Raw genomic sequence first — 113064 nt, 5'->3', positions numbered from 1 at the left:
AATTTATCATCTTCTAAAGTTTCTCCAAGCTTATCATCGTAGCCATTAATTAATTTTCCATACTGGTCTTTTGCATTTGTTAATTGTTTTTTCCTATCCTCTATTTCATAATTCATTTCATGAGAACGTTGGTCTCTTTGGGCATCTCTTAATTCTTTTTCTAATTCAGCCCTCTGTTTTTTAGCTTCTATAGAATCATTTAAATCAAGCCTATTTATTTTTTCTTGAATTTCCATTATTTTTTCATAATCATTTTGTGCAGTTTCATTTTTATCAAGTTTTCTTTTAGCTTCTTCTATTTTTTCTACTTGTTTGTCTATTGATTCTTCAAATAACTTCCTTCTTTTTTCTGCACCTTTTTTATATTCTTCATTTGTTTTTTGAATAGCCTGCTTAACTTTATCTTCTATAGAATCTATTACACTATTAAAAGTATCTTTTACATTATCAAGTTCTTTTTTATGTTTAATTAATTCCGAATTAGCTTTATCTAATTCTTTATTATACTCCTCTATTTTATCTAATAAAAAAGGTTTATTTTCTTTATAAGATTCTGCATTTAATTCTTTTATTAGATTAGTTAATCTTTTAATATTTTCTTCGTCTTGACTAATCATTTGTTGTCTTAAACCAATAATAGATTTTAAATTTTTATTTTCTTCAGTCGATAATCTTTCTATTTCATTATTAAGCATTTCTATATTGTCTTTATAAATCTGCTGTACCGCTTCATATCTTGCTGTAGCTATTTCATATCCTAAATCTTTAATACTCTTTAACATGTTAAGCATTTCTGTACCTAATTCTGAATTCTTTTCTCTCATCATTTGTATAGTTTTTTCATCATATATATTAGATTTCATTTCTTTTTCTAAAAATGCTCTTTTTTCTTTTAAAGTATTAAGTTTCTTATTACTATATTCATCTATTCTTAACAAGTAATTTATATATGTTGTATCATTCTTTCCTGATAAATCAACATCAGTTCTTAATTGAGTAAGTGTTCGATCAATGGATTTAACTCTATCATCGTATTGACCCAATTTTGCTTCTAATATTTGTATATTTATTTTATTTAATTCTTCTTGAAGTTCAAGGTTTTTCTTTTCTAAATCCATTGATTTTCCTATCAAATCCATTTGCTCGTCTATTGTTGAATGTATGGAAGATTCTGACCCACCATATTCCTTCATATATTTTTTAACTTTAGGGATATAATCTTTAGTTTCCTTATAAGGTGGCACGCCACCGTATTTTTGAACTGCTCCCATACCTGCATTATAAGCGGCTAAAGCTAAATCTAAATTACCATTATATTTTTTTAGATATTTAGCAATTTCTTGTGTTCCGCCCATAATACTTTGTCTAGGGTCATATGGATTGCTTATTCCAAATTCTCTTGCATTAGCTGGCATTAACTGCATTAACCCCATTGCTCCCTTATTGGAACGAGCATTAGGATTAAAATTCGATTCTTGTTTTATTATTGCCGCAATCAAAGCAGCAGAAACACCATATTTAGCAGCCGCTTCATTTATATAACTAGCATATTGTCCACTATAATTTGATGAAGTTGTTCTATGAGTTGAAGCTCCTCCACCACTCGCATATCTTCTAGCAGTTAAATAATCGCTTCTACTATTTAAATTAGAAACTTTGATAACGTCACCTGTTTTTGGAGCATGTATATATTGTCCATTGCCCATATATAAACCAACATGGTGCGGGTCACTAGGACTGCCAAAGAAAACAGCATCGCCAACTTGTAATTGATTTTTGGATACAGGTGTACCTTGTTTTATTTGGTCATATGTAGTTCTATTCAATCCTATGCCAACCTGTTTGTATACATATTGAACTAAGCCTGAACAGTCAAAGTTTTCACTAGGACTAGAACCGCCCCATTTATATGGTCTACCTAGATATTGTTGTGCATTTCTGACAACTTGTTCTCCGATACTATTTCCCATGCCGTTAACATATGAACCACCTACTGCACCTAATGAATTAGCTAATTGTCCATTTGTAGCTATTTGTTTCTTATTTAATTCAATTTCTTGTTTAATTAAATTTTGTCTTTCTTTTAATTTTGAAATGTATTTATCACTATGTTCATATAATCTTCCTAATGCTATATTATTTTTAGTCATTTGAATTTCTAATGATTTTAAGGCTAATTCAAACTGTTTTACGGCTTCTTTAGCTTTATTTACAGCTTCTCTGTTTTTGTCAGTTTCGCCTGTATTCTCTTTTGTAGCTTCTGTACTTTTCTTTGTTTTTTCTGGGTCGGTAGGGGTAAAATCTGGTGTATTATTATCAGTAGTTATTGTACTTTTAGGTTGATTATATATACTATCTATTTTAGCCATTTGATTTTGTATATCTAAACTTGTACTTTTAAAGCCATCTATTTGTCTTTGAAAAAGATTTGACCCTGTTATCTTTGAAGTCGGAAGGGCTTTATCAAAAGCATCTGCTAATGGTTGTAAATTTCTAGCTTCCTCTTGTAAAATAAGCATTCTTTTTCTTGCTTCTTCATATGTTACTTTTGTTATTCCTATTTGTATTTGAGCTTGTTCTTTTGCTGCACCTAATTTAACCTTTGTTAGTTGGTCAACTGTTATTCCCTCAGTCTTTAAAATATCTATTTCCTTACCTAATAAGTCAGTGTTTTGAATAATCACATTTCCTTCTTTATCTTTTGTTAATATTAAACCTTTGACTTTATCATTTAAGGATTGAGACACATTGCTTAATTCCATCTCTTGGCTTTTGTTTTTATTTTTAATTGAAATTAATTTATTGTATTCATCATATAAATTAATGATAGTATTTTTTTCTTCAAGTTCATATTCTGCATTTTCTTTTATTGCACTTGCCATATCAAGGTTAGTAATTTGAGATGATGCCTTTGCTAACTCAACTATTTTTCCAGTTGCTTCATCTATGGTAAAATTATTATCTTTAAGTGCTTTTCTTAATTCTTGTATTCTTTTTTCTGTATCTTTTAACTGATTAGCAACACCGACACTTGCTCCATCTTTCATGTTCGGAGAACTTTCCATTATTTTTTTAAGTTCTTCCCTCTTTTTAATTAAGCCCTGAAGTTCATCCTGAGCTTTCTGAGGGTCTTCTGAAGCATTTTTAATACCCTCTTTGTTATTAGCTTTCATTGCGGCAGTTAAATCTTCATAACTTTTCTTTAGTTTTTTATTTTCTTCTCTTATTTCTTTTTGATGCTTTATGTGTTTAATGACTGCTGCTGTCGCTACCCCAACTGCTGTTGCAATTCCTAAGAATATTAAACCTGCTGGTGTTGTCACTAAATTAAGCATAACTGTTCCTAAAGTTGAAAATGCACCTTTTAATTTACTTATGGATGGCAATCCTGCATCGGTAATATTAAATAATGTTTTAAATGTTTTACTTATTGAATATAAATCTTTTCCATCCTTTAAAATTTTAAAAAAATCTTTAAATCTTTTTGCTAGTAAAATTGTTGTTGGTAATAAAACTAACAAACTTAATTTTATACCTTTACTTGAATTAACCAGTGCATCTAAGACACCGACCAATTTAGTTCCCGTTTGAACTATTACTTTTAATGCATCACTTGAAATTAAAGATTGATAAAATTCTTCCCAAGTATGTTTAAATTTATTAATCTTTGCTTCAAGGGAATTTCCATATATTTTATCAAACTTATCTTGAGAATTACCTGCTGCGTCTCCTACTTTTTTTAATAAATTATCTGTTGTTTTTAAATTATTCATTAAAACCAAAAAATTCTCTCTTTGTCTCGTCAATTCTATTACTTTCACTTATTTAAAAAAATAAGCTACAGACCATAATTTTTATCATGGCGGGAACGGTACTTCTTTAGATGATTATTTCACATCGACCGTCCCTCTCTATGTTTCCATAGACGTTTAGACTATAACTTCATCCTATATTTTTATAGGAGGCGAACGTTTAGTCGTTACGGATTTTTTATTTTAATTAATTTTAATAATATTGTATTTTATTATTATGTTTATAACTCTAAAACAATTATGTCATCTATATATTCTAGCTCAATATCTCCAAAATCATCATTCCAACTAAGCAATCCTAATTTAGAGATTCCGAATATACAATTTTCTATATAATCTTCTCCATCATCAGTATTTAAACAAGCTTGTCCTGTTATGAAAATATTATAGTCATTTTCCTCTACTGTGAAATTTTCCATAGCTAATGCAATATTCTCTTTTTTTATGTATGTACCGAATAGATTAATTGATTTTAGTTTGATAACTAATCTTTGAAACATTTCTTCATTTTCTTTTTGATAACTCTTAGCACTTTCTAGTATTTCTAATAAATACATATAACAATCCCTCCATTTACCTGTATTGGTTTAAATATCAACTTTATGGTTTAATAATAAACCTTATTCTTTAATGTGTCAACCCTTATTTTGTTTAAAATTATAAAGTATTGACTATAATTAAACTCCTTAGTATAATATTATACTAAGGAGTGATTTAATGAGCATAAAAGATGATATAAAATCCTATATAGTAAAAAGTGGCTGGACATTAACCCAAGTACAAGAAGAATTAAATAAAAAAAATAATACAAATTATTCTGTACAAAATCTTAGCAAAAAGCTTAATAATGAGACTATTAAATACAAAGAATTATTACAAATAGCTCAAATAATTGGATATGAAATCAAATGGATAACAAAATAAAAGTGTACCATATAAGGTACACATACATATATTAATTATTTTATTACTAAGTCATAACAATCTACTTTTTCTTTATCATAATCAACAACAATTCTACAACTAAAAGTGCTTTTTACTTTTGCACCAAAACTATTTTCTGCGTTTACATAAGACTCTATCTTATATTCATCCTTTCCTAGTTTTGTTATTTTCGCTTCACTTGCACTTGGGAATTCTGCTGTTGATGGTGATTTTAACTCGTCTTCTACATAAGATTTTGCTGTTTCATACGCCTTATATCTTTCTTCACTTTCATCTCCTCTACCTGAGCTATCGCTACATCCAACAAAAATTCCTAAACATAATATAATACTTAAACATAATAATACCGTTTTAAAAAACTTATTTTTCTTCATTACAATTCCTCCAATTCCATAGCTTTCCTATTATGATTTTAACATGTATTGGAGTTTCATACAATATTCATAATTGTTAAAATATATTTTTATAAAATTAATTAAAATAAAATCTTTCCTCGGAATTGCCATATCATTTCTGACTTAGGGTTCTTCCGATATGGTTCGCTTTTAAAATATACATTACTGTATACTCAGGCACACATTCTACCTGCAAGACTTTTTGAGATATCTGTTTTTTCTAAATCATTTAAATCTTTCCATTTTGGTTTTAATTCCTCTATAATTTGTGAAAATTCTTTAAAGTGATATTGGTCTTTTCTTATTGCTATTCCAACTTTATTTAATGAATTTTCAACATTGGAAATTGTTCCTCCATCTTCAACATTAATATTTTGTTTTATGTCTTGGAATCTGGCGAATATGGTTTTGCTTTCTGTTACTTTCACTTGTAGAAACAAGTTACTGACTATAACAAATTATTTTATTATAGCGATTTTGGTACTTCTTTAGATGATTATTTCACATCGACCAAAATTCTCTTCCTTCACTATTAAAACTAATAGCTTATAGAAGACGAGCAGACTATCATATCTTTATTATATTTTCCCAAATAAAGTCCCTTTGTTTAGTCGTTCAGGCTGTATTTAAACTTGCCCCCTGTCATCCTATTTCAAGGATTTCCAAGTCAATTAAAAGGGATTTTCATGATAATTTATTGGGTTTATATTATCATGCCTCCAATATTAAAGGATTCACCAATACTCTCCGCAGACCTTCTTGTTGTTGCTGAAACTGTAGCCACGTAAGACGCTAAAGTCTCAAAATTTACTCCTGCCATTTGTGCTGAAGATGATGTTCTCATCATAGCAGTTGCAACTTCTTGGAATGAAGTAGCAGAAGCGTTATCTAATGTTGAAATGGTGTCGATAACATGCATTACTACTTCTTCATAACTTTTTCCATCTTTCTGTGCTTGTTCAGTCATCTTACTAAAGCCGTTAGTTATAGCAATTAATTGTTCTGAAACAGCTCTATTATCTTGCCCTGAAATTGCACCACCAATTGTAGAAGCCTTTAATAATCCTTTAGTTTCTTCTACGCTTCTACCAGCTCTAAGGAACTCTTCTGCACCCATTAATTATTTAAATTAATCAATAGACTATATCATACTTATTAGGTTAAGTCCTCGCACTTCCACCCATAGAGTTTCGCTATGGATGTACTAATAGTGTTAATTCACTCTACTCCCTTATTCACATAAACAACCCTAATTACATTTATGTTATGGTTTCGATAGTCGTTTAACGATTATATATTTAAAAATAAATATAATTTCGCACAGGATTGGATTTCTCTTTCCCTGTTAGCACATTTATTAACAAATTATTTCCCATTTGATACTTTAACGTTAAATGTACACCCTATATTTATAGGTTCACGAGGTTTTACATGGGCAGTAGTGCTTTGTCCACCCATCATTTCTAATGTAGTAGTATGGAGTTCTCCAGCTAATTTACTATATTCGCCTGTTAAACTTGCAACTTTATCTTTTTGCATATCTGTTATCATTGCAATATTGGTTTGTGCTTTATCTAAATCAGCAATAAATCCAATACCTTCCTTGACTTTGTGGATAGCTTCCATCCATGCAGTAGTAGCACCTATCCAAATCGGAAACTTAGTCATAGCTTCACCAATAGAAGCAAGGATTCCACCATTACCTTTCTTACCACCACTGTTTACAGAGCTTTCTAATTTATCATATTCATTTTTTATAACTTTCAATTGTCTAGCGTATTCTTCAGGTTCTTTTGAATTTGCTAATTTAGCCATTTCTTCTCTTAGTTTTTTTAAATCAGCTTCTTTTATTAATTTTCCATATGCATCTGTTAATTTTTTTATTTTGTTTTCATATCCCTGAATTGCTACAGGTGCATCTTTCATTATTTTTTCTTTTTTCTTCATTTCAGTGTTATTTTCTTTAATTGTTTTATTTTCAAAATTCATTTTACTAACTAAAATATCAAGTTCTTTTTGAATACTTTTACTCATAGATTCACCAGATGATTTTGTTTTATCAATTAATGTCTGTGCTTGTTCAAGATTTTTAATAAACAATTGACTTTGGCTTCCATCACCTAGTTTTATATTTTTTTCATTCAATTTATCTATGGTTTTCTGATATTGTTCTAATGTTTTTATACTTTTTTGTACATTTTCAGTAGTATTAACACCCGTATTTTCTAAAGATAAGCCTTTATTTATAACATTTTCTTTTCTTTTTATATCTTCTTTTATTTTATACGCCTGTTCAACTAATTTATTATCATTATCTACATAACTAATCTTTGCACTTTGAATCTTGCCATTTCCATTTTCACTAACTTTTAATTTAGCTATAGAACCAGTTAACTCTTCTATCTTCTTTCTTTCTTTTTCTAATGATTTAATTATCTTATCTTGGTCTTGTAATCTTGTATCTGTTACAGCCTTTAATTTTTCTATGTATTTTCCATCATTGCCTATGTTCTTAAATGATTTATCTATCTCATAATTTTTAGTTACAATATTTCCTGCTTTATCCTCATATTGGGATATAGCACCAATTATCTTCCCATAATCATCTTTTATAGAACTAACATTTACATTTGAACCCATATTTTTCAAATTATTTTTTATTTTATCTATTTGTTGTTCAAATTGTTTGTTTACATCATCAAAAGATTTTGAAAATGTTTGACTAGCTTGTTTACTATTTTTAATAATTTCCTGTTGTAATTTATCTAATTGTTGTTTCATTTTATCTAAAGACATTCCATCTGAGAAATCTAATTTTATCTTACTATTTTCTCCAACTTGCTTTAAAAGTTCTTGGGCTCTAGTATTCACACTATTAAAATCTTCTAATGCAAATGTGGTTCTTATACCAAATTTAGCCACTTAAATTCCTCCTTTCATATTTGTTTACTTTAAGTTTATTTACATAATATTTTTTATGTGAATAAATTAAGCAAAAATAAAAAGACATTGTAAAAAATGCCTTTATTTCTTAATTTTAAGCAAAATAAAAAAACCTCTAAGCTTTTATCAGCTAGAAGGTTTTAATTAATTAATTTTTTTATATCATTAATTCCATAAGATTCTTTTGCTAAATTTAATATTTTTTCATTGTTGTTATTATCTTCTTCAAATTTAATTATCATACAAACACATTTCTCATTTTCATATTCAATAAGTGTTTGTAATTTGTTTTCCATTTTTTCGAAGCCAACCTTATTATAAACATGCTTAGTTTTTTTATCATCTAAAGATAAAACTAATATTGCTTGAACTCCTATTAATTTTCTTATGAAAAAAATATGTGGTAATACATAATTTAATAATATATTTTGCCCAAGTTTTTTATTTTGATAATCCATGTGAACTGCGAATCGAGAAAGTTCTATAGTTGGTATAACTATATATTTTCTTTTATCATCATCTGATAATTGTTCATCTTCAAATTCGGGATTTTCCATTTGTATAGAATTAGATCGTAAGGTATAATAAGCAATAATTTGATTTTTTACATCACTTTTTATTAAATAAGTATTACCTTCCCCTGTAGTATTATAATGAAAAGCTTCATTTTTAAGAAAATTGGCTAATGAATCATATTCTATACCACATTCAAAATCATCTACTTCTCTAAAATGTTTATCACTTAATCGTTCCAAATATAATGCCATACATAAACCCTTTCCTTATAAGCCTTCTTTTTCCACGATTTCTTTTAATTTTTTACCACACTCTTTAAAAACATTCAATTTTAAGGTACTTTTCTCCATATCTTTTAATAAAATTTTAGCGTCTTCTTTTTTTAAGCAAGGTAAAACTCCCATAGATACTGCCATCATCTTTTTCCCCCTTTGTTTTTTTACTTTAAGCTTGTACACTTTTTCATAGCCTGTCCATCTCTTTATATCCATTCTACCACCTCATATACCAAAATTCAACATTTTATCGAGCGATTTAATATATAAATATGCATATTATCTATTTCGTCTGTATATATTAAATAATTAGCATATTTATATATTACCATAAATTGGTATAATATTGATGATAATTCGTTCTAAAAATAAAGACAAAATGAATATTAAAAGTTATGAATTGTATCTTAATATACAAAATTTTCTTGACAATTTTAGCAAATCATACTTCCAACACAACTATATCATCTATATATTCCAACTCAATATCTTCAAAATCGTCATTCCAATTGATTAACCCCATCTTAGAAATTGCGAATATACAATTATTAATATAATCTTCTCCCTCATCAGTATCAAAACAAGCAAATCCTGTTATAAAGATATTATAGTCATTTTCCTCTACTGTAAAATTTTCCATAGCTAATGCAATATTCTCTTTTTTTATGTATGTGCCGAATAGATTAATTGTTTTTAGTTTGATAACTAATCCCTTAATCATTTCTTCATTTTCTTTTTGATAATTCTTAGCACTTTCTAATATTTCTTTTTCCCACTCTATATTATTAATAGCATTTGTTTTATTTAACATATCGACAACTCCCTATTATAATATTTGCAAGGCTTGGATTAATTGGTTGCTTTTACCTTACAAATATTATAATACTACCTTTTATCTTGTGTGTCAATACTTTTATTAATGTATTTTTCTATTCATCTTTTTTTAATTTGAAAATATCATCTGTACTCATTTTTAAAACTTCTGATATTTTCAAAGCAACTTCTAAACTTGTATTATATTTACCATTTATGATATTACTAAGGGTTTTTGAATTGATTCCGACCTGCTCTGCTAACCATACTTGTTTTATTCCTTTATCTTTCAATATCTCTTTTAGATTGTTTTTTACTGTCATTTATTAAATCCCTCCATATATTTTTATATGAGTTTTATAAGATTATTGTACCATACCTACTCATGGAATTTGATTTAAATTAAAAATGACATATAGTTTTTAATATATGTCATTCCATTTAATTATAATATTTATTTAAGATATATATCATCAGTTTTTATTTTTCTATTCTCACCTTCCCCCTCAATTCTAACAGTACAATGCCAGTTCCAACGAATATTAGCACCAAAACTATTTTCTGCATCTACATATCCTGAAACTTCATATTTATCGCCACCTAAGTCTTGTACTAATTTTTCGTCAAATTCTTGAAATTTGGCTGTTGAAGGAGACGTTAATTTTTGTTCTACTAAGCCTGTAGTAGCTTTATAGACATCGAACTTATAATGCCTAGCTTTATCCTCTTCTGATTCACTACACCCAACAAACAATCCTAGACAAAAAATAAAACTTAAACATAATAAAACCAATTTAAAAAACTTTTTCTTTTTCATTGCAATACCTCCAATATACAAATAATTCCATATATAATTTTAATAATATATGTATAATTTATCACAAATTGAGAATATTGCCAACCTAGAAAAAGTTCTTTATATTGCTTATATTTTATCAAATTGTTTTATAATTGTCAAGTATTATCTTTAAATAATAAAAACTCCTAACTTTTATTTGTTAGAAGTTCATATGTAATATGTATTATTTTTATTATTCAGTCTCTTTTGTAAGAGCCACTTCTAATTTTTGTTGTCTAATTTCATTAAACTCTACTATATCTAATATTTTCTTACTTTTTATTTTTAATAAATTTTCTTCTTTTAAATAATAATTATGTTGTTCTTTATTTAAATCTACTAGATAAGTTTCACAATAATTTATATTTGTTTTATCCTTTCCTATACCTAATTTATAAATCCTATTTTCTTCTTTTAATACTGCAAAATATATAGATTTATAACTAAACTCAGGGTATTCTTTTGCTTCATATATGTAAACATTAGGATTATTTAAAATACTAAATATTTTATTAAAACTCATTATCCTATATTGAAGTAATTTGAATTTAGTTTGTTTTGAAAAACTACTAATTTTTTTGGGATTTTTCAATAGCTTATCCCATCCCTTATTACCTTCATAGCCGAAGTAATCAAATCCAATTAAATGGCAAAATTGACCTTCAGTAAATACAATTTGTATGATATCATTATTTGACAATTTATACACATACACCTTTTTTACAAACAAACTTTTATAAAAGTCTTGCAAAACATTAGTATATAATTTATCAGGATATAGTTTTTTATTTTCACACAAATCTGTAACAGTATAACCTTTTGCCATAATTAAACAACTCCAAGCCTTAAAAATAAACCTCCATCTTTAAAATAGATAGAGGTTTTACTCAGTTAATGGTGTGCATTAGATTATTCCCTCTAATGAAGGTACATACTAACTCGTATTTTATACAGTATATCCCCGAGTATTGGTAAGATTAGACACCACACTAATCTTAGAAAATAATTTCATATACTATCATTTTATATTTGTTACAACTTTATTGTAACTCAAAGCTAATAAAAGGTCAAGGATTTTATTCTATATTTTACCAATATTAATATAAAAATTTTTCTTTAAATATACAAATTAAAATTTTAATAAAATTGATAATTTATCACATCTATATACTTAAAGAAAAATAGGGGAAATTATTTAATATCAATCCCCTTAGCTTTCATTGCGTTTTTATAAGCTTTTTCATGTTCTTTAGTTGCAAGTAATCTTATTTCTGTTTTTTCAGTAAAAGGTCGAGGTTTAAGATATGTATAAACATCTTCATCTCTATTCTTTATAGGATATTCATAGTATCGACCACCATATTCAATGACTTCATCAAGTCTATAATGTCTTATAAGCCCATCATCTGGTGGATTTATAGGTGTTTCATTTGTAATTTCTATTTCTATAGCATTTCCTATTTTTCTAGGTGGATGTACTATCATATTGCTTGTATCTCCTAAACCTCCACTTTTTCCTCTTCTTTCGTATTCTGTTGGATTTTCATATTTGCTATAAACTTCTTCATCTATAACATCACTTTCAACTTCTTTGATTACTTCTTGTACATCTTTGCAAGCAGTTTCTTCATGTGCTTTTTCTACATATTCATATAAGTCTTTTAAATCATCAAAGTCCATTTTAATTTTCCTCTGTTTCCTTGACTACGTCTGATTCTTTTTTATCTTTTTTAGATTCATCTAGCTCAATTATTTTATCTTCTTTATCTACTTTTTTAGTTTTCTTAGTTGATTTTCTCTTAGTTTTAGCTTTTGGTTTAGGTGTAATGTCATCATTTTTTTTAATAGCTATTTCAGGAACTTTAAAATCTTTATTCTTTTCTGCAAATTCATCTAACTCTTTCATTATATTATTAACCATAGTTAAATCTGTTGCAGATTGTATTTCATTTTTTAATTCTAACGCTCTATCCATACCAATATTTCTAACTATATCGGCTATTTCATACTGAATTTCTTTTACTATAGGCAAGGGATTGTCCATTACTTCTTCAAATTCTTTAATGTTATTTGGGAATTCTATGCCTTCAACTAAAGTCTGAAAAATATTTTTAACAAACTCTGGATTGTCATCATAACTTATATCTATTTCAACCGTATTATTATCTTTTTTAGAACACTTCCCAACTACTTCCATTATTTTTTCTTTAACTTCTTTAGTTGGATTTAATATATTTATTTTTTCACCATTGAATTCTAAAGTTTTTTTAATCCTTGGTTGTTTTAAATCGCTAAAATTTACCACTTAAAAATCCTCTCCTTTAAAAATAAGGAGTATAGAAAAACCATACTCCTATATTAACAAATTATTTTATATTATTATACTGTTGTACATTCTACTTCTATAATATCTTTCTTAGATGTATCATCTTTTAAAGCCATAGTTATTTTTGCTGTTCCTGCTGCTAATCCTTCTAATACATTATCAGTACCTACTTTAACCTTTAATGCATCACTTGATTTTATATCAAGTCTATCCAAAGGTACTTGAACGTTTCCATATACTCCACCTCTTATACCTATTACTTGAGGTATGTATTTTTCACCTTTAACTATTTCCACTTCAGGCTCAGTTACAGCTATTTGTTGTATTGGTATCTCTTGTCCATCAACTCTTTTCATATGAACCATTGCATATTTTCCATTATGATCTAGTGCTTTACCAGCAATTTTAGGTACTACAACATCATCTGCTTTTAGATTTAAGTCAAAGTTACCTTCAACTTTCCATTCTGGAATTTCTATTTGCATTTCTTTAGTTTGTCCAGTTTTATCAAATACTTTAGCGATTAAAGTTAGTTCATAAGCTATTGGGTAATGAGATGTATCAATAGTTATAGTATCTATTACATTTTTGACTCTATATGTACATAAAATCTCTTCATCATCTTGAACTGGAGTTGTTAGTGTGATAGTTTTACCTACAGGAACTATAGTTTCTATTGTACTATTTGGTAGCTCAACATATACATTAGTACCTGCAACTGGTTCTTCTTTCAATGTTATCTTTTGAGATTTTATTTTGTGTGCTTCACTATAATTCCAATATTCAGCCATTTGATTAACTATAGGAACACCGTTATTCATAGCGATATACTCTTCTTTAAAGTTAGCAGATTGTATTTCACAAGATACAACTTTGTTATATGAGAACTCGTATTGTAGTGCATTACCGAATCCCCCACGAACTTCTTTATTTTGTACAGCTTGTTTTAATCCAGTATCTACAAATGCTTTACCTATCATAACTATTTGTTTTGTTCTAATATCTCTTATGATAGCATCAGCAACGGATACAGCAAATTCTTTATTATTTTGCATATTGTTTTTCCTCCTTAAATGTTAAATTATTTATAATAAAACTACTGAACTTTTGCAGTAGTTTCTTGCATACCCTTTTCATCAATTAAAACATCATCATACAATCCTTGTTCTGGAATATGAGATGTCCAATTAGGTATTTCTCCACTAGCCATACCAGTAGCAACCGCAATACCATAAACTTGGTATGAGTAAATCAATCCTTTTCTTTCTAATCCTTTGGTAAATTGATAAAGTGTTAAATTGTCAATTTCATCATAAGGCATATGAAAAGCACTATGATAACAACAAATTTGTTCTTCAAAAGTTGGCATTTTATCTTTATTTTGGTTATACATAAACTCTCTAGCTTCTTGAATAGCCTTTTTTAAATCAGGCGATAACACTTCATCATCATAAGGAATAGCGTTTTGTTTGAATATTATTTTTTTTATTTTCTCAAAATCATTGTTTTTAAATATAATTTTTTCATCTTTCTCGTTTTTAAAAACTAATTCTACTTGTCCTTTTTCATTTGCGTTTAAATAAAAATCTTTTTCAGCTTTTTTGTGTAAAACCAATTCCAGTAAATCTATTAAATCTATTAATAAATTTTCATATAAAAAAGTCCCATTTTCATCTTGTAAAATCTGTAGATTGTACAAAAATGTTAAATAGGACATTCTTACAATATTAATATCAGGAATACTATTTTTATCAAATTGTAAGGTATATATTTTATTATAGAACTCCTCACAATCTTTGATTTTTATTGGATAAATCTCAATTCCTTTATGTTTTTTAGGTTTACCCCTTATATCTGTTAAATCAACTCTTTCATTCATAATTAATCAACTCTATCTAATATTCTTTATTTTAAAATCACAAGTAAGTTTTATGTAGGTGTCTTGTATCTTTCCACCTCTGACTCCTTGTAATTCTAAACACGTTGTACCTTTTTGCATTTTTTCACCATCTAATAATTTTCTAACTTTATTTAATATTTCTATACTTCTACCTATTCTTTTTCCATCGATTTCAATAGCTTCCATATCTTTATGTACATATATATCTACCATGAAATAATCGTCTTCTATATAATGATTAGGATTATCAATGCCTAACCCTGCAAAATGAACGTTCACTATATTTCTTTGTTCCTTTTGTATGTCAAAAATATAATCATATTGATATATATTTTCATTATATAAATCCTCATAAACTATATCTTTTTCATAAGGATTAACATAAATTAGATTGCCATCTTTATCTTTTTCATTTTGATAATATAAAAGCTTTTTTAAGTCTATAGCTTCTTGTTTGTCATCAGCCAACATAATAGTAACTATTTCATAGAATATATCATTTAAATTATTATTTCCTGTATACTTACTCATTGTTATCAACTACTTTACTAAATTATTTTAGCTTAGGTTCAACTATAAATCTAATTGGATTAGTTGTTACTAAATCTATAGTTTCCACATTATTTTTCATATAGCCTAGCATTTTCTCTGGTTCTAAAAATGTATACAAATGTATTCATTTTAGATAATTCGCACTTATTCTATCTTATGATAGTTTTAAGTCTTGGATGTACCAGTTCATAAAGCTCATTATAACTAATTTCTAGTTACAATTCACTAAATTATCCTACAACCGTATTTTAAAATTTTATAATTAAAAAATTTTATTTAACCCTCATTTCTGATAAAATATATGCTCTATTTTCATAGGATACATATATTTGTGATTAAATATTCTTTTAATATCAATTCAAAATTAACTTACTTGTAATCTATTTTCTAATATTTCTTTAACTTTTTTATAATTTGTATATAAAGTAATGTCATTATCATATTTTCTATTTAATATATTTTTACTTGCATTAGTATCAGCATGGATTTCTCCACAATTAGGACAAGTAAATATATCTCCATCTCTTTTACCAAAACTACCACATTTACTGCATATCTTACTTGTATAAGCTGGATTGATATAAGTATATTTAATACTATAAAAATCACATTTATATTCAAGTCTTTCTCTTATATAACCTTTTATCCATCTTGATAATTTACGTTTTATGCTTTTAGGATATTTATCATTCCAATTAACAAAATCTAATTGTTCCATAACTATTTCTTTTGGTTTTTCTTCTTTTATTAATTGATTTAATGAATAATTTATATAAGATTTCACGCTTTGGTCATGTTTCTGTTTGTTATGATTGTATTTTACTTTACCTAAATTATTTTCTTTTATGGCGTTGGCTTTCTTAATATTACCCTGTTCTAAATATTGATTATACAAAGCCCAAAATCTATTTCTTTGAACATTAACCTTGTTTAATCTTTCGGTTTCTTTACCTAAATAATCATTAAGATTTTCTCCATAAAAATTTTCACTTGATACTGCAAATAAATATTTATACCCTTTGTCTATTCCTATAATATTTTTAGGATTATTATTTCTTTTAATTTTAATTTTTAAAGGACAATGAATTTCTATTTTATTATCTACTATTTTAACTATCATAGTTCTATCATATTGATTATTATCAGTTAATTTAATAGATAATCTCTTACCTTTTTTAGTTGATGTAATATTTATGTATCCATCTTTATAAGAATATAAACCCGTATCAATAGAAAATGTTTTCCCGATTTTAGCATATGATATATGTCCTTTATATCTTCTTGTATATCTTTTAATAAGACTATTAAGATATTTATAATTTAATTCTTTACTTTGAAATATTTTAGGAATTTCAAAAGATTGATTAGTTAATACTTTCCAATAATATTTATCAAATTTAAGAATATAATTAATATAATGTCTATCTTCATTTGATAAATTATTGTTTTCTTTACATTGTTCTTTTACTCTTCTTTTAATATTACTCCATTCTGATTTTATATTACTTATAGCTTCTGATAAAGCAAGTTTCCAATATCTAGCTGGCAATTTCCATTGTTCATAAAATTTAGTTTTAGTCCATTCATTTCTTATTTCTCTATATTTTTTTAATAATGGAATACTATTAATTCCACTATATCTTGAATATACATAGTTTTTAACATTCTTATATTGATTTGCTATAAATAACAATTCATTTAATGTATTATTATCTAATTCATATGAATATTGCTTTACTGTTTTTATAATAGTACCCATTATTAATCACCTCACTTATTTGCTATATTTTTATATTACTATAGTGTCCCCACCTTGTCAACACTATTATATTATGATATCATTTAAATAATAAAAATATTTTAAGGTGATATTATGGCTATTAGTAAAAATAATATAAGAATTAAAATTACTATTCCTAAAGAAATGAATGAACAATTAAAATTAAAAGCTAGTAAAGAACAACGTTCTGTATCTAATTACGTTTATAAATTAATTGTTAAAGATTTAGAAAATAAATAATTATAAAATTTTAAAATACGGTTGTATCACAAAATATCTAAATTACATTTGTAATATTTTTAGAGTGTTCACATAGATTCGCTACTCCCTATGCAGTTCTCTTATGAACTTCTTATACTTTCATATAAGCACAGACTATATCACAACCTTATAATAAATATAAGGTTCTCCCCATTTCCCCTCACTTGAAGGTACGAGATTACTCTCTAGTCGTTGAAGTTTCCTCTATTCGAGGCTTACCTGCTGATTACCCATTGTTAAAATGTTTAGGATTTAACCTTGCACCATCTACATTATTTTTTCTACTTTCGTAACCTTCACGCTTAGACTTGTTTCATTCTTACGTTGTGGTCAATGCAGTTTTAAGGACTTCCAGCAATTAAAGGAGTTTTGGCGTTTTTAAAACGCACTCTACACTCTTTATGAATGTAGGGAGCTTTTTGTTTTTATAAAATATACTTTTCTCTATATCTATATTTGAGTATATTTTTAACAACTAATTAGTTGCTCCATTTAATAATACAGTGTTAAATACTTTTCTATTAGAGCCCATGTCTATCATAGTTACATCATATAAATCATTTTCATAAGCTAAATCTTCTTTCATTTCTGTAACTGCCTGATATTTAGATAATTCTGCTTTAGCCTTTTCAACAGTATCTACGGTGGTTTTATCTACTATTATCTTAACTTTTCCATCAGAACCACAACAAAAAGTTCCTATACTTTTTGCATCATCTAAAGCCCCATCTTCAATTTCAGTAACTTGTACACTTTCCTTAGTTAAAACAATAAAACCATCAACTAATGAGGTATTTAATCTCATATTCTCATCTAGTTGTTTAGCCCTAATTACTGCTACATTTGTATATGTAGTTTTGTCAAAATTATCAAATTCTAATTTATCAATTAGCTTTACTGCCATATTATCACTCCTTCAATTTTTGTGATTATTATCTCTTGTTTTCTTCTATGTTCTTCATTTTACTCTGTTTTTCAAAGTAAAAATTTTAATAAAATATGAGTTTTATATTAAGCTTTTTAAAACTATTTCTTGTTGGTCAAAACTTAGTCCATCAAGAGTTTTACACTTAATAATAAATTTCTTACCTATGTTTTCTTGTTTCTTATGAGCTAATAAAACTATGCTATTAGATGTCTTTTCTCTAATTTTAATTAACTCATCTATATTTTCACTTACAATATCCCACTCAACTTTCCCATCAACTTTATTTCCTAAATTATCATATAATTCAACTTCCCAACGTCCTAGTTTTCCTATCTTGATAAAGTCTTGTCCAATTATATTACAAGTCCCACTATGTACACTTATATCTGTAACTTGAATTGAAATTGTAATAACCTGTTTTTCATAAGAAACCTGTAGATTCGTAGTTCCTTTTTCTAAACTTGTTATTAATCCATTCTCAATTTTAACAATTGTATTGTTTTCAACTGTATAAATAATTTTATCTATTTCAGTTTGATTAGTTATTTCTTTATTTCCTTGGAATAATTTAGGATTTAATTGATAAGTTTTATTAGCTTCTAATTGAATAGGTTTATCATCCATTTGTAATACTAGAGGTTCTTCTTTTTTTAGTTGAGAGTTATCTGCTAAATTACTTTCTAAATCATCAAGATTGTTTTTCTCCATTTCTCTAATCATTGTTAATTGTAATAATCCATTATTCTCATTTACTTGCTTAAAAGTGAAATCATCTATTAGAGAAACTGAAAATACACTATTATGATTAAAAACAAATCTTTGTTGCAATTGTATTTTGCTTGTGAAACTGTTACAAGGTACTAATACACCTCTTTGGTCATTACTTAACGTTATTTGCTTAACGTCTATTCCATCTGAATACAATGTTGCATTAGACAGGATACAAGGAATTTTATAAATACTTTTATTATATTGCAATGTTAATACATTGTTACATGGTTTAATCAATAGAGTTTTATGAGAAGGTATTGTATTCTTTTCTTCAAAATATACGATATGTAATTGATTTTCCCATAAAACAATATCTCCTATGTTAAGATTTTCATTATATTTACAGCATAGTATTTTACCATCAACATTCTGAGAATCATTGAAATGATGATCTTGTATTGTACATATAATATTTTTATTCAAAGATATGCTTGAATCTCTAAATTTCTCAACAATAAATCTATTAGGTGCATTACTTAAATAATAATCAAAATTCTCTCTTTCTTGCTGTATTAATTGTTCTTGGGAGGTCATACCTGATACTATTGATTTTCTTCTATACTTATTTAAATAAGAAAAATCCATTCTAAAACCTCCCTACCTGTATTTCAAATCATTAAAAGTATAACTAATAATATAATTTTTTAAATTTTTTCTAGTTTTTTCTTCTAAATTATTTAGTTTATCCAATGTCTGCCAATTTGAACTTAGCTTAAAATCTCTATCTCCTAATGATTGTCTTATAAGCTGTAATCTTTGTATTTGAGGTTGCAACCAATGTAACACCATACCCAAGCTAAGAATGTATATTTCTTCTAAGTCTAACTCTATATCGAATTGTTGATTCTTTTCATTTATGTTTTTTATTAAATCCTTTTTACATTTCTTAAAATCTACTATTGAGTTTTCTAAATAATTAAATAAAAAAGATTCTATGTCTTCATTTTCTAATTTTAATAAATCAGTATCATCAATTTGTGCTAAAAATTTATCGTAAATTCTTTGAAACGGAGTAGCCAAACTGCCACCTCCCTTATTCAACCACACTTAAATCTAATTGTAATTTTTCTTCTAATAAATCTATAATCCTAATATCATATAACTCCCTATTTTCAATCATTTTTCTAGCTTTTGAAGCTAAAATATTTCTTGCTCCTAAAGGAAGTTTTTCTAATTTCTTAGATATTTCATCTAAAGGTTGTCTAAAAAATTCTTCTAAATTTTCTATTGGCACTATTGAATTATAAAGACTCTCTAATCCTAAATATTTTATTGCAGCAGGATTATCATCTATAACCAGCCAAGGTTCAAATAGGAAAACTGGTTTAGATGCTTTCATGCTCAATAATTCTCCATATTCAATATATTGTTCAGTACCATAATCATCAAAACGCCATGTTGCCCCACTTCTTTCAGATATATATGTTAATCCCCCAATTACTACACTTCTACATGTTATCATTTCATCTCTATTAGGTGGTTTTAATTCTTTTTTCTTTGTAGTTGTTTTTTCTTCTTTAACATCTACATTTTCCACTTTTACATCTGTATCTTTAACTTCTTTTTTTGTTGCCATTTAAAAATTTCTCCTTTCAAAAGTATTAAAATAAAAAGGCTAGATTCATTTCTAGCCTTTAAAATTATTTTATATTATGCTATTTCAAAAGAACCATACATAGCATTAAATACTACACCCACTCCAAATTTCTTTTGGAAAGCATATTCCATAGACATATCCATATTAGTTATTCCATCACTAACTTCTTTTATTATAGTTTGTCCTTCATTAACTAATTTTACTGGTTTTATGTTATTTGGTATTATTAATAATTTTTTATCATTCAATAAGAAATCAAATGTATTTGCTTTATGTACCTGACTTATAGGCATACATTCTATACCATTCCAATGTGAAATTATGCCTTTTAGGTTTTTAGCTTCTTTCATTCCTTCTGAAATCCATTCGCTACTAACTGTTCCTGTCATTTTATTTAAGGCAGTTCTTGTTCCAACTATAGTTATAGGAGCATTACCACAAGAAGTAGAAACATGGTCACATATTTCTAACATTCTACTTTCAGTAAAAGAACCTTTTTCTTTAAAAGCAGATGGCAAATAAGATGAAGCATTCATAAATGAAGTATATATTTCACCATTAATAAAATCATCATAAGATTTCTTTACTTTATTAACAAAAGCTACCCAATCTATTCTGCCAGATAAAAATCTTGCAAAATCTGTATATATTTTAGCCCCATAAAATTTAGTTGGAACATTAAAACTTTCACCAACATTTAATTTTTGTCTTCTTATATCCCAATGATTCCCGCTAAATCTACTTATAGTTAATAAACTTCTATCTTCAACATAAAATTCATTTTTATCTCCAAAATCTAAATCTTTTCTTTCAACAAATCTTTCAAAGAACATATTTTGTCCCCAGCCTTCTACTATCAGTTGGTCTATTGTTTCTTCTATAACTTCAAATATTTCATTTTGATGTCTTCTAAATGTTTTATAGTCTATTTTATCTGTACCTACCATATCAACAAAAGCTTTTCTTATTACCTCACTTGAATCTTTTGCTGAAAAATTTGGGACTTGTCCTCTATAAGTATCTAAACATAATTTTGCTAACTCTTTCATATTTGTTTTCCTCCTTAATTTTTATAAATTGTTTTATATTGTTTTTACTTTAAGCTTTTTTAATTTGTACTGGTATAAATTTAGTCATTCTTCCTATATGTCCTGGCATACCAATTACAGTTGTTGTTCCTATTGTTTCTAAAGGTAATATTTTTGCTACAAAAACTTCTGTTCCATCTAAGGTTTCTACTTCTTTTAACTTAAATGAACCATCTTGTGCAACAACATAATTGCCTTTCTTTGCACCATTTGATTTGTCAATAACATCTACCATATCATCACTTACAGAAAATATATCTGTTTCACTTAACTCATAAGCTTTACTAGCTTCATTTGCTGGTATTGAATAATTTTCTAAAGCATAATCATTCATTGTTCTTTCTTCATAATTTATTTCTGGATTAGCTATAAGAACTATCTTATCTTTTTTAATACTCTCAGCTGTAGGTTTTACAAAAGAATACACTTCTCTTTCACCATCTATTAATTCACCTAAATGTCCTATAAATCCATTTTGTAATTCTTCATTTGCTTGTACTGAATATATATGTCCTACATAACAACTTTTAATTTTATCTAATCTAACTATACCTTTCTTTTCCATATTATTTCCTCCTTAAATTTTGTTTTAATTTGTTAAATTGTTTTATTTAATGTTTGGCTTTACTTTTCAACATATTTGTTTAATAAACCACCATAACCATCATCTTGTTCTTCTGTTTTTTCTACTTGGAATTTTACAGTTTTCTTTTCTTCTGTTAATTCTTTAGAAAATTTCCTTTGATTTTTAACATATAATAACGCTAATTCTTTTTCTAAATCCTCTAATTTCTGAAATTTATCAGAAGTATTCTTTAGTTCATTAAACTCTTTAACATCTTTTAATTCTTCGTATTGTGAAAATAATTCATTCTCTGCTTGTTTCCTATCTTCTTTTAATCTTGAAGATTTAAATTCAGATAACTCTTTATTTTCCTTTTCTAAATTAGAATATTTTTGTTTTAAATCTTTCAATTCTTTTGATAAAGAGTTTATTGTTTTTGAATACTCCTCAATATTATTTTCTTGGTTTTCTTCTACAATATCAGTTTCCTTAGATTCACTCATTTCTTTAACAACTTTTTCATCAGTAGTTTCATCTTTAGTTTCTATTGCTTTTTCTTCAACTACCTTTTCTTTTTCCTTATCCATTTTATCTTCCTCACTTTCTTTCATATATTCTTTAAACATTTCCAACTTAGATTGGATTTCTTTTGCAAAATTTTTATATGAAAACTCTTGCAACTCAACTGATGCTGAACGCATCGCAGGTTGTACATCCTTTCCTAATATACAAGCACCAAAGAATTGAAACTTTGTAAAATGAAATAATCCATCTTCACCAAAAACACCATCATAGCTTTCATGTAACTCCATTGATTGCTGTTTTTTCACATCTCTATTCATGATATCCTGTATGTCATTCCATTTATTCCATATAAGTCCTTCACAAGTTAAAAAAGTTCTTTCTATACCATCATCACAAACTCTATTTTCAAATTTAGCATTATTTGTTTCAGGAATAACACCTACTGCCTGTCCTAAATATTTAATTTTGTATTGTCCATTTTCTACTGCTAAGACTTCCCTATGGTCAGAACAATCTTTTTCTCCATCACTATTGTCTTCTATATATGTTAATATAGGAGTATTAGCTAATGAGGGAATAGCTTTTTCAGTAGATTCTTTATCAAAATAACTTCCATTTAAATTCTCACCTAAATGCATAAGCCAAATCTTAGTTTTTGTAAATCTGGTATCTCTAATATCAAATTCTTTTAATTTTTGAAACATAATTGGAATGTTTTTACTGATTTCTTTTTTATTCATTTATCCACCTCCCTTCAAAATATTATTTTATTCTATCATTATTAGAATCATTCTCTCTAGTTTGTTCACCAGTTTCCTGTAAATCTTCTGCATTCGTTTGTGGTTTACCAGCTTTTTTGTCTCCATTAGTAGGCTCATTAGTTTGAGTATGACTACTATTAAGTGGCAACCAATTTTCATGTAATTTTAACACATCATTTTCTAACCATGTATTTATTTGCATATCTATAGGAGAAAGTCCTACTAATGAACATAAATTTGTTTTTACAGGTATTCCATATTGTGCTAATTTAAAATATTTATCTATCATTTTTTCTTGATTGTTAATAGTAACATCTAAAAAACTAAATTTATACATAAATTGAGTTTTAGCAAATTTAAATTTTCTATTTACCCATCTAGCTCCTTGTTTTAATACTTTAAACACAATAGACTCATCTGTTTTTATTGATAGATCTACTACTGAACCACTATTACCTTTTGAATTAAATAAATTTCCATTTACTCCAGCACTAGACCAAAATAAATCTTCAGCTTCAATAACTCTATCATTATTAGGAGTATCTCTTTCAAACTTTATAGAATCAATTTTCATAGGAGTTAATATAGCCCCTATTTGGTCAGGCAACACATTTAACGCTTGGGCATAAAATTCTTTTGCTGTAGTAAAATCTAGCATTGGTTCATCAGGGTTTTTATCACTCATTGGAATATTCATTGATAACAATTGATAATTTCCTATCTCTTCTTTCGCTTTTTTTAGCATTTTATAATCATTAATATCATATAAAGCTTCAAATACGTTTGCAAAAGGAGGTATTGGATATTCTATTTCTTCATTTATTTTAATACAAATAGTTTTTTTACTATTTAATTCTTGGTATCTATTATTCTTTCTGTCCTTTAAATACTTATTATATTTTATTTCAAATTCTTTTCCATATTCTTTTAATTTTTCTTTTCGATTATCAAAAAACGCAAAGTCAAATTGATAATTATAAACACCATCTTCTATTGAACTTATAGAACAATAATCTGGGTCTAAATTTTTAATAAAATAAGAATCTGTTGTTTCATATTCATATCCATAGAAAATATCTTCTTTAAATGCTATAGTTAATATTTTAGAAAATTCATGAGAAAGATTCATTTTATCAATTCTACTACATATTGTATAATACTCTTTTAAGAACTTTTTTTTATTAATTTTTGAAAAATCTATTATTCCTGTTGGTTTAAAATCATAATAGAATAAGGACATATTAGCAAAATAGTTAATAAGTCTTTTATAATGTGCTGAATTAACATATAGAAATCTTGATATTTCTCTTAATTCTTTTTCATATTTTTGAGGATTCTGCAAATAATCTATTACATCTTGTTTTTTATATTTTTTAAAGAAACTATTTTTTTTATTATTTTTATTTAAATCATTTACTACTAAAGAAGCTAAGCTAGTAAAGAACATTTGCATTTTTTGTTTTTCTTTTTCTTCCTCTGAAACTTCTGTTACTTTTACTTCAGGCAAATTTTCACCTTCTTCCCTTTCATGTTTTGTAAAATTATTTTATATTTAGATTTTTCTTATATTTGGGGCTTTAAAACCAAATAATTGTGATACATTTAAATTAGACTTTCTTTTTTTTCCTACAATTTCATTTCTTCTCAATTCTTGTAGTCTCCATGCTAACATTGCCAAACAATAAGCTCTATCATCATGCATTTTCTTTTCTTTTTCTGGAGGTAAACTATATTTAACAGATGTACCATTCTCATATCTATATATATTTACTAGTTCTTCTTTTGCTAAATCAATTTGTTTTAAAGATACTTCTTCATCTAAGCTAAGTTTATATTGTTTTAAATTATTATTTTCATCTAAACTCTCGTCTCCATCTAAATATATATATCCTTTCATATCATAATCTTTAGTATATTTTAACAAATCTAAATTTGACATTTCTTCTAATGCTGAAAACATTTCATTCCTATATTTTTTAGGACTAATTAATTTAATTTTATTTACTGCATTTGGGAATTTTGAAATATGTTCTTCACTGACTTCTTTATCTATTAAGCCCTTATGTTTTACACCATTCTTATCTTTCCAATCTTCCATAAAATAATCTCCAATTATATGTCCACCACCACCAGCACCAGAATCAACCATTAATAAATCAATATTTTCATAATCAGCCTTTTGATTTCCATTGTAATCTAATAATAGTTGCTTTATATATTCAATTTGTTCAGGTGTTCTTAGTTGTTTTTTACTTTTTTTACTAACATCTAAAAAACACACACAATTTAATATCTTTAAATACCATCCTATATTTTCATCAAAGATTTCCTCAGCAATAATCACTATTGAATTATCATAATCGTGTGCAGGGTCATAAGCCATAACTATTCTTCTATTGTTATCATTAAACATAACTGGTTTATATGAAAAACTATTTCTTATAACTGTAGCTCTTTTAACAATTTGATTATCTCCACCCTCTTTGGAAAATATATTTCTATATTCGCGATTAGCTTTTTCTGGATTTTCTCTAGTTGCATTATCTATTTTATCTTGAGTTATTAATGCTACTGGATAGATTTTACCATTAAATGTTGCGTTCATAACAATCTCACTATTTATATCTGCAACAAAATATCTTTTATCTCCTAGAAACATTCTCTTAGAAAATTCTTTGTATTTTTTAAAGAAATATGTATCTACACTAGATGCAGATGAGGCATATATTAATTGATTCGGAAATTGCTTTGGTAATAAAGTTACATCTGAATCTCCACCTAGTCTGAAATCACTATTTTGAGTTGTAAAAGGTTCAGTAGCCACAAATAACTCATCTGGTATAAAACCTGCTTCATCATAAAAATTACAATTACTTCTTTTACTTCTTAAATTGTCCGCAACACTATTTAGAGTATTAACTTTACTTCCATTAAATAGTTTATATTCAAAAGAATTGGGATTATGGGTAAACCCATCAGAGTTACTAACGTTTTTTACTAGCTCATTATAAAAGATATCTGTTAAGCCAGTAAAAGAAGCTATTTCTTTCTTCGCTATTTTTTCAATTTTTTGAAACAGCTCTTTTGATTGTGAACCATCTCCAGCTAATAAATATCCTTGGAAATTAGGAACTAGCATTGATTTTGCCATTATAAAAGGACTTCCTAATGTAGATTTGCCACTATTTCTACATTGACACCAAACACAAAATGGAGTCGTCCAACTGTTTAGAAATACATATTTTTGATAATCTAAAAGTTCAATTCCAAAAAATCTATCTACGAACTTTACAGGATATCTTCTACCCCATTGTATTACTTGAGCTAATTTAAGATAATTTTCTTTTTTTCTTTCAGACATTTCTATCTTAGTTTTTTTTACTTGATAATCCATATATTAGCTACCACCTTCTTTAAATTGGGATAGCTTAAACTTTAAATTCCTATTTTCTTCTTCTAATTTATCAGCTTTGTTCTGAAATTTTTCAATTAATATTTTTTGCTCTTTAATCATTTCAGTATAATCATTTTCATCAAACATAAGTTGTTGCGATATACTTTTATTACTTGCATTTGCTACTTGCTGCATACCATCACATGTTTCTATATCAAATAAATTTACCTCTGCTTCACTAAATCCCAAGTCTTGTAATTTTTTAATAGTACCTGTTAAAGTTCCCGCCCCTTTTGATTTATTTAAGCTATGATTAACACTTATTCCATTATCTTTTGCCATATTTAATATTGATGCTAACATATTTTTTTTTGCACCAAATAAAGTATTGATAGAACTTGCACTATTAACTATATTAGATTTATCATTCATATACTCTGTTAGGGCATTATCTATTTTATCTACTTGATTAAAAGTTTTAACTATTTGTATAACTGTAGGAATTTTAAAACTATCTTCTAAGGTAGATTCATCTAAATAATCAATCAGGCTATTATATAATTTATACTTATCTTCTTCAGGTTCATTAACAAAAGGATCGTATCCTAAAAGCTTTATAACATCTTTTTTAGCTATTTCTATGTGTTCTCTCGTTTTTTTATCTATTTTACTTTTTTTATTATCACTTTCTTTTTCATTGGGACTGTCGATATCTTCCCTTTCTCCATCTTTCCAAGTTAAAATTTTACCTTTCTTTCTTAAATTTAATTGTTTTATGTATATACCCAAATGATTTTTAGTCTCTGCCATTAATACATTTTGAAATATATCATTGAAAAATGGCTTGTCTAAATAAGTCTTTAATACAAATTTTAATTTTTCAACATCAAATATACCTTTATCATAAGTTAATTCGGATAAACACTCTTTACAATATGGACAATATCCTCCAAATATTTCATTTTTCAAAGATTGACTGCGATAAAATTTATCTACAGTTAATTCTCTTTTGCATTGCCCTTTACATTTCATCTTAGGTTTACTAGCCATTTTTCTTTCACTTCCTTTCTATATCTCATATAACACAAAAGAAGTCACATAAAAGTAACCTCTTTAAAATTATTTCATATTTAATTAATTCTCATTTAGACACACCACATTGGATGTGTCTTATCAAAATTAATTTTAGTTAAAATTCACATTTTATCAAATTATTTTATTATTCTTCGTCTAAATAAATTTTCTCTAAAACTTTAAATCCGAATTCAGTTAAAGCATGTCCTATAATTTCTTCCTTACAATCATTATCCAATATTAATTCTGTATATTCAGCTATTAGATTAGCGAATACACATACTAAATCTTCTTCATTTATTTCTTCTTCTATAGAATTACCACCAAACAATTCATCTAAATCCATTTCATCTGCTTTGGTAGCTTCACATTCGTTACAATACTCACAACAATTATTACAATCACATTTTTCATCATAATCTATTATTTTAACTTCAAAATTATTACCTTCTAAATAATTGAATAATGTAGGATTCTTTTCTAAAATATTATTATCTATAATAAAGTAATCACTAGTTGTCATTTTAATTCTATTATCAACCTTTAATGGCTCTACACAAAAACATTCTTCTCCAAATAATGTAACATAATATTCATCTACATCTGATTGCAAGTCGACTCCTTTATAATCCGTATAATTCATATTGCCAAATTCACACATTAACAAGTTGGCTAATTCATAATCACAAATTGCTTGTATATCATCTTCTTCATAAAACTTAGCTACTACATATTCTACAAATTCATCATAACTATCTAATCTCATATTCAAAATCTCCTTTATTTTTATAATTTTATTAAATTATTTTTTATAATTAATTTAGTTGAACATCTTTAATCATTTCTACTTGATTATTTCCAATGATAGCAATTGTTTGACTTGCTACTGTTGAGCATCCAAACCTTTTTGAAAAATCATTATAGCCACTCAAACAACCTGTGGTTACAATATATCTTTTATTATTTTCAGATTCTAATTTAAAATTATGCCAATGTCCTTGAAATAAAATATCATAAAAATCATCATCCATAGAAATTTCATTTTTTAATATAGTTTTCCCATCTTTATTATTTTGACTATCTCCATGAATAAATTTACATTTTAATCCATTTATTTCTTTAATGATTTCTTTATCAGTATGATTTCTTTTTATTATATTTGCTCTTTTATTTCCACTTAGTTCATTATATTTTCTAATTTGTTCAGTAATTATATTGTCAGCATTATCTCCATCATAATTTGCTGAATAATCTCCATTCATTCTATCATGATTTCCTGCTATAGAATCATATTCAACATAACAATATTTACATAAAGAAATTATTAAATAATAAATTAAATCTATTGCTTTGTTTATTTGTTCGGATTGTCCAAATTCGCAATATTGATATTGATTTTTTCTCATAGAATTGTGTTCAATTGTATCTCCAGTGTTTATTAAATATATCTTTTTAATATTATACATTTCTATGTATTTATAACATTCATCTATAAGCTTATCTATTCTTTTTTTTGCGACCTCATAATTATAATAATTACTCTTACAATTATTTATAACACATCCTATATGTAAATCACTAATATTTAAAATCATAGTATAATCTTGTTTATTAACATTTATTTCATTATTACAATATTCAGGAATAACAACTGTGAAATTATTTTCTTTCATATATCTTTTTAAATCATTTGATAATTCAATAGTTTTAACAAATTCCCTTTTAATTCTATTCAACTTATTAGTTTTATTGCGAACTTCTTGTTTTTTTATATCTAACTCTCCTAGTATATTCTTAACTTCTTCTAATAAACTATCATCAGATATATTTTTTATATTTTCATTTTCTAGTTTTTTAAACATTTTTTCTACAACGTAAAATGCTTTTCTTAAATTTTCTGAAGAATAAGTGTTATCTTCCTGTAGTATAATGTTACCCCATTCTATGTAATCAATATCAAACTCTTTCTTTCCAAGAGTTATTCTTTTATAATAATCAAATAAGCTTTCCCCTTCTTTTCTTCTTAGAATCTCTTCCATTGCTTCTCTCCTTTTAAAATACTATTATTAAATTATTTTATATTAAAACTTTTCATCTAATAAAAATTCACATCCATTTTCACAATAGACTACATATGTGCTTGTACCCACTTTTTCAATACTAAATTCATCTAATATTATTTCTCTACCACATTGATTACATTTTATTTTTTCTCCATATCTTTGTTCTATGTTCATCTTTTAAAAATTCTCCTTTTAAAATTATGTACTATTCATCTTTATTAAATTATTTTATAATTTCTTTTAAATCTTCATCTTTTGAGTGTTTTCCTAATATACCTGAAATATCTATACCTTCATCTCTGCACATAGATATGGCTGTTTTTAAAGCCATCGTTAATTCCTCTTTGTTTTTAAGCATAGAAAGTGTTTTTGGTTTTGTTTTTTTAGTGGTATTATTTAAATAATTGGTCATTCTACTATTAAGATTTATAGAATATTTGTACAACAGACACTTTTTGAATTCTATCCATGCACCACCGAAATCATTTTTTATATTTGCCCCATATTTTCTAATTAAAGCATTTATAATACTTGTATCAGCCCATGTAATTATATCTTTAGACAAAGCATTATTTTCATTGTTTAATAGTTTATTTTTATTTTTCTCTTCTTTTAACTGCGTTGCTAATTTTATTATAGTATCTGGATTTAATAAAACTTCTTCTACTTTTTCAGGTGTCAAATATCCTCCATGTTTCCTAATGTTAGGGATTACATCTACAGCTAACCATTGTTGAAATCTCTTAGCTTTATCATTGTTAGCTTTCATTCCCAACATATAAAATAAACTTTCTGGAATAAAATCATCTTTCGACAACTTGTTGGCGAAACCTAAATCTTTACAATATCTATTAATATTACTCCATCTTACAGATTTATATTGCTTTCCATTTTTATTTTCAGTTCTACACCATCCAAAGCCAATAGCTGCATCTTCTGCATTTATACTTATACTCCCATCTTCGTTTTGAATAGCCCTTACTCTCAAATCCATTTCTTCATTTTCAAATACTTGTAATTGATTGTTTTGATTTTTCATTTTATCATTCCCTTTCTTCTTATATAATTAAAAATAAAAAAGAATATATCGTATTGTCTCGCAATACATTAATATATTCTAAAATCTATTGCAGTATCTCGTACCACATTAATAGAAGAAAGGTTGACGTTTATATAAGTAGCTTGTCCTATATAAACCACACTTATAAACACTAAAAATTCACCTGTTATGCAAATAAAAGATGAATTTTATGGTATTTATAATTAAATAACACATATTGACTTATAAACAAATTTTTGATATATTTACAATAAGTATTGATTTTAATGTTCTTTGGTTTTGGATTTTGATTATTTAAAACCTTACAGAACAAGAGGTAGATAATTAATCTACCTCTTTTATTTTTAGTCTATGCTTGTACAAGTCATAGCTAACTTACATTTTTAAGCTTTTTAAAATACTCTTTTTTAATTTTATCTCTTTTTATCCATTGTTTAATAGAGTCTCCATATTGAAACCATTCATTTTTAATTCTTTCCATCTCGAAGAATTTATGTAAGCTCTGTTCATAATCCATAGAACAGTTTTCTATTTTATGTATTAATTTCAAATTACAATTTGAGGTTTCTAATTGTTTTATTCTCATTTGTAAATTTCGTGTAAATCCAATTTTGACTATATTAGCCGATGTATCTAATATGAAATAAACTGTTCCATTTTTATTATTCATTAAAAATTCCTTTGCTTTTATATTCATTTTTATTTTTGTAAAATTTTTCAAAATTGCTTATATGATTTTTGTCATATTCTTCTAATAGCTCTATAATTTCTTTTTTTGAAATATTGTTTAATGTTTCTTTGAATTTATTTGAATATAAGGGACTTAATCTTGTTGCTTTTATAAAAAAGCGTGTTTCTCCACAATTCTTTATGTTATCTGAATACAAAATTATCTTTCTCCTTTTAATTCTCTTAAAATATTTTGAACCATATTCTTTGTAGTTATATTTGTAGTTTTTTTATTTATTTTAGTATCTCCAAAAAAACCATCTTCACTTAATTTCTCTATAAATTTTTGTAATTTAATATATTGTTCTTTTGGCATAACATACTCTGGCAATTTTCACACCTCTTTATTGTATTAAATTATTTTATATAAAATCTTTGATTTATTACAATTATTCTTCTGAAGGCAGTTCACTATCTTTTGCTATTCTAATTGATAAACCCTCCATATTTAAATGACTTCTTAAAACTTCTGTTAAATTATAAACCTTTGTTTCGTCTTTGCTAAATTCTGTAACCGTAAATACTCCATCTTCCTCTGTGATTTCAGCGTTTTTAAAAGTTGTATTTAATGATTGTTTTGCCATTATAAAATCTCTCCTTTAAAATATTATTTTTTAAAATTATTTTATGTTATTAAAAATCTGCAAATAATTTACTTGCACTAGACCTTACATCTTCATCAAGCACTACTATCCCTACTAATGGATTTCCTTTTGCATATTGTATGAATTGAATTAATCCATTATCATGTACATATTTTGCTTCAGCTTGTTTCCAATCTCCTACAAAAGCTACACATGAATTACTTCCTATTCTTGAGCCTATTAATTTAAATATTTTCTTATTTAAATCTTCACATTCATCAACTAAAACAAATGTATCTTTTAAACTCATACCCTTCATATAATATGGTATCTCCATTTCTAATTGTCCTTTCATTACCATATCATTTAACTGAAATTCTCCACCATCTAAATTTTGTTCTATTGGCTTATAAAATTCTCTTATTTTATCTTCTTTTGTACCTTTTAGATATCCAATTTCTTCACCTGATCCTAAAGGATTTCTTACTAACATTATCTTGGAATAATTCCCCTTATCTAAAATATGATATACTGCTGTTCTAATACTAAGAACAGTCTTTCCACTACCAAAATTACCTGCTATTATTTTAATAGGAATATTCTTGTCCATCAACAAATCTAAGGCACATCGCTGTTTGCTATTCCATCCTTTAACAACTTTTGATGGAGGTAATTTTATTAAATTAAGTTCTCCATTATTAAATCTATATTCATAAACTTTATCTAAGTCTGTATTTTTCAAAATTAAATATTCATTTTCTAATAAATTTAATGAGTTATTTCCACTATCATATTGAGAAAATAATTCATTAACATTGTCTGTATTTCCTATAAATTCTTTGAATCCTCTATATTCATCTTCTTGTTGAATTAATCTTATTGATTCTAAACTAAACATTTCTTTAGCTATTTTGTAAGCTAAAATATCATTGCTTATAAACTTAACTTCACTTCTTTGACTTTCTTCATAAGCAGTTGCTATAATTAAATTATCATTGCTCTGTTCTAGGTGCTTATCTTCACAGATTTTTCTATGTTTGTCTTCACATAATATTATTTTATACTTATCTTCATTTTCGATTATATGTCTTAATGCAATTCGTCCTCTAAATTTAACCTCATTATCTTTTCTGGAGTCTGTCTTTATTGATTCTAATTCTTCAATAACTACGCTAGATAAATATAATTCACCATATTCCTCTAATAATACATCTAAATTATCAGTATGTAATAAAATATTTGTATCTATAAACACTTTAATATTTTTATCCATTTTAATACTCCCTCTCTTACAGAGGTGAAAGGATACAAATCCTCTCACATATAAGTTTAATTATGTATAATTATACACTTAATAAATTATTGTATTGAAAAAAGTTAAGTATGGTGTAGACACCCACCTAACAAAAACACTTGGTTTTTGTTCCACTATGTCGTTAAATTATTCTATATTAAAGCACACTATCTTTTAAGCCTTTACCAACTTTTACTTTTACACCTTTATGTGCAGGAATAACCTTTTTACCTAATTCTGGTTGTCTAGGATTAGCTAAACATTCTCTTTCTGCAACTTCTTTAGTTTCTATAGTTAAGAATCCTGTTAATGATACCTTGTCATCATTCTTCACAGCCTTTTTAACTACTTCTTCAAATGCTTTTAATGCTAACTCACATTGTTTTTGATTTAATTCTCCTTGTGTTTCCTCTACCATTGCTTTTAATAATTCATTTTTTACCATTTTATTTTCCCCTTTCAAAATCATCTTTTTCAAAATTTTTTATTATTTATATAGACCACAAGCCTCTAAGGTTTTTGTGGTTCGATCCTAATTAATTTATATTTTTCAATTTTTAATAAATTGTTTTATATGAAATAACGATTTTAAATTAATTATTTTTAAACTTAATATCAAATTCAGTAGTATTATCTAAAATAACTGGAATTTCCCGACCTCTTATTATCAATCTAATATTTTTAATTTTATTATCAGTATCAAACCTTGTTTTTAAATCATTAACATGAATTTCAGTTATACCACCTTTAATAGCTATCCTATAAGTATTATTATATAATTTAATCAATTCTTTTAAATCATCAATACTTCTAATAGATATATATTCTATTTGTAATAATTCTTCCATGTTAAACCTGTGAATTATTTTTACTTTTATATCTTCTACTATATTATACAACTCTTTATATTTATCAATTATTCTTTCATAAGTAAAAATAATTTTTTTGTAATATTTTTTATTAATATTAAATAATATTTTCATATTTCTTTTTAAATTCTTTTTTATTTCTTTTAAAAGAACTCTCCTAGCTACATAGAATGTAAATACATTTTTGTCTATATTATTCACATTACAGTTATTCATATATATATTTATTAATCTCTCATATGTTTCATATAAGTGAATAAAATTACTTACATCATCTATATTAACATCAGTCACAGTAAATTGTAATAAATCACCTTCAGTTAATATAATATGCTTTTCTATCAAGTCTAAATCAGCTTTAATCTCTCTTTCTAAAAAACTATTCATATAAAATTTCTCCTTTAGTGATTGGTCACCACCCTATATTTATATAAAGCTATTTAAATTCAGTATTTCTTTTAATCCCAATAGTTGCATAGACACCATCCTTTACTTTGTTAGGAGTAAATTCTATTTTCATAGATTTATTGTCAAAATTATATCCTTTTTCTATAGCATTTAATATCTCACTTTTAAATTCTCCTGATAAAACTTTTCCACATATATCTTTCTCATTATCATTAAATTTTTCCCATCTAATTGCTAATTCCCTTATTACTTCTTGAAAATTAGGCATTTTGTCTTTATCGAAATTCAACATTTCTAAAATTTCATCAATAGCATTTTTTTCATTTTCTCTTAATATGTTTAATTCTTTTACTCTTCCTTGTTTGTCTGCCCTCTTTAGATAATCATACAGACATTTACTTAATCCTCTAGTATCTACAAATATTTCATCATAATCCTTAGCTTCTTCAAGTATCTTATCTACATAATACGAGATATCTTTGTCATGATACATTACCATTCTTCCATTATAAGATACTGTACATGTTGTTTTATCTCCCTTACTTTTAAATAAATCAACATACATTTTCATTTTACATACTTCTCCTTCTCATTTTTTTATTTATATAAACCCTTTAAGATTATATATCTTGTTTTAATTCCCACCTATATCGCAAATAGAATATTTGGATTCAGGCATTATCCACGCCTTCTTACGATATGAAAATAGGAGGGAATGGGTAGGTTTTCTACCCATATCAATGAAAAAATTTTATCTATTTTTTAATCAAGTTACTTCCAATTGCTAAATTGTTTTATATTAGTACCAGTCCGTATTCTCAGCTAAACCATACTAATTGCGTTGACTGACTTGTACTTTGCCAACTAATACTGCACATGGGTCACATTATTAAGAGATGCTGCGGGTTAACATTAAAGTTGTCTTGATTAATTGGAGCTTCACTCCGTTGTTTTATAATGCTTATCTATTGGCGTAGATAAGACATTGAACAATTAGATTATTTAGTAAAAAAACACATGGGAAGGTAAACTATTCCCAAAATTTATTTTAATAAGGTATTGGCGTACTTTATTTGATATTTTAAATATTATAAAGTTATTTTATATTAAATTCTTGATTTTATGTTAATTTTGCTACTCATAAAAAGGAAAATAAGGCTTAAAACTCCACTCAGCTATTGATATTACTATATTTTAAGGTGTTTTCTATTTTCCTAGTTTTTATATCTATCCTTATTTTTATGCCATATTTCTAAGTTTTGTTTCTTTTTAATTTCTTTAGCACAACTTGGACAATATTTAGTTTTGTTTGATTTCTTTTTAATAAACTTACCACATACCTCACATTGCTTGTAATATTTTTCTTTGCCAATATAGTTTTTTAAATATCCATTTAGACTTTTATTAACATATCCTAATATGTAATTATCTTCATCCCAATCTAATATATGATTTGGTTTAAATTCATTATTTTTAACCTTTTCTTCTATTGGTCTGTAATTATCAAATATCTTATCAAAACACATATCAACAAATAACTTATAATCCTTCCAAGTCATATCATATTTATAATTAAATGACTCTTCTTTAAAAGATTTTACCTTTATGTCATTTTCTTTTATCAAATTATTTAATATTGAATCATTAATTTCTTTATTTAGGTATTTAAAATATATATTTTTATAATTTGCTAAAGCCTTATAATAATCTTTTTTTAAATAAACTTCCTTATCAAAGTATTTGCCATAATTACTATTTACTCTTGCTTTTATCAAATCCTCTTTCTCTAAATTATTAATATTATATCTTGATTTTAATACTTTGTATTCTATGTAATTATACTTTTTAAATAAATCTAAAACCTCTTTATTTTTAATGTTGTCATAGGATATTTTAAATTTAAAAAATCTATCTAATTTAGTATAAGGTAGACATCTCCATATAATATTTTTAAAACCTTCTTTAATATTGTTCTTTTGATTATTATCTGTTGAAGAATAATAAGTATTAAATACTTCATTTAAGTACCCCATATTATATACACCCCTTATATTCAACAAATTTATAATACCTACCTAGATATTCTGTCCCCATATTATCTTTTGTTTCTTCAGGTACTAAAATAGGTTTAATCTGATTTATTCTTAAATTAGTTAATATACCCTCTTTAACTATTTGCCACATTTGATTATAATACATACCATTCATCTTATTATAAACTAATTCTACTAAATAGTTTGCTAATTCTGATTGATTAGGTACTATTTCTAAAAATTCAATTCTATATTTTTTATAAAATTTATCCCAATCTATCTCAAAATCTTTTATTACTTTTTTATTTAAATCTAGCTCCTCCAATTCATATTGATATTTTTCATAATTCTTACACATATTTTCAAAATTTTTATTACTTTTATATTCTTTCTTATATAGCTCAAATAGTTTTACCACTTTATTATATTTATTATCATCAAAAGGAATGTTATTATTCATCATGCAATAACTTGTATTAATAAAATCTTTACTAAATTTAAGTTTTCTTTCCCACTTTTCAATAAACCAACAATGTTCATTCATTTTTGTCTTTGACCTATTGTGTTTATTTTGGTCAGAATATTTATATTTTAAGAAATACGGTAATGGTTTTGCTCCTTTTGCAATATTTCTAGGAACATTCCAACGAATACCTGTTTTTACATAATCAATTTCTTTGCCATTAATGACTGATAACAGGCAGGTATAATCTTCATATTTCTTTCTTGTTTCTTCATCTTTAGCAAATTTATTATGATATGTAGATGCACAATTAGAAATTTCACCTATCCTACTGCTTAATGATTTTTTAGTAAAATCTATTATATGTTTTTTGTCATAAGGCTGTTCTTTTGCTGTTATTTTATCTTCTATATCTAACACTATATAAGAATCTCTATTAATTCCTTTTATATAAATGGAATTATTATGTACAAATACGAGATCTCCATCATAGTCAGCCCCATTGAGAGATTGTGCGGTTACATCATACCCATTTACCATACATACATTTTCTAAATGAGATAACCATGTTTTAGTATCATCATTACTTACAGCATTTAATATTATATGTTCAGCTTTACAAATATGTGGATTTCTATTTAAAACATATTCACCTTCATGTTCTTTTGCATACATTTCTCCTTCTTTTAAACAACCTCTTATTGGTAACCCCCCAATATACTCTAACATCATAATTACATCAGGAATCAAGAATTTAAAAGCACCTTTTATATATATTTTTCCTATTTTTATTTCATCTATTGTCTTTTTTAATAATCCATACAAATAGCTTCTTACTTTTATATCATTTATCATTTGAGGATTTAGCATTATAGCTTTCATATAAATATTTGATGGTTCAGTATTTTCTCCTATCCCCAAATATTTATAAACATATAATAAATCGCCACCTAATATTTTTTCTATCCAACTTCTAGTGTATTTAGACATTTCAATTAAATCATCTTTTGTAATATCTAATGTTTGTAACGTTTGATAGTTTGCCCTTGTCATTTTTGGCTCAGTTTCATGGGAATAATTCCATTTACTTATACCTACACAATAATTATATTTTTTTAATAATTTTAAATACTTTTTCCAATCATTATATGTATTGTCTTGTTTAAAATACTTATATCCTTTATATTGACTTTTAGTTAATATAATATCTATATCTTCTACTCTATGTTCCTTTCCCCATATATCTTTTATATGCGTTATTCCTTTAGATTTATAATAGGATTTAAAATCCATTGCTATCCCTAAACCTTTTACATAAGGAATTCGTAACATTGCTATACATAAAGTATATTCTATCCCTAAATATTCACTTATTTTTTTAGCATATTCTTTAGATATGAACCCTGCTCCATCATTTATACAATTGTTAATATCTTTTTTACCATGCTTTATTATCTTTTCCTTGAATATTTTTTCTTCTTCTGTCTTATTATCAATGTAATTAACTTCCTTTTCATCTACATATCTTATATTTACATCTTTAACAATTGTTTCATAATCATCAACTACTATCATGTAAGGTAATTCATCCTCTATACAGAAACAGGAACTTAGTAGTAAACATTTATATGCTTCAAATTTACTTAGTATAGTTTTATCAAATTTTATATCCATCATTGCATATTCTTCTATATCATCATACATTTCTTCTGACACAAATCCTAAAATACCACTTCTAGACATACTAGCTGATTTTCCCCAGTATTTATATTTTATATTGTTTACAAATACACCTTTTTTTAAAATCCCATCTAATTGTTTTTGATAATTAGAATTATTTTTACAATCTATAAATAATACATCTTTTATAAAATTATTTTCTATTCTATTTTTATTTTTTAATATTCTAAACAAATGGTTGTATTGTTGTTTTATAGTTGCTTCCTCAAATTGCTCATTTGACAAAGCTATATTATCCTTTAACTTATATACTGTTTTTACTTTTGTAATACCTTTTTTATTAATCTTTTTTTCTTTTTCTGATGTTATAAAGTCTTGTAGTTTTAGCTTTAACAACGAAAATAGTTGTGGACTTTTCATTCAATCCCTCCTTTTAAATGTGTAATTGTTATAATCCTTCTGTCCATGTCTCAACTTCTTCGATGTCCTCCTCATCTTCAATATTTTCGTCTTCATATTCTTCTATTTCTTCATCATCTTCATCTTTTTCAACATAATGGTCAATGTAATACATTATAGATTCATCTCCATCCCAATCTGGATATTCTTCTGGTGGTGTATAATCATCAATATCTATAAACTCATGTTCATCAATTATATAATTTAAATATTCTTTTGCTGCATTTAATTCATTAATTTTGAAAATCCTCTCTTCATCTTCTTCATATAATTGTTCTATTACAATTTCATTGTCTTTGGTATTACTATATTTAACATCTACTTCTCCATAATCATAAATATATTTTAAAAACTGAACTCCAGCAAAGCCTTTCTTCTTATCCCCTTTTAATTTATGTATTACCTTAAACTTTATAATTGTATCATCATAACAACCATTTTCATCTACTATATAATATTCATTATTTATTTTTAAATCTTTTAAACTTAACATTAACTTATCCCTCCCAAATTTGAATAAAATACTTGATTTATTATATATTTATAAATTATTGCAATAAATCATTATAATAAAACCCCGTTCTTATTTTTATTTTGTTATCTATTAGCATTTGTATTTGTCTCATATTAACAGTTTCATCTACAAATACTCCGTTTCTAAATCTTGTACCTCTTAAGAAATCACCATTACCTACACCTATTGCCATTTGTTTTTTATAGCCATTAAACGGTTTGTTGAATTTACAAAATCTATCGTTTAAAATATTTTCTTGACTTTTATAACCCACCATTATAGGTATTTTATACTTTTTACTCATTTTTACTAACAAAATAGTCTTCCCTATTCCTCTATGTTGTTTATTAACCACTATAATTTTCCCACTCTTAAATCCTTTATGTAATTTATACTTTATAATAGTTCTTTTAATAAATATCCTTAATCTATTCATTGCTAATCCTTTCTTAAATTATTTTATTAATATGTATAACTAAATCTCAATCTATAACATAAATCCCCATTCTTCCATTTCTTGCTTCCAATACTCTTCTTCTGTACGATATATTTTATTTTTACCATCATCTTCTCGCTTAATTTTATTCTTTAGTCTTGTCCAATCCTTCCAAGCTTGTCTATCTTCTTCATAATCATATATATCCTTATATGTAACTATAACTTCTCTATCATCATCTATTAAACACATTTTATTTATCCCCTTCCTCAGCTAATTCTATAATCACTTCTACCTCTTTTACTTCATCTGTGTATGTCCACAATACATCATCTAAGCATTTATCCCCTACAAATACACGCCACAGAGAGCCTCCTAAATCATTTCTATATTCCAGCAGACCTTTACTATTAAATACTTCTTTATTGCCTTCTAATAGTCTTATATGTACAATTTCATTTAGATTGTTATTTAATATGTCTGTTATGTAATTATTTTTTAATCCATCTTTACTTGATTGCAATAATCTATAATTACATATTTTTGAATCCCCCTTAAACTCTCCTAGTATTTGTCCTTTAGCTTTTAATAATGTCTTCATATAAATATCCCCTTTCAATTTTAATATATTTTACTAAATTATTTTATATTATAATTCACTTTAAATGAAATATACCCTTTTGTATTTATCTTTGAAAATTAATAGTACATTTTTACAATAGCTATAGAATTTTGATATTAAATACTTTAGTTACATCTCATAACGCATCTTAATTAACTAATTAAGTTCTTAAAATCTAATTGTAAAAATAACATACCAATTTTACATTTTTAACTTTCAATATGTAATTAATCCTAATCCTATTTTAAATTGATTTTCACTATTAAATTTTTGCACTACCTATAGAATTTAAATATTTAAGCCTTACTTTTATATTTGTTTTTTGGTTTGATATCTTTCCCTTTTATTACTGGTGGAAATATTTTTAATACCTTTTCTAAATCTTTTTCATAAAATTTTATTTGAGTTTCCAAGCTAGTGTTAAAATAATCTATTATTTTGATTTCTTTTAGCCTGTCCATAGTTTTAGTCCTTTGCATTACAAATGGAGCATATAACATCAATATTTCTTCTGTAACCCTATAAATTTGAACTCCACGATAACATTTGATATATGTATTTTCTCCATTATTAATTGCTTTGTTAGTTTCTATATCTATTTCACATAAAACTCTGTATTTTCCAATGTATTTTTTTATAACAATCACCTCCATTGCTTATTAAATTATTTTATATTATATTTTACAATCATTTGGTTTTCCATAACCATAATTACATTTTAACAAATTATTTTATATAAGTCAAGCCCTATTATGCAAAATTTTCTATTTACGATAAAATCATACTTTTATATTTTTAAATTGTTTTATATTAATTGATTATAATTCATCATATAATTCCTTAATTCGTTTTGCAGCATCTTCATCACCAACCTTTTCTAAATGATTAAGTTTTTGTTTCAAGCTTCTCTTCTTATTACTCTTTTTCTTTTCTGATATAGTCTGATTATTTAAATTATTATCTTCTTTAAACTTCTTCACATATTCTTTTAAGCATTGTCCATCTTCATATCTACAATAATAATTAACGTCTTGCTTCACTTTTCCTCTAACTATTCTATATCCCCCATTAATATAATCTATCAATTTCAAATCCTTTAAAATTTGATTATAAGACATTATTGCTTTAGTTCCTATGCCAACATCAAACTCTATTTTATCAAACGAAGGATAACAAATTTTATTTTCTTTATTCATTCTCATGATTAGATAACAGAAATATCCTGTTAATTTAAATTTATCTATATTTCTCTTACCTTTGCAATATTCTAATATCATTCTAATTTCATCATCATATACTATGAAAAAACTATTATCAAATACATAATTTAATTGTGCATAATATATTTCTCCTTTTTTTAATTTTCTTGTATCTGTAATTTCTTTTTCTAAATAAAAATCTTGATAGTATTTAAAAATATTCATCTCTTTTAATTCTAATAAACAATTTCTTATTTTTTCTATCATTTTTGTTTGAGTTCTATTTACATATAAAATATCCAATAATTGATTAATTGAAAAACTATAATGATTTCTTATTGTTATAGTTTGCGAAATTAATATGTATATAAATAAAGATTCATTAGATAAAATATAATTGACTTTTGAATTCTTATTTTCTAATATCATATAATTAGATATTTGTATAAAACAATCTTTATCCATTAATGCACCTCCTTTTTTTCTATATTTATATTTTTTAACATTTTGCACTCTTTCTTTTGGAACTAGAAAAAACATTACATAAATACATTGCACTTATGTTTATAAATAAAATTCTATTTACATCATAGAGTCTGAGTAACTAAAATTTGGACACTAAAGAGAGTGAAACAATATATACTAATATAACAATACATACTAATAGATTAATAAGATAGACTTATAAGAATTAAAAACTTTCGTACCTCAGTTTTTTAATTTTTATATTTTGCAATTCTTCTCTTTTATTTTCTTTGTAATTTTATTTTACCAAATTGTTTTATATTAGTCAACTATTATTTTTATATTTTTAAATTATTTTACATATGTTCTTGAAACTCATCCTAAGCTATTTTAAGACATTTTATCTTTCAGTAGTCTTATCATACCTATTTCATTTTATTTACTCTTATATCTTTTCTTGCAAAGTTTGAAATATGGAATTTAAAGATAAGGAAGATTATTTTCCCCATAACCTTCCCCAAAATGATTTTTTCTTTTCTGCTTCTAATTCCTCTTGTTGCTTTTTTCTTTCTTCCATACTATGTTTTAACATATCAATCATTTCAGTATCCTTTTTAGTAGCTTGTCTCTCTTTTTCATCTATATAAGTTTTAAATTCAGATACAGATTTGTCTAGTTTTTCAGATACTATTTCATCTACTGTTAATGCTATAGTTTCATGAAGTTTATCATTCATTTCTTGTTGAATTAAAACTCCATTCTTTTGTTTTTCATCAATTTTATTTAATAATTCATTTGAAAAAGAGTTTAATTTCTTATCTATTTCTACTGTTAAGGCTGCCATTATAGTTTGAATAGCTAATGGATTACTAGAATCTACTACACTCTGTTCTATTTCATTTATATCAAAACCTTTTGAGCTACAATAATCTTGAACTTGAGCCAGTGTCAACCCGTCTTCTCGTGTTAGCTTTTTAATAAATTTTAATTTTTCCACATCTGTTTTTTTGTATTGTTTATTTTTATTAGAAACTTCTATATCTAATAAATTTTCAAATCTTTTGCTCCAAAATCGTATAGTTGAAGGTTCTACTCCTACCATTTCACTTACTTGTGTTGTTGTATAAAATAATGGCTCTCCACGAATTAATCTTGTTTTAGTATCTTTATTATTTATATCATCTTCTATATTTGTAAATTCAGCATCAATAATATTGTCTTTATCGAATTTTTTCACTTTAACCACTCCTTAAATAAAGCTTAGTTAAAGTATATCATAATTAAATTTAAACGTACATATTACTTTTTATTTATATAAATACTATTTTAAATTCACTTTACTAATATACTATATTACTTTAAATAAGTTTTAATTCAAAATAAAATTTATTTAACTTAGCTTAACTTTATTATATAATAACTTTAACTTCATTTTACTTAAATATAGTTTAAAACATAAAATTACTATAAAACAAATATAAACACAATGGAAAGGTAATATAAAAATAGTGTCAATAAAAACTAAACATAAGCATAATATAGTATAAACAAAATATAAACAAACTATAAAATATTTTTACTTTATTTTTCTATTTTCTTTATATTTACTTGCTTTTAAATTTACTTTATGTATTAATATTATTGACATTTTATTTATATTTAGTTATAGTTGTATTATCAACTGGTATCATGTTCCATCAAAGGTGGTGAATAAATGCTTAACTTAAACAGTAACGATTACAAAATACTTGCATGTGTTGTTGATAAATCCAAAAACAGGGGTTTGTCCTTAGGAAGAGGTAGTACATTAAAGCAAATAGTAGATAAAACAGGTTTTTCAATTGTAAAAGTTAGAAATACCATAAAAATACTTTTACAAGAAGAATATATTATGGAAGGCGTAAAAAAAGAAAGAGCTAAAAGTTATTGTATAACTAAAAAAGGTGCTGAAAAATTAAAAGAATTAAAAACAAATATTATATAGTGGAGGAATATTATGGATAAAAAGAGAGTATTATTGCTAGGTTCAGGACAGTGCGGAAATATATTAACAAACCTTATGCTTGAAAAAGATAAACGTTATACAGGTCTTTTTTGTAATGCTAATTTAAAAGACATGGAAAATTTGAAAAACTTTGATATAAATAGAAATGTTTTTTATATACCCAATGCAACTGGCACAGGGAAATCAAGAGAACTAGCAGGTCAATATATAAAAGAAGAAGTACAAAAATTAGTTGATATGATTTTAAAATATGCTTTACAAGATACTATCGTTATACTTACAAGTGCTGATGGAGGATTTGGAAGTGGTTCTATAAAATATATAACAAAAGCAATAAAGAAAGCTTGTCCCGAAAAAACTATTAATGTAGTAGGAGTATTTCCTAGTTTAACAGAAGGAAAAGTAGCTTTTAAAAACACTATAGGTTTTTGGAATGATATAATAGAACTTAGTAAAAAGAATTTAATTAATGCGGTACAATTTATAGATAATGATAAAAGAAGGACATTAGATGAAATAAATAAATGTGCAATAGAGGAATTAGATTATTTATTAGGATTTTATGGTGATAATATAGATGAAACTGATTCTAAAAGAATTAATAATGAAAAAGGATATAAAGTATTATTAAAATTAGATAATAAATATAGAAGTATTGATGATGCAGTAGATGCCAGTATTAAAGATAGTGTATTTATTCAACCTAATTCTTATGACTGTAAATATCTAGGAGTATCTGTAAAACGAGATGATTTTTATGCTGAAGATTTTAAAGGCAAATTTGATACATTAGAAGCTCCATATTGTGGTTACAATAAAGAAGAAAATCTATTGTTATTAAGTGGTTTATCTATGCCAAAAGATGCTATTGAAATAATCCAAACAGCATATAAGGATGCTGAAAGAAGAGAACAGGAAAAACAAAAAATGGCTATAGATGAAGATTTATTAATTAATATTAATGAAGATAATGATACCAATACTAATGAAAATAATATTAGAAATAACTCTGTTAACAATACTAAAACAGAAGTAAAATCAACTATATCAAGTAAAGAGTTAAACAACCTCTTTGATGATGAATTTTGGGATGACTAATTAAGAACAAAATGTAGTCTATATATTCTTATTAACAATAGGGATACATAGATTATATTTTTTCTAAAGCAAACATTATTAGACGATCAATTAAAGAAGTAAAATATATAGGGGGTTTTATGAGCAAAGAATTTACAAAGCATGATAAAAATATTCTTGAGAATAAAGTTAAAGTAAAAAACACAAATGACAATAGAAAATCTGTTCGTGTTCCTGAAAAACTATATAAACAATTAACAAATAATACTGTTGGAATAATGAAATCTCATTTAATAAGCAAGATATTAACAATATTCAAAAATGCATACGAAGAAAATATAGTAGTATTAAAAGATTTTAAAGAATTAGAAACTATTCCTATTAAAATTAGTAATGATGATTTTAAAATATTAAAAATAATAAAATTCGAAACAGATGTTACACATACAAACATCATAGCATCAGCAATTTCATATTATTTAAATCAAGAAGAAGTATAGTTTAATATATTACCGTTTTTCTGCACTAATATGAATAAAACAAATTATGTTTTAGGTGAGAAGTTTATCCTACCTAAAACTTTTATTTATTTCCACTAAATTCTCATTAATATTTTCTAATTTATTAATTACATTTCCACTATTATATTTCATTTCTGTATTTTTAAATATTGTACATATCTGATTATCATTTAATTTTTCTATGTGTTTCATAATATCTATAGTAGTCCAAAGCTTTAGGCTATCTATTTTCTTAGCATATTCTTTAGCATTTTTATTAAAATCACTTGTGGTTATAAAAATCATATTCAAAACACTATCAGCAATAGAGCTTCCTACTAACTTTTGCAATTCTGGTCTTCCTACTAAGTTGTTATTCCCATTCCATTTTTTACATTCTACATAAGTTGTAAAGCCATTTCTTTTTAATATTATATCCTTACCACCATCACACGTTTCTTGAGTTGTTTTCACCTTGAATCCTAATTGTTTAAATAATTCAGAGCAAAATATCTCAAATTGCCTGTCATCCATAGATTTAATTTCCTTTTGAACATCTAAATAATTATATGTTTTATTCATATAAAATATAGTTCTTTTTATATAATTAATAACCTTATACATAGCAAATATAACAAAACTAAAAACACCTATTATAAAACTTATTATTGATAAAATTATATTAAAAATACGTTTAGTATTTCTAAATACTCTTCCAATCCTCATATCAAAACACCTCTCATTTTGTATATTGTTTGCAAAATAAAGAATATTATTCTAAATTTTTATCACACTTATATGACATATGCCATAGTATATAGTATACATAAATTTTAGGGAGGAATTTCAATGGATATAATGATTGTAGGGTTCATAGGATGGGGAATTTGGTTTGTATCATATATCATTTATAAAATATGGTCAAAAGATAAGAGTAAAAATAAAGTCCAGTACATGACAGTCACAAGAAGTCTTAAAAAAATAAAAAAGTTTGAAAAAGGATTTAATGATAGTTGTAATATAAAAATAAACAAATAGGGTGATATAAATGAGCAGCAAAGTAATTGCTAAATTTACTATAAGAGATTCAAAAGGAACTGTTATTAAAGTTTATGATGAAGGAAAACAAATTGGAAATAAGAAATTATTATTAAAAGATAGTTGTAAAAAAACACTTAAAAATATATTTAATAAATCTAAAATTGAAAATAAGAAAAAGAGAAGACAAATTAAAAGTGATAAACAAATTGAATTAGAAAATAAGATTAAAAAACAAGATACATCAAAAGATAAATTTAAAGAATGTACTATTAAAATAAAAGAAGACATCAAACTAGCACAAAAAAGAACAGAATTTCTAAGTAATTGGGAAAAAGCAATGACTTACACAGGATTATTTAATAAAATGCATCAGACTTTTTCTCCAAATGATTTAAAATTTACTTCTTATGGTGCTGAAGCAAGATTATACATTCCTTGGGGATATAATTATAAACATTTAAGCAGTGTAAGAGAAACATTACAAAATAACTTAAAGTGTACTGTTGTTCTTAAAACCTATGCAAATAAAAACTATATAGATGGTAAATTTATATATATTGAAAATTGTAATAAGATTAAATTTAAACCTGTATCTACTACAAAACCATATGAACTATTTCTAGGAGTAGATGAAAGTGCAAATCCTATATTAGTTGATATTAATTCAGAACCTCATATCCTAATAGCAGGGTCAACTAGAAGTGGTAAAAACGGTACTTTAGATCACATAATAACCAATTTAATTCATAACAATAATGAAAGTGAAGTTAACCTCTATCTATTACAAGGTGCAAAAGGGGACTTAGCTAAATATAGAAACTGTAAACAAGTAAATAAATTTGCATTCTGTGATGATATGGATACCATTCTAATAATTATAAAAAACATAAATAAAGAGATGAATAGAAGAAAAAAATTATTTATGTCTATGATAGATAGTTTTGAAGACCCAAATCTTAAAGATTACAATAAAAAACATCCTGAAAATAAATTACCTTATATTTATGTGATTGTTGATGAAATAATGACTGTTGCTGCTAATGCTATAAAAGATAAAAAAAGTTTTTACAAGGATATTATTGATTTATTAGAAAAAATAGCTCAATTCGGAGGTGCTTATGGAATTACTTATGTCATATCGCACCAAAAGCCTGAAAAGCTGCTTTTAAGTAGCTTCCTTAAAAATATGAGTAATGTTAGGGTGTGTTATGGATTTAATGATTCTGTATGTTCTACAATCGTTTTAGGCGAAGGTAGATATGAAGCAGTAGGTTTACCTCCTAGAAAAGCTTATGTTATTTGTAAAGCTTATGAGGGCTATCTATATACATTAGATTTAACAAATAATATTTATAAGTATGTTAAGAAAAGCATAATAAAACCTCCTGAAATAAATAAAAAATCTGATAATAACTCTAATGATAAAAATGATTCTAATACAAGATTTAGCGACCGAGATAAAAATATTGCAAATAAAAAAGATATTATAAATGCTGGAATTAAACAATTAAAAGAAGAAAATCAAAAAATCAAATCATTAAAAATTATTGATAAGCCATCTGAAAATAATAACAAAACCGAAATCAAAAAAGGAAATAATTCTACTAAGCCTATTCATATAAAAAATGATTTTTCTAAAGTACATCCAAAAACAAAAGATGAGTTATTATTGGAAAACATATCTAAAATTGAAGGCTATGTGCCTTATGTTCCACCAAAATCTAGGGAGTGATTGAATGTTAACTGATAATGATAAAGAAATAGCTAGACATATAGAATCAGTTGGAATTTGTACTGCTAAACAAATTGCTAAAATATTTTATAAGGATAAAAGTCAAGGGCAGGCAATAGCAAGAAGAAGATTAAAAAGATTAGAAGAGTGTGGTTATATTAAAATAACTAAATTGTCTTTTTTAAATAATACTAATGCTTATATATTTAATTCTAAAGAATATCAAAATTTAAAACCTTCCCTGCATAGAATACTACTTTTAGATTATTATGCAGAGCTATTTTATCATGATGTAAATATAAAGTATTTTAAAAAAGAACAAAATTGGTTGAGTGGAAAAATAAAGAGTGATGGATTTTTTATTTTTGATTTTAATGGAAAACAGTATTTTCAAATTGTTGAAGTTGCATCAACTAATTTTGGGCATAATACAATAAAAAAATATGAAGATTTATATAAATCAAATGAATTACAAAGATTATTTGGAGAGTTTCCACAAATAATTTTAATCGATAGTGGAGATCACTTTAAAGATATAAATAGTAATATAAAATTCATTCATTTAAATCATAAGTTAAATAATTTTGTGAAAGTGTTTGATAAGTAAGTAAATGACTTTAGCATATGTCACAGCATATATTCTAGTATATAGTTACAGTAATCACACTTAATACACCTATAATCAAATAAACAAGCCATTTTAAATTTCAAATATATAGCGTAACGTAGTGGAGCTATATAGGAGGATGGGGGACAATGTAAAAACATCCCCTCCCTCATGAAACAGTTATCACACCTTTTAAATGATTCTCATATAATGCATTAAGGAATATTGTACATAAACAGAAGTTAAATACTTTACTTAAAGTAGTTTTTATATAATACAAATTATTATATAGGTGTTCATTTTCAATTTTATATAGTTTTGATTATTGATATTTATATCAGTTTATTTTTATAAAAAGAGTTGGAAGTCTTTATGAGATTTTGCTCATTTATTTAACAAATAGGTATAGATATTGATAGTTAAAATTGTATTAATATTGAGAATTAAATAGTTTATATATAAATGATTTGTATTAATATATATTAATTATTTTGAGTCTAAGTAATCAAACAAAAGTTTATTTAAATCATACAAAAGATTCTAAATTATACAAAGGAGAGAAAGTGATGATTGATATCTTAATAAGTATTTTAGGATTACAAATTTTTTTTATAATTCTAAGAGGTACAAAAGCAGGAAGATTGGTCTATTTGTTAGGAAAAATAACTAAACAAATGCTAATTCTAAATTGTAACATACTTAGATTATTTTTAAAGAAAACAAAAGATATAAATGGAAAATTAAAAGATAAAATTTATGATACACAAAGTCAAAAAGAAAATATTAAACATAAGAAAGTAGTTAATGAAAGTAATATTGTAGATTTTAAATATTATAAAAAGAAAAAATAAGAGGGTATATGTATCCTCTTGTATTAAGATATTATATTAGTTTCATGATATTTTAATAGAAAAGGATACATATACTCATAAGGAGGAATTGTTATGGGTAATACAAAAATAATAATCACTATGGGTGGTATGGCAGTTGGAAGTTGTCTTATAGAGAAATTATGTACCGCATTAGGTAAACAAGATATTGCTCAAAGTATAAGTGTTGTAACTATATCATTGATGGGAGTTACAGTTGCTACTACTGCATTTAAACTTTTAGATACAGTAAGCAGTTGTATGAAATAGGGTGATATTATGAATAATTTTCAATTACTTTTAGAGATAGGAAAAGTTTATGTTGTAGGTACAGTTGTAGAAAAAACTATAAGAGCTTTTGGAAGTCAAAATAAAGCAGATTTAATTAAAGCATTTACAGTTGTTTGTTGTGGATGTTGTATAATACTTATTTTTTTGAATAGTTTTAACGTTGTAGATAACTTCTGGAAGAATGTTAAACATTATGGCAACCCTGTAAATTATATTAAAGCTTTATGGGTCTTTGCTAAGAGTTTGGTTGGAAAATAAACAATTAATAGAGTTGTATAATACTTCTATAAATGGTTATCATATAAATAACACACTTAACTTTTTTCATGTAAAACTCCTTTTAAATATTTTTGTATGGTTTATTTATGTAACACATATAACCAAAGATAAAAATTTTAGAAAATTAATCTTCTTTTACTAGTTTTCGATGAAAGCTAGTATTCTCAATATAATTGAGTAATTTGAGGGTAATTTTTAGAAGAATTTAACAGAAAAATATTAAAAATCGAACAAATGTATTAATATTAATGTAAATTACATTTTTATGGCAAAAATTCGCCTTATCGAAAAAGGGTTTTGAAGTGCCATAAATGTTGATATTAAAGGATTTGTTCGATTTCATTTTTTGTGTTTTATTATTTTGTATAAACGTGGACAAGCATTGATATTAAAGGATTTTATCGAGATTTAATAGAGTAGGGTGAGATTAAAAATTTTAACTGTGTGGTGTGAGTGGATGAGTTGCGCACCGATAATGATTATCAACTAGTAATAAAAATGTAAAAGTACCCCCCACCTATGGTTTACATAATAACTTAGCTTAATATACATTAAGCCAAACTTTTAACCCAGTTATTACCAAATAATATATAAATCAATAAATCTTAAAACTATGTATCTAAATTTATATAAACATATTAAAATTGACTTTATGAGAGCCACGAGAATTGATTTTAAATAGTTTTAAGTGTATTTATATCTTTAAAAATAAAATTGATTAGAAGTGGTTAGAATTGATTTTAAATATATAAAAATGACTTGCAAGTTAAACAGTAAAAGTTGCATACTATAAAAGTAGAGTAAGGAAATTATATGTAGTATTAAATACTATTTGATTTGTTTTTGAAAACTAGGTGTTATGATATTGATATTACATGGTATAGTGTAGGTGTATTTTTATATAGTTTTCTATGTCGGTTGTTGATATAACAATATTTTTTCATGAGAAGACTTCTAAAACAAAAAAATAAACTCAACACAATCCAATCTAATCAAACCATCACTTTTAAAACAATAATTTACCCACAAAACAACTAAAATAAAAATCCAATAATAAAAACTAATATCCCTATGCTCCACCCATGCATCCCACGCGTACCCACTCAAACTACAACCAAACATTATACTAAATGATCTTTATAACTTTATATTAATAACTATTATTAAATCATAGTAATACTATCTTAATACGTACACTTATATAGTACAACATACTAACCAATACATTAAACTACTAGCAACACTATATTAATTAAACATATATACTAACTAAAGATATGTATCACTTAATACATGCATCTAATAGACAATAGTTATTAATCATCAAATTATTTTATATAAGAGAACTTATTAAATACTATTATACATTACTAACTATATGATACCACTAACTATATGATACTAACAAAACTATATTGTTATATACACATAGTTACTACTATACATTACTTATCAATCAATACATAATACTATATACAATACTATATATCTATACACTAACTAATAACTATTATCAATTACTAACTTAAAACAATTTAATAAGAGGGTATCTCAGACACTTCACATCATGCATAAATAAAGTATAGGTATGATTATATTAATACACATAAGTACACTCAAATAAGCTGCAAACGAACTGTATAAGATATACATTATAAATGTTACTAAATACTGTGATATTAGTCAATACCAAACTTGCAAATGAATAATTATAATGTAATATACACTAATTATGTATAAAGATACACTGATATATCTATATACCTTCAAGGGGTATAAACTATAAAATATATTAGGAATAATTATATAAAATGGTAGAAAAAGCTTGAAAAACATAAAATAATTTGGTATAATAAAAGAGTAGTGAAGGAGGTGCAAAACGTGAATTTAGGGACAATAAAAGACCTCGTAGACTTCTTATGTTCTTTGTTAAATGTATGGATTCTAATTTCGCAGTTAAAAGACATACATAATAAGAAACATAAGAAAAAGTCCAAAAGGTCTAACAAAACTAAAAATCACAGGAAAGGGCGATAAGCCTTTTCCTAACCTAAATTCATTATATCATTATGGAATTAAAAATCAATAGAAAAGTTTTACTATCAACTTTAATTTTACTTTTAATTTATAGTATCTATAGTAAGAATATAATTATAGTAATCTTAACTTTAGTTAACTTAATATTGCTATTCATAAATAATAAATAGTTATAAATAGATAACTTAATATATATTTTTATAGTAGTTTTTAAACTACTATATTTTTTTATTAATTTAAAACAATTTAATAAAATATGTTGACAATGATATAGAATAGGTATATAATATAATTAAAGGTTGAGAGAGATACACAGAGGGTAAACGTTGAAGAACTTACGGCAGTGACCGTCCTGTAACCATGGCAGAAAAAACTGTTTTGATACACTGTATATCAACTTAACTAAGTTAAACAAATTAAGAAAAGATGTTCGTCATGTAAGAACCTGTAGGGTGTTGGCAACGTTGGTAACTATTAGGCTATATAAAGCTGACTCTAGGAGGATATGTGTTAGAAAATAGTTATCTCTTAAATCATTTCAAACTAATAAATCACATTTCATTTTGACAACTACTAGGTTAGACTTAAAGCAAACGATTAATTAATATAAAACAATTTAACAAAGCAAATAAATGGAGGGTTATATAATGTTAAAATGGATAAAAAGAATAATAATAACTTTTATTATAGTAATAGGTACATTAGCAAATCAGGGGAATATAGGAATTACTACAACCGTTGCTCAAGCTGAAGACAATAGTGTAGAAAATGGATGGTACTATCAATGTGCCAATGGAGGATTCATTGACATGAATGACACTTACTTAAATAAGAAGTTTATATACTTACAAGACAAAGAAACTAAAGTTATGTACAACTTGCTAGATTTAAATTATTAATAAAGATTTTTAAAGATAAGAAAGGGGAATAAAAAAATGAAATTAATAGAGTTAAAAGGATTTATAGATAAAGGTGATTTACAAATAATTAATCATAAAAGTGGTGAAACTCTACGAATAAATAATAAGAGAATAGATATTACATTAAATCAAAATGAAGTAATTACATTCTATAAGCAAAGCTTTAAATTCATGTACAACAATATAGAATTATTTAATACTTATGGTGAATGGATAGTAGACAATATTTACAAAGTAAATAACAATTTATGTGTAGATATATTTAATAATTAAAGAAGGTAGGTTTTATTATGAGAAGTAATATAAAATATATAATAAATAGATTAAGTTTTGATGTAACAACAGGAAAATATAATAGCACAATAGTAGGAAGGGATGCACAAATAGAAGTTATTGCAGATACTAAAGAAGAAACTGAGTATTTACACAACGACTTAATAGAAAGATTAAATAAAATAGGTTTTGAATCTGGAGAATGTTGGAGCATAGAAGAAACTGAAAAAGGTAAATATAGCATAGTTGACTATATAACTGTAGACAATAAAGAGGACTATGAAGAAGTAAAAGAAATATATATACAATGGAAAGAAGTAGCAAAACATGAATAAAAAAAGATATACAACAGTGCATACATATAATATATATTGTGGAAATATACCCATAAATTCAAAATATAAATGGGTCATATTCGATAGATTAGAGAGTAAAACAATACAATATTTCAAAACTAAAAAGGAGGCAGATACAGAAAGAAAGGAAAAATATAATATTTAATTCATAATATAAAACAATTTTGAAATTTGACTATATGGTGGAAGAATATATATATTTCTTTTTTTGGTAGCATATAGTCAAATTTTTTATATGAAAAATTTAGGAGGTATAAATTAATAATATGAATATTAAAAATTTAACTAAAGGAATGATAATTAAAAATTATAAAGAGTTATGTAAAACATTAGAAATAAAAATTAAGGGTGGCGATGCTAAAAAAGCACAATTAAAAGAATTATCTTATTATTGTAAATACACTAAAGAAGGTCATAAATTCATTATACAAGAAGTATATAAAAAACCTTTACCAATACAAGATAAACGATTAAACTCCAATACATACGTAGAAGAAATAGGGGATATAATCCTCGAATATCTTTATAAAAATGATACGAATAAATTATTATCATTATCAAATTTAATGGAAATATTGGGAATTGTTAATCCTTCTTATAATGTAGGATATAATAATAAAAAGGAATTAAGTGAAATACTAGAACTAAATATCTTTGACATAAGTTACTTTTACGATAACACAAGAAATGAATTTAAAAAGATAATTGAAAGAGCATTAAATAATTTGAAAAGTAGAAAAGTATTAGAATGGCATAGACAACTAACTTTTATAAAGAAAATTTATAATAGTGATTTAGAAAAATATTTTTATTCTTTTGAAGTTGCTATAGATAAACAAGTGGAAGAAATAATTAATATTGAAAAGGAAGTAATGCAAGAATTAAAATGTAAAAACAGTAAAGAAGTATTTTTAAAACGACTATCTAAAAAGCTATATAAGGAAGCTACAAAGAGAGTTTTAAATAAATATAATGATAAAAGCTATATAGGTTATTTTCGTGCATATAAGCTATACATAGGCGATAGAGCCATAAAAATAGAATATGATAATATAAAAGAGAAAAGACAAAAATTGAATAGTAAAATTAAAAATAAATCTAATAAACTATTAAAGAATTATAAATATAAAGATATGCTAATAGAAAAATTAATAGATTTATTAAAGCATGATATGAGCTTGGATAATGATGTATTGAAGTTGAAAGAAAATAATAACACTAAAAAATTTGTGGAAAAGTTAAATTTAGAATTAAAATTATCAAATATGAAGAAACAAAAATTAAATGAAATTGATAAAAAATACAGTGATGATATAGACATGGAAGAATATTTGTTCTACATAAATAATAATATAGAATAAATAATATATATGTTCTTTGAGTACCCAAAGAACCAAAGGTAAAAGAATACAACAAATGAATTTGATTGTATTCTTTATTTTGTTAATAACTTTTTAATCTTAATTAAATATAAAATAATTTAAAAATGTTGTTGACAATACATCAAAAATAGTGTAATATTATAAGTGTGGTAAGGAAATACAAACACATCAACAAAAGCTCAATTCAAAAATCTAGTTTGACAACTGCAAGGCTAAAGACATAAAGCAATTAATTTAAAATAATTTAATGAATGGGGTTGTAAAAATGAATACTAATATTTTTATATGTCAACTACATAAAAACATTCAAAATAAAATTAAAGAATTAGTTATTGAATATCTAAAAGAGAATGATTGTTTTACAGAGGAAAATTTAAATAATATTATGAACGATAGATTTGAGAATCTAAATGTTGAAGGCTTTGAAAAGCAGTTTCATGAAATTAAAAAAGAAATAGAAAAATAATAGTATAAATTGTACTTTTTATTAAAAGTTTGATAAAATTAATTTATGAGGTGAGAATATGAAATATTTAAAATGTAATATAACAGGGAAAATAGAAACCGATACAGAGTTAAAGAAAATATATAGTGATGACTCATATTGTGCCAATTGGAAAGAACAAGGATATAAAAATAGAAAAGAATATATTAATGCTTTAGTTAGAAGTGATATTGAATGTAATTATACTGAGTGCGACAAATATGGAAATGATTTATAAAAAGATGATACTATAAAGATTTAAAAAGTTTTGTATAAAAATTGGTATGAAACTTAGATTTTGTATCAAAACAATTTATTAAAAATAATTTTAAAAAGGTGAGGGTTAAAAATGAAAACTTATTTATTTACAACAGTAACAACTATAAAAGATGATAAATATTGGATTGATGAGGACTTTATAAAAAAGGCATACATCCAATCAGAAAATATAGAAAAAGCATTAATTAATTATGTTGAAAATCATTGTAAAGAATGTTATATAGATATTACTAAAAACGCATTAAAAAATAAGAAACCAATGTATAGAGATATAGATAATAAAAGTGTTCAAGTTGGTTATGTAATAACTGCGTCAACTGAGTTGGAAAATTCGGAACGTAAATGGGTAAAAAAATATATTGAATTATGGATTGAAATTGAAGAAATAAAGAATCCATTTAATAATTAGAATAAATAAAACTTTTAAATTATAATAAAAAACAATTTATAAAAGGGAGTTGTATTAAGATGAATAAAAATTTATTTGAAAAAATAGCCGATTATATTGTTAAAACAGTACAAGAAGAAAGCACACTAGAGGGGTTTCAATATACTATCAGTGAAGCCAATATACAAGAAAATTTCGGATTAGAAATAAAAAATTATATAGATGATAAAATAATGGAGGAAATGGTAAAAAGAAAAGAAGTGGCAGAAATATTCATGGACACAGATGGATTTGATGTTACACTATATACAGATTCTGCACCAAATTATAATAATATAGAAGAATAATAAATAAGCTTCTGAGAAGCTCCAGAATAAATTTAAATTAATTATTAGTGTATTTGTATTTATAAGCTGTAAATAGCTTCAGAAACTTTTAAAATTACTTTGGAAACATATTAAGATAAAAGAATAATTTTATTAATAAATAATCATTATCATTTATATCATAATTATAAATAATTTAATAAAAGCAAAACGTAATACGTAGTAATATTTAGATATAAGCAGATAAACAAATATAAAATAATCTAATGATATATAGTTAGCTTAAGCCTCTGAGGCTATCTTTTACAAATTGTTTTATATTTGTTATACTATAGATACAGTAAAGGAAAGAACATATCAAGTCAAAACATTTCTTACATACTAAGAATTCTAGTGCCTACTTACTAGAAAAACAAAGGATATATGGATATAATATAAATAAAAGGGAGTTGTTTAAATAATGTTGAATATTAAACTTACTAATCAAATCAAAAAAGATATAGCTAGAGATATAAAAGAAGAAATAAAAGGAAAAGATTTCGCAGAAATAGGGATATTCTATAATCCAGATACAAAATGGTTCTTTATAGATAATACACGACATATAGATAAACACAAATCAGAGGGAAAAACATTATATAAGATTATAGAATATTATAAATCAGATAATACAAAAATGACATTACAAGAAATAGAAAAAATGGTTTTTGGAAATTCTAATACTATAGAAATTAACTATAGTGACCCAGAAAAGAACTCTAAACATATAATGAATATGATAAGATAGATTGGTTTAATAATGGTGAATGGAGTACAATCACTGTCAAAGAGGCTAAAAACATATTTAATGAGTCGTTAAATTGGGGAAGTATAAAGTATATAAAAGAAATAGGACACGATAGAATAGAGGTTAATTATGTGAATGGGAAAGTTGTATATTATCAAAATGTACATGGTATATATGGGTTTTCTACAGTAATAGGAAATTAAAAGGATTCGTTTTAAAAAGTTCTTTTAGTAAAATACAACTTTTATTAAAAATTTAGGGGGAATATAAATGAATTGTAACAATATTTTACAAAAAGCTAAGAAATATGATGGCGATAAAAAAGTATGTATTGATGTAGATAAAATAAATATAACCGAATTAAAGTTTTTGGAGCAAAATGGTTATAATCTTAAATTATTTAATCAATCCTACCTAAAAAAACCTTATTATCAAATATCAAAAAAGGCTAGTAAAGTTTAAGCACTAGCCTTTTTTATTTGCTTTAAGTTAAAATTATAATTTAAAATATCAACATAAAAAATAAATTTTATCACATAGTGACTTCACTAGAAGCCTTCTAACGTTATTTAAATTAATTCAATATGTAATTATATCTATAAAATTTATCTCACTTAAAATGGCTTATAATAAATTTTAGATTAAAGCAAATATTTTTAATTCTAATATAAAACAATTTGATAAAACCTATTGACATCACATCAAATATAGTGTAATATAATAATTGTCAAGAGGAAATAAAACATACATACTAATTAAAAACAATCTAATAAAATCAAAGGGAGTTGTTGAAAAATGATAAAAGAAACTATAAAAAATATTACTATAACAATAGATGGGACTTGGTACGAAATTACAAATAGTTTAACAAAAAATATTGAGGATTGCGGAAGTTGTGAATTTGAGACAGAAAAAGAAGCAAAAATATTATTAAATACCTTTATAAAAAATCATACTGTAAAAGATGCTGAATATAACAAAATTGTTAAGCGTGTTACATATAATTCTATAACAGATGATTTTGAACAACTTCAAGCAGTAAAATTATACAATTTAGATACATTTATAATCCAACGTTACAACAGTGATTTAATGTTTATAACAGAGTTAGAAACAGGTTATAAATACGAGTGGGAAGTATTAGAACATTGGAAGAATAAAAACATTATAAAAGGTTTAAGATGCGAGATACTAACAAATAAATCAATAGGAGACTGCACAAATAACGGGATAAGTTCTAAACATGATAATTTACTAATAATAGGTGAGAAAATACCGAAAGTATTTGAAGCTGAAGACATAACACAATGTGTGAAATTAGATTTTTATAAGAATTATGTAAGATGTAAACCTATTATTTTAAAAAATGAATGGTATATGAATGGTGGTAATTTCATGTATAGTAATGATTCAAGATTTAGAGAAATTAGCCAATATCCTATTCCTATACATGATAGAATAGAATAATTTAAAATAATTCGTTAAAATGTAGATTTTATTAAAAGGCTATAGACATATAACAGCCTGTAGCCTTTTAAATTTTAATATGAGTTATCAAAAAAATAGAACCATATAACAGAAAAATTTTGATAATTGATATAAAAATTTAAAGAGGAGTTGTTACATAAATGAATTTAAATATTAACATTGAAACTTTAAAAGGTTTATCAAATAAGGAAATAGCAAAGGCGTTAAAAAAGGAGTTAAAAGCACAAACAGGGGTAAAGTTTAGTGTTACAAGTTCTATATATTCGATTGATTGTAGTTGTAATGACGTAGATTTTGAAGCTAATAAAGATATTATAAAAGAAGTGGCTGGAATGTTTACGAAATGTACATCTGATACAATTTATATTAATAGTAGAATAGCTTATTATTCAGATACAAAAGAATACAAAGAAAACCAACAAAGGAAATATGAGCAACAGCAATTAGAATTAGAGAAAGAAAGACAAGAAAGAGAAAAATTATACAATGACAATGTAATAATTGAAGATTTTGACTATAACAATGTTAAAGTTGTAAATGTAGAAGAAAAAAATATTTTTGTTATAGCTTTAGAACCTAGCATAAATAAAAATAATTGGAAAGTTGACAATGATAAGTATATTGATGAAAGTAGTTATTTAAACAAATATAAAATAACAGATATTGTCTATATGAATGAATCAAACTATAATTACTTTTGTTTTAACTTATTAGAAGATTATAACTTCTTTAAAAATAAAGGCGGTACATGGACAGATGATGAAACAGAAATAGTTTTATATCATGGTGGGGTATGTGTATACTGTGAAGGTAAAGAACCTATTATAATAGACCCTCAAGGTTTTTCATATGCTAGATATACAAATAGATTAATTGAAGATATTAACAGAGATTTACAAAGAGAAATTGATAAGGAATTAAATATAAATAATGCTTCTTATTTAGAGATTTTAAGAAATATAAATATAACAGATTTATATATTTATGCTAGTGGGACATGGTCATATTTAGATAAAAAAATCGTAAATGATAGTAGGTTTATTTATGATGATTATACATCAAATGTCGTTATAACAGGTTTAACATATAAAGAATTATTAAAAGAAGGTAACGGAACAAAATTACACCTTGAAAAGTTACATCATAATAGTAAATTATTAATGGAAAATATAATTAAATGTGAAACTGGAGCGGTACAAATATTATTTGTAAAAAGTAAACTAGAAACAGTGTTCAAGGGTATAAAATTTAGTGAAAGGCTTGTAAAAGAATTAGAAAGGGCTTCAAGTCATAAACCTACACCAGAACCGCCAAACTCAACTAAAAAAGATAATAAAAATAATTTTAAAGAAAAACAAGATAATGGCAATATTATTAGTGTAGATTTTACAAAAACAAAAGAAACTGTTTTAAACAAGGATAAAGTAAGTTGGAAAGAAGAACAAGCAACTAAAAAACAATTATATGCATTATATTGTATAACTAAAATAAGGACTACTAATTTAAAAATATCAAAAGGTCAAGCGAGTAAACTTATTTCAAAAAATAAAAAAGGTAAGGATATAAAAGCGGATTTAAAGGAATTAATATCTATTCAAAATACTAAAGAAGTAATAATATAATCAATCTTAAAACAAACATATAAGGCTATAAATAAAGCTTGTAGCCTTGTATAACAGAATCAAGGTTGTAACAGATATATATAAATATTTTATTAAAGAGGAGTTGTTTTAAAATGTCAAAAAAATATATAAATAATTTAGAAACTGGAAAAATAGAATTACATTTTACAAAGGAAGAATATAAGGCACTTTCAGAAGATTTAAAAAAAGAATTAAAAAGAACTTATTTATTCTCAAGATATGCTCAAGCATGGGTTAGTAGGTCAAAAAATAACCATTATTCAGCTTTAAAAGTTGCGGAGAAATTAGGGTTTACAGAGGAAGAAGAACAAGGCGAACGCCTTTCATATGAGGAAGAATTAAATAGAAAGGCAGAAAAAGCAGAAAGGAGAATAGGACGTTACGAAAATTATTCAGATAATGCAGTAAAGCGTGCTGAAAGTTTACAAAATGATTTTAATAGCCATAGAGGAGATATCGCTTTTATAACTCAGCCAAATATCAACTCAGCAAGTGGAAGAAGCTTTACAAATTATAGAAATAAAATAATGAATAGATATAATAAAGGCTTTGAAGAATATAGAAAGTCAGATTATTTCAAAGAAAAAGCCCAAGCATCACAAAGAACAGCCAATAAAACACAATTAAAAGACAAAGTATATTTATGTAATAGAACCAAAGAATGTGATAGTTTAATAAAAAAATATGAATCTTATATAGTAACAGTAGAGGAAAAACAAGCGAATGGGGATATTGAAGCAGAAAAAAGAATAAAAAAATATTTAAGAGAATTAGAATATCAAATAGACAAGAAGGCTTTTATGCAAAATTGCCTTGACGAATTGGGTGGAATTTTTAGCAAAGAAAACATAAAAGCAGGTTATTTAATTTTAATACGTCATGGATGGGCAAAAGTTGAAAAAGTAAATACTAAAACAGTATATTGTAAATATTTAGAAGCACCCTTAAATGATTGGGTAAGCAAAGTTGATTATTCAGAAATACAGCAAATTAAAGTTCCAGAAGGATTTAAAGAAGAAAAAGAAGAAATAAAAAATCCTTACAAAGTTAATGATATATTAGTAACTTATAATATTAGTGGCAACAGAGTTATAACAGCGTATCAAGTTATAAAAGTAACACCAAAAGGTATTCAGATTCAAAAAATTAATATAGAGAATAACAAACCTATTAAAGATAGTTTTACATTGGATAAACCATGCAGAAAGAAAGTAGTTAAATCCAACTATAATAATTTTATAGGGTGTTACGATGGCGACTGGCAATTACATCCATATAATAACAACGAATCAGTAGCAATATAACAAGTTAATAAGGCTATAACAAACAAAACAATATAAACGTTATAGCCTAACTTTAAATTTTGATATAAGTTATTAAAATTTAAATCCTATATAACAGAAATTTTCCTATAACTTCTATAATAAAAAATAATTTAATAAAAGGTAGGTTTTATACCTAAAACATTATCAATTTAAATTTAAAATACGGACATATATAACAGAACTTTTTGTGTAGTTCCCATAATAATAATTTCATATTGTAGTTATTGCAGCACATTAGATTTAAAGGGGGGGAATAATAAAATGGAATTAGATAAATGGATTGGCTCATATAAAGTAAGGTCTATCCCTTGGATAGACGGAAAGCGAATATATTTCAATGTGCAGTATTATGTACCAGGGCAATCTATTTCACAACCGCCTATATGGGATAAGACAGTTTACATTACTGATAATATTGCAGGTAGACAGCTTGTATATGACTTTACCGATTCGTTAGTTAACCACATTGCGGGTATGAAGTCAACAAAGAATGTCGAAATTACCTTGACCGCATAACCAAGTAGGTTTTAAAACAATTTTAGGAGGTTTTAAAATGAATAAAAATTTTGACTTAGTTACTATGAATGATATAGAAAACTTTGTAAGAAAAAATAAAAAAATTTTAAATGAAACTGATTGGGAAAATATAAGCAAAAATAAAAATCTAACAGAAAATTTTATTATAGAATTTGAAAAAAATATTGATTGGTTTTATATACATTGTTATCAAAACTTATCTGAAGATTTTCTTTTGAAATTTAAAAATAAAATATATTGGAATAATGTACCTTACAGTAAAAATTTATCATTGTCAAAAGATTTTACTTTAAAATTTAACACTAAGCAACCATAAATTATTAAATTTTAAATTTAGGCTATAGAGCATATAACAGAAAAATTAATACAATTGGAGGTGTATTATGTGGAACTTATTTTATCTTATGGCATTATTCCTTGTATGCTATATAGTAATTAAGATGAAATAAATGTCAAATTTTATTTAAAATAAAGCTTGCCAAATATAAAATAATTTGTTAATATATAAATATAGGATGAGCAAAACGTATTGAGTTTGTTGAAATTAAAATGATATATTATAATAAAATAGGGAGATGATATTCTTGAAAATGAAATTGGAAAAGGAATTGAATAAAATAAACGAGATGGAAAACACATTAATAAATTTAAAAGAAGAATTTAAATCAAATATCAAGGGATCTGGATTTTATCTAAAAAATAATAAAATCGAAAAAGATGAGACAGTATACTGTATAGAATATAATATTGTAAAAAATAGTACTTACAATGGGGAACTAGAAGAAACAAACAAAACAAGAATTCAAGGCATAGAAGAGCTAAACCAAAAAGATATAAATATGCTAATTGATCTTAAAAACGCAATGAATGAAAATAGATATGTTAGCGAAATCGCAGAAATTGCAAATGAGTATTATGAAAATGTATTAAAGAAGTATACTTGCACCAATATCGAAATAAATGATATTGAATGGGACGAAGATGAAGATATTAGTGAAATAAGACTTTATACAGATACTTGTGAAGGACAATACTGTATCTCAGAGTTTTCGTGTGTATTAAAAAATCATAAAAAATCCGAAATATATACAGATGAAAACTCTTATGTCGACTCTTATGACGATATGTTTTAATAAGTTATAAAATTTATCTTTTAAACTTTACTTTCAGAAATGTAAAATTAAGATTTTAAAGGAGACAATAGCAATATGAGTAAAGATAGGATAAAAGCCTTAAAAGAATTTATGTTACTAAACAGACATAACTTAAATAAACCTGTTATGAAAGATTTGTATTATAATATATTTGATTATAAATACAGATATGCATTAGCACATCCATTAGATATCTATGTAGATATTAAGTGGTTTATAGATGAAGGTATAAAAGAAATTAATGGTGGTAATAACGAAGCATGGTATTTTGAAGATTTCAAAGAAGCAGGATTAATATAATAAAAAGGGAAGCTGAATAATATTCAGCTTTATTTTTTTATATTGTCTTACTTTCCTAGAAGAGTTTTAAAGGCATTTAAAATATATTATTGTAAATAGATACTTATAAAATTAAAATTGTTTAAAACAGCTTAGAATAAGCTTTTCCAGATAAGATAAAAGGTTTTTTAAATTAAAAATAATTTGATAATTTGTATTGACATTACATCTAGTATGGTGTAATATAATAAGTGTCAGGAGGAAATAGAAACTTACATAGAAATAAACTAAAAATAATTTGATAAAATATAAAAATTAATAAAAGGGAGTTGTTTAAAAATGAGAAAATCAGATTTAGAGAAATTATTAAAAGGTGGATTAGTAGAAATAAAAGAAAATGATAAAATTATAGGAGGTTTACAAATTGATCTAGAATGTAATATGTTCTTAGCTTTAAAATACATAGGAAAAGATTTAAAAGGCATAGATGATTACATATCACTTAATTTATGGAATACATTAGAAGAAGCTATAAAAGAAGTTAAAGACTTAGCATAGAAACTAAACAAAGGGGAATTGTTATTAAAATGGTAAAAATAGATTCTTTTAAATTTAAACAACATCAAAAAAATATTTATAATTATTTAAAAAATAACTGTGGAAGAGAAAGTAAACAGATATGTATAAAAATAAAAGATTTAGATAGATTAATACCTTCATCAAGTAATTATACCAGATGGGCGGTTCAAAATTTGCTAGAATTAAATAAGATAGAATTAATATCAAATTCAGGAATTTTAGGAAAAGTTTATCAAATAAATTAAGTTAAAAAATGTATTTTATTAAATATATCCATAGTATGAAAAACATTGGGAGCTTAAATTTGAAGGAGGTAAAAGTATGTTTACAAAGACAAAGCTTTTTAAAAATTCAGAAGGAGAAATAGCAGTAGTGTTTATCCACGATGTAAAATACATCATTAGTATAGATAATAATATTACAATAGTTACAGATAATCAGTATTATACAATGTTAGACAAGTTAGGATTTATAGAAGAAGTAAAATAATAAAATTAAGTCGTATTACAAAAATAAAATGCTATAAATGATAAGTTTTATATAAAATAATTTATTAAAATATCTTATATAACAGGAAATGTTCTGTAGATTCTATAAAATTTATATAAATATTAAAAAGCTTCAAGTAGTAAAATATTTGGCTCGGTAGTTTATAATCTTTACTGCTAGAAAATAAAAAAGATGTTATAATTAAATATAAGAGGAGTTGGAGAAATATGTATAAAAATGAATATTTAGAAGAATGTTTAAAAAACGAAAAAGGAAGTTATTATCTATTAGCAGGATATAGATATACTAAAGATTATAATTTTAACAAATTAGTAATTGATGATTTGGGATTCATTTATAATAAACCTGAAAAATTAAAAGAATTGAAAGAAGAGCTTGTAAAAGCTAATATCAAAAGCTTTGTATTAACTGCGTCTAGTTCAGCATTAATGAATTATTTACACGGATTAGATTCTGTTAATATAAAACTTAAAGAAGTTGAAAAAGTTTCATATATAGATAAATGGGAGAAGGAGGAATGTTTCAAAGAAGGGTTAGAAATGATAGTTAAATAAATATTAACAATATAACCCTAATATGATATATTATAGGCACATTGAACAGTAACCACTTAGTGGTATTTAAATATTCTTGTATTTATTATATAAGATTTGAACCATAACATACGATGTATTTAAATTTAATTATAAAATCTAATATATATTAATAAAGATTAAAAATTCAGAGGTGTTTATGTGTCTAAATTAAAATCTAAAGAAATAGATTATATACTAGATACTTATAAAAAATTAAAAAGTATCGAAAAAACTGCTAAAGAAACTGGATTTAGTAAAATTACAGTAAATAAATATGTAAGAGATATTTCCAGTACAGATAAAAGGTCAAGATATTGTAAAAATAAAATATCACAAATAGATGTAAATACGAACGAAATTATAAAAGAATGGAATAAACCATCTATAGCAGCTAAGGAACTAAATATCAATCCTGCTGAAATTTGTAGAGTTTTAAAAGGAGAGCTGAAACAGGCTGGTGGCTATAGTTGGAAATATAGATAACAATAACACATGGTGTATTTAAATTTAATTAAATTAATTACATATAAATAGGCAATTCTGAAATTATAATAGGAATTGCCTATTTATTTTTATTTTCTACTAAAACAACTTCATTAGGGAACTTTGTAATAATTTTAAGCTAATTTAAGGTATAATTATATTCATAGAACTAAAATAGCTTAAATAGGCTTAGATTGAATTTTAGTATTATGTTTTTATTTGTAATAAATATAATATAAAACAATTTAATATTGTTAGAAATTCTATTGACTTATTATATAACAGTAGTATAATAATAATTGTAAAGGGTATGCAGGATATACTTAAATAAAATGTTAAAATATAGATATAACATTTAGGAGGAGTAGGAATGGAATTTGTAGGTATTATAAAATTAAAGAATGGTCATAACATACCAGTTAAAGTACATGCAGAAAATGAAATTGAAGCTAAACAAGCTATTGAAAAAAATAGTGACCAAATAACTAATCAACCAATAGACGAAATTATTTGTGCAGATTTAAGATTTGGATTTAACATTATAGATAAAGTCAATTAAGAAAGCTTATAAAAATCTAATCTTATAATACATCATACTACAAAAGAAAAGGGATAAGATAATATAAATTGCATATTTTATTTAAAATAATTTGATAAATATATTGAATTTAATTGTAAAATATTATATAATTAAGATAATAAATCAAGGAAATAATTAGGGGGGTAATTATTAAATGAGAGATTATATAGAAGAAAAAATAGAAGAAGTTAAAAATAAAATTAAAGAATATGAATCTAAAACATATACAATAAAAAATGGATCATCTATTATTATAAATGATGAAAGAGAATATAATCAACTAATTGGAGAAAAGAGAAGTTTAGAAATGATGTTGAATTTATTAAAAAATGAATAATAAAAAAAACAATTTTTTATATTAACTATGTGAGAAGCCATAATAGGCTAAAATAAAAAAACATAGGAGTGTTGTAACATGCTAAAAAATTTAAAAGAAATTAAAAATATAAATTTTGAGGGAATAAAAACTGAAGAAGAATTTAAAAAAGCTCTTCAAATATCTGAAGAAGAATGGGGAAAATTAACAACATATTCACAAGAAAGTACAGACGAAATGACTCCAGACGGATTTGCAGATGTTAGAATAGGAATTGATGTCATAGATGAGGAAGGATATGAGGATGTATTAAATTTCGATTTAGTATACAAAATTAAAAATGAAAAAATAGAAGAAGATGGATATAGGCATTATGATCTAGATAGTTTAAATCATGTTATAGTTTATTATTAATTAAAGTAAGCTATTAAAGTATGGATATATTATTTATCTGTACTTTTTATTTTTGTCTAAAATTATTTTTGTAAAAATCTCATATAATAGAAAATAATATATAACACATATAAATCTCATTAAGAAGTAATATCGTTTAGATAGGGTTATATTGAATTTTAAATGTGTAAAGTAAAAATACTTAACACCATTTGTTTTATATATAAATATTGCTAATTTAAAATAATTTAATAAAAATCTTAATAAAATCTATTGCATATATTTTCCTTTATGCTATAATAAGAATTGTAAACAAAATAAAACAATTTAATAATTAAATTCAAAGGAGTTGTGTTTATGTCTAATATAGCTTCGGAAATAAGTAAATTAAAACGACTACATAATAATTTTTACATAGTATATAACAATCAAGGAAATATAATAGGATTAAGTAATAATATTCATAGAAAACACATTTGTAAATCTTGTTTAGAAGCTACGGAAAGAGAATTAAATATAATATATATAGATATATTATATTTAAAAATAATATAAGGGAGATGGTTTAAATGCGTAAAATAAGTGCTATTTTAAAGACTCAAGCGAGTCATCAATTTAGACAAAAGAGACAGGAAGTTATAAAAAGAACTTTAAAGAAAAACAGTACAAGTAATAAAAGTTTTGAAGAATATTTAGATTTGTATAAGTTAGCTTAATACATAATTTAAAACAATTTAATAATTTATTAGTAAAACACGAAAGGTAAAGGTGATAAAATGTCTAATGAAAAAGAACAATTAAAATGGGATATAGTATGTACTGGAAATGAGGTTGAAATTTCTGATACCTCAATTAAAATTAAAGAATTATATGGTGGTTTTGGACAAGGTCAAAAAATATTAACAGTACCACAGATTGCATTATTACATGTAGAAAACCCTAATAGTAAAAATGAAGTTAAGGAAAGAATTAAAGCTATAAATAAACTAATAAATAACAATATTATTTTAGATAGTGGGGATAAATATTTTGAATTTGGAATAGATATTATTGATTTAAAACAGGGGGTTTCAAGTAACCTGTTTTCCAATCTTAAAAAAGCTAAAATTTATACACAATCACAAATAGGTAATGCTAAAAATTTATATATTTTATCTGAGCAAGGGTATTCTCTTTTAATTAATTTAATGAAAGATACAAAATCTAAAATTATTTATAAAAAAGTAATTAGAGATTATTTCAGAATGAAAGAATTAATTCTAAATAAAGATGATACAGAACAATATATGCTTAGATTGTTAGGTAAAAAGGAAAGAAAGAAAACTACCGATACAATAAAATATTTTATTGAAAAAGGTGATTTCCCTTGGCATAATCCAAAAGATGTAAAAAATAATGCTTACGCCAGAGAAACTAATTATGTATATAGATTATTATTTGGAATGACAGCAAAAAAGATAGAAGATTTTTTAGGATTAAAATTAAAATCCTATGATACTGTTAGAAATTATTTATCAGTACAAGATATTGATGATATAAGAGATATTGAAGGCAGAGTTGGCTATATGCAACAAGATGGTAAAAGTTATCAAGAAATTCATAAAAGATTAAAAGAATTATATCCTATTCCTAGACGTCCTAGAATGGCAGATAAAAATATTTCAATTATAAGAAGATTGATGCTAGAAGAATAGAATTATTGGGTATAAATTTAATTATACCCAATAATATAAAATAATCTAATAATTAGGGAGTGAATAAATTGGAAATTTTATCACAAAATATTAATAATAAAAAAGCATATAAAGGTGTTAAAAGCTATAAAAAGGTATGTGAAGGTGGTCAAAGACAATATATAGGTAATAAATCTTATATAACAGTAAATGCTTTAGGAAAGACTTGGAGAGTTAAAGAAGAAGCAAAAAGCAAATGGTTAAAGATTGCTAAAATAGAGGATTTGATTAGAAATAATTTAAGTGAAGTGTTAGGAGCTATAAGTATAGGCATAACAGGAATATTAATATATCTTTTAATGTTTATATATTATTAAGAAAGTAGGTGTAGTATGTCAACAAAAAATTTTACAAGAGAATATTTTAAACAATTAACAGATAATTTACTAGGTTGGGAAAAACTCTTTACAGAAGAACAATTAAAAATTATAAAATCATGGTATATAGAGAAAAAATCTTTCCAACAAATAGGTAGAGAATTAGGTTACAGTGGGAGTAGGATACAAAGTATAGTTAAAGGAACAAATAAATTTGGTAAGAATAGTATGTTTTTAAAAATTAGATGGTTTAAAAATAAAGAAAGTTATATAGTATAAGAATTAATTTTAAACAGGGTTTAATAATGCTTTCTCCTATAACAGAATTAGTTACATAGTTTTAAATAGGAGGAGATTAAATGAATAAAAATTATAAGTTAAAACAATTTAATAATAAAATATATTCATATAACAGGAAAAATCCTGTAACTATAGGCAAAGAAGTAAAGATTATATTTCATGATACTATAGTTTTTTCAGGACAAGTAACAAAAGAAAATATAGATAAAATACAAAAGATGATAATTTATTCAGATAATTATATTCTAAAATGATTTATTAATTTTAATCAATATAACAGCCACAGTTTCATAACTGTGGTGATGACATAAATTAATATTAGATTAAACCGTTGCGTTTAAAACGTGATGGTTAAATTAAAAAATAAAGAAAGAGGGAATGTATTAATGAGAAATTTAAAATTATTTACAGACGAAAAGGTTAGGGCAGGAGAACGAGAATTTACCAGATTAATTGGTGGATTTGGGGATGACAAACCTATGTTTTTAATTTTTCAAGCATCAGAATTACTAGGATTAGGTTCAAGAGATATAACGAGAAATTTTGAAAGAAATGAAGGTAATTTTGAAAAAGATGTCGATTATATTGATTTAAAAATGGCTGTGCCTGAAAAGGATAGCGAAATAAACGTTGATACTACTACGTTTTTGAAAGAAGTTGGCTATTCACAAAATAAATTAAATGCAACTAAAAGGTGGTTGGCTTTCAGTTTTTCAGGAATGATGAAGTTAGTCAAAATAGCTACTACAAAAGAATCATGGAAAATATATGATAAATTTTTAGAGGATTATTTTAAAACTAAAGCTGAAAATAAAGTATTAAAAGCTACTTTAAAAGAACAGATAGAAAATATGTACGAACAATATGATTTGTTATATGGTAAAGCTATGAGAAAAGGGGATAAAGAATTATTTGCAGAAGCTAGTAAAATTAATAATAAAATTATAGAATTAGAAAAACAATTATCAGAAGAATTGACAATAGAAAAATATAAAATCTATGAGGATAAATATAAGAAATTTATGGACAACAATGGTTGTTTTACTTTTGAAGCAACATCTAAAATTTTAAGCACACAAGCAGACAATGAAAATAATACACTAAAAATTAAACTTAATAAAAGTAGTTTGCCAAAATATCTAAGAGATAATAAAATATTATGTAAAGACAAACTAGGTAAAAGTTATAAAAACTTACCACGCTCAGGATATGAAAAATATTTCAATACAACCGCAAGAGACATATCTTTTACAGATAGGGAAGGCAATGAGCAAACAATGAGTAAAACACAGACTAGAGTTACTAAAGATGGATTAGACTTTATTTATGATTTATTAGTAAAAGAGTCTATATAATTAATTTTGTACATAGAACAATTTAATAAAATTTTACATATAACAATAAGGTGTGTGCAGTTTATCGTATACACCTTATGATTAAATAAAAAGATAGTTTTATTAAATAAAACAATTTAATAAATAATTGAAATTATATAGAAATATGTTATAATATTTCTAGAAGATTAAGGAAATGTTAAATAAAAAGCATATATTGAATTTTAGGGGGAATTAAAACAATGGAAATAAACAATATTCAACAACTTATTGAATTAAAAAAGTTAAAATGGAACAATCCATATACCCAAAGAGATTTTGAAATAAATAATATTGAGGAATTTAAATATCTATTAACAGATTATACGAATAATTTTGCTTTTGGAGTTACTTACAACACATTTGAGTATACAGTTTTAAAAAAAGATGATTATATTTATATTAGAAATAATGATGTTTATAAATTTAAATATGGTTATGAAGGTAATATAACAGAAGAGTATAATCTTAAAGATACTAATATTAATAATATAATTGATTTCATAATAACATCTCAAAATATAAATAATAAACGCAGGACTAGAATCAAATTCATTTATATTTATGATGATATAACAGATGAGATAGAACAATTACTTGATAAAGGATTAATAAAATATGTTCATGGAAAGAATAGTTGCGAACCAGATTTTATATACTTAGTTGAAAATGAAAATATCATAAAAGATACTTTAACATCAAAATATACCATTTTAAATATTATAGAATATTTGTCAGGTATATTTGACGGTACGCATATGACTATAAAAAACGTATGGGGTAATGAAGTATATATTTCATTTGGCAGAATAATTGATTTAATAGAAGGAAATTTATATAGTTATATACCAGAAGATAAACAAAAAGATATATTTAATACGAAAGTACCTGTTAATAAACTTGAAACTATTATTAATGAAATTGGAAGGGAACAATTTAGAATACAAATAGAAGATTTATTAATGGATATAGACAAAGTAGAATTTAAATAATAATAGTAATAACAATGAAAAATAACTATAACAGTCATAGCTACATATCCATGACTGTTATAGTTTTGATAAAAGAGGGTTTTTATTTTAATTTAAAACAATTCAATAAGATTAAAGTTATAATTTATTCATAAATATTTTACATTTATGACACAATTATGTATAATAAAGTTGAATTATTCATTTTAAGGAGGGAATGTGATGTCAAACTTAGCATTCATATTATTTTCAATAGGTTTTATTGGTTTTATATTTTTTATAATTAAAATAATAGTAGATGTTATCAGAAAACAAGATTATAAAAAAAATTCTAAATTCCTAATAGGTTGTTTTGCTATAGTCTTAGTATCGCTATTTCTTATGCCAACAAGCCCATCTAATTCCACATCTAATAAAAAAACTAGTACAGCAGTAAATAACAAAAAAGAAGAAAAAAAATTATTAACCTCTAGTGACAAAGAATTGTTAAAAAAGAATTATGATAAATTCGATGGAAATCAAAGGACTCAATTTGCAGAAATAGAAGAGAAATATAAAAAAATGGATTCTAAAGAAAAAGAAAGTATTAAAAGCAATTATGAAAGATTGTTAAAAGAAAGAGATATTCAAATTAAAAAATGGGCTGAAGAAGAACAAAAGAAAAAAGAGGAGCTTATTAAAAAAAATACTAAAACTTTATCAGCAGGGGAACATACAATAGGAAAGCATATAGATGAAGGTAATTATTTAATTACTTTTAACGGACAAGGTAATTTATTTATTTTTGATGATAAAGGAAAGACAGTGACAAATGAAATAGGGGGAAGTGATTTTGGAATAACTCAATATAAAGCTATTTTACCAAAGGGTGGTAAAATTAAGATTTCTGGAATGTCAATTAATACAAAACCTATAGAAAGTAAATTGCAATCATATAGTAATATTGCTATTCATGCAGGATACTGGCTAGTGGGGAAAGATGTGTCAAAGGGCAGATATAAAGTGACTACAGGAGATAACTCTGGTAATTTATTTGTATTTAATAGTAGCGGTCGAGCAAAAACTAATGAGATTATGGGTCAACACTCTGGAGTAACGGAAGTTATTGTAGACCTAGAAGATGGAGATTTAATTAATATATGTTCGATGAATAATGTTAAATTATCACCTGAAAAATAATAAAAATTTACTCATTATAATAACAGTCATAATAAATAACTATGACTGTTATTTTTCATATAAAACCCTTCTTTTATCTTATTTTGACCACAATATATGTACATTTTGAAACTCCAAACCACAACATATAGTATAGTTTTAAATAAACATAAAATAATTTAATAATTTTCATAAAAAGTGTTGACATCATACATACATTATAATATACTATATATAACGAAACAAATTAAAATAATTTAAAAAAATAAATGGGGTTGAAAATAAATAAAACGAATAGAAGGGAAGGATATTAAATGTTAAAAAGAGGAGATATAATTGAAGTAAATTTTGGACAAAACTTAGAGAAAGGTAAACAAAGTGGAAAAAGACCTTGTATCGTTGTTGCTAATGATATGTGTAATAAATTTAGTCCAGTCATACATGTTGCACCTTTCACATCAAATTTAAATAAGAAAAAAATAGGAACTCATATTGTTATAAAAAAAGATGAGCTAAATAATTTAAAATGTGATTCTCTTATTTTAATAGAACAAATTAATCTAATTAGTATAAATCAGATAGTAGGCTACATAGGAAAAGCTTCAGATGCAATTATGGAAAAAGTTGACGAAAAAATAAAACTTCAATTAGCATTAAAAGACAAACCAAATAAAATAAATGAACGAAGAATATTAAATAGAGCAAAATCATTAAAAGAATTAGAAAACTACATTGACAAACAAAAAAATAAACCAGTTGATTTATTAAATATTTTAAAATCACAAGTAGTTGATTTTAGAGACTATTGTGAAGAATATAATATAGATTGTTCACAATATTATGTTTCTAAGTTTAACAGAATTAACATATATCTTCAAAGAAACATTGCTGCATAAATATAAAATAAAAAGCGATGGAGGGGTTTGAAAAAATGGTGTACACTTTTTTAAAAAATAATATTAGAGATGCGTATCAACAAAAACAATATGAACAATGTAATCAACATTTAACTAATCTTTATAAAATAATATTAATAGATAAAAAAATAGATTGGCTGACTAGAGATGAAATAATTTGTTATTATTACTATTATAAGGTTAAAATATTGATTGATTTAAATAATCTCACAAATGCATTAACTTTATGCTTAAAAACATTTAAATATTTTACAATTGATGAAAGAGATCAATATAATTCAGAATATAAATCAATGTTAGATTTACTAGGTGGAATTTATGAAAAATTAGGAAAGGAGAAACAAGCAATAAAAGTCTACAGTTATTTACTTGATTTATCAAATGAAAGAGATTATGAAAAAATTTTTAAAAAAATCAATAATTTAAGAAAGAATTCAAATATAATTACCTTTAATAATAAACAAAAAAAGTATAATAGCAACAAAGAAAGTAATTGTAACTTTTGTTGCTATTTTTAAATAATTAATATAAAATAAATTAAATAATAGGGAGTTGTTGAGAAATGAGAAATAAAATTAGATTTGTCCATGACAATCAAATAAAAATAGGATATATAAAAACAGATTTAAATAAAAATAAAAAGGAGTTTATTTTAGTAGAAAAAGGGAAGAATAAATATAAAATACCAAGGGAAAACTTAATTACAACAGAAAACGAGTCAGAAATAAAAGAAAAATTATTAAAACATCAAATTTATAATTATGCAAGTAAATATAATTTAATAACAATACAATGGGTTAATGATACTTTAAAAGTATCATCTATATTTGATGAATGGTTTATAGAACCATTTAAAAACAATTTGCTTATATTGCAACATATAAATAATAAAAACAAAGGTTCAAAGGGTAAATTCCATGAACAGAAACAAAAATTTTATTCTTATTTCTCTGCTCTAAGATATATAGCACAACATGATAAAAATAAGTTGGGAATAGATTTTTCCAATAAATCTGCATAAAAATATATATGTTTCTATATATTTCTAATATTTTCTATGTTTTAGGTAAAAAATTAATAATGTTATTGCAAATTATTCTATATTAGTGTTATAATATAGATGTGTTTAAAAAGGGAGGTATTAACTATTATGATAAATAACGAAAAATATAATTATGATAAATTAATTAATGAATTAACTGGATGTCTAAATTTGAAACAATTTTTAATGAAGAAATCTTTTATAAGTAAAAATTTAGAGGATAGAGTAGATGAAGATGTTATTAACAATTTGTTTAACCAGAATATACAAATTGAGATGCTAGAGGAAAGAGAACTTTATTTGATAACAGAAGTTTTTTATAGAATGCTACTCAATGAAGATTTTCTCTCAAAGTTGAATGAACAACAACAACAACTTCAAATAGATTTGAAACCATCATTATATTTTACAGAAGATGAAATAAGAAATTATAAAAACTCAGTATTAGTAAAGGAAGAGAAAGAAGATTTTAAAACAGTTAAATTCAAAAATGTGCAATTCATGAGAGATGGAGTATACAGTGGAGTTGAAGATTTTAATTATATATTAGATTTAAGAGAAAAAGGTATTTTATTTTATAATAAAGACTGTCAACGTGAAACACAAAAACTCAAGTGGAGGGGTTCTTATATAGAAAGAGCAAAAACCTTCCCTAAATCAATAAAAGAAATTTCAGAAAGCATGGCTAATAATGATTATATCCCTACAGATATAGCTATTAATGTGCCTTCTAATGGTTATGAGGAATTTCATGTTATTGAAAAGTCTGAAGGATTATATGATATTATAATAAAAATAGATAAAAATACAACACTAAATTTGATTGATGGGAATCATAGGACTACAGGAGGAAGTTTGGCTAGAAGTATATGTAGAAGAAAAGGAAAGGAATTTATATTAAATATGGGTGTCAAAATTATGAATTTAGATCCATATTGGTCAAGATGGTATATATTCCAAGAAAGCAAAAAGAACCCATTGGATGAAACTTTAACAAAAGCAATGGATAAGACAATAGAAAATAAAATTGCTTATTATATGAATAAAGGCAATAGTAGTGACAATCCATTATCTAATAGATTAGGTAGAGAATTAAAGGATGTAAAATACTTAGATAAACTAACAACGATTTATAATTTTGCAGAAGGGTTAAAATATTTTAATATAGACCCACATGATGCAATTCAAGAGGATTTAGTAAAGGATTTTTTAAAGCAATATTTTAAATATGTTTTAAGTTTTCATAAGGAAAAATTAAAAGACATTAAAACATCACGAGAAGAAGGCTATGAATTAAACATGAATATGTTTGGTGGTTATTTATATATAGCTTCAAAGTTAATAAATGATGTTGATTGGAAGAAAAAATTGATTAAAATATTAGGAGAAATAGATTATAGAATAGGTGGAATATTAGAAGATATTCACCTATATAAAGATGAAATGAGCAAAACAAACATTAAAAAGTTAGAAGATTATATAGATAGTTTATTAGGAAGTGAGGAAGAAGAAAAATGTCAGATAAAATAAGAGAATTTAAAAGCATTAATAAATTGTATTATAGAGAGTTGGACAGCAGAAAAAAAGACTATATTGATTTTTTAAAAAATGAACAAGATTTACAAGATGTAACAATAGATAACTATGAAAATCAGATGTATAAGATAAGAGCATTTGAAGAAACGATAGACCCAGACAGATCAATAGAATATTTTACTATAGATGAAATTTCTAAATTATTAGAAAATATGACTTTTAGTTCTGAAAGTTCGGCAATGGCATATAAAAATCGAATTTTAGACTATTTGAAATTCTGTACAGAAAGATATGGTGTTCAAAAAGATTTATCCTTATTGAAAGAATTATCTCAAAAAAATTATCTTAAAGGTTTAGTTAATAAGAGATTAAAATATCTCAAATATGTTAGTGAAGGAATTTTATACGAAGCGGTAGAAGAGTTAGTGAATCCACAAGATAGGGTTATTTCATTGCTAATATATGAAGGAGTAAAAGGAACTAATCATGCAGATTTACTTAATATAAAAAAAGAACAGTACAATAAAGAAACTAAAACGCTTGAGTATATAGAGCAAGATACAGAAAAAACAAAAACAATAGTATGTAATGAATTTCTTGCAGACGCTATTGAAAAAACCATTTTAACAGATGTTTATTATTTCAAAAACGGTAAAAGTAAAGGTCTTTATAGTATGACAGATATGGTAAAAAGCGAGTATCTAATTGAACCAACATATCAATTAAATGCTAAGATGAGAAAACAACTGGTTGCAGTAAATGGGCAAACAATTCAATCAAGGATTTTAAAAATATTTAAATATTTTTTAGATATAAATGGACAGCATATAACTGTTCAAAGCCTTTACCATTCTGGAATTATTAATAGAATGGTAAAAATCACAGAAGAAAAATATGCAGGCAATAAAATACCTAAATCTGTTTTTTCAAAATATATTCAACAAAATGAAAAATTAGGTTCACAAGCAGGGTATAGAATATATCCTATATATATAGATTTATATGATTACTTTAAAAATGATATTATCAATTTTTAAAATAAAATTTTATTTTGTTAAGTGCATTTTATACAGCAAAACGAATAAAATGTATAACTTTCCAATTAGCTCCATAATAATTTGTAGAGCTAATTGGAACTTTTATAAAAATTTTTATACTAATTTCGACAAATTTTAATATTTTATTTGATATTCAAAATATAAAATAATTTGAAAAAAATCAGTATAATCAATAAAAAACAGTATGTTAAATTTTTATTATAATATTATTAAAATATTGTTAAAATATTTTAGTGTATAAATATATTTTATAAAAAATATGTTAAAAAAACATATTTAAAAATAATTGTTAGTAGATTTGGCTTGTGCTATAATAAAAATAGGTTCAAACAAAACACTTGTTCGATAAAATAGAACAATTTAAATAAATAAAAAGGATTTAATGGAGGTTTTTTACATGGAAGTAAAAGCAATAATAAACTATTTGGAAGACAATAAAGGATATGGCATAACAATTTCTGAAATAGAGGGAGATGAAAAGGTTTTAAGAAATATGTGCTATAAACACAATATTGATAATAATAATATTGAAATAACAGGATATAATGAATTTGAAGAAATGGACAAGTACATAATTAAAATAAATGACATAGTTAAAGTAGAAAATGATATATTTAATATAAGTGTTTTCACAAAGGATAAAGAAATAATAATAGAAAATTGGGAGTAATTTACTAATAATTTGTTAAATAAATAATATTCCAAAAAAGTAAATAAAAACAATTTGATAGTCAAAGTATAGATTGTTTTTAAATATATTTTGACTATCAAAATAAAAATAATTTTAAAATATAAATAAAAGGATGGTTTTATATGAACAATAATTTAAAAGAATGTTTAGAAATATTAAAAAGTATAGGTAATGATTCAAGTAGAATAGCAAAAGAAAATATATTAAAAGAAAATAAAGACAATCAATTATTAAAAGACATACTTTTCTTTTTATATAATCCTTATATAGTTACGGGTATAAGTACTAAAAAATTAAATAAAAATGTAAAACTAGAAGTAAATAATAAGCTAGATACAATCACAGATGTTATGAAATTTTTAAAAGTAAATAATACAGGTACAGACGAGTATATAAGAACAATTCAAAATTGGATTACTAATCAAGATGTGGAATATCAAGATGTTTTAAAACAATTAGTAACTAAGTCTTTAAAAATAGGAATTACAGCAAAAACAATAAATAAAATACATAAAAATTTTATTCCAGAATTTAATGTTATGTTAGCTGAAAAATATTATGAAAATATGGATAGAGTAAAAGGTAAATTTATAATAACTACAAAATTAGATGGTAATAGAATGGTTCTAGTAAAAGAAAATGGAGTCGTGAAATTATTTTCAAGACAAGGACAATCAATAGAAGGTTTAATAGATATTATTAAAGATGCAGAAAGTTTAAAAGATAATATGGTTTATGATGGGGAAGTCTTATTAAAAAATGATAAAAACCTAGATAGTAAACAACTTTTTCAAGAAACTCAAAAAATTATAAGAAAGAAAGATGTCAAAAAAATTAATTTAATATTCAATATATTCGATATGATACCTTTAGACGAATTTAAACAAGGTAAGTCTATAAATGACACCTTAACAAGAAAAAATCAATTACACAACCTCTTATGCGATTTAAAAACAGAGTGGATTAAAGAAGTGCCTATGTTATATGTTGGAGAAAATAGAAATAAGATAGATGAATTATTAAATAAAGCTATACAAAATGGGGAAGAAGGTATTATGATTAATTTAGTAGATACTAAATATCAGTGTAAAAGGACAAAAGATCTGTTGAAAGTAAAGATTATGAATTCAGCAGATTGTAAAATAATAGGTTGTGAAGAAGGTACAGGAAGAAATGAAGGAGTTTTAGGGTCTTTTATAATAGATTATAAAGGACATAATGTAAAAGTTGGTTCAGGATATACAGATGAAGATAGAAAAATGTTTTGGGAAAATAAAGATGCTTTTATAGAAAAAATAATAGAAGTGCAATATTTTGAAGAAACTAAAAATCAAAATGGAGGTATTTCTTTAAGATTTCCAGTTTATAAATGTATGAGAAATGATAAAATAGAACCAAGTTATTTTTAAAATAATACAATAATAAAAATAATATAGAATAGAAAAGAAAGAGGGTAGATTTTGTTATAAGTATCTATCCTCTTATCTATACAAGAATATATAGAAAAATTTCATAAGAGTATATATAAGAGTATACAATGGCTACAGAATAGTGAAGACAATAGATACAGGGTTTCAAAGTGATTATCTGGCGTGTGTATAGTGAGTATTTGACGTGTTTAAAGTGACTAAATGGCTTATCAAAGGTGAGTAAATGGCTTGTGTATAGTGATTAAATAGCGTATAATAAGTGATTAGATGGCGTATTTTAAAATTTATCTTTGTAATATTATATTATTCATTGTGGAAAACTATTACTAAATATTGAAAATACAAAAGAGGTGATGTGGATAACATGGCTATTCAGTCATTAAATACTTCTAAAACAATAACTATAAATGCTAATGAGGGGATTACAGGAAGCGATATAGTGCAATTACCTTTTATGCAAGAATATAGGGGAAAAGGTAAAGAAGGAAAAACAATAACATCTGTAGAGTATGTATGGGATAGTACAGAAGATAATAAAACAATCCAAAGAGGTGTTGAAATTAGTGGTCATGGTAAGTATGGAGTTCCGACATTAAAAGATAGGGAAGTTTTATTAGCATTGCAAAGAATATATTTAAATAAAAAAGCTGTAAAAAATGTTATTAATTTAAAACCTTATGAAGAATTAAAAGAAAAAGACTTGTTTATTGATTTTAAAAGATATGAATTAGCTAAAGAAATGGGATATGTAAGACCTAATAAAAATGTCATGAATAATTTAAAAATGTCAATTGAAATATGGTTAGCAACAACTATTTTTTCAAGATATTCAGGTGGCTTATACAATCCGAAAGAAAAAAAATACATTTCAAATAATAAAATAGGATTTCATTTTTTAGAATCTATGACGGTTCAAGAAAGTTTTTATGATAATGAAGATTTTGATATAACCAATATTAAATTAAGCAGATTTTGTTATGATATGATTTATTATAATTATAAATTATTTTATGACTTAAATAATATTAGTAAAATAGACAATTTATTAGCACGAGGAATATATCTATTGGCTCTACAATGGGGAGGAAAAACTGGTTTTGCATGGATGAATATGGATACTTTAATAGATAGATTCCCTATGAAAGATTCTACTGCTAGAAAGTATAGGAAAAGAAATATAAAAAATGCTTTAAAATTATTAGAGGATGTTGGTGTTTTAGAGGTTAGTTATAAAGAAAATTGTGAGAAAATTTATATTACTTTAAAGAAGAAAAATAAAAAAATTAAAAAAGCAGAAGAGTATGTTAATAATTTACACAAATATAAAACATGGAAAGAAATAAAACAAAGATTATTAAGTTTTGGATTTAATGAAATAGAAATAGAGGATTTAAACTTAGAAAAAATAAATTATATAAAAGCTTTATTGAGATATATTGACGTTAGATTGCATTTCAATAATGTTGAAAAACCTAAAAAATTATTTAACTCATATTATGAAAACGACTTTCCTATAGATGAAAAATACTATAACAAAAGTGGTGATTAGTTGGCGTATTAATAGTGTGTTTAATACTACAAATAATTTTTGGATGTGGTATTGGGTGATTAAATGGCGTATTTTTAATAGTAAAATGGTTAAAGCTAATAAGATATAGACTTATTTATATAGAATTTATACGCCATTTAATCACTTTTTATAGATTCGAGTTTTCTATACGCCAATTGTTCACCAAAGACCACACCAATTAATCACCTGTAATATTCTATATATCATAATAAAAGAGAAATTTTATATTAATATAAAACAATTTAATAAAAGTATTGACGTTGTATAAAATACATGATATACTAAATTTAACAAATTGAGAAAGGAAGTGAGAAATTCGTGGGTAAATCAAAAACTTCAAGTTATACTTTAACATTACCATTAAAAATTGAACCCTATCAAGAACATATATTAAATAAAAGATTTGAGAAGTGCAGAAAAATATATAATTCTTGTTTAGGTGAGGCTCTTAAAAGATATAATCATATGATTGAATCTAAACAGTATAGAGAAATCAAAAAGATTAAAGATACAAAGTTGAGAAATAAAAAATATGAAGAGTGTAATGAAGAGTATGGTTTAACTAAGAAATCACTTCAAAGATATGTAACTTCTATGTATAACTATTTTGGAATAGAAAGTAAAACAGCTCAAAATCAATCTCATAAAGCCTTTGCTACTATTCAAAAGTTAATGTTTCATAAAGCTAAAAGAGTTAATTTTATTAAATATAATGAATTGAGTTCAGTCCAAGCTTTAGATAATAGGCAAGGAATAATTTATAGAGATGGATATATTATTTGGATGAAAACTAAGTTTTCAATAATAATAAAAAATAATGATTTATATGCACAAAAAGCTATTCAAGATAGAGTAAAGTTTTGTAGAATATTAAGAAAAGATATTAAAGGCAAAACTAAATTCTATGCTCAATTAATACTTGAAGGTGTTCCACCAACAAAAGTCAATAAAGAAACTGGTGAAGTTAAAGGTTGTATGAGTAGTGAAAAAGTAGGAATTGATATAGGTACTCAAACTGTTGCTATAAGTAGTAAAACTGACTGCAAATTGTTAGAACTAGCACCTAGTATAAATAATATAGATAGACAGATAAAACTATTACAAAGGCGTATGGACAGAAGTAAAAGAAGTATGAATCCTAATAAATACAATAAAGATAGAACTATTAAACATGGTAATAGAGATAGGTGGATATATAGCAATAAATATAAAAAGATAAGAGCATTAAGAAAAGAATTGTTTAGAAAGCAAACAGAATTGAGGAAACAAGACCATTGTAAAATGATAAATTGGTTATTATCATTAGGTGATAAATTCTATGTTGAAGATATGAATTATCAAGGATTACAGAAACGTGTTAAGAAAACTACTATAAATGAAGAAACTAAGAGGTTTAATAAAAAGAAAAGATTTGGTAAGAGTTTAGCAAACAAAGCACCTGCAATGTTCTTAACCATGTTAGATAATAAGTTAAAATATAATAACGAGAATTTATATAAGATAGATACAAAGAAATGTAAGGCAAGTCAATATAATCATTTTACAGATGAATATAATAAAAAAGAACTAAAAGATAGATGGAATAAGGACATAAATATACAAAGAGATTTATATAGTGCATTTTTAATAATGAATGTAAATGACAAAATGGATAAAATAGATAGAGAATCATGTATTAAAACATATGGTAATTTTAAAGAATTGCATGATAGAGAAATAAATAGATTAAAAGAATTAAAGAAAAATGGATATAAATTAATATCTAGTATGGGGATATAAAATCTATATTTATATTATAAAGGTTTAGAATCGAGCCTTATACTAACGTTAATGGTAACAACAGTTGCTTTGTTAGTGAAAGTCTTATTGAATTATAATTAGTGCTTGTATGTTGTAATTTATAATGTATTTTATAAATGAGAGTATAAGAGAAAGTTATTTAGTAAATAAGAACCTGCCAAGCTTTAGCTTGTGATGAGGTTCAGGTTTTATTTTGGGATAATTTTAAAACACATAAGTCAATAGCACCTAAACAGTCTGTAAATAATTTAAGAAATACTTATAAGCAATTAGGATTAAGTAAATCTGGAGATGAGTTATTAGCTGCTTAAATATAAATTAATTTCATAAATAGGAGGATGGAAATGAATAATGAGAAGAAACTATATATGTTAGTTTTTTTATTAGGAGCATGTGCCCCTTTATTAATACTAAGCTACATTAAAAAGAATATACCTAGTTTTTTAGGAGGATTATTAGCTAGTATTATGGTAATAAGTTATATAAGAGATATAAAAAAAGAAATTAAAGAGAATAATTTAAATAGATTTAAGTAATTATAAGAGTATAATATAAAATAATTTAATAAGTTTATTTGACAAAGCCAAATAAAAGGAATATAATGAGAATTGTAAGGAGATGGTAACATATGAAATATGATGATATATCAATTAGAGAAGTTGAATTAGGATTTGTTATTGGTGAAGCACTTTCACTAATAGAACAAGGTAAAATAGAGGAAGCTAAAATTTTATTAGAAAAAGAACATAATAAGTTTAAGAAAAATTATAAATAAAAAATATTTTTTTATCTGCAAGTACAAAATCTTGTAGTTATGACTACAAGATTTTATATTCATGTGATATAATAAAATGGATAAATAAGGCAAGGGGGTGAGATATGAAATGAATGTAGCACAAGTTATAATAGAAACAATAAAAGATCAAAGACACGATATTAAATGGGTAGCTGAAAAAGTAGAGATACCTTATACTACATTTTTATATAAATTGAAAAATGATAACTTTTTAGCAGAAGAGTTGCTAAAAATAGGAAAATTGTTAAATATTGATTTAGAAGAATTAAAAAATAAAATTTAAAGGAGGTTCTTTAAATGAATATAAAAATAAGTGCTAGTAATTCGGTTCTATTTCTTAAGATTGAAGAGGCCTTAAGTAAATTTGATAAAGACTTTATTGATAAATTCAAAACCGCAGAGTATATAATAGATGGATTTGACGATATACAGTTAGTTTCAGACAGTGCTTTTAATGAGAAAATTAAACTACCTAAAGGATTTTTAATAGAAGAAGTTAAGAATAGTGTGTATTCAGAATACGAAAAGGATTCAGAAGGTAATATTAAAGAAAACCAAAAATATCAAATAACTATACAGGGAGTTTTTAAAAATCAAATATATAAATTAATTTATTCAAATCTATCTAAAATAAATATTAAAATTTGTTTTGATTAAAATTAATATACAATTTGAAATTTTAATAAAGTAAAGGAGCGTATTATTATGAAAAGATATATAGTATGTGGTAAAAATAAAATTCCAATAGATAGAGAATATAAAATAGGAGATAAATTCATTACTTATAACTTAACACCTATAAAATGTACCAAAATAGAAGAAATCAACAATGAAATATTGTATCATTTTATCACCAATGATGAAGCATTTAATATAGATGAGGCATTTAACACACCGAAAAACCCAGCAATTGATAATATCTTAGAGTTGTTTGAAGAATGCTATGTTAAAAATAATAAAGAAAATAAAGTAAAGTTTATACAATGTAAATTAACTAATATAAAGACACAAAGTAAAGGTTATGGAACAGATATTATATTGAAAAATATAGGAAATGATGAAAATTATATTATAAAAGTAGATGAGAACATAGAAAGAATCAAAGAAAAATTAAAAGAGCAATACAAAGGAAATAGTGATAAAGATAAAATTTATCTAAGTAGAAGTATGACAAATATTGATATAAATGCTGATAAAGATGACAAAGAATGGTGCATAAACGAAGAAGATTTCAATTATTATATTTTTAATAAAGAAGATGTTTTTAATTTTATTTAAATAGGAGAAATGTTTGTTATATAAAAAAGCAATAAATCACTTTAAATAATATGGAGGAATTATAAATGTCTAAAAAAATAAGAATGATAATGACACAAATAATAGAATATGAACCAGATGTAAATAATTATTGTGATGCAAAAACATATGAAGATATGGCTGATATTGATGCACATACAGATGATATAGGAGTTTTATTTGATACAAAAGATGCTAAATTAAATATTACATGGGAAATAATAGAAAGGTCAGAGGATGGAGATTGTAGTTTGTGCAATTCAGAAGAGCATTGGAAAAGAACAGGTAAAATTACAAAAATAGAGTAAAATATTGAAAGCTAAAGTTTGATAAAGGGGTTGAATTATATTGAATAGAGAAGAAATGTATATGGCGGAAACATATAAATGTAAAGAGTTAATAAAAAGATTAAAACCTATAGAAAATTGGAATGAAGTAGGGATTGGAACAAAGATATTCCATTATACAGATAATAATATTTATAATGATAATGTATTCTTAGGATATGATAAGGAAAATAACTTAATTAAGTATGCTGTTATAGATTACTCTAAGTCTGAAAATGAGGAACATACAATGTCAGAGACAGGTTGGTATTACTATGATGAATTTATAGCAGATGAAGTAGAGGAACATTATACTCCAAAATTATATAATATATGGAATATAAGATGTGAAGAAGATTATCAATTTATGGTAGCTTTTAATAAAAAACATTTAAAACAAGAATATATAAAAGATAATCATTTAGAAGAAATAACAGATGAAGAATTTTGGAATAAATATGAGTGTGAAGAATTAAAAGAAGTAAATGGATTTAAAATTGTATTAAAATGAGAAATTTATATTAAAAATGGGGGATGAATGTATGAGAGATTATTTGTTTTATAGCAAAGGAGACTTATATAATACAATTGAATGCCATAAACAAAATATAAAGAAAAATATAGAAAATCAAAAATCTGATTATATCTTAAATGTTAATCAAGATGATTATATTGAATATTTATATAATAAATATATAATCAATCCTTTAGTTTTACATGAAGAAGAAATTAGTATTATTGAACAAAAAGAAATAGATGTAGATGTATCCCATGAATGGGATAGGGCGATTTCTGATAGAACTAGACCTTTTTATATAAAAGGAAATTCAATTACAATTGGAATACCTTACGAAGGAGATAGAGAATTATTTTATTTAAAACCATCCACATTTTCAACTATAATTCCTTGTGGAGTTGTAAAAGATACTGATTTATTACTCACTTTTGAGAATACAAATTTAACAAGTGAACAAATTAAGAGTGGTTTAGATAAAAACATTAAATTGATAAAACAATATATAGATTGGCAAAATGAAAGCATATTACCTTTTAATGATAATTTAAAAAATTATTTAAAACAATTGTTTTTTAAAAGAAAAGATAAGTTGTTAAAAGATTTAAATTTAGTTGCATCATTAGGAATCCCATTAAGAAAAAATACTGAATATACAAAAACTTATGTAGTTCCAACAACTAAAAAAAATGTAGAAATAGAAAAACCTATAATAAAAGAGAAAACTTTTGTTCCCGAACCAAGTATTGATATGTCAACATATGAAGATATTCTTAATACGTTAAATAATATGAGCATAGTTATGGAAAGGTGTCCTGAAGCTTTTAGTAAGATGGATGAAGAATCCTTGAGGCAGCATTTTTTAGTTCAATTAAATGGTATTTATGAAGGTAATGCAACAGGAGAAACTTTTAATGCAAATGGCAAAACAGATATATTAATGAGAGAAAATGGGAAAAACGTATTTATAGGTGAATGTAAATTTTGGAAAGGCGACAAGGTGTTTACAGATACTATAGATCAAATTTTAAGTTATATGTGTTGGAGAGATACAAAAGGAGCTATACTTATATTCAATAGAAATAAAAATTTAAGTAATATAATAAAAAAAATACCTGATTTAGCACAAAAACACCCTAGTTATAAAAAAGAAATTAATATTCAGCAAGAAACATGTTTTAGATATATTTTTAATCAACCCAATGACAATAATAGAGAAATATTGTTAACTATAATGGTATTTGATATCCCTGTTAAAAAAAGTAATTAAAATAAATGGAAAATTTTATATACTTTGAATAATAAAAAAGGGGGAAAAGCATGAAAAATAATACAGTATGTGAGAAAACAATAAAAGATGCAATTGTAAGTTATATGAATCCATATCATGTAAATTATATAAAAGAATATCCGTATAATTCAATCTACAAATTATTCCAATCATTAGATAGTCTTGAAAAAGAAAAACTATATGAAATTATGGGGATAGCAGGGACTTTTTATATAAAAGGAATAAATAAAACGTTATTTGATGATAAAGATGAATTATTGAAGCAAGTAAAATCTAAATGTATAGAAATATCTAAAACAACTTCGGAATTAGTTGCAGTTAACGCTTTTGTAAGTGTTGTCGCAAATGGTTTGATATGTACAGGAAACCCATTAAATGTAAATGAAAAAATAATTGAAAATAAAAATATGTTAAAAAACATGAAATACAATGAAAAAGAAATAATTGGAAAAATTAAACAAACTAATGGAGATAAAGCAATAAGTGATGAAAATATAAAACATGTATATAATATATTTCAAGAATCAATAGATAAAATGAAAATCAATCAAGAAAAAAACTTAGATTTATATAACTATTTTTGCAACAATGTAATAAAAGATTTACTAGATGAAAATTATTTACAAACAAAAAAAGAATTGCAAGATGATTAGTTTATCATAGGTTAATAAATAAAAAGTTATTTTAAAATAAAGCAAGGGGTAGAGAAAATGTTATTTACAAGGACAAAACAATATTCAGATATAATTCCACCTATAGATATTAAAAAACTCATATTTATAGTTAAAAAGACACTTCCAGATGTTATTTTTAATATGGGAAATTTAGAAGGAAACCCTTTCACATATCCTGAGGTTCAGACCTTACTAGATGGTATAACAGTTGGAGGACATAGAGTTTCAGACGAGCAACAAATATATGATTTAAAGAATAGTTGGGAATATTTATTTGGATTAATTCAAAAGGATGAATTTGAACTTAATAAAGAAATATTTAATAATATAAATAATAAAGTAGCAATTAATGAAGCATTAATAAGTGGTAAATTTAGAGATGGTCAAGTAAGAATAGGTGGAACTGATTATATTCCTCCGAAAGCAGAATTATTGAATTCTGTTTTTTCAAACGAGCTACCTAAAATTATAGATAGATGTAAGACTAAAACTGAATTAGCTTTTGAGATATTCTTATTTGTAGCTTTAAATCAATTCTATTATGATGGTAATAAAAGAACAGGCAGGCTACTAGCAAATGGGGTTTTACTATCTAATGGTCAAGGTGTTTTAAATATAAAAGCAAAAGATAAGCTAGAATTCAATACATTAATGGTTGAATTTTATAACACACAAAAAGCTGATAATATTTGTGATTTTTTATATAATAAATGCTTAGAAAGATAATAGGAAGGAGAGAAATAACAATGAAATTTCAATGTGAAGAATGTGGATGCGATGAATATTTAGACAAAGAAGGCTCAGGAGAAGATGAAGTTGGAGAATTTGAGGAATATGTATGTTTAGAATGTTGTCATATTACAAGAATACATGATTTATAAGATAGAGAAAATATTTTGATAAACTAATAAATGGGAGGAGTAAAAATGGATAAAACAATATTAGCTACTTATTTTGATGGAGACGGATATGGCTATGATTGGTTACAAGATGATGAAGAAGTTAAAGATTGGTTAGATGAATATAAAGATTATTACACTAATATAGAAATTATAAGAGTTGCAATAATTCAAGAAATATATGTGTCAGAAGATGCAATTGAGGAAGAGGATATAGAAGATGAAGAAGATAGTTTTTCAATAATGTATCCAAATATAGATACAGAAGAAGAAAAAGAAGAAATTTTTCAAAGAAATTTTGATAAATTTACAAGTTAAATAATAAATTAGAGGAATGATTTTTTATGAAACAAAAAGAATTACAATATCCTGTTGACAGCTTTATATATTGGTGCGATGAGTATTATAAGGTTTGTATCAATTATGATGATTATGAAGGTATAGTCAAAGATATGAATGGAGATAAATGTAATTTTTATTTTGGGTATGGAGGAGAAATAGCAAAAAGAGTTACTGATTTAAATTTAATAAAGGAATTGCAAAATATTCTTGATAAAAAAGATAGAACTTTAAAAAAAATGTTAAAATGAGGGTAAAGTATGTATATTTATGAAATAAAAACTTTTTGGTATAATGAGGATTTGCAAGATGAAGTATATGGTTTTACACATATAATCAGTGATAAAAAATATACACATGAAGAATTTGCATTGTTATGTGAAGAAGCAAAAAATGTATTAGGCAATGATACGTGGGATATAGATAAATATTTAATTGAAAAATATAAATTTAAAAGAATGCCAATAGAAGCTAGTTTTGAATATAATCCTTATGAAGATGAATAATATTGGATTTGTAAAAAATTTAACTTAATAGGGATGGATTAAATGAATAATATTTTAATTAGTCTAGCTACAAGTTTAGTAGTGAGTAATATAACTTTTATTTTAGGATTAAAAGCAGGTAAAAACCAATCTGATAGAAAAGAATTAAAAAATAAATATCAAAATATCTATACTCATTTAAAAAATATTGAAGAAGTTATAGGTACGGTAAAGCCTAAAAAATGGAATGATTATGAAGAAATTAAAAAAGGTGATTATTTCATTTATGCTCCTTTATTAAAAAAAATGAGTATAGAAGGAGAAGAGTTAGATTTAAATAAAAAATTATTTGAAAAGTGTGAAAAATTAGAGGAAGAATGTTTGAAATATTCTTATAAATATTATAATTATTTTTATACAATATATGATATATGCTTGGAAGTTATGAAATCTAATTATGAAGATATATATGAGGGTAATTATGAGATTTGTAGTAGTAATAAAGAAAGGTCAGTTAATAGGATTACAGTATATGAATTATCTTTAGGAATATTTTTATTTGATGATGATTTTAGTAAACATATCTCTAAGATAAAAAAAGAGGAGGAGAATTATTATATTTCATTTAGATTAAAAGATAAAGATAGAAAAGAGTTAAATGTATATAGGAATTCTTCAAATATTAGTCCAATAGAGTTTTTAGAAAAGTGTAAATTAAAAATTGAAAATGCTAATGAAATTAACATTGCAGAATTAGATAATGAAAGAAATAAATTAATTAAAAGGTTAGAAAAGATAAGAGGAAAAGTAGGTAAAAGAGCAAAAGAACCTTATACATTTTGGGAGACTTTATTAGGAGCTTTTATAGATATATTTAAATTTTAAGTTAATATAAATTCACGATTTTATTTGGTATTCAAAAAGGAGAGAGATAAAAATGATGAGAGTAGAAGCAAAATCATTAGTTACTTATACCTGTCATTTAACAGAAGATGATGAAGAAAAGGTACGGTCATACGCAAAAGAACAAAACATATCATTAGATGAAGCTATTGAATATTTATGGGAAAATGAAGATATAAATATCTATGCAGGAGACCAAACTGAATCAGATAGTTGGACTCAAGAAGTTACTTTGTTAAATCACGATTAAAAATTGGAGGTATAAAAATGGATGAATTATTATTAGAGTTTCAAGAATGTTTAGATACATGGGGAGATTTACCTGAGTACTGTTATACAGAAGAATACAAGAATGCTTTTATAGAATTTGCTAAACCAAGATTAGAAATAGGTAGAAATTTAAAAGGATTAGCTATACAAACTTTACATCATGAAACAGACAGTAGATTGCCGTATTTTGAATTTGAAAGACAATAGGAGGGATAGTTTATGGTTATGACAATAGAGGAATTTAAACATCAATTTGATGATTGCAAATCTGTTGATGGAGAATATGATCTTAGCAAAAAATATAGGTTTTCTTATAAAAAATTAATAGAAGATGATAGAATACAGTCAAGTTCATTTCATTCATCATGGACTAGTAGTTTAAAAGAATATGATGGAACAATAGTTACCTTAATTGATGAACATGAGGGCAATATTGATAATAAATTTTCAATAGCAAGAAATTGGTGTGAAGAAATAATTTAATTATTTACTTTCAAAAGAGGAGTAGAAATGAGTTTTACAAGTAACATTTTTCAAAAAGAACATTCAAATGTATCAAGCTTAATACCAATAACAACATATAAGAATAATGACGAAATTAAGAAATTTATTAAAACTATAAGAAAGTTAAATTTAGATATAAATGATTTTTATAAAGTGGAAGGAAAGCTATATAAATACTGTTATTTAAAAGAAACTGTATTAGTAGAAATATATGATACAAATGAAGATTATTTTATTAATTTTAAAGTTCGAGAGCAAATTGAGCAAAGAGAAAGAATCAATAAAAAATGCATTGAAAATAAAGAGTATATAAGGTTATTTTGTCTTATAGACAAGCCATATAGATTTTCATTCTATCAACAGCTATTTAATGATATTCCAGATGAACAAAAATATGAAGTATTTAAAGATATTTACACTTCTTGTGAATATGGATTTAATAATTTATCAAGAGAATTTTTAGAAGAAATTTTTGAATATAATAAAGCAGATAAAAATTGGTTTGATGATGATATTATTGCTATTTATAGAGGGGAAGGCAGCTTATCTACCCATTATAACAAAGCGTATTCGTGGACTGTTAATATAGATGTTGCTAGATGGTTTGCAGAGCGATTTAATAAAAATGGAAAAGTGTACAAGGGATATATAAGACAACAGGATATATTAGATTATTTAGGAGATAGAAATGAAAAAGAAGTATTGGCTTTTCCAGAAGATGTTTTTGATGTAGAACAGATTTTATAAAATTAATTTAAAGATAGAGTAAAACAAGGAGGATTAATATGTCAATAGATATAAATTTTTATAAAGGTTTAAAAGAAAGCTCATATACAGATAGTGGATATGATACATTAGACTCTAGTGAAATAACATCCCTTACTTTAAGTAGTCGTTTGAATGATTACTGGGGGGGCTTATAATTTAATTAAACAAAATTATGATGATAGATTAATGAATGATCCAGAAGTTTATATTTATGCAAAAGGGAAAATAAGAAATATATATGAAAAAGCAGTTACAAAAAGGCTAGGGAAAGATATAGAAGATTGCCTAAAAGAAGTATTAGCTTGTAATATTGATAAATGTTATGTAAAAGTAATTGAATAAAAAATAGTATAAATCATTGATTTTATTTGTATATTTTGAAATAAATGTAAAGTAAAGGAGCGTAAAAAAGTTGAATAAAATAAAAGTAAAAGATTTGCTATGTATTACAGGAGGCAATACAAAAGTAGTTATATATGATATAAATGATAATAGCTATAAAGAACTTTGGAAGGGCATTGTAGATGATATTGACTTTAATAATGTACCTTATGCAAACAACGAAGTAGAACATCAAACAGTAGTCAATGACGAGGACATATTGCAAATTCATATAAGATTTATTGATAAAAATAATGTAAAACAGTATTTTGATAAGAATAATAAAGAAGTTAAGGATTATAATTATCTTATTTGTGAAGAAGAAGTTTGTCAAGCATTAAGATGCGATGATGGTACTTTACTATATGAAATTTTAATATTAAAGAAAAATGGAGAATTGGATTTAAAAGATGATTTTTATTATCCTGATGCATATGAATCTAAAGAAATAGAAATCATAAACAAAGAAAAAGCAATAGAATTGTTGACAAAAATTTGATTTGATGTTATTCTAAACACAAAATAACATCAAAGAAGGTGTAAAATATGTTTCACAAAATAAATCCTGAAGAAGAAATTGAAAAAGCTATTGAGAATAATCCTGAATTAGAAATTTATATGAAACAGGCTGATGCTCAATATCAGTTAATTAAATCATTAGTCGAATTTAGGAAGTCTGCTAAAATAACTCAGAGAGAAATTGCAGAAAGAAGCGGATTAACTCAGCAAATGGTTTCAAGAATAGAGAAAATTGATAATTCTCCAACATTAGATGTATTTTTAAGATATGTTTCAGCTTTAGGATTAGAGTTAAAAATTAATAAAGACGAAAATTAATTATATTAAGTATGATAATATAAAACCTTGGTAAATATATTAATGATAATATTTTATCGAGGTGATTTAATTGAGAAAATATTCAAATGAAGAATTGTTAGAACAAGTAAGAGATAAAGCAAAAGAGTTAGGAAGAATACCGAAAACTGCTGAAGTAAAATCTTATATAACAATCATCAAAAGATTCGGAAGTTGGAATAATGCATTGAAAAAAGCAGGATATACGAATAAAGAAATTTACGAATCTAAAAAACGATATGTTTATACTAACGAAGACTTATTAAATATAATAAAATGCAAAGAAAAAGAAATAGGAAGAATACCTCATTCAAGGGAAATAAAACAACGGAATATAATATCTAAAAGATTTGGCTCATGGAATAATGCATTGAAATTAGCAGGATATAAAGATACTCAAATATTAAAAAAGAATAAAGAATTTACACGAGAAGAACTTTTAGAATTAATAAGATGTAAATATAATGAATTAGGTCGAATACCAAAAATGACAGAATTTGAATTACAATATGAAGTGTATAAAAATTTTGATTCATGGAAAGATGCTTTGAAATTAGCAGGAATTAAAATGAAATCAGATAAAAAGCAAATAAAAAGTAATGAGAAAAAGAAAAAATATAGTGATGAAGACTTATTACAAAAAATTAAGGATAAATATAATGAACTAGGAGAAATACCAAAGTCCTATCAAGTTGAAAATTATACAATTATAATTAGAAGGTTTAATGGTTGGGATAATGCTTTAAAAAAGGCAGGGTTTGATGATAAAGAATTAAAAGAATACAATAAAACATATACAAAAAAAGATTTATTAAATATGATAAAAGAAAAAACTAAAGAATTAGGAAGAATACCTAGTATGACAGAGTTTTCACATAAACATAGAATTGTTAAGAATTTTGGTACTTGGGAAAATGCATTAATAGAAGCAGGATTTAGTAAAGAAGAAATACACAATCGTAATAAAAAGTATAGCGATGAAGATTTATTAAATATAATAAAAACAAAATATCTTCAATTAGGAAAAATACCTCAAACTAAGGATGTAAAGCAATATTATTCTATAATTTATAGGTTCGACTCATGGCAAAATGCGTTAAAAGAAGCAGAGTTAATATAAAAAGTTACTTTTATCCAATTTATTACAAGGAAATTTTGAAATAATCCTTGTAATTTTTTTTAATACATGTTACTATGTTAATATAAAACAATTTAACAAATATAAATCACAAGGAGTTGTTTTTAAATGAATGAATTACCTAAAAGAGTTGAGGATTTTTTAAAATATTTAAGAGGTATAAAAAATAAAAGTCAAAATACAATAGAAGGATATGAAGTAGATTTAAAAATGTTTTTTAGATGGTATAAATTAGATAGGGGATTAGTCAATAAAGATATTAAGTTTCAAAATATAAATATATCAGATATTAAAGATACTCATATTAAATCTGTCACATTACAGGATTTATATAATTTTGTTTATTACCTACAGAATGAAAGAAAGAACAGTGAAAAATCAAGAGCTAGGAAAATAGCTAGTTTAAAATCATTTTTTCATTATTTAAAAACTAAAGCAAAAATAATAGAGGAAGATGTTTCAATAGAATTAGAAACTCCAGATATCAAAAAAAGAGAACCTGTATATTTAACTTTAGAAGAATGTAACAAATTATTAGAAGTTATTCGAGATGGTAGTGCAAGAAGTAAGAGAAATTATTGTATAGTAATTATACTACTTAATCATGGACTTAGAGTAAGTGAATTATTAAATTTAAAAGTAGAGGACATAGTAAACAATGAAAAATTAAAGATTATAGGAAAAGGTGACAAGCAGAGATACTTATATCTTAATAACGTTACCAGAGAAGCTATATTAGCTTATATTAAAGACGAAGATATAACAGAGGGTAAGTTATTCAATATAAGCGATACACAGGTTAACAATGTAATTAAAGGATATTGTAAAACTGCTAATATAAATAAACCTATAACGGCACATAAATTACGTCATACATTTGCTACTGTAAATCTTAAACAAACTAAAGATTTAAGATATGTACAAGAAGCTTTGGGACATAGTAATATTTCAACTACACAAATATATACACATGTTTTAGATGAAGATAAGAAAAAATATGCAAATGAAGTTCAAATAGGATAAAATATACTATAAACAAAAATAAGGGTTTGTTGATTAATATAAAATAATTTAACAAAGGAGTAAAGAAAATGTTTGAAAATAATAAAGATTTTTATCCAACACCTAAAAAATTAATAAATAAAATGTTAGAAAATATAGACCTTAGAGAAATGAAAACAATATTAGAACCATCAGCAGGGAAAGGCGATATAGTTGAAATAATAAAAGAAAAGAAAAGGGCACAAAGAAGAAATGATTATTATAGTAGCAAAGACATTAAATATGACATAGATTGTATTGAAATTGATGAAAATTTACAAATGATATTAAAAGGAAAAGGGTTCAGAGTTATTCATAATGATTTTTTAACTTATAATGGATTTAAGAAATATGATTTAATTGTAGCTAATTTTCCGTTTTCTCAAGGAGATAGGCATCTAGCTAAAGCATTAGAATTAATAGAAAATGGTGGTAATCTTGTTTGCTTAATTAATGCCGAAACTATAAAAAATCCATATAGTAATTTGAGAAGAGTATTATTAAAGAGATTAAACAAATATGATGCAAATATAGAGTATTTACAAGAAGAATTTATCAATGCAGAAAGAAAGACTAATGTAGAAGTCGCATTAATAAAAGTAAAGATAAAAAATAAAAACAAAGATAGCATTATATTAGAAAAACTAAAACAAGAAGAAATGATTAATAAACAAAACCAACAAAATAATAATACGTTAATTAATGGAGATTTCTTAACAGGGATAGTCCAACAATACAACTTTGAAATAAAGGCAGGAATAAAATTAATAAATGAATATTATAATTTACGACCTTTGGTATTAAAGAGTTTTAAAAAAGATAGTTGTTTTAATGATTCTATTTTGCATTTGTCAATTAATGGAGATAAATATGATAATACCATACAAGATGATACTTTGATAAATGCTTATGTAAAAAAGGTTAGATATAAATACTGGGAAGCTTTATTTAGTAATGAAAAATTCACAAAATTATTAACATCAAATTTATTAAATGAATTTAGACAAAAATTAACTGAATTACAAGATTATGATTTTAGTTTATATAATATAAAAGAATTACAAAAGCAGATGAATCAAAATGTAGTCAAAGGAGTAGAGGACACAATTTTAAGCTTATTCGAAGAATTTTCTAGTCAATATAGTTGGTATAAGGAGTGTAATAAAAATATTCATTATTACAATGGTTGGAGCAGTAATTCTGCATTTAAAATTAATAAACGCATAATAATTCCTTTATCCTCTTACGGGATATTAGGTGATAGATTAGATTATGGATATAAATTTTATGAGAAATTAAAAGATATAGAGCATGTTTTTGATTACTTAGATGGAGGAAAAACAGAAAATACAAATTTAAAAGAAATATTAGATGAGGCTGAAAAAGAAAGACAAACTAAAAATATAAAAACAAAATATTTTTCTATAAATACATATAAAAAAGGTACTACTCATTTAACATTTTTGAATGAAGAATTATTAAAAAAATTCAATATTTTTGGGAGCTGTAAAAAAGGATGGTTGCCTTTTTCTTATGGTAAATGTAAATATGAAGATATGTCAGACAAAGAAAAAGAAATAGTTGATGAGTTTGAGGGGAAAGAAAGTTATAAAAAGACTATGAAAAACTTAGATTATTACATATATGAACCAAAGAAAGTATTAATGTTACAATAATATAAAATAATTTGACAAAATAACAATAAGGTAGTATCATAAGATTATAGGAAATATTTAGTAAACAGGGGGAAAAGATAAGATGAAAGAATGTTTAGATTATCAACATGAGATACAAAACAAAGAGATAGAGGGGCTATTAGAAGAATTTCAACAGTTAATAGAAGAAAAACAATATCATAATTTAAGTTCACACAATGATAAATTAGAAAAGAAATGTGATCAAAAAATATTTTTAGTTAAATTAAAAATATTAGAGGAGGTAGAAATATTAAAAGATTGCATATCTACTATATGTGTATAAAATAATACTTTTATAGCGATGTAAAATAATTTAAGAAAGAAGGTAAAACATGAGTGTAACCTCACCACAAGAAATTAAAAGAGAATTAGATAAAAAGATAATAGGACAAGACCATGCTAAAAAAGTTCTATCAATAGAAATTTTTAAACATTATTTAAAAATACAAAACCAAGAAAGCTTGAAAGAAATGAATAAAGAAATTAAGAAAAATAATATATTAATGACAGGTAGTACAGGCACAGGCAAGACATATCTTGCACAAACAATAGCAGAAATTTTAGATGTTCCTTTTGCTATAGCAGATGCTACAACTTTAACACAAGCAGGTTATGTAGGAGAAGACGTAGAAAACATTCTTTTAAAGCTTATTCAAAATGCTGATTATGATATAGAAAGAGCAGAAAAAGGAATAGTATATATAGATGAAATAGATAAGATAGCAAGGAAATCAGAAAATCCTTCTATTACTAGAGATGTATCAGGTGAAGGAGTACAGCAAGCATTATTAAAAATTCTTGAAGGGACAGTAGCTTCTGTTCCACCACAGGGTGGAAGAAAGCACCCCAATCAAGATTGTTTAAAAATTAATACTAAAGATATATTATTTATAGCTGGAGGTAGTTTTGAAGGAATAGAAGATATAGTAAATAAAAGAATTGGTAGTAAAAATGATAAAAATATAGGTTTTACTCCTATAATAAATGATATTAAAACTAAAGAGTTGACAAATGATGAAATAAGAAACAATATAACTTTTCAAGATTTAAAAATATTCGGCTTAATGCCAGAATTATTAGGGAGATTTACTGCAATAACTAATTTACAATCTTTAAAATTAAATGATTTAGTTAAAATATTAAAATTAAAAGATGGAGTTATAAAGGAATATGAAACTATTTTCCAACTGCAAAATAAGAAATTAAAATTTAAAAAAGAAACTTTAGAAAAAATAGCTGAAATTGCATTGATAAATAAAACAGGGGCTAGAGGGTTAAGAAATATTGTTGAAAGAATAATGGAAGATTTTATGTTTAATGCTCCTTCAGAAAATAAGTTGAGCTATATAGTGGACTTGGATAGTATTAAAGTAATTTATAAAAATCATTTCAAAAATGAAAAATTGAAAGAGGAAATAGCCTAGGGAGGAATTCATATGAGTAAAATAAAAGATGATTATGGTGATAAAAATATAATAAGCAAAATATCACAGCAATTATTGAATATAATGAGTCAAAATAATGGCAATATAATTATAGTGAATATTGGAACTGATAGATGTATAGGAGATTCATTAGCTCCATTTGTTGGTACTATATTAAAAGAAAATGATTTACAAATACCTGTATATGGAACTATAAAAAATCCTATACACGCTTTGAACTTAGAAAGGGAAATAAGAAGTATAAAAAACAAACATCCTAACGCTACCATAATAGGAATAGATGCTTGTTTAGGTAAAAAAGAAAATATAGGGACTATTGAAATTAGGGAAAAACCTCTATATCCAGGAAAGGGAGTGGGAAAAGAGTTATTAGCAGTAGGAGAATATTCTATAATTGGAATAGTGGAAGAATCTGATAACGGTATAAAATTTGTTACAGGAAATAATATAAGATTGGATTTTATATTGGAAATGTCCAAGAGTATTGCAAAAGCAATAATTAAATCAGTAAATTATTATTACATAGAAAATAACGAAATAGCAATTTGTAACTTATAATAAGGATTAAAAGTATTTAAAAAAGATATTTTAATTAAACGTGACAAATACATAATTTGAAATTATTGCGAAGGAGTGATGTAAAATGAAAATAAATGTATTATCAAAAGACACAATTGGAAATATTTTTGAGTTAGTTACAAACATAAATAAAACATCTAATCTAACAGCTTCAGTATTACATGAAAGAAATAAAGAAGGTTACTATATTATAAGAATAGAATCATTGGAGGGATAATACGCAATTCAAATATTATATGAAAAGGGGTGTTTCAATGTTAATCTTATATAATTTTCCTACAGATAAACAGATAAAAACATTAAGATTTATTACTTTAACTACAGGAGTGATGTTTGAAGGAAACACTAAGTCAGAAGCAAGTAAATTCATTAAAGAGAACTTAAAATTTGCACAAAAAATAAAAGAGGAAAAGGATAAAAATAAGAATAGTCAATATCATGATTGGGATAATAATAGAGGTTCAGGAACAAGTAGAGCTTGTTATGGAAGTGATAATTTGGATTTAGCTTTTGAATCTGCTATAGAGCATAGTATGTTTGGAGGATGCTGATAATTTAGTAAAGAGGTGATAAATTTTTGTACATATATATTATAATTTTATTAATTGGATTTTTTATAGGATTATTTTATGGAAAATCTATTGTAAAATAATTTAACAAATAAAAAGAAGGAGGAGTTCAAATGCATAACAAATCAATAGAATATATAAAAAACAGAGTTAAGCAATCAATAGATGATATAGGGGACATACCTTTAGACAATTGGGATAATGTCAAAGTAATAAATCCAATGAAATGGCTAGAATCAGAGTTTAATATTCCTGTAGCCAATAATAAAATAACATGTGACTTGGCAATTAATAAGAAGTTTAAAAATGAAGTTACAATAGAATATGATGATAAAGTAAATTATGATTACTTTACATCAGATTTTATAATACATGATGGTACTTTATTGTTTCAAGCACAAGCTATAAGCAAAATGATGTTGAAGCTTTTGAAAAGGGAAACTTATTCCAAAAAGGTAGCTACGGATGGTTTTATAAAAAATCCATTTAATTATGATGTAAAATACACTATAGGCGATATTTTAATTAATAGTGATTATGGAATAAAAGAAATTAACGGAAATAAAATGAAAGGTCAAAGAGATTGTATTGTTTTACCAATTAAATTTGAAATATTCAAACATAGAACAATTTAATAAAATTTTGTTTTTATAATAATTAAGGAGGAATTTTTAAATGAAAGTTGATTATAAAATAAAAGAGAATGGAAAGCCGTCAGTTGCTTTTAGTAAAGAAGGTCATTATTCAAGTTTCAATCTGTTAACTAAAGAACGTTTTAATTATAATAGGCAAAATTTATTTTTGCATGAATTAAAACAAAATTGTAATAATTTAAATAAGAATAGATGTTTTACTATTTCGATTAGACAAGATGGAAATAATAAGGAAGCAGGAAAATATAAAATGGCACAAATGAATTTAGAAGAAGATGAATTAATTATTATAAGAGATAATATTAATAAGATATTAGAATATAATACATATAATAATAAAAAGAAAGAAAATTATTTACCATTTTGTGATAAAAAATATGAAATAATTTATGCTAAAGATGGAGGATGTATAAATACTATAAATGATTTAACACAAATTGATTGTGTAAAGGGTACTTTAATTAATTATGATAATCCATTTACTGGTAGATTATTTTTAGAAAATGAGAAGGGAGCTTTAGAAATTATACCTATGGGAAGTGTATTAGAAATGAGGGAAATCAAATAATTGGATAAATAGAAGGAGCTATTAAATGGAAAAAATATGTTCTTCTAATGGTATTTTATATATACTATATTTGCCTTAATCTTAGGAATTATATAAATATCTATAAATCCAGATTATTATATTGCTAAAATGGTTATGAAAATGATAAAAAATATAAAATAGAGGAGGAATTTTAAATGAGCAAACATAAATATGGATATGATATAACAGAAGATATGAAGGAACTATATGGAGAAAGTTATGAGCAGATAAATAATATAAGAGTGTCTTTAGCAGAATCAGTTTTAACAACAAGCCAAACAATGTGTGATTTGATGAATATAATACAAAACCCTATTCCAATAAGACAACAGGAATTAGATAAATGGATAGAGGATAAGGAAGTATTTTTAAAAACTGTAGAAAAGCAATGCGACTTAATAGCATCTTTTGTTAAAGACTACCATGTAAAATAATTTGGTAAAATAGGAGGATAAATAAGAATGAAAAATATATTCATGAAAAACTGTTGTGATGGAGTTTATAATTCATTTGACGTTCATTTTACAAGCGTTTGTGATAACAAGTGTTCCCATTGTATAGATTGTAAATATGAAGGTTTTAATATTTTAAAACCTAATATAAATGCAATAGCAGATACAATAATAAAAAATAAAGATGGTTATGAAGATGTGTTGTTTTTAGGCGGAGAACCCTGTTTATATTTAGAAAAGTTAATAAAATGTATAAAATTAATTAAAAAAGAAACTACTTTAAAAACTTTTGTTACAACTTCTGTACCTAAAACTTGCTATGATAAAAGGGCATTGTTTGAAGAATTAATAGAATTAGTTGATGGGATTAATTTATCAGTTCAACATTATGATGAAAATATAGCAGATGAAATTAGAAATACTAAATCAAAATATGATAGACAATCGTTTTATAATAGTTTGCCTCATAAAGATAAAATCAGGATTAATTTAAATATTGTTAAACCATTCTTATATACAAAACAAGATTTAACAAAATGTTTAATGCATTATGATAAAATGGAGTTTAATTCGATAAAACTTTCAGAGATACAACATGGGAAAGAATATTACACATCTTTTGAAAAGACTTTTGGAATAAACTTAGGTTCACCTTTTTATCATGGTTGTCAGACATATTTAGACATGGATGAGATAATACCTGACTTCAAGACCCCTGTACTATTAAAACGTTCTTGTTTTATGTGTGAAGAAACATTAAAGGCTTCTTTTAAAGATGGTTTAAAAGTATTATATAAAACATTTAAGAATAAGCCACAAAATAAATATGGTGTAGTTTATGAAAATGGTAGATTAGAGAAAGGATGGGTGTAATAATCTGTATACCAAAGTTTTAAGAAAAATTTTAAGAAAAATATGTTATGGAAATGGTCATTGTGTTCCTGATGGTGGTGGGACAGGACATTGTTATTAAAATAGTTCTTTTATTATAAAATAATTTAATAAGAAAGAAGGCGGGTAAATGGTAGAGGAAAATGTATTAATATTTAAAAATATAAATGAAATTAAATTTACTAAAATCTATGGTAATACATATTCAGTTGCAATTAATTCGGATATAGAGAAAGACGGAAAAGAGTTTAGAAATATGATAAGTGATATACCAATTTGCAATATAGATTCCACACTAGAATTAACTTTAAGTAAAAATTATGAAGATTTTTACTTATCTAAATATAATATAATAAGAGATGAATCATATAACATACCAATAAATATTAGATTGAAATCCAATCCAATAACGAAAGAAATAATTTATGTAAAAGAGGGTGATTAAATGCCATACGTTTGTTTAAAATGTAATGAAGTATATAAAAATTCTATTAATCAAATTAAGCCAATTAAATATAGTGAAAATAAAGAATGGCGGTTTTGTCCAAAAACAAACTGTCATGGAGAAGTAGTAGAGATAGATGAATTAATTATGCCAACAATAATAGAATTAAATAAAAAAGGCTATACTACTGAATTTTGTTGCTCAGGACATTCTTATGAAAGATATACAGATACATATATTTCTTTTACAGGTGAAAAAATACCTATAAATTTACCAAAAGGCTTTATCATGGAAAAAATCGGTGATAAAGTTTGTATAAGAAAATATTATAATAACATTTTATCAAAATTAGAAAGGTTTGAAGAAATACTAAATACTAACTTAGAACTATTAAAATGGGCAAACAATTTATAAGTGTTTGGAAAAAGTAAATAGATAAAGCTAAACAAAGATTTGAGATTAGAGGATTTGTGGAAAAATAATTTATTATCATGAGAGGTGGTAAAATGTTTTTTAATATAGAAAAAATGAAAAACAGAAAAAAGCTTAAAGATTTTATAAAAAAGAATAATTTAGAACATGATAAACAGTGGGTATATTGTTATAAAGCAGTTAATCACGATTTAAGTAGTTATTATTATAGTTTTCCATACCAAATAGGAAAAGAATATGATTCAGCAATAGATAGTAAAGATGGAAGGTCTAAATTTTTTGCTACAACCTTAGAAAAATGTAAGAAATATGATACAAGCAAAAATGATTATTATCTTGAAGATAAAAAAACAAAAGAATTAAAAAGAATTGATTTTAGATATTCTAGTCGTAATTTAGAGTGTCCCGACTTAGTATTTTTAGATGAAAATAAATATGATGTAATTAAGTATAGTCCATGTATTATAAAAGTAGGGTTATTAAAAAAAGAATTAGAATTAGATTATGATAATGATTTAAAATCTTCTAAAATAAAAATTATAAGTATTATAGAATCTAGTAAAAAAGAGGTTATTAAAAACAGTAGATATATAGTTGTTACAGGTAAACTTAATAAATCATATTCAGGAGCTTACATACCATATGGTTTGTTTAAAATGGGGTTACGTGTATTTAGTGGAGATGTTGATTTAGAAAACGTTTTTCAACGTATTCCCCAAGAAAAATTTAAAGAAATTGTTAAGGAACGATTTACAAAAGCTAAAGATGAATATTTAGAAGAACAAAAAAAAGAGTTTGTAAAAAACAATGATAAATTTTATTTATAAAATATTCGTTTTATGGCAATATAAAATAATTTAATAAAATAGAAAAGGAGCGTTGCTTATGAGTTATAATGCATACATAACAAGAATAAAAAATATTAGAAAGCATATTAATGCAGATAGATTAAATGTAGGAGAATGCTTTGGAAATTCAGTAATAATTTCATTGGATATTAAGGAAGATGAATTAGGTATATATTTTCCTACTGATGGAAAACTAGGAATGGAATTTTGTGAAAAGAATAATTTGTTGAGAAAGAAAGATGAAAATGGAAATCAAATAGGAGGATATTTAGAACCTGAAAAACGTCATGTATCTACTTTAAAGCTTAGAGGAGAAAAGTCAGATGGTTTATTTATGCCATTAAAATGTTTAGAATCGTTTTGCGATATTACAACACTAAAAGAGGGAAATATAATAACTACATTAAATGGTGTTTTAATATGCGAAAAATGCATACCTAGAGGTAAAGTAAGGACACAAGGAACACCTAAAGAAAAGAACAAAAAAATTAGTTCTGAGTCATACCCATTTTTTAAAGAACATAGTGATACAGCACAACTGGCATATAACACACATCAATTTAAAGAAGGTGATTTATGCTATATTACCTTAAAGATGCATGGAACAAGCCAACGTAGTTCGTATACTATTAAAGAGAAGAAAAGAAAAACACCATATTTAATATATAAATTGTTAAAATTTATATATTAATATAGGCACTAAAAAAAATTGGGACAATGTTACAGGTACAAGAAGAGTTATAATAAAAGATTATGATAAAGGGTTTTATGGTAGTAATGAATTTAGAAAACAATATCATGATTTATTTGCAAGTAGATTAAGAAAAGGTGAAACAGTTTATTATGAAGTTGTAGGATATACAGATAAAAATCAAACAATTATGCCTGAATGTGATAATAAGAAAACAAAGGATAAAGAATTCGTAAAACAATATGGTAAGACTACTAAATTTACATACGGATGTGACATTGGAGAAAATAATATTTATGTATATAGAATGACTATGACAAATGAGGATGGCGATACAGTAGAATATCCTTGGCATTTAGTTAAATTACGTTGTGAGCAAATGGGTGTTAAATATTGTCCTGAATTAGATAGGTTTACCTTTACAAGTATTGAAGATTTAATGAGCAGAGTAGAAAAATTTGTAGATGGAACAGACCCAATAGGTAAAACTCATATTAGAGAAGGTATAGTGGTAAGAATAGACAATAAAGAAAATTTTACTGCATATAAACATAAGAATTTTACTTTTAAATTATTAGAGGGAATTATTAAAGAAAGTGACATATTAGATATGGAAGAATCAGAAAGTGAGAATAAAAATGAATAAGTTAATTATGATGGTTGGATTACCTGCGAGTGGGAAATCTTATTATGCTGATAAAATAGCTAAAAAAGAAAATGCGATAATAATATCCTCAGATAATTTAAGAAAAGAATTATTTAATGATATAGATGACCAAAAACATAATACAGAAATTTTTAAAGAATTACATAAAAGAGTAAAAGAAAATTTAAAACAAGAAAATAATATTGTAATAGACGCTACTAACATAAATCACAAAAGAAGAAAAGCATTATTAGATGAATTAAAGAGGTTTGACTGTTTTAAAGAATGTTATTTAATAGCAACTCCATACGAAAAATGTTTAAAACAAAATAAACAAAGAGAGAGGCAAATTCCAGAACATGTAATAAAAAGAATGTATAAAAATATAGTTATTCCTCAGTATTATGAAGGATGGAACAAAATTAATATTATTAAAAATTTTAATAAAGAAGATTTTGATGTTAATGAGTTATTTAATGGAGAAAATGGACTTAATAAAATAAATCAGGATAATCCTCATCATACATTAACAATAGGTAAACATTGTTTAAAATGTAGTTCTAATGTAGAAAATGATGAAAGTGCAAAGGATTTAGTAGAATTAGCATTAGTAAGTATTGCAGGATTATTTCATGATATAGGAAAAGCATTTACTAAAGAATTTAAAAATAGTAAAGGTGAAGTAACTGATATTGCACATTATTATGAACATCATAATGTATCTGCATATTTAAGTTTGTTTTACTTAAATCTTTGTGATGAAGATAAATTAAAAGTAACTAAATATATTCAATGGCATATGCAACCATTCTTTATTAAAACAGAAAAATCTAAAATTAAATTTATTAGATTAGTTGGTGAAGAATTTTATAATAATTTATTAATATTACATAAAGCTGATATAATAGCAAAATAATAGATAACAAATATAAAACAATTTGTTAAATGCGTTTGACAAGATAAGAAAATGATGGTAATATATAAATATAGTAATTTAAAACAATTTAATAAATTTTGAATTTTATTAAAAGCTAATAGGTGGATAAGTAATATTAAATTATTATTAAAACATAAAAGATTACATAAAAATGAAGGGAGAATTTAATATGATTTGGTTTATATTGTTTTTAATATTATTATTTATCTATCCACCTTTTGCCATATTATTATTAATTATAGGTATAGCAGCTAGAGTATTTTGTAAATAAAAAAGTAATAAAATTAAAGGAGAATATATATGAAAAATTATTTTTGGGATGATAAAGAATATAAGTGTCCTAATTGTGGAGGGGATTTAACCCCTGTATCAAGTATTTTCACAGAAGATTTACAGCAACAAACGGTTAGTTGTAGAAATAAAAATTGTGAAAAAATATTTGATATAACCTATAAATTAGTATTAGATAATTTTACTGAATGTAAGGAAGATTAATAATTTATTGAATGAATTTAAAAATAAAACAATAAAATATATATAAAATGAGGCGAAATAATGTTAAATGATAAAGAAAAAGAAAATCATCAATGTGGAATAGATTGTATAGAAGTTATAAAACATTTATATGGGGAAAATTACAAGAAAATAAATAAGCTAAGATGGGAATTATTCAAATCCTTAGATGATACTCCTTTTGAAGTGCAACGTTTAAGGTTATTTGTTCAAAATACGATACCAATAAATAAGAAAGATATAGAAGAGTTTGATAAACTTTATAGTAAAGTAAAGGAAGAATATGATTTAAAAAAATCAATTATAAAAACTATAGATGATATTAGGGAATTTGCTATTAAGTATCATTTAAAATAATTTAAAACACTTGTTTTATCAAAATATAAAATACCCAATTTGAAATTATTATAACTTGACTAAAAGTCAAAATTAAGGAGGAATATTATGCAATACATATTAACTCAAAGTGAGTATGATAAATTTATAAAATATAAAGAAGGTTTTATAAAGGCAAATAAAGTATTAGAAAGTAACTATGATGAAGATAATAAATGCTTTAATTTTAATGAGGATACTTATAAAATGTTAATGGCTGCATTAGGTAATAGTTTTGGTAGTGGTTATAGTGCAAATGTATGTGGAACTAAATTTATCATTACAAAAGACCATGTAGAAGGTTGCAGGATAGCAGATATGATTAAAAAATTGTAAAATACTTGTTATGCAATTCAAATATTGGAGGAATTAAAATTGAAAAGAAATAAATTAGATTTTAATGATGATAAAATAATATTAAGTATTTATAATGGGGCGAACGAGGTTTTTGGTGGCGGAATAGCAGTTCCAGTAGAAAATGGACATCCTTGTGGTTGGGAATGGTTAGATTTTAAATTTATTGATGATATATTAATAGATAAATTTGAAAGTTCGGATATAAGTGATGGTTGTGGGAATGGAGAATATGAAGACTTAACTTTAAAAGAAATTCTACTTAAAACAAATGGGAAATTTGCTTTTGAAGTTAATAGAAATACGATAAACTGGGATAAAGATTAATAGATAATACAAAAATATTGTAAATTTAAAAATAGGGAGGTGTTATATTTATGTTTGACGATATTATAGAATATGAAATGGACAAATTAAAAGAAATGGTTGAAAATAAAAAATTATTAAATAATAAAGCCAATAATTTTTTACGTGATTATGATTGGGAAGATGATTTTTCACATAATGATATAGGAAAAATGCAAGAAGAATTTATAATCCAAGCTAAAAAATATTTAAAAGAACAATGTAAAAATAAATATATAATCTATTGTGATTGGTGTGTTCATATTTGTAGCATGGATTTTTTAATAAGTATTTAAAAAAGAATCTTTATATGTTTTACATTTGTTAATTTATTATGTAAATATGTATCTTGTGAGTTGTATACACGAGATATATATGAAAGGTGGTGAAATAAAATATATTTGCCCAAATATTATATTGTAGAATTAATAACGGATGTATGTAATCCTTGGAATATGGATGAATACAACAAGAGTAGAAAGGTTATGGTTTGGGAAGATACTAATTTAAATTGTTATTGGACAGTAAATACAAATGATAATTTTAAAATTAATTGTGCAAAGAAGCTGCATGAGTTTATAAATAAATAAATATAAAATAATTTCAAAAAGGTTGTGTTTAATATGGTGAATTTAGAATCGGCTAAAATTATTACTAATTATTTAAAAGAGAACGAAAAAATTCTTTATAGAAATAATGTAAATGTATTTGGAGATGAAGACGTAGTTTATTTATATAATACAGAAGAGGATAGGGATAAACATATTAAAGAAATGAAAGAAAAAGGATGGAAACATGATATAGATTTTCAAAAAGATAAAGAAGGTATATATGTAGATTATTATCATATGAAAGATAATATTTACGTATTAAGAGCTTGGTTTAATAGGAGGATCGATACGGATATAGTTAAATGGTATAAGGAGAAGATAAAGTATGATTATTGTCAAAGGGATTAAAGCTACAGTTGTATTTGACCCACGTATTTTAGATAGCAAAATAAAGAGAGACTTTATTACGTATCTTTGTAATTGTAAAACAAAAGAGGATAGAAGAATAAAATATTTAGGACACAAAATAGAAAAAATGAAAAATTCAATAAAAGCAAAAGTTGATTTTGATGATAATATATATTACATAGTACATACTTGTAAGATATATCAAGAATATGTTTTGCATAAATTAGATATAGATATCCCTATTCAGTTACACAAAGGTGATGAAATACAAATTAATAAAAATAATAAGATTATTATTGATAGAGTAAGTTATGAAGATGGAAATGTTGTTTATTGCACTAATGATACTATCGAATTCATAAACGATAATAAAGAATATTTCGATAAGACCATAAAAGAAGCCGAACAAAAATATAAAGAAAAGTTAAAAGAATTGGAAATAGAATTACATCAATTGCTAGAAGAACAAGCTGAAAATAAAAAGCTTAAAAATAGAATATTAAAATTTTTGCATGTTAAATAATAGGAATAGAATGTATAATTTATGTAGCATAAGAAACTGTTGTGTTTTATAATTTAAATATATTAAAAGTAGAAAGTGGGCTTATTATATGAAAACATGTAAAACACAAAAACAATTTGAAAAGGAAGTTTATGATTTAGTCGGTGACGAATATACAGTATTAGGTAAGTATATTAAAGGCAGTATAAAATTAAGAATGAGACATAATAAGTGCAAACATGAATGGGATGTATTACCTAATAAATTTTTACAAGGGACAAGATGTGCGAAATGCTATAGAGGTGGAAAGAAATCACACGAAGAGTTTGTAAAAGAAGTATCTGAATTAGTTAGTGATGAGTATACTGTACTCAGCAAATATACAAAAAGTGATGAAAAGGTAAGGATGAAACACAATAAATGTGGCTATGATGAGTGGAATGTAACTCCAGACAATTTTTTAAGAGGTACTCGCTGTCCGAAATGTGCATATAAGAGAATAAGCGAAGCACAAATGGAAATACATAAAAAGGAAAAGTAAAGGAGAGACAAAATATGAGTAAATATGTTATTTGCTGTCCTAATTGCGAAAATCATGATTTAGAACAAATAGATTATAATGAGTTTGAATGCGAATGTGGAGAAGAATTTGATATAGAAAAAGCAGAGGTAAAAGAATTATAATAAATATCAAAAGTGATGTTTATAAAGAGGTGAGAGTATGAGGTTACTTACTTTAAATATTTTAATAGGAGCATTGGCTTTTACAATAAATAAAATAAATGATATGAATAAAAACATAAACCCATTTGAATCTTTTAATTCGATACAAGAAAGCTTAGAGAAAATAAACAACGAAAAAATGACTAACTTTGTTAATGGATTAATAGATGCTAGTATGTCTAACCCATTGATAGGATACTTTTTTATATTTTTAGTATATATGACACCTATTTTAAATCTATTATTATTAATCAATGGTATAGTAAATTATTTTAAAGAAAGAGATGATTAATATGATAAAATGTGAAAACATAAATAATTGTAAAACTGATAAAAAACATATATTTTGCAAATATTGTATACGCAATAAAAGTAAAGTAAGACTTAATGACTACTATAATTATGATGCTGAATTATTAGCATTTAAGACTATTTTAAAAACAGCAAAGGATTTGAGTGTTACCGAAGAACAATTAAAATGTGCAATTAATATAGTTACAGAATGTTGTGAAAATGATAATAACGATTCAGCTAATATAAAATAATTTAATAATAAAAAATGGAGGGATTAGATGAATGATTATAAAGAAAAATTAAAACAAGATTTAAATAAACAAAAATGTCCAGAATGCAATTGTACAGATATTGGAATAGATAATTGGGGTATGTTTGAAGGTGAATATGATTGGTTTTATTATTGCAAACAGTGTGATATAACATTTTATAAGTCAAATTAAATTGAGGATTTTATCATAGAACAATTTAACAATTATTTAATTAAAATAGATAAAAATAAAATTAGGGAGGAAAATATGAAAATAGATTATGTGAAGAAAGTATGTACAGGATGTTATAGTGGGTATGGTTATGAAATTAAAAATATAGAGTTATGCTGTGAATGGATGAAATATGATTTAACAAGTAATTTAATAAATATGAGCGGGTGGAATCCCTATGAACGTAGAGATTATTATTTAGGTTTGGTAATTAATAAGGACAATCATAAAATTTTAATAAATTTTTGTCCTCATTGTGGTAAACCTATAATATTAAATAAACTAGAAGATGAAATCTATAATGAACTGGATCGGTATGATTCAGAAAAAATAATAAATAGATGGGATTATTTCAGTCCTTATGATTTTAATAAAAATCAACGTTTTTATAATTGTAAATATGAAAAATAGTTAGGAGGCAAAACAATGGATCAGAGAGAAAAATGTGATATTTGTTTTTTTAGGGACAAGGATGACAATTGTAGTGAAATATTGGGTGTTATGGGAAGTAGAACTCCTTGTAATTATATAAAGAAATGTGAGATATTTCAACCAAAAAAGAAATAATTAAATACGTAATTTGAAATTATTATGAAAGAATGAGGTTTGATTATATATGAACATTATAGAGCAAATAATAAATGAATTAAAGGAAGATTCATGCGAGTTATATTACAAAGAAAGAGATATATTACAGAAGATAACTTTACTTGAAAATATGATACAAGAAGCTGACGAGCTAAAGGGAATATTAAAAGAAGAATTAGAAGCAATATTGAATTAAGTCATATTGCAAAAATGGGAGTGTTTAATTATGAATGATGAAGGGTATAGA

Annotated in this window: 162 protein-coding genes (1 of these 162 only partly in view); 112 read left to right on the top strand and 50 right to left on the bottom strand. The window is 24.7% G+C overall.

Translation table 11 applies throughout. The features are described from left to right. Positions 1–3821, bottom strand: the 5' portion of a protein-coding gene (locus ACYUDJ_RS18110; protein WP_460289828.1) for an NlpC/P60 family protein. Its footprint begins 721 nt before the window's first position; only the first 3821 of its 4542 coding nucleotides appear in the window; its start codon is at positions 3819–3821; the stop codon falls past the left edge of the window. Between the two features lie 212 nt (positions 3822–4033). Further along, positions 4034–4369, bottom strand: a complete 336-nt coding sequence (locus ACYUDJ_RS18105) for a hypothetical protein (RefSeq protein WP_460289827.1) — start codon at positions 4367–4369, stop codon at positions 4034–4036. Between the two features lie 160 nt (positions 4370–4529). Here ACYUDJ_RS18105 and ACYUDJ_RS18100 point away from each other — a divergent pair, with 160 nt between their 5' ends. After that, on the top strand, positions 4530–4736 hold the full coding sequence (locus tag ACYUDJ_RS18100) for an LLM class flavin-dependent oxidoreductase (RefSeq protein WP_460289826.1): 207 nt from the start codon (positions 4530–4532) through the stop codon (positions 4734–4736). Between the two features lie 35 nt (positions 4737–4771). Here the strand turns inward: ACYUDJ_RS18100 and ACYUDJ_RS18095 are convergent, their stop codons facing one another. From ACYUDJ_RS18095 to ACYUDJ_RS18020, 16 genes are all read right to left on the bottom strand, one after another. Then, positions 4772–5131: a hypothetical protein gene (locus ACYUDJ_RS18095; RefSeq protein ID WP_460289825.1), complete on the bottom strand. Its 360-nt coding sequence runs from the start codon at positions 5129–5131 to the stop codon at positions 4772–4774. Between the two features lie 194 nt (positions 5132–5325). Beyond that, on the bottom strand, positions 5326–5580 hold the full coding sequence (locus ACYUDJ_RS18090; protein ID WP_460289824.1) for a hypothetical protein: 255 nt from the start codon (positions 5578–5580) through the stop codon (positions 5326–5328). 275 nt (positions 5581–5855) lie between these two features. Further along, positions 5856–6269: a phage tail tape measure protein gene (locus ACYUDJ_RS18085; protein ID WP_460289823.1), complete on the bottom strand. Its 414-nt coding sequence runs from the start codon at positions 6267–6269 to the stop codon at positions 5856–5858. A 248-nt stretch (positions 6270–6517) separates the two neighbouring features. Beyond that, entirely contained in the window at positions 6518–8074 is a 1557-nt protein-coding gene (locus ACYUDJ_RS18080; protein WP_460289822.1) for a hypothetical protein, read from the bottom strand. Between the two features lie 161 nt (positions 8075–8235). Beyond that, entirely contained in the window at positions 8236–8862 is a 627-nt protein-coding gene (locus ACYUDJ_RS18075) for a hypothetical protein (RefSeq protein ID WP_460289821.1), read from the bottom strand. A 15-nt stretch (positions 8863–8877) separates the two neighbouring features. Further along, positions 8878–9102: a hypothetical protein gene (locus ACYUDJ_RS18070; protein ID WP_460289820.1), complete on the bottom strand. Its 225-nt coding sequence runs from the start codon at positions 9100–9102 to the stop codon at positions 8878–8880. Between the two features lie 226 nt (positions 9103–9328). Beyond that, positions 9329–9697 carry a hypothetical protein gene (locus ACYUDJ_RS18065; protein ID WP_460289819.1) on the bottom strand — a complete coding sequence of 123 codons (369 nt, stop codon included), beginning with the start codon at positions 9695–9697 and terminating at the stop codon, positions 9329–9331. Between the two features lie 118 nt (positions 9698–9815). Further along, positions 9816–10022, bottom strand: a complete 207-nt coding sequence (locus tag ACYUDJ_RS18060) for a helix-turn-helix transcriptional regulator (RefSeq protein ID WP_460289818.1) — start codon at positions 10020–10022, stop codon at positions 9816–9818. A 131-nt stretch (positions 10023–10153) separates the two neighbouring features. Beyond that, positions 10154–10516 (bottom strand): hypothetical protein, encoded by a 363-nt coding sequence (locus tag ACYUDJ_RS18055; protein ID WP_460289817.1) that lies wholly within the window; start codon positions 10514–10516, stop codon positions 10154–10156. A gap of 214 nt (positions 10517–10730) precedes the next feature. Further along, a complete protein-coding gene (locus ACYUDJ_RS18050) occupies positions 10731–11363 on the bottom strand; it encodes a PBECR4 domain-containing protein (RefSeq protein ID WP_460289816.1) in 633 nt (210 codons plus the stop codon). A gap of 365 nt (positions 11364–11728) precedes the next feature. Next, entirely contained in the window at positions 11729–12217 is a 489-nt protein-coding gene (locus tag ACYUDJ_RS18045; RefSeq protein WP_460289815.1) for a hypothetical protein, read from the bottom strand. Position 12218: 1 nt separating this feature from the next. Next, positions 12219–12842, bottom strand: coding sequence for a hypothetical protein (locus ACYUDJ_RS18040; RefSeq protein WP_460289814.1), 624 nt, complete (start codon positions 12840–12842; stop codon positions 12219–12221). 74 nt (positions 12843–12916) lie between these two features. Further along, on the bottom strand, positions 12917–13918 hold the full coding sequence (locus ACYUDJ_RS18035) for a hypothetical protein (RefSeq protein WP_460289813.1): 1002 nt from the start codon (positions 13916–13918) through the stop codon (positions 12917–12919). 41 nt (positions 13919–13959) lie between these two features. After that, the gene (locus tag ACYUDJ_RS18030) at positions 13960–14742 is read right to left on the bottom strand and encodes a hypothetical protein (RefSeq protein ID WP_460289812.1); all 783 of its coding nucleotides are present in this window, start codon (positions 14740–14742) and stop codon (positions 13960–13962) included. Between the two features lie 12 nt (positions 14743–14754). Then, a complete protein-coding gene (locus tag ACYUDJ_RS18025; protein WP_460289811.1) occupies positions 14755–15294 on the bottom strand; it encodes a hypothetical protein in 540 nt (179 codons plus the stop codon). Between the two features lie 385 nt (positions 15295–15679). After that, positions 15680–17074, bottom strand: a complete 1395-nt coding sequence (locus ACYUDJ_RS18020) for an RNA-guided endonuclease TnpB family protein (protein WP_460289810.1) — start codon at positions 17072–17074, stop codon at positions 15680–15682. 114 nt (positions 17075–17188) lie between these two features. Between ACYUDJ_RS18020 and ACYUDJ_RS18015 the strand changes: the two genes are divergently transcribed. Continuing rightward, the gene (locus ACYUDJ_RS18015) at positions 17189–17335 is read left to right on the top strand and encodes a ribbon-helix-helix domain-containing protein (RefSeq protein WP_460289809.1); all 147 of its coding nucleotides are present in this window, start codon (positions 17189–17191) and stop codon (positions 17333–17335) included. A 496-nt stretch (positions 17336–17831) separates the two neighbouring features. On the opposite strand, the gene ACYUDJ_RS18010 is transcribed toward ACYUDJ_RS18015, so the two are convergent. From ACYUDJ_RS18010 to ACYUDJ_RS17860, 31 genes are all read right to left on the bottom strand, one after another. Continuing rightward, complete coding sequence (locus tag ACYUDJ_RS18010) at positions 17832–18260, bottom strand: hypothetical protein (RefSeq protein ID WP_460289808.1); 429 nt, start codon at positions 18258–18260, stop codon at positions 17832–17834. Positions 18261–18362: 102 nt separating this feature from the next. Then, positions 18363–19640 (bottom strand): hypothetical protein, encoded by a 1278-nt coding sequence (locus ACYUDJ_RS18005; protein WP_460289807.1) that lies wholly within the window; start codon positions 19638–19640, stop codon positions 18363–18365. Between the two features lie 12 nt (positions 19641–19652). Next, the gene (locus tag ACYUDJ_RS18000) at positions 19653–20075 is read right to left on the bottom strand and encodes a hypothetical protein (protein ID WP_460289806.1); all 423 of its coding nucleotides are present in this window, start codon (positions 20073–20075) and stop codon (positions 19653–19655) included. A 13-nt stretch (positions 20076–20088) separates the two neighbouring features. Beyond that, positions 20089–20631, bottom strand: a complete 543-nt coding sequence (locus ACYUDJ_RS17995) for a hypothetical protein (RefSeq protein ID WP_222679389.1) — start codon at positions 20629–20631, stop codon at positions 20089–20091. A 74-nt stretch (positions 20632–20705) separates the two neighbouring features. After that, positions 20706–21701: a hypothetical protein gene (locus tag ACYUDJ_RS17990; protein ID WP_222679390.1), complete on the bottom strand. Its 996-nt coding sequence runs from the start codon at positions 21699–21701 to the stop codon at positions 20706–20708. A gap of 49 nt (positions 21702–21750) precedes the next feature. Continuing rightward, the gene (locus ACYUDJ_RS17985; RefSeq protein ID WP_460289805.1) at positions 21751–22305 is read right to left on the bottom strand and encodes a hypothetical protein; all 555 of its coding nucleotides are present in this window, start codon (positions 22303–22305) and stop codon (positions 21751–21753) included. A gap of 59 nt (positions 22306–22364) precedes the next feature. Further along, positions 22365–23570: a hypothetical protein gene (locus ACYUDJ_RS17980; protein WP_460289804.1), complete on the bottom strand. Its 1206-nt coding sequence runs from the start codon at positions 23568–23570 to the stop codon at positions 22365–22367. A 22-nt stretch (positions 23571–23592) separates the two neighbouring features. Next, entirely contained in the window at positions 23593–25098 is a 1506-nt protein-coding gene (locus ACYUDJ_RS17975; protein WP_460289803.1) for a hypothetical protein, read from the bottom strand. 45 nt (positions 25099–25143) lie between these two features. Continuing rightward, positions 25144–26985 (bottom strand): hypothetical protein, encoded by a 1842-nt coding sequence (locus ACYUDJ_RS17970; protein WP_460289802.1) that lies wholly within the window; start codon positions 26983–26985, stop codon positions 25144–25146. Between the two features lie 3 nt (positions 26986–26988). Further along, a complete protein-coding gene (locus tag ACYUDJ_RS17965) occupies positions 26989–28035 on the bottom strand; it encodes a hypothetical protein (protein ID WP_460289801.1) in 1047 nt (348 codons plus the stop codon). Between the two features lie 169 nt (positions 28036–28204). Continuing rightward, complete coding sequence (locus ACYUDJ_RS17960) at positions 28205–28825, bottom strand: hypothetical protein (protein WP_460289800.1); 621 nt, start codon at positions 28823–28825, stop codon at positions 28205–28207. Positions 28826–28874: 49 nt separating this feature from the next. After that, positions 28875–30098, bottom strand: coding sequence for a hypothetical protein (locus tag ACYUDJ_RS17955; protein WP_460289799.1), 1224 nt, complete (start codon positions 30096–30098; stop codon positions 28875–28877). Positions 30099–30140: 42 nt separating this feature from the next. After that, positions 30141–30296: a hypothetical protein gene (locus tag ACYUDJ_RS17950; protein ID WP_460289798.1), complete on the bottom strand. Its 156-nt coding sequence runs from the start codon at positions 30294–30296 to the stop codon at positions 30141–30143. A 49-nt stretch (positions 30297–30345) separates the two neighbouring features. After that, positions 30346–31161: a BRO-N domain-containing protein gene (locus ACYUDJ_RS17945; protein ID WP_460289797.1), complete on the bottom strand. Its 816-nt coding sequence runs from the start codon at positions 31159–31161 to the stop codon at positions 30346–30348. 391 nt (positions 31162–31552) lie between these two features. Next, positions 31553–31879, bottom strand: coding sequence for a GIY-YIG nuclease family protein (locus ACYUDJ_RS17940; RefSeq protein ID WP_460289796.1), 327 nt, complete (start codon positions 31877–31879; stop codon positions 31553–31555). Next, the gene (locus ACYUDJ_RS17935) at positions 31845–32069 is read right to left on the bottom strand and encodes a hypothetical protein (protein WP_460289795.1); all 225 of its coding nucleotides are present in this window, start codon (positions 32067–32069) and stop codon (positions 31845–31847) included. The genes ACYUDJ_RS17940 and ACYUDJ_RS17935 overlap by 35 nt, the downstream gene beginning before the upstream one ends. Positions 32070–32071: 2 nt before the next feature. After that, positions 32072–32242 carry a hypothetical protein gene (locus ACYUDJ_RS17930; RefSeq protein WP_460289794.1) on the bottom strand — a complete coding sequence of 57 codons (171 nt, stop codon included), beginning with the start codon at positions 32240–32242 and terminating at the stop codon, positions 32072–32074. A 58-nt stretch (positions 32243–32300) separates the two neighbouring features. Beyond that, on the bottom strand, positions 32301–32495 hold the full coding sequence (locus tag ACYUDJ_RS17925) for a hypothetical protein (protein ID WP_460289793.1): 195 nt from the start codon (positions 32493–32495) through the stop codon (positions 32301–32303). Between the two features lie 49 nt (positions 32496–32544). Further along, positions 32545–33768 (bottom strand): PhoH family protein, encoded by a 1224-nt coding sequence (locus ACYUDJ_RS17920; protein ID WP_460289792.1) that lies wholly within the window; start codon positions 33766–33768, stop codon positions 32545–32547. Positions 33769–33946: 178 nt separating this feature from the next. After that, positions 33947–34234 (bottom strand): HU family DNA-binding protein, encoded by a 288-nt coding sequence (locus ACYUDJ_RS17915; protein WP_460289791.1) that lies wholly within the window; start codon positions 34232–34234, stop codon positions 33947–33949. Between the two features lie 148 nt (positions 34235–34382). After that, positions 34383–35045, bottom strand: coding sequence for a hypothetical protein (locus tag ACYUDJ_RS17910; protein WP_460289790.1), 663 nt, complete (start codon positions 35043–35045; stop codon positions 34383–34385). 49 nt (positions 35046–35094) lie between these two features. Next, complete coding sequence (locus ACYUDJ_RS17905) at positions 35095–35637, bottom strand: hypothetical protein (RefSeq protein ID WP_460289789.1); 543 nt, start codon at positions 35635–35637, stop codon at positions 35095–35097. A gap of 643 nt (positions 35638–36280) precedes the next feature. After that, positions 36281–37099: a hypothetical protein gene (locus ACYUDJ_RS17900; RefSeq protein ID WP_460289788.1), complete on the bottom strand. Its 819-nt coding sequence runs from the start codon at positions 37097–37099 to the stop codon at positions 36281–36283. Position 37100: 1 nt separating this feature from the next. Continuing rightward, entirely contained in the window at positions 37101–39662 is a 2562-nt protein-coding gene (locus ACYUDJ_RS17895; RefSeq protein WP_460289787.1) for an RNA dependent RNA polymerase, read from the bottom strand. 28 nt (positions 39663–39690) lie between these two features. Then, positions 39691–40194, bottom strand: a complete 504-nt coding sequence (locus ACYUDJ_RS17890) for a hypothetical protein (RefSeq protein ID WP_460289786.1) — start codon at positions 40192–40194, stop codon at positions 39691–39693. A gap of 55 nt (positions 40195–40249) precedes the next feature. Then, positions 40250–40651: a hypothetical protein gene (locus tag ACYUDJ_RS17885; protein WP_460289785.1), complete on the bottom strand. Its 402-nt coding sequence runs from the start codon at positions 40649–40651 to the stop codon at positions 40250–40252. Positions 40652–40702: 51 nt separating this feature from the next. Then, complete coding sequence (locus tag ACYUDJ_RS17880) at positions 40703–40903, bottom strand: hypothetical protein (protein WP_460289784.1); 201 nt, start codon at positions 40901–40903, stop codon at positions 40703–40705. Between the two features lies 1 nt (position 40904). Continuing rightward, positions 40905–41252: a hypothetical protein gene (locus tag ACYUDJ_RS17875; RefSeq protein WP_460289783.1), complete on the bottom strand. Its 348-nt coding sequence runs from the start codon at positions 41250–41252 to the stop codon at positions 40905–40907. Between the two features lie 317 nt (positions 41253–41569). Further along, positions 41570–41926, bottom strand: coding sequence for a hypothetical protein (locus ACYUDJ_RS17870; protein ID WP_460289782.1), 357 nt, complete (start codon positions 41924–41926; stop codon positions 41570–41572). 165 nt (positions 41927–42091) lie between these two features. After that, positions 42092–42937 carry a hypothetical protein gene (locus tag ACYUDJ_RS17865; protein WP_460289781.1) on the bottom strand — a complete coding sequence of 282 codons (846 nt, stop codon included), beginning with the start codon at positions 42935–42937 and terminating at the stop codon, positions 42092–42094. A 496-nt stretch (positions 42938–43433) separates the two neighbouring features. Continuing rightward, positions 43434–44174, bottom strand: a complete 741-nt coding sequence (locus ACYUDJ_RS17860; RefSeq protein ID WP_460289780.1) for a helix-turn-helix domain-containing protein — start codon at positions 44172–44174, stop codon at positions 43434–43436. A 477-nt stretch (positions 44175–44651) separates the two neighbouring features. On the opposite strand from ACYUDJ_RS17860, the gene ACYUDJ_RS17855 reads away from it, so the two are divergent. The 3 genes from ACYUDJ_RS17855 (at position 44652) to ACYUDJ_RS17845 (ending at position 46519) form a co-directional block, all read left to right on the top strand. Next, complete coding sequence (locus ACYUDJ_RS17855; RefSeq protein ID WP_030032019.1) at positions 44652–44921, top strand: hypothetical protein; 270 nt, start codon at positions 44652–44654, stop codon at positions 44919–44921. 12 nt (positions 44922–44933) lie between these two features. Beyond that, positions 44934–46040 carry a hypothetical protein gene (locus ACYUDJ_RS17850; protein WP_460289779.1) on the top strand — a complete coding sequence of 369 codons (1107 nt, stop codon included), beginning with the start codon at positions 44934–44936 and terminating at the stop codon, positions 46038–46040. Positions 46041–46159: 119 nt separating this feature from the next. After that, on the top strand, positions 46160–46519 hold the full coding sequence (locus tag ACYUDJ_RS17845; RefSeq protein WP_460289778.1) for a hypothetical protein: 360 nt from the start codon (positions 46160–46162) through the stop codon (positions 46517–46519). 69 nt (positions 46520–46588) lie between these two features. Here ACYUDJ_RS17845 and ACYUDJ_RS17840 read toward each other — a convergent pair whose 3' ends face one another. Further along, positions 46589–47245, bottom strand: a complete 657-nt coding sequence (locus ACYUDJ_RS17840) for a restriction endonuclease (protein WP_460289777.1) — start codon at positions 47243–47245, stop codon at positions 46589–46591. Positions 47246–47368: 123 nt separating this feature from the next. On the opposite strand from ACYUDJ_RS17840, the gene ACYUDJ_RS17835 reads away from it, so the two are divergent. The 107 genes from ACYUDJ_RS17835 (at position 47369) to ACYUDJ_RS17305 (ending at position 113013) form a co-directional block, all read left to right on the top strand. Continuing rightward, complete coding sequence (locus ACYUDJ_RS17835; protein ID WP_460289776.1) at positions 47369–47557, top strand: hypothetical protein; 189 nt, start codon at positions 47369–47371, stop codon at positions 47555–47557. A 10-nt stretch (positions 47558–47567) separates the two neighbouring features. Continuing rightward, positions 47568–49292 (top strand): FtsK/SpoIIIE domain-containing protein, encoded by a 1725-nt coding sequence (locus ACYUDJ_RS17830; RefSeq protein WP_460289775.1) that lies wholly within the window; start codon positions 47568–47570, stop codon positions 49290–49292. Positions 49293–49296: 4 nt separating this feature from the next. Further along, on the top strand, positions 49297–49899 hold the full coding sequence (locus ACYUDJ_RS17825; protein WP_460289774.1) for a hypothetical protein: 603 nt from the start codon (positions 49297–49299) through the stop codon (positions 49897–49899). 566 nt (positions 49900–50465) lie between these two features. Then, a complete protein-coding gene (locus ACYUDJ_RS17820) occupies positions 50466–50750 on the top strand; it encodes a hypothetical protein (protein WP_460289773.1) in 285 nt (94 codons plus the stop codon). Positions 50751–50843: 93 nt separating this feature from the next. Continuing rightward, positions 50844–51038 (top strand): hypothetical protein, encoded by a 195-nt coding sequence (locus ACYUDJ_RS17815; RefSeq protein WP_030032027.1) that lies wholly within the window; start codon positions 50844–50846, stop codon positions 51036–51038. Positions 51039–51047: 9 nt separating this feature from the next. Further along, a complete protein-coding gene (locus ACYUDJ_RS17810; protein ID WP_460289772.1) occupies positions 51048–51317 on the top strand; it encodes a hypothetical protein in 270 nt (89 codons plus the stop codon). A 2705-nt stretch (positions 51318–54022) separates the two neighbouring features. Continuing rightward, on the top strand, positions 54023–54274 hold the full coding sequence (locus tag ACYUDJ_RS17805) for a hypothetical protein (RefSeq protein ID WP_460289771.1): 252 nt from the start codon (positions 54023–54025) through the stop codon (positions 54272–54274). 36 nt (positions 54275–54310) lie between these two features. Further along, the gene (locus ACYUDJ_RS17800; protein ID WP_460289770.1) at positions 54311–54568 is read left to right on the top strand and encodes a hypothetical protein; all 258 of its coding nucleotides are present in this window, start codon (positions 54311–54313) and stop codon (positions 54566–54568) included. 17 nt (positions 54569–54585) lie between these two features. Then, positions 54586–54903 (top strand): hypothetical protein, encoded by a 318-nt coding sequence (locus ACYUDJ_RS17795; protein WP_460289769.1) that lies wholly within the window; start codon positions 54586–54588, stop codon positions 54901–54903. Continuing rightward, positions 54896–55069, top strand: a complete 174-nt coding sequence (locus tag ACYUDJ_RS17790; protein ID WP_460289768.1) for a hypothetical protein — start codon at positions 54896–54898, stop codon at positions 55067–55069. Before ACYUDJ_RS17795 ends, ACYUDJ_RS17790 begins: the two co-directional genes overlap by 8 nt. 121 nt (positions 55070–55190) lie before the next feature. Beyond that, a complete protein-coding gene (locus ACYUDJ_RS17785) occupies positions 55191–56285 on the top strand; it encodes a hypothetical protein (protein ID WP_460289767.1) in 1095 nt (364 codons plus the stop codon). A gap of 286 nt (positions 56286–56571) precedes the next feature. Continuing rightward, positions 56572–56772 (top strand): hypothetical protein, encoded by a 201-nt coding sequence (locus ACYUDJ_RS17780; RefSeq protein WP_460289766.1) that lies wholly within the window; start codon positions 56572–56574, stop codon positions 56770–56772. A 58-nt stretch (positions 56773–56830) separates the two neighbouring features. Further along, positions 56831–57028, top strand: coding sequence for a hypothetical protein (locus ACYUDJ_RS17775; protein WP_460289765.1), 198 nt, complete (start codon positions 56831–56833; stop codon positions 57026–57028). 111 nt (positions 57029–57139) lie between these two features. Further along, the gene (locus tag ACYUDJ_RS17770) at positions 57140–57478 is read left to right on the top strand and encodes a hypothetical protein (RefSeq protein ID WP_460289764.1); all 339 of its coding nucleotides are present in this window, start codon (positions 57140–57142) and stop codon (positions 57476–57478) included. 59 nt (positions 57479–57537) lie between these two features. After that, positions 57538–57804 (top strand): hypothetical protein, encoded by a 267-nt coding sequence (locus ACYUDJ_RS17765; protein WP_460289763.1) that lies wholly within the window; start codon positions 57538–57540, stop codon positions 57802–57804. 439 nt (positions 57805–58243) lie between these two features. Further along, positions 58244–58570 (top strand): hypothetical protein, encoded by a 327-nt coding sequence (locus tag ACYUDJ_RS17760; RefSeq protein WP_460289762.1) that lies wholly within the window; start codon positions 58244–58246, stop codon positions 58568–58570. Between the two features lie 270 nt (positions 58571–58840). Further along, a complete protein-coding gene (locus ACYUDJ_RS17755) occupies positions 58841–59032 on the top strand; it encodes a hypothetical protein (protein WP_460289761.1) in 192 nt (63 codons plus the stop codon). 333 nt (positions 59033–59365) lie between these two features. Beyond that, positions 59366–60037 carry a hypothetical protein gene (locus ACYUDJ_RS17750; RefSeq protein WP_460289760.1) on the top strand — a complete coding sequence of 224 codons (672 nt, stop codon included), beginning with the start codon at positions 59366–59368 and terminating at the stop codon, positions 60035–60037. Between the two features lie 161 nt (positions 60038–60198). After that, positions 60199–61680: an LPD29 domain-containing protein gene (locus ACYUDJ_RS17745; protein ID WP_460289759.1), complete on the top strand. Its 1482-nt coding sequence runs from the start codon at positions 60199–60201 to the stop codon at positions 61678–61680. 113 nt (positions 61681–61793) lie between these two features. Further along, a complete protein-coding gene (locus tag ACYUDJ_RS17740; protein ID WP_460289758.1) occupies positions 61794–63005 on the top strand; it encodes a DUF3560 domain-containing protein in 1212 nt (403 codons plus the stop codon). Positions 63006–63287: 282 nt separating this feature from the next. Further along, complete coding sequence (locus ACYUDJ_RS17735; protein ID WP_460289757.1) at positions 63288–63542, top strand: hypothetical protein; 255 nt, start codon at positions 63288–63290, stop codon at positions 63540–63542. A 37-nt stretch (positions 63543–63579) separates the two neighbouring features. After that, positions 63580–63879 (top strand): hypothetical protein, encoded by a 300-nt coding sequence (locus ACYUDJ_RS17730; RefSeq protein ID WP_460289756.1) that lies wholly within the window; start codon positions 63580–63582, stop codon positions 63877–63879. Positions 63880–64147: 268 nt separating this feature from the next. Continuing rightward, a complete protein-coding gene (locus ACYUDJ_RS17725; protein ID WP_460289755.1) occupies positions 64148–64696 on the top strand; it encodes a hypothetical protein in 549 nt (182 codons plus the stop codon). Between the two features lie 75 nt (positions 64697–64771). Next, entirely contained in the window at positions 64772–65017 is a 246-nt protein-coding gene (locus tag ACYUDJ_RS17720) for a hypothetical protein (protein ID WP_460289754.1), read from the top strand. Between the two features lie 318 nt (positions 65018–65335). Further along, positions 65336–65554, top strand: a complete 219-nt coding sequence (locus ACYUDJ_RS17715) for a hypothetical protein (RefSeq protein WP_460289753.1) — start codon at positions 65336–65338, stop codon at positions 65552–65554. A gap of 29 nt (positions 65555–65583) precedes the next feature. Next, positions 65584–65820, top strand: coding sequence for a hypothetical protein (locus ACYUDJ_RS17710; protein WP_460289752.1), 237 nt, complete (start codon positions 65584–65586; stop codon positions 65818–65820). Positions 65821–65896: 76 nt separating this feature from the next. Further along, a complete protein-coding gene (locus ACYUDJ_RS17705; RefSeq protein WP_460289751.1) occupies positions 65897–66064 on the top strand; it encodes a hypothetical protein in 168 nt (55 codons plus the stop codon). 227 nt (positions 66065–66291) lie between these two features. Continuing rightward, on the top strand, positions 66292–66639 hold the full coding sequence (locus tag ACYUDJ_RS17700) for a hypothetical protein (RefSeq protein WP_460289750.1): 348 nt from the start codon (positions 66292–66294) through the stop codon (positions 66637–66639). A 180-nt stretch (positions 66640–66819) separates the two neighbouring features. After that, positions 66820–67143, top strand: a complete 324-nt coding sequence (locus tag ACYUDJ_RS17695; RefSeq protein WP_460289749.1) for a hypothetical protein — start codon at positions 66820–66822, stop codon at positions 67141–67143. Between the two features lie 370 nt (positions 67144–67513). After that, positions 67514–67702: a hypothetical protein gene (locus ACYUDJ_RS17690; protein ID WP_460289748.1), complete on the top strand. Its 189-nt coding sequence runs from the start codon at positions 67514–67516 to the stop codon at positions 67700–67702. 175 nt (positions 67703–67877) lie between these two features. Beyond that, positions 67878–68060: a hypothetical protein gene (locus ACYUDJ_RS17685; protein WP_460289747.1), complete on the top strand. Its 183-nt coding sequence runs from the start codon at positions 67878–67880 to the stop codon at positions 68058–68060. A 78-nt stretch (positions 68061–68138) separates the two neighbouring features. Next, a complete protein-coding gene (locus ACYUDJ_RS17680) occupies positions 68139–68453 on the top strand; it encodes a hypothetical protein (protein ID WP_460289746.1) in 315 nt (104 codons plus the stop codon). Positions 68454–68789: 336 nt separating this feature from the next. Next, positions 68790–68987 carry a hypothetical protein gene (locus ACYUDJ_RS17675; protein ID WP_460289745.1) on the top strand — a complete coding sequence of 66 codons (198 nt, stop codon included), beginning with the start codon at positions 68790–68792 and terminating at the stop codon, positions 68985–68987. Positions 68988–69001: 14 nt separating this feature from the next. Next, positions 69002–69148 carry a glycogen synthase gene (locus ACYUDJ_RS17670; RefSeq protein ID WP_163279259.1) on the top strand — a complete coding sequence of 49 codons (147 nt, stop codon included), beginning with the start codon at positions 69002–69004 and terminating at the stop codon, positions 69146–69148. 60 nt (positions 69149–69208) lie between these two features. Further along, entirely contained in the window at positions 69209–70126 is a 918-nt protein-coding gene (locus ACYUDJ_RS17665; RefSeq protein ID WP_460289744.1) for a hypothetical protein, read from the top strand. A 68-nt stretch (positions 70127–70194) separates the two neighbouring features. Next, on the top strand, positions 70195–70482 hold the full coding sequence (locus ACYUDJ_RS17660; protein WP_460289743.1) for a lipocalin/fatty acid-binding family protein: 288 nt from the start codon (positions 70195–70197) through the stop codon (positions 70480–70482). 15 nt (positions 70483–70497) lie between these two features. Then, complete coding sequence (locus ACYUDJ_RS17655; protein WP_460289742.1) at positions 70498–70761, top strand: hypothetical protein; 264 nt, start codon at positions 70498–70500, stop codon at positions 70759–70761. A gap of 80 nt (positions 70762–70841) precedes the next feature. Then, positions 70842–71036, top strand: coding sequence for a hypothetical protein (locus tag ACYUDJ_RS17650; protein WP_460289741.1), 195 nt, complete (start codon positions 70842–70844; stop codon positions 71034–71036). A gap of 132 nt (positions 71037–71168) precedes the next feature. Further along, positions 71169–72137 (top strand): phage antirepressor KilAC domain-containing protein, encoded by a 969-nt coding sequence (locus ACYUDJ_RS17645; RefSeq protein WP_460289739.1) that lies wholly within the window; start codon positions 71169–71171, stop codon positions 72135–72137. A gap of 221 nt (positions 72138–72358) precedes the next feature. After that, entirely contained in the window at positions 72359–73147 is a 789-nt protein-coding gene (locus ACYUDJ_RS17640) for a hypothetical protein (protein ID WP_460289738.1), read from the top strand. A gap of 201 nt (positions 73148–73348) precedes the next feature. Next, positions 73349–74305, top strand: coding sequence for a hypothetical protein (locus tag ACYUDJ_RS17635; RefSeq protein WP_460289737.1), 957 nt, complete (start codon positions 73349–73351; stop codon positions 74303–74305). A gap of 293 nt (positions 74306–74598) precedes the next feature. Continuing rightward, positions 74599–75180 (top strand): type II toxin-antitoxin system PemK/MazF family toxin, encoded by a 582-nt coding sequence (locus ACYUDJ_RS17630; RefSeq protein WP_460289736.1) that lies wholly within the window; start codon positions 74599–74601, stop codon positions 75178–75180. A gap of 35 nt (positions 75181–75215) precedes the next feature. Continuing rightward, the gene (locus tag ACYUDJ_RS17625; protein ID WP_460289735.1) at positions 75216–75719 is read left to right on the top strand and encodes a hypothetical protein; all 504 of its coding nucleotides are present in this window, start codon (positions 75216–75218) and stop codon (positions 75717–75719) included. A 44-nt stretch (positions 75720–75763) separates the two neighbouring features. Then, entirely contained in the window at positions 75764–76222 is a 459-nt protein-coding gene (locus ACYUDJ_RS17620; protein WP_460289734.1) for a hypothetical protein, read from the top strand. Positions 76223–76351: 129 nt separating this feature from the next. Next, positions 76352–77773: a hypothetical protein gene (locus tag ACYUDJ_RS17615; protein WP_460289733.1), complete on the top strand. Its 1422-nt coding sequence runs from the start codon at positions 76352–76354 to the stop codon at positions 77771–77773. Further along, a complete protein-coding gene (locus tag ACYUDJ_RS17610) occupies positions 77758–78816 on the top strand; it encodes a phage lytic cycle repressor MrpR family protein (protein ID WP_460289732.1) in 1059 nt (352 codons plus the stop codon). The genes ACYUDJ_RS17615 and ACYUDJ_RS17610 overlap by 16 nt, the downstream gene beginning before the upstream one ends. A 418-nt stretch (positions 78817–79234) precedes the next feature. Continuing rightward, positions 79235–79507, top strand: a complete 273-nt coding sequence (locus ACYUDJ_RS17605) for a hypothetical protein (protein ID WP_460289731.1) — start codon at positions 79235–79237, stop codon at positions 79505–79507. Positions 79508–79650: 143 nt separating this feature from the next. Beyond that, the gene (locus ACYUDJ_RS17600; RefSeq protein ID WP_460289730.1) at positions 79651–80937 is read left to right on the top strand and encodes an ATP-dependent DNA ligase; all 1287 of its coding nucleotides are present in this window, start codon (positions 79651–79653) and stop codon (positions 80935–80937) included. A gap of 376 nt (positions 80938–81313) precedes the next feature. Continuing rightward, positions 81314–82507, top strand: coding sequence for a hypothetical protein (locus tag ACYUDJ_RS17595; protein WP_460289729.1), 1194 nt, complete (start codon positions 81314–81316; stop codon positions 82505–82507). Positions 82508–82846: 339 nt separating this feature from the next. Beyond that, positions 82847–84307, top strand: coding sequence for a nuclease/transposase family protein (locus ACYUDJ_RS17590; RefSeq protein WP_460289728.1), 1461 nt, complete (start codon positions 82847–82849; stop codon positions 84305–84307). A gap of 365 nt (positions 84308–84672) precedes the next feature. After that, positions 84673–84864, top strand: coding sequence for a hypothetical protein (locus ACYUDJ_RS17585; RefSeq protein WP_460289727.1), 192 nt, complete (start codon positions 84673–84675; stop codon positions 84862–84864). A 92-nt stretch (positions 84865–84956) separates the two neighbouring features. Further along, on the top strand, positions 84957–85103 hold the full coding sequence (locus ACYUDJ_RS17580; RefSeq protein WP_460289726.1) for a hypothetical protein: 147 nt from the start codon (positions 84957–84959) through the stop codon (positions 85101–85103). A 109-nt stretch (positions 85104–85212) separates the two neighbouring features. Next, a complete protein-coding gene (locus ACYUDJ_RS17575) occupies positions 85213–85407 on the top strand; it encodes a hypothetical protein (protein ID WP_460289725.1) in 195 nt (64 codons plus the stop codon). A 14-nt stretch (positions 85408–85421) separates the two neighbouring features. After that, positions 85422–85781, top strand: a complete 360-nt coding sequence (locus ACYUDJ_RS17570) for a hypothetical protein (RefSeq protein ID WP_460289724.1) — start codon at positions 85422–85424, stop codon at positions 85779–85781. A gap of 48 nt (positions 85782–85829) precedes the next feature. Further along, positions 85830–86402 (top strand): hypothetical protein, encoded by a 573-nt coding sequence (locus tag ACYUDJ_RS17565; RefSeq protein WP_460289723.1) that lies wholly within the window; start codon positions 85830–85832, stop codon positions 86400–86402. A 65-nt stretch (positions 86403–86467) separates the two neighbouring features. Continuing rightward, entirely contained in the window at positions 86468–86728 is a 261-nt protein-coding gene (locus ACYUDJ_RS17560; RefSeq protein ID WP_460289722.1) for a hypothetical protein, read from the top strand. Between the two features lie 40 nt (positions 86729–86768). Beyond that, positions 86769–87257 (top strand): hypothetical protein, encoded by a 489-nt coding sequence (locus tag ACYUDJ_RS17555; RefSeq protein ID WP_460289721.1) that lies wholly within the window; start codon positions 86769–86771, stop codon positions 87255–87257. Positions 87258–87288: 31 nt separating this feature from the next. Further along, a complete protein-coding gene (locus tag ACYUDJ_RS17550; RefSeq protein ID WP_460289720.1) occupies positions 87289–88530 on the top strand; it encodes a hypothetical protein in 1242 nt (413 codons plus the stop codon). 50 nt (positions 88531–88580) lie between these two features. Next, positions 88581–89204: a hypothetical protein gene (locus ACYUDJ_RS17545; protein WP_460289719.1), complete on the top strand. Its 624-nt coding sequence runs from the start codon at positions 88581–88583 to the stop codon at positions 89202–89204. A gap of 57 nt (positions 89205–89261) precedes the next feature. Next, positions 89262–89951 carry a Fic family protein gene (locus tag ACYUDJ_RS17540; protein ID WP_460289718.1) on the top strand — a complete coding sequence of 230 codons (690 nt, stop codon included), beginning with the start codon at positions 89262–89264 and terminating at the stop codon, positions 89949–89951. Positions 89952–89971: 20 nt separating this feature from the next. Further along, on the top strand, positions 89972–90106 hold the full coding sequence (locus ACYUDJ_RS17535) for a hypothetical protein (RefSeq protein ID WP_460289717.1): 135 nt from the start codon (positions 89972–89974) through the stop codon (positions 90104–90106). A 45-nt stretch (positions 90107–90151) separates the two neighbouring features. Continuing rightward, entirely contained in the window at positions 90152–90442 is a 291-nt protein-coding gene (locus ACYUDJ_RS17530) for a hypothetical protein (protein ID WP_460289716.1), read from the top strand. A gap of 26 nt (positions 90443–90468) precedes the next feature. Beyond that, complete coding sequence (locus ACYUDJ_RS17525) at positions 90469–90714, top strand: hypothetical protein (protein WP_460289715.1); 246 nt, start codon at positions 90469–90471, stop codon at positions 90712–90714. A 9-nt stretch (positions 90715–90723) separates the two neighbouring features. After that, positions 90724–90969 carry a hypothetical protein gene (locus ACYUDJ_RS17520; protein ID WP_460289714.1) on the top strand — a complete coding sequence of 82 codons (246 nt, stop codon included), beginning with the start codon at positions 90724–90726 and terminating at the stop codon, positions 90967–90969. A gap of 42 nt (positions 90970–91011) precedes the next feature. Then, positions 91012–91833 carry a hypothetical protein gene (locus ACYUDJ_RS17515; protein WP_460289713.1) on the top strand — a complete coding sequence of 274 codons (822 nt, stop codon included), beginning with the start codon at positions 91012–91014 and terminating at the stop codon, positions 91831–91833. A 52-nt stretch (positions 91834–91885) separates the two neighbouring features. Continuing rightward, on the top strand, positions 91886–92101 hold the full coding sequence (locus ACYUDJ_RS17510) for a hypothetical protein (protein ID WP_460289712.1): 216 nt from the start codon (positions 91886–91888) through the stop codon (positions 92099–92101). 17 nt (positions 92102–92118) lie between these two features. Further along, positions 92119–92328, top strand: a complete 210-nt coding sequence (locus ACYUDJ_RS17505; protein ID WP_460289711.1) for a hypothetical protein — start codon at positions 92119–92121, stop codon at positions 92326–92328. A 12-nt stretch (positions 92329–92340) separates the two neighbouring features. Next, positions 92341–92604, top strand: coding sequence for a hypothetical protein (locus ACYUDJ_RS17500; RefSeq protein WP_460289710.1), 264 nt, complete (start codon positions 92341–92343; stop codon positions 92602–92604). 27 nt (positions 92605–92631) lie between these two features. Further along, complete coding sequence (locus tag ACYUDJ_RS17495) at positions 92632–93372, top strand: hypothetical protein (RefSeq protein WP_460289709.1); 741 nt, start codon at positions 92632–92634, stop codon at positions 93370–93372. Between the two features lie 38 nt (positions 93373–93410). Next, positions 93411–93548: a hypothetical protein gene (locus ACYUDJ_RS17490; RefSeq protein ID WP_460289708.1), complete on the top strand. Its 138-nt coding sequence runs from the start codon at positions 93411–93413 to the stop codon at positions 93546–93548. Next, positions 93526–93735, top strand: coding sequence for a hypothetical protein (locus ACYUDJ_RS17485; protein ID WP_460289707.1), 210 nt, complete (start codon positions 93526–93528; stop codon positions 93733–93735). Before ACYUDJ_RS17490 ends, ACYUDJ_RS17485 begins: the two co-directional genes overlap by 23 nt. Before the next feature lie 70 nt (positions 93736–93805). After that, complete coding sequence (locus ACYUDJ_RS17480) at positions 93806–94273, top strand: hypothetical protein (RefSeq protein WP_460289706.1); 468 nt, start codon at positions 93806–93808, stop codon at positions 94271–94273. 47 nt (positions 94274–94320) lie between these two features. Beyond that, the gene (locus ACYUDJ_RS17475) at positions 94321–94611 is read left to right on the top strand and encodes a helix-turn-helix domain-containing protein (RefSeq protein ID WP_460289705.1); all 291 of its coding nucleotides are present in this window, start codon (positions 94321–94323) and stop codon (positions 94609–94611) included. 70 nt (positions 94612–94681) lie between these two features. Further along, positions 94682–95749, top strand: a complete 1068-nt coding sequence (locus ACYUDJ_RS17470) for a homing endonuclease associated repeat-containing protein (RefSeq protein WP_460289704.1) — start codon at positions 94682–94684, stop codon at positions 95747–95749. A 126-nt stretch (positions 95750–95875) separates the two neighbouring features. Further along, positions 95876–96790 carry a tyrosine-type recombinase/integrase gene (locus tag ACYUDJ_RS17465; RefSeq protein WP_460289703.1) on the top strand — a complete coding sequence of 305 codons (915 nt, stop codon included), beginning with the start codon at positions 95876–95878 and terminating at the stop codon, positions 96788–96790. A gap of 68 nt (positions 96791–96858) precedes the next feature. Then, complete coding sequence (locus ACYUDJ_RS17460) at positions 96859–98484, top strand: DUF4942 domain-containing protein (protein ID WP_460289702.1); 1626 nt, start codon at positions 96859–96861, stop codon at positions 98482–98484. Between the two features lie 82 nt (positions 98485–98566). After that, a complete protein-coding gene (locus ACYUDJ_RS17455; RefSeq protein ID WP_460289700.1) occupies positions 98567–98788 on the top strand; it encodes a hypothetical protein in 222 nt (73 codons plus the stop codon). Positions 98789–98837: 49 nt separating this feature from the next. Continuing rightward, positions 98838–99929 carry an ATP-dependent Clp protease ATP-binding subunit ClpX gene (gene clpX / locus ACYUDJ_RS17450; RefSeq protein WP_460289699.1) on the top strand — a complete coding sequence of 364 codons (1092 nt, stop codon included), beginning with the start codon at positions 98838–98840 and terminating at the stop codon, positions 99927–99929. 12 nt (positions 99930–99941) lie between these two features. Beyond that, positions 99942–100508, top strand: a complete 567-nt coding sequence (gene yyaC / locus ACYUDJ_RS17445; RefSeq protein ID WP_460289698.1) for a spore protease YyaC — start codon at positions 99942–99944, stop codon at positions 100506–100508. A gap of 85 nt (positions 100509–100593) precedes the next feature. Beyond that, complete coding sequence (locus ACYUDJ_RS17440; protein ID WP_460289697.1) at positions 100594–100746, top strand: hypothetical protein; 153 nt, start codon at positions 100594–100596, stop codon at positions 100744–100746. A 37-nt stretch (positions 100747–100783) separates the two neighbouring features. Beyond that, positions 100784–101080 carry a hypothetical protein gene (locus tag ACYUDJ_RS17435; RefSeq protein WP_460289696.1) on the top strand — a complete coding sequence of 99 codons (297 nt, stop codon included), beginning with the start codon at positions 100784–100786 and terminating at the stop codon, positions 101078–101080. A gap of 131 nt (positions 101081–101211) precedes the next feature. Further along, positions 101212–101733, top strand: a complete 522-nt coding sequence (locus tag ACYUDJ_RS17430) for a hypothetical protein (protein ID WP_460289695.1) — start codon at positions 101212–101214, stop codon at positions 101731–101733. Between the two features lie 40 nt (positions 101734–101773). After that, complete coding sequence (locus ACYUDJ_RS17425) at positions 101774–102319, top strand: hypothetical protein (protein WP_460289694.1); 546 nt, start codon at positions 101774–101776, stop codon at positions 102317–102319. 176 nt (positions 102320–102495) lie between these two features. Next, positions 102496–102774 carry a hypothetical protein gene (locus ACYUDJ_RS17420; RefSeq protein ID WP_460289693.1) on the top strand — a complete coding sequence of 93 codons (279 nt, stop codon included), beginning with the start codon at positions 102496–102498 and terminating at the stop codon, positions 102772–102774. Between the two features lie 27 nt (positions 102775–102801). Further along, positions 102802–103665 carry a radical SAM protein gene (locus tag ACYUDJ_RS17415; RefSeq protein ID WP_460289692.1) on the top strand — a complete coding sequence of 288 codons (864 nt, stop codon included), beginning with the start codon at positions 102802–102804 and terminating at the stop codon, positions 103663–103665. 148 nt (positions 103666–103813) lie between these two features. Beyond that, a complete protein-coding gene (locus ACYUDJ_RS17410) occupies positions 103814–104128 on the top strand; it encodes a hypothetical protein (RefSeq protein WP_460289691.1) in 315 nt (104 codons plus the stop codon). Further along, complete coding sequence (locus ACYUDJ_RS17405; RefSeq protein ID WP_460289690.1) at positions 104129–104542, top strand: hypothetical protein; 414 nt, start codon at positions 104129–104131, stop codon at positions 104540–104542. A 92-nt stretch (positions 104543–104634) separates the two neighbouring features. Continuing rightward, positions 104635–105387, top strand: coding sequence for a hypothetical protein (locus tag ACYUDJ_RS17400; protein ID WP_460289689.1), 753 nt, complete (start codon positions 104635–104637; stop codon positions 105385–105387). Positions 105388–105445: 58 nt separating this feature from the next. After that, the gene (locus ACYUDJ_RS17395; protein WP_460289688.1) at positions 105446–106099 is read left to right on the top strand and encodes a hypothetical protein; all 654 of its coding nucleotides are present in this window, start codon (positions 105446–105448) and stop codon (positions 106097–106099) included. 190 nt (positions 106100–106289) lie between these two features. Continuing rightward, entirely contained in the window at positions 106290–106745 is a 456-nt protein-coding gene (locus ACYUDJ_RS17390; RefSeq protein WP_460289687.1) for a hypothetical protein, read from the top strand. Continuing rightward, a complete protein-coding gene (locus ACYUDJ_RS17385) occupies positions 106738–107661 on the top strand; it encodes an AAA family ATPase (protein WP_460289686.1) in 924 nt (307 codons plus the stop codon). The genes ACYUDJ_RS17390 and ACYUDJ_RS17385 overlap by 8 nt, the downstream gene beginning before the upstream one ends. Before the next feature lie 321 nt (positions 107662–107982). After that, complete coding sequence (locus tag ACYUDJ_RS17380; RefSeq protein WP_460289685.1) at positions 107983–108177, top strand: hypothetical protein; 195 nt, start codon at positions 107983–107985, stop codon at positions 108175–108177. A 60-nt stretch (positions 108178–108237) separates the two neighbouring features. Further along, positions 108238–108552 (top strand): hypothetical protein, encoded by a 315-nt coding sequence (locus ACYUDJ_RS17375; RefSeq protein ID WP_460289684.1) that lies wholly within the window; start codon positions 108238–108240, stop codon positions 108550–108552. A gap of 87 nt (positions 108553–108639) precedes the next feature. Then, on the top strand, positions 108640–108906 hold the full coding sequence (locus tag ACYUDJ_RS17370) for a hypothetical protein (protein WP_460289683.1): 267 nt from the start codon (positions 108640–108642) through the stop codon (positions 108904–108906). 39 nt (positions 108907–108945) lie between these two features. Beyond that, on the top strand, positions 108946–109251 hold the full coding sequence (locus ACYUDJ_RS17365) for a hypothetical protein (RefSeq protein ID WP_460289682.1): 306 nt from the start codon (positions 108946–108948) through the stop codon (positions 109249–109251). Positions 109252–109301: 50 nt separating this feature from the next. Beyond that, a complete protein-coding gene (locus ACYUDJ_RS17360; protein WP_460289681.1) occupies positions 109302–109565 on the top strand; it encodes a hypothetical protein in 264 nt (87 codons plus the stop codon). Between the two features lie 105 nt (positions 109566–109670). Beyond that, positions 109671–109859, top strand: coding sequence for a hypothetical protein (locus ACYUDJ_RS17355; RefSeq protein ID WP_460289680.1), 189 nt, complete (start codon positions 109671–109673; stop codon positions 109857–109859). Positions 109860–109892: 33 nt separating this feature from the next. Further along, complete coding sequence (locus ACYUDJ_RS17350) at positions 109893–110228, top strand: hypothetical protein (protein WP_460289679.1); 336 nt, start codon at positions 109893–109895, stop codon at positions 110226–110228. Then, positions 110206–110751: a hypothetical protein gene (locus ACYUDJ_RS17345; protein ID WP_460289678.1), complete on the top strand. Its 546-nt coding sequence runs from the start codon at positions 110206–110208 to the stop codon at positions 110749–110751. Before ACYUDJ_RS17350 ends, ACYUDJ_RS17345 begins: the two co-directional genes overlap by 23 nt. 88 nt (positions 110752–110839) lie before the next feature. Beyond that, a complete protein-coding gene (locus tag ACYUDJ_RS17340; RefSeq protein ID WP_460289677.1) occupies positions 110840–111271 on the top strand; it encodes a hypothetical protein in 432 nt (143 codons plus the stop codon). Positions 111272–111285: 14 nt separating this feature from the next. Further along, the gene (locus ACYUDJ_RS17335) at positions 111286–111414 is read left to right on the top strand and encodes a hypothetical protein (protein ID WP_460289676.1); all 129 of its coding nucleotides are present in this window, start codon (positions 111286–111288) and stop codon (positions 111412–111414) included. Positions 111415–111451: 37 nt separating this feature from the next. Continuing rightward, entirely contained in the window at positions 111452–111745 is a 294-nt protein-coding gene (locus tag ACYUDJ_RS17330) for a hypothetical protein (RefSeq protein ID WP_460289675.1), read from the top strand. Between the two features lies 1 nt (position 111746). Then, positions 111747–111998, top strand: coding sequence for a hypothetical protein (locus tag ACYUDJ_RS17325; protein ID WP_460289674.1), 252 nt, complete (start codon positions 111747–111749; stop codon positions 111996–111998). A gap of 27 nt (positions 111999–112025) precedes the next feature. Further along, positions 112026–112190, top strand: a complete 165-nt coding sequence (locus ACYUDJ_RS17320; RefSeq protein WP_460289673.1) for a hypothetical protein — start codon at positions 112026–112028, stop codon at positions 112188–112190. Positions 112191–112265: 75 nt separating this feature from the next. After that, positions 112266–112640 carry a hypothetical protein gene (locus tag ACYUDJ_RS17315; RefSeq protein ID WP_460289672.1) on the top strand — a complete coding sequence of 125 codons (375 nt, stop codon included), beginning with the start codon at positions 112266–112268 and terminating at the stop codon, positions 112638–112640. A gap of 15 nt (positions 112641–112655) precedes the next feature. Then, positions 112656–112796: a hypothetical protein gene (locus ACYUDJ_RS17310; protein ID WP_460289671.1), complete on the top strand. Its 141-nt coding sequence runs from the start codon at positions 112656–112658 to the stop codon at positions 112794–112796. 49 nt (positions 112797–112845) lie between these two features. Then, complete coding sequence (locus ACYUDJ_RS17305; RefSeq protein ID WP_460289670.1) at positions 112846–113013, top strand: hypothetical protein; 168 nt, start codon at positions 112846–112848, stop codon at positions 113011–113013. The last annotated feature ends 51 nt before the right edge of the window (positions 113014–113064 follow it).

This window comes from Clostridium sp. CTA-6 (assembly GCF_054768115.1).
This window is presented reverse-complemented; position numbering and strand designations above follow the sequence as displayed.

What these genes read in the sequence shown, in the direction of transcription:
- ACYUDJ_RS17460 (WP_460289702.1), top strand. Translation starts at nt 96,859, where the DNA reads ATGTTTGAAAATAATAAAGATTTTTATCCAACACCTAAAAAATTAATA.
- ACYUDJ_RS17605 (WP_460289731.1), top strand. Translation starts at nt 79,235, where the DNA reads ATGGAAGTAAAAGCAATAATAAACTATTTGGAAGACAATAAAGGATAT.
- ACYUDJ_RS17945 (WP_460289797.1), bottom strand. Translation starts at nt 31,161, where the DNA reads ATGAAAAATCAAAACAATCAATTACAAGTATTTGAAAATGAAGAAATG.
- ACYUDJ_RS17485 (WP_460289707.1), top strand. Translation starts at nt 93,526, where the DNA reads ATGATTACTGGGGGGGCTTATAATTTAATTAAACAAAATTATGATGAT.
- ACYUDJ_RS17350 (WP_460289679.1), top strand. Translation starts at nt 109,893, where the DNA reads ATGGTGAATTTAGAATCGGCTAAAATTATTACTAATTATTTAAAAGAG.
- ACYUDJ_RS17635 (WP_460289737.1), top strand. Translation starts at nt 73,349, where the DNA reads ATGTCAAACTTAGCATTCATATTATTTTCAATAGGTTTTATTGGTTTT.
- ACYUDJ_RS18095 (WP_460289825.1), bottom strand. Translation starts at nt 5,131, where the DNA reads ATGAAGAAAAATAAGTTTTTTAAAACGGTATTATTATGTTTAAGTATT.
- ACYUDJ_RS17535 (WP_460289717.1), top strand. Translation starts at nt 89,972, where the DNA reads ATGAAATTTCAATGTGAAGAATGTGGATGCGATGAATATTTAGACAAA.
- ACYUDJ_RS17755 (WP_460289761.1), top strand. Translation starts at nt 58,841, where the DNA reads ATGAATTGTAACAATATTTTACAAAAAGCTAAGAAATATGATGGCGAT.
- ACYUDJ_RS17830 (WP_460289775.1), top strand. Translation starts at nt 47,568, where the DNA reads ATGAGCAGCAAAGTAATTGCTAAATTTACTATAAGAGATTCAAAAGGA.
- ACYUDJ_RS18060 (WP_460289818.1), bottom strand. Translation starts at nt 10,022, where the DNA reads ATGACAGTAAAAAACAATCTAAAAGAGATATTGAAAGATAAAGGAATA.
- ACYUDJ_RS17495 (WP_460289709.1), top strand. Translation starts at nt 92,632, where the DNA reads ATGAGTTTTACAAGTAACATTTTTCAAAAAGAACATTCAAATGTATCA.
- ACYUDJ_RS18030 (WP_460289812.1), bottom strand. Translation starts at nt 14,742, where the DNA reads ATGAATGAAAGAGTTGATTTAACAGATATAAGGGGTAAACCTAAAAAA.
- ACYUDJ_RS17840 (WP_460289777.1), bottom strand. Translation starts at nt 47,245, where the DNA reads ATGAGGATTGGAAGAGTATTTAGAAATACTAAACGTATTTTTAATATA.
- ACYUDJ_RS17645 (WP_460289739.1), top strand. Translation starts at nt 71,169, where the DNA reads ATGAGAAATTTAAAATTATTTACAGACGAAAAGGTTAGGGCAGGAGAA.
- ACYUDJ_RS17940 (WP_460289796.1), bottom strand. Translation starts at nt 31,879, where the DNA reads ATGAATATAAAAGCAAAGGAATTTTTAATGAATAATAAAAATGGAACA.
- ACYUDJ_RS17875 (WP_460289783.1), bottom strand. Translation starts at nt 41,252, where the DNA reads ATGAAGACATTATTAAAAGCTAAAGGACAAATACTAGGAGAGTTTAAG.
- ACYUDJ_RS17980 (WP_460289804.1), bottom strand. Translation starts at nt 23,570, where the DNA reads ATGAATAAAAAAGAAATCAGTAAAAACATTCCAATTATGTTTCAAAAA.
- ACYUDJ_RS17965 (WP_460289801.1), bottom strand. Translation starts at nt 28,035, where the DNA reads ATGGCTAGTAAACCTAAGATGAAATGTAAAGGGCAATGCAAAAGAGAA.
- ACYUDJ_RS17985 (WP_460289805.1), bottom strand. Translation starts at nt 22,305, where the DNA reads ATGGAAAAGAAAGGTATAGTTAGATTAGATAAAATTAAAAGTTGTTAT.
- ACYUDJ_RS17850 (WP_460289779.1), top strand. Translation starts at nt 44,934, where the DNA reads ATGGATAAAAAGAGAGTATTATTGCTAGGTTCAGGACAGTGCGGAAAT.
- ACYUDJ_RS17305 (WP_460289670.1), top strand. Translation starts at nt 112,846, where the DNA reads ATGAACATTATAGAGCAAATAATAAATGAATTAAAGGAAGATTCATGC.
- ACYUDJ_RS17970 (WP_460289802.1), bottom strand. Translation starts at nt 26,985, where the DNA reads ATGGATTATCAAGTAAAAAAAACTAAGATAGAAATGTCTGAAAGAAAA.
- ACYUDJ_RS17585 (WP_460289727.1), top strand. Translation starts at nt 84,673, where the DNA reads ATGAATAATGAGAAGAAACTATATATGTTAGTTTTTTTATTAGGAGCA.
- ACYUDJ_RS17765 (WP_460289763.1), top strand. Translation starts at nt 57,538, where the DNA reads ATGAATAAAAATTTATTTGAAAAAATAGCCGATTATATTGTTAAAACA.
- ACYUDJ_RS17475 (WP_460289705.1), top strand. Translation starts at nt 94,321, where the DNA reads ATGTTTCACAAAATAAATCCTGAAGAAGAAATTGAAAAAGCTATTGAG.
- ACYUDJ_RS17575 (WP_460289725.1), top strand. Translation starts at nt 85,213, where the DNA reads ATGAATGTAGCACAAGTTATAATAGAAACAATAAAAGATCAAAGACAC.
- ACYUDJ_RS17320 (WP_460289673.1), top strand. Translation starts at nt 112,026, where the DNA reads ATGAATGATTATAAAGAAAAATTAAAACAAGATTTAAATAAACAAAAA.
- ACYUDJ_RS17550 (WP_460289720.1), top strand. Translation starts at nt 87,289, where the DNA reads ATGAGAGATTATTTGTTTTATAGCAAAGGAGACTTATATAATACAATT.
- ACYUDJ_RS17335 (WP_460289676.1), top strand. Translation starts at nt 111,286, where the DNA reads ATGAGTAAATATGTTATTTGCTGTCCTAATTGCGAAAATCATGATTTA.
- ACYUDJ_RS18075 (WP_460289821.1), bottom strand. Translation starts at nt 8,862, where the DNA reads ATGGCATTATATTTGGAACGATTAAGTGATAAACATTTTAGAGAAGTA.
- ACYUDJ_RS17950 (WP_460289798.1), bottom strand. Translation starts at nt 30,296, where the DNA reads ATGAACATAGAACAAAGATATGGAGAAAAAATAAAATGTAATCAATGT.
- ACYUDJ_RS17700 (WP_460289750.1), top strand. Translation starts at nt 66,292, where the DNA reads ATGTATAAAAATGAATATTTAGAAGAATGTTTAAAAAACGAAAAAGGA.
- ACYUDJ_RS17420 (WP_460289693.1), top strand. Translation starts at nt 102,496, where the DNA reads ATGAGCAAACATAAATATGGATATGATATAACAGAAGATATGAAGGAA.
- ACYUDJ_RS17780 (WP_460289766.1), top strand. Translation starts at nt 56,572, where the DNA reads ATGAATACTAATATTTTTATATGTCAACTACATAAAAACATTCAAAAT.
- ACYUDJ_RS17790 (WP_460289768.1), top strand. Translation starts at nt 54,896, where the DNA reads ATGAATAAAAAAAGATATACAACAGTGCATACATATAATATATATTGT.
- ACYUDJ_RS17815 (WP_030032027.1), top strand. Translation starts at nt 50,844, where the DNA reads ATGGGTAATACAAAAATAATAATCACTATGGGTGGTATGGCAGTTGGA.
- ACYUDJ_RS17915 (WP_460289791.1), bottom strand. Translation starts at nt 34,234, where the DNA reads ATGGTAAAAAATGAATTATTAAAAGCAATGGTAGAGGAAACACAAGGA.
- ACYUDJ_RS17760 (WP_460289762.1), top strand. Translation starts at nt 58,244, where the DNA reads ATGTTGAATATTAAACTTACTAATCAAATCAAAAAAGATATAGCTAGA.
- ACYUDJ_RS17500 (WP_460289710.1), top strand. Translation starts at nt 92,341, where the DNA reads ATGGTTATGACAATAGAGGAATTTAAACATCAATTTGATGATTGCAAA.
- ACYUDJ_RS17540 (WP_460289718.1), top strand. Translation starts at nt 89,262, where the DNA reads ATGTTATTTACAAGGACAAAACAATATTCAGATATAATTCCACCTATA.
- ACYUDJ_RS17625 (WP_460289735.1), top strand. Translation starts at nt 75,216, where the DNA reads ATGGTGTACACTTTTTTAAAAAATAATATTAGAGATGCGTATCAACAA.
- ACYUDJ_RS17440 (WP_460289697.1), top strand. Translation starts at nt 100,594, where the DNA reads ATGAAAATAAATGTATTATCAAAAGACACAATTGGAAATATTTTTGAG.
- ACYUDJ_RS18050 (WP_460289816.1), bottom strand. Translation starts at nt 11,363, where the DNA reads ATGGCAAAAGGTTATACTGTTACAGATTTGTGTGAAAATAAAAAACTA.
- ACYUDJ_RS17430 (WP_460289695.1), top strand. Translation starts at nt 101,212, where the DNA reads ATGCATAACAAATCAATAGAATATATAAAAAACAGAGTTAAGCAATCA.
- ACYUDJ_RS17990 (WP_222679390.1), bottom strand. Translation starts at nt 21,701, where the DNA reads ATGAAAGAGTTAGCAAAATTATGTTTAGATACTTATAGAGGACAAGTC.
- ACYUDJ_RS17650 (WP_460289741.1), top strand. Translation starts at nt 70,842, where the DNA reads ATGAATAAAAATTATAAGTTAAAACAATTTAATAATAAAATATATTCA.
- ACYUDJ_RS17570 (WP_460289724.1), top strand. Translation starts at nt 85,422, where the DNA reads ATGAATATAAAAATAAGTGCTAGTAATTCGGTTCTATTTCTTAAGATT.
- ACYUDJ_RS17390 (WP_460289687.1), top strand. Translation starts at nt 106,290, where the DNA reads ATGCCTGAATGTGATAATAAGAAAACAAAGGATAAAGAATTCGTAAAA.
- ACYUDJ_RS17720 (WP_460289754.1), top strand. Translation starts at nt 64,772, where the DNA reads ATGAGTAAAGATAGGATAAAAGCCTTAAAAGAATTTATGTTACTAAAC.
- ACYUDJ_RS17655 (WP_460289742.1), top strand. Translation starts at nt 70,498, where the DNA reads ATGTCAACAAAAAATTTTACAAGAGAATATTTTAAACAATTAACAGAT.
- ACYUDJ_RS17510 (WP_460289712.1), top strand. Translation starts at nt 91,886, where the DNA reads ATGATGAGAGTAGAAGCAAAATCATTAGTTACTTATACCTGTCATTTA.
- ACYUDJ_RS17685 (WP_460289747.1), top strand. Translation starts at nt 67,878, where the DNA reads ATGAGAGATTATATAGAAGAAAAAATAGAAGAAGTTAAAAATAAAATT.
- ACYUDJ_RS17905 (WP_460289789.1), bottom strand. Translation starts at nt 35,637, where the DNA reads ATGAAAATGTATGTTGATTTATTTAAAAGTAAGGGAGATAAAACAACA.
- ACYUDJ_RS17455 (WP_460289700.1), top strand. Translation starts at nt 98,567, where the DNA reads ATGAAAGAATGTTTAGATTATCAACATGAGATACAAAACAAAGAGATA.
- ACYUDJ_RS17385 (WP_460289686.1), top strand. Translation starts at nt 106,738, where the DNA reads ATGAATAAGTTAATTATGATGGTTGGATTACCTGCGAGTGGGAAATCT.
- ACYUDJ_RS17880 (WP_460289784.1), bottom strand. Translation starts at nt 40,903, where the DNA reads ATGTGTTTAATAGATGATGATAGAGAAGTTATAGTTACATATAAGGAT.
- ACYUDJ_RS17520 (WP_460289714.1), top strand. Translation starts at nt 90,724, where the DNA reads ATGTATATTTATGAAATAAAAACTTTTTGGTATAATGAGGATTTGCAA.
- ACYUDJ_RS18065 (WP_460289819.1), bottom strand. Translation starts at nt 9,697, where the DNA reads ATGTTAAATAAAACAAATGCTATTAATAATATAGAGTGGGAAAAAGAA.
- ACYUDJ_RS17410 (WP_460289691.1), top strand. Translation starts at nt 103,814, where the DNA reads ATGGTAGAGGAAAATGTATTAATATTTAAAAATATAAATGAAATTAAA.
- ACYUDJ_RS18005 (WP_460289807.1), bottom strand. Translation starts at nt 19,640, where the DNA reads ATGGATTTTTCTTATTTAAATAAGTATAGAAGAAAATCAATAGTATCA.
- ACYUDJ_RS17580 (WP_460289726.1), top strand. Translation starts at nt 84,957, where the DNA reads ATGAAATATGATGATATATCAATTAGAGAAGTTGAATTAGGATTTGTT.
- ACYUDJ_RS18045 (WP_460289815.1), bottom strand. Translation starts at nt 12,217, where the DNA reads ATGGACTTTGATGATTTAAAAGACTTATATGAATATGTAGAAAAAGCA.
- ACYUDJ_RS17530 (WP_460289716.1), top strand. Translation starts at nt 90,152, where the DNA reads ATGGATAAAACAATATTAGCTACTTATTTTGATGGAGACGGATATGGC.
- ACYUDJ_RS18035 (WP_460289813.1), bottom strand. Translation starts at nt 13,918, where the DNA reads ATGCAAAATAATAAAGAATTTGCTGTATCCGTTGCTGATGCTATCATA.
- ACYUDJ_RS17800 (WP_460289770.1), top strand. Translation starts at nt 54,311, where the DNA reads ATGAAATTAATAGAGTTAAAAGGATTTATAGATAAAGGTGATTTACAA.
- ACYUDJ_RS17750 (WP_460289760.1), top strand. Translation starts at nt 59,366, where the DNA reads ATGATAAAAGAAACTATAAAAAATATTACTATAACAATAGATGGGACT.
- ACYUDJ_RS17345 (WP_460289678.1), top strand. Translation starts at nt 110,206, where the DNA reads ATGATTATTGTCAAAGGGATTAAAGCTACAGTTGTATTTGACCCACGT.
- ACYUDJ_RS17705 (WP_460289751.1), top strand. Translation starts at nt 65,897, where the DNA reads ATGTTTACAAAGACAAAGCTTTTTAAAAATTCAGAAGGAGAAATAGCA.
- ACYUDJ_RS17835 (WP_460289776.1), top strand. Translation starts at nt 47,369, where the DNA reads ATGGATATAATGATTGTAGGGTTCATAGGATGGGGAATTTGGTTTGTA.
- ACYUDJ_RS17330 (WP_460289675.1), top strand. Translation starts at nt 111,452, where the DNA reads ATGAGGTTACTTACTTTAAATATTTTAATAGGAGCATTGGCTTTTACA.
- ACYUDJ_RS17325 (WP_460289674.1), top strand. Translation starts at nt 111,747, where the DNA reads ATGATAAAATGTGAAAACATAAATAATTGTAAAACTGATAAAAAACAT.
- ACYUDJ_RS17690 (WP_460289748.1), top strand. Translation starts at nt 67,514, where the DNA reads ATGGAATTTGTAGGTATTATAAAATTAAAGAATGGTCATAACATACCA.
- ACYUDJ_RS17465 (WP_460289703.1), top strand. Translation starts at nt 95,876, where the DNA reads ATGAATGAATTACCTAAAAGAGTTGAGGATTTTTTAAAATATTTAAGA.
- ACYUDJ_RS17340 (WP_460289677.1), top strand. Translation starts at nt 110,840, where the DNA reads ATGAAAACATGTAAAACACAAAAACAATTTGAAAAGGAAGTTTATGAT.
- ACYUDJ_RS17675 (WP_460289745.1), top strand. Translation starts at nt 68,790, where the DNA reads ATGTCTAATATAGCTTCGGAAATAAGTAAATTAAAACGACTACATAAT.
- ACYUDJ_RS17680 (WP_460289746.1), top strand. Translation starts at nt 68,139, where the DNA reads ATGCTAAAAAATTTAAAAGAAATTAAAAATATAAATTTTGAGGGAATA.
- ACYUDJ_RS17895 (WP_460289787.1), bottom strand. Translation starts at nt 39,662, where the DNA reads ATGAAAAGTCCACAACTATTTTCGTTGTTAAAGCTAAAACTACAAGAC.
- ACYUDJ_RS17610 (WP_460289732.1), top strand. Translation starts at nt 77,758, where the DNA reads ATGTCAGATAAAATAAGAGAATTTAAAAGCATTAATAAATTGTATTAT.
- yyaC (WP_460289698.1), top strand. Translation starts at nt 99,942, where the DNA reads ATGAGTAAAATAAAAGATGATTATGGTGATAAAAATATAATAAGCAAA.
- ACYUDJ_RS18105 (WP_460289827.1), bottom strand. Translation starts at nt 4,369, where the DNA reads ATGTATTTATTAGAAATACTAGAAAGTGCTAAGAGTTATCAAAAAGAA.
- ACYUDJ_RS17775 (WP_460289765.1), top strand. Translation starts at nt 56,831, where the DNA reads ATGAAATATTTAAAATGTAATATAACAGGGAAAATAGAAACCGATACA.
- ACYUDJ_RS17435 (WP_460289696.1), top strand. Translation starts at nt 100,784, where the DNA reads ATGTTAATCTTATATAATTTTCCTACAGATAAACAGATAAAAACATTA.
- ACYUDJ_RS17315 (WP_460289672.1), top strand. Translation starts at nt 112,266, where the DNA reads ATGAAAATAGATTATGTGAAGAAAGTATGTACAGGATGTTATAGTGGG.
- ACYUDJ_RS17770 (WP_460289764.1), top strand. Translation starts at nt 57,140, where the DNA reads ATGAAAACTTATTTATTTACAACAGTAACAACTATAAAAGATGATAAA.
- ACYUDJ_RS17375 (WP_460289684.1), top strand. Translation starts at nt 108,238, where the DNA reads ATGTTAAATGATAAAGAAAAAGAAAATCATCAATGTGGAATAGATTGT.
- ACYUDJ_RS17890 (WP_460289786.1), bottom strand. Translation starts at nt 40,194, where the DNA reads ATGTTAAGTTTAAAAGATTTAAAAATAAATAATGAATATTATATAGTA.
- ACYUDJ_RS17865 (WP_460289781.1), bottom strand. Translation starts at nt 42,937, where the DNA reads ATGGATAAAGATTGTTTTATACAAATATCTAATTATATGATATTAGAA.
- ACYUDJ_RS18070 (WP_460289820.1), bottom strand. Translation starts at nt 9,102, where the DNA reads ATGGATATAAAGAGATGGACAGGCTATGAAAAAGTGTACAAGCTTAAA.
- ACYUDJ_RS17425 (WP_460289694.1), top strand. Translation starts at nt 101,774, where the DNA reads ATGAAAGTTGATTATAAAATAAAAGAGAATGGAAAGCCGTCAGTTGCT.
- ACYUDJ_RS17615 (WP_460289733.1), top strand. Translation starts at nt 76,352, where the DNA reads ATGATAAATAACGAAAAATATAATTATGATAAATTAATTAATGAATTA.
- ACYUDJ_RS17545 (WP_460289719.1), top strand. Translation starts at nt 88,581, where the DNA reads ATGAAAAATAATACAGTATGTGAGAAAACAATAAAAGATGCAATTGTA.
- ACYUDJ_RS17640 (WP_460289738.1), top strand. Translation starts at nt 72,359, where the DNA reads ATGGAAATAAACAATATTCAACAACTTATTGAATTAAAAAAGTTAAAA.
- ACYUDJ_RS17710 (WP_460289752.1), top strand. Translation starts at nt 65,584, where the DNA reads ATGGTAAAAATAGATTCTTTTAAATTTAAACAACATCAAAAAAATATT.
- ACYUDJ_RS17910 (WP_460289790.1), bottom strand. Translation starts at nt 35,045, where the DNA reads ATGAATAGTTTTTTAGAAAGAGAGATTAAAGCTGATTTAGACTTGATA.
- ACYUDJ_RS18020 (WP_460289810.1), bottom strand. Translation starts at nt 17,074, where the DNA reads ATGGGTACTATTATAAAAACAGTAAAGCAATATTCATATGAATTAGAT.
- ACYUDJ_RS17515 (WP_460289713.1), top strand. Translation starts at nt 91,012, where the DNA reads ATGAATAATATTTTAATTAGTCTAGCTACAAGTTTAGTAGTGAGTAAT.
- ACYUDJ_RS17805 (WP_460289771.1), top strand. Translation starts at nt 54,023, where the DNA reads ATGTTAAAATGGATAAAAAGAATAATAATAACTTTTATTATAGTAATA.
- ACYUDJ_RS17405 (WP_460289690.1), top strand. Translation starts at nt 104,129, where the DNA reads ATGCCATACGTTTGTTTAAAATGTAATGAAGTATATAAAAATTCTATT.
- ACYUDJ_RS17565 (WP_460289723.1), top strand. Translation starts at nt 85,830, where the DNA reads ATGAAAAGATATATAGTATGTGGTAAAAATAAAATTCCAATAGATAGA.
- ACYUDJ_RS17825 (WP_460289774.1), top strand. Translation starts at nt 49,297, where the DNA reads ATGTTAACTGATAATGATAAAGAAATAGCTAGACATATAGAATCAGTT.
- ACYUDJ_RS17730 (WP_460289756.1), top strand. Translation starts at nt 63,580, where the DNA reads ATGAATAAAAATTTTGACTTAGTTACTATGAATGATATAGAAAACTTT.
- ACYUDJ_RS17525 (WP_460289715.1), top strand. Translation starts at nt 90,469, where the DNA reads ATGAAACAAAAAGAATTACAATATCCTGTTGACAGCTTTATATATTGG.
- ACYUDJ_RS17600 (WP_460289730.1), top strand. Translation starts at nt 79,651, where the DNA reads ATGAACAATAATTTAAAAGAATGTTTAGAAATATTAAAAAGTATAGGT.
- ACYUDJ_RS17370 (WP_460289683.1), top strand. Translation starts at nt 108,640, where the DNA reads ATGCAATACATATTAACTCAAAGTGAGTATGATAAATTTATAAAATAT.
- ACYUDJ_RS17395 (WP_460289688.1), top strand. Translation starts at nt 105,446, where the DNA reads ATGAGTTATAATGCATACATAACAAGAATAAAAAATATTAGAAAGCAT.
- ACYUDJ_RS17630 (WP_460289736.1), top strand. Translation starts at nt 74,599, where the DNA reads ATGTTAAAAAGAGGAGATATAATTGAAGTAAATTTTGGACAAAACTTA.
- ACYUDJ_RS17855 (WP_030032019.1), top strand. Translation starts at nt 44,652, where the DNA reads ATGCTTAACTTAAACAGTAACGATTACAAAATACTTGCATGTGTTGTT.
- ACYUDJ_RS17505 (WP_460289711.1), top strand. Translation starts at nt 92,119, where the DNA reads ATGGATGAATTATTATTAGAGTTTCAAGAATGTTTAGATACATGGGGA.
- ACYUDJ_RS18025 (WP_460289811.1), bottom strand. Translation starts at nt 15,294, where the DNA reads ATGAGTAAGTATACAGGAAATAATAATTTAAATGATATATTCTATGAA.
- ACYUDJ_RS18085 (WP_460289823.1), bottom strand. Translation starts at nt 6,269, where the DNA reads ATGGGTGCAGAAGAGTTCCTTAGAGCTGGTAGAAGCGTAGAAGAAACT.
- ACYUDJ_RS17400 (WP_460289689.1), top strand. Translation starts at nt 104,635, where the DNA reads ATGTTTTTTAATATAGAAAAAATGAAAAACAGAAAAAAGCTTAAAGAT.
- ACYUDJ_RS17380 (WP_460289685.1), top strand. Translation starts at nt 107,983, where the DNA reads ATGAAAAATTATTTTTGGGATGATAAAGAATATAAGTGTCCTAATTGT.
- ACYUDJ_RS17415 (WP_460289692.1), top strand. Translation starts at nt 102,802, where the DNA reads ATGAAAAATATATTCATGAAAAACTGTTGTGATGGAGTTTATAATTCA.
- clpX (WP_460289699.1), top strand. Translation starts at nt 98,838, where the DNA reads ATGAGTGTAACCTCACCACAAGAAATTAAAAGAGAATTAGATAAAAAG.
- ACYUDJ_RS17670 (WP_163279259.1), top strand. Translation starts at nt 69,002, where the DNA reads ATGCGTAAAATAAGTGCTATTTTAAAGACTCAAGCGAGTCATCAATTT.
- ACYUDJ_RS17715 (WP_460289753.1), top strand. Translation starts at nt 65,336, where the DNA reads ATGAGAAAATCAGATTTAGAGAAATTATTAAAAGGTGGATTAGTAGAA.
- ACYUDJ_RS18015 (WP_460289809.1), top strand. Translation starts at nt 17,189, where the DNA reads ATGGCTATTAGTAAAAATAATATAAGAATTAAAATTACTATTCCTAAA.
- ACYUDJ_RS18010 (WP_460289808.1), bottom strand. Translation starts at nt 18,260, where the DNA reads ATGGCAGTAAAGCTAATTGATAAATTAGAATTTGATAATTTTGACAAA.
- ACYUDJ_RS17955 (WP_460289799.1), bottom strand. Translation starts at nt 30,098, where the DNA reads ATGGAAGAGATTCTAAGAAGAAAAGAAGGGGAAAGCTTATTTGATTAT.
- ACYUDJ_RS17995 (WP_222679389.1), bottom strand. Translation starts at nt 20,631, where the DNA reads ATGGCAACAAAAAAAGAAGTTAAAGATACAGATGTAAAAGTGGAAAAT.
- ACYUDJ_RS17845 (WP_460289778.1), top strand. Translation starts at nt 46,160, where the DNA reads ATGAGCAAAGAATTTACAAAGCATGATAAAAATATTCTTGAGAATAAA.
- ACYUDJ_RS17740 (WP_460289758.1), top strand. Translation starts at nt 61,794, where the DNA reads ATGTCAAAAAAATATATAAATAATTTAGAAACTGGAAAAATAGAATTA.
- ACYUDJ_RS17785 (WP_460289767.1), top strand. Translation starts at nt 55,191, where the DNA reads ATGAATATTAAAAATTTAACTAAAGGAATGATAATTAAAAATTATAAA.
- ACYUDJ_RS17820 (WP_460289773.1), top strand. Translation starts at nt 50,466, where the DNA reads ATGATTGATATCTTAATAAGTATTTTAGGATTACAAATTTTTTTTATA.
- ACYUDJ_RS17665 (WP_460289744.1), top strand. Translation starts at nt 69,209, where the DNA reads ATGTCTAATGAAAAAGAACAATTAAAATGGGATATAGTATGTACTGGA.
- ACYUDJ_RS17490 (WP_460289708.1), top strand. Translation starts at nt 93,411, where the DNA reads ATGTCAATAGATATAAATTTTTATAAAGGTTTAAAAGAAAGCTCATAT.
- ACYUDJ_RS17960 (WP_460289800.1), bottom strand. Translation starts at nt 28,825, where the DNA reads ATGAGATTAGATAGTTATGATGAATTTGTAGAATATGTAGTAGCTAAG.
- ACYUDJ_RS17810 (WP_460289772.1), top strand. Translation starts at nt 51,048, where the DNA reads ATGAATAATTTTCAATTACTTTTAGAGATAGGAAAAGTTTATGTTGTA.
- ACYUDJ_RS17925 (WP_460289793.1), bottom strand. Translation starts at nt 32,495, where the DNA reads ATGGCAAAACAATCATTAAATACAACTTTTAAAAACGCTGAAATCACA.
- ACYUDJ_RS18055 (WP_460289817.1), bottom strand. Translation starts at nt 10,516, where the DNA reads ATGAAAAAGAAAAAGTTTTTTAAATTGGTTTTATTATGTTTAAGTTTT.
- ACYUDJ_RS17360 (WP_460289681.1), top strand. Translation starts at nt 109,302, where the DNA reads ATGTTTGACGATATTATAGAATATGAAATGGACAAATTAAAAGAAATG.
- ACYUDJ_RS17745 (WP_460289759.1), top strand. Translation starts at nt 60,199, where the DNA reads ATGAATTTAAATATTAACATTGAAACTTTAAAAGGTTTATCAAATAAG.
- ACYUDJ_RS18100 (WP_460289826.1), top strand. Translation starts at nt 4,530, where the DNA reads ATGAGCATAAAAGATGATATAAAATCCTATATAGTAAAAAGTGGCTGG.
- ACYUDJ_RS17900 (WP_460289788.1), bottom strand. Translation starts at nt 37,099, where the DNA reads ATGGGGTACTTAAATGAAGTATTTAATACTTATTATTCTTCAACAGAT.
- ACYUDJ_RS17795 (WP_460289769.1), top strand. Translation starts at nt 54,586, where the DNA reads ATGAGAAGTAATATAAAATATATAATAAATAGATTAAGTTTTGATGTA.
- ACYUDJ_RS17620 (WP_460289734.1), top strand. Translation starts at nt 75,764, where the DNA reads ATGAGAAATAAAATTAGATTTGTCCATGACAATCAAATAAAAATAGGA.
- ACYUDJ_RS17870 (WP_460289782.1), bottom strand. Translation starts at nt 41,926, where the DNA reads ATGGAGGTGATTGTTATAAAAAAATACATTGGAAAATACAGAGTTTTA.
- ACYUDJ_RS17310 (WP_460289671.1), top strand. Translation starts at nt 112,656, where the DNA reads ATGGATCAGAGAGAAAAATGTGATATTTGTTTTTTTAGGGACAAGGAT.
- ACYUDJ_RS17560 (WP_460289722.1), top strand. Translation starts at nt 86,468, where the DNA reads ATGTCTAAAAAAATAAGAATGATAATGACACAAATAATAGAATATGAA.
- ACYUDJ_RS17885 (WP_460289785.1), bottom strand. Translation starts at nt 40,651, where the DNA reads ATGAATAGATTAAGGATATTTATTAAAAGAACTATTATAAAGTATAAA.
- ACYUDJ_RS17920 (WP_460289792.1), bottom strand. Translation starts at nt 33,768, where the DNA reads ATGGATAAAAATATTAAAGTGTTTATAGATACAAATATTTTATTACAT.
- ACYUDJ_RS17735 (WP_460289757.1), top strand. Translation starts at nt 63,288, where the DNA reads ATGGAATTAGATAAATGGATTGGCTCATATAAAGTAAGGTCTATCCCT.